Origin of the sequence: Microbispora sp. KK1-11, assembly GCF_006874435.1 — a bacterium.
Classification (GTDB): domain Bacteria; phylum Actinomycetota; class Actinomycetes; order Streptosporangiales; family Streptosporangiaceae; genus Microbispora; species Microbispora catharanthi.
This window is the reverse complement of record NZ_VIRJ01000005.1, coordinates 56509-167262: the sequence shown is the minus strand read 5'-3', so window position 1 is coordinate 167262 and position 110754 is coordinate 56509. Positions and strand designations below refer to the sequence as shown.

Sequence of the window (110754 nt, the reverse complement as noted above, 5' to 3'; positions counted from 1 at the left end):
GCTGGCTGATCGTCTGCCCGCCGGCCAAGGTCCAGCGTGCCGTCCAACCGTTGATCCCTGAGGTGCCGGTTCGCACCGTCACCTCGCCCTGGAATCCACCGGGCCAGGAGCCGACCGTCCTGTAGGTGGCCGAGCATGCGCCGCCGACCGGCGACGGGCTCGCGGAGGGCGAAGTCGAGGGTGACGGGCTCGCGGAGGGCGAGGCTGAGGGCGACGGGCTCACGGACGTTCCCTTGTACTCCGCGGCCACCTTGGCCAGGTCCGTGCCCGTTCCCCTCATGTAGGTCTGGTTGACCCACGAGGTGAAAGCGGTTTGGACGGCCGATGACGAGGTGCCCGACCACCGCTCCTCCTTGTCCTGGTCGAAGTAGACGACGTTCTTCAGGTCGGGGTAGCGGCCTGACTGCAGGACGGACGCCATGTCGTTGATCCACTGGGCCTTGTTGCCACCGTCCTCGCTGGAGCCGACCTCGCCGATCATCACCGGACGCCTCGGGGCGACGGCGCGTGCCTTGGCGTAGGCGCTGGCGAACATCGAGTCGAAGCTCGTCCAGTAGTTGCCGGACGGGTCCCAGGACGGGCCGAGGCCCCAGTTGTAGCCGTCGATGCCGACCCAGTCGACGTAGGCGTCACCGGGGTAGGACTGCGCGGGGTCGTTGAAGGAGGAGTCGGGGGTGGAGCTGTTGTTGTAGCACCACACCCACTGGACGTTGGTGGCGCCGGCGGCGACGACCAGGTCGTGCACATGCCGGTAGGCGCTTATGTACAGAGCGGGGTTGCTGCCGTTGTTGACGATGCCCCAGGGGTACCAGTTGCCGTTGAACTCGTGGCCCCAGCGGACCATGATCGGCGCTCCGACCGATGCGAACTCCGCGCCGCGGGCCTTGATGTAGCTGTCCCATTTCCCGTCGACGATGTCTTGGAGGTGGATCTGGTTGGAGTCGCTCACGCTGAGAGCCGGGTTCCAGGGTTCCCAGGTGAAATGCGGCATGACGCCCTGGTTCCACAGGGCCCTGGCCTCGGCCGCGTTGAAGGCGTTGCCGGTGGCCCAGCTGTCGAACCACTGAACGCCGGCTGGGGTGACCCCGTAACGGCTGACGGTCCCCGAGACGATCTGGGTGGGGCTCGTCTCGCGGAACACTCCGAGGTACTTGGTTGAGGTATCCGCGGCGGCGGCCTGAGTGAAGATGGTCAGCGCCGCGCACATCAGGAGACCGGCGACGAAAATGACCGTAGTTCGGAGGCGCCCGAACTCGATCCGGTGTCTCATGTGTCCTCCATGAATTTGACGGGACTCGATCGGATCACGCGGAGATCCGGGCGATCAGGTCCATCGGCCTGCGCCACTCGCTCCGTCGGTCGCTCGTCGGCGGTTCGGTTCTGGCTCGGGCGGGGGCGGCAGCTGCGGCGGGGCCGTGTGGAGAGGGAGGCCGGCGCGGCTGCTGCCCGCCCGCCGTCGGTGTTTCGACGGCTCCGGTGGACGATCATGACTGCGGATGCGGATTATCGACGCCGCCTCGCGCGGGGATGTTGATCTGTTCACCAGCAACCCCTTAGGGCGTTCTGGGAAGTTTGCGTGCCCAAATGGTGAAACAGAGGGCTACACGGCGAACACCCCAGGCCAAATGTTGCGACTATTTCCGCTGGTAAACGCAGATAATGCAATGAATGCTTCTGAAAATTTCACGAAACACTCGTTCCTGGGCCTGTCGCCGAGGGTCGGCTCCACGGTGTCCGCGTCACCGACCCCGTCCGCCGTCTTGCCCGGCCCCGGCACCAGGCCGAGGAACTCCTCGCGGCAGGACGGCACGGCAACAGGGGCGAACTCGCCACCGCGCTCACTGGGCGCAAGAGCACCGGGCCCCCGCAGCTCTGCCGACCCGCGGATGGCAGGTGAACCTGGGTTAGACGAGGGGAGCGGTGCTGGAGCGCACCTCCAGCCGGGTGGCCAGCTCCACCCGGTCCTCGACCGGGGCTCCGCGGGAGGCCAGGGCCAGCACCATCTCGGCGGCGGCGGTGCCCATCTTCTGCAAGGGCTGGCGCACGGTGGTCATCGGCGGGTCCGCCCACTGCGCGAGGGGCAGGTCGTCGAACCCGACGACGCTCAGGTCCTCGGGAACGCGCAGCCCGGCCCGGTGGGCGGCCTGGTAGACCCCGAGGGCCTGCAGGTCGTTGGCGGCGAAGATCGCGGTCGGCGGATCCGGGAGCCCCAGCAGCGCCTGGGCCTGGGCGCGGCCGCCCTCCACATACAGCGGGCCGGTGCACACCAGGCCGGGATCGGCCGGAACGCCGGCGGAGTCCAGGGCCGCCCGGTAGCCGTCCAGGCGGGCCCGGCAACACATCAGCGTGTCCGGCCCGTTGATCATGGCGATCCTGCGGTGGCCCAACTCCAGCAGGTGGCGGGTGGCGGCAAGGCCCCCGTTCCAGTTGGTGGCCCCCACCGAGGGGACGCGGTGGTCGGGCTCGCCGCGGGGGTCCAGGGCGACCATCGGGATGGAGCGGCTGGCCAGCCGGGCCCGCTGGCGTTCGCTGAGGTCGGCCGAGACCGCGATCACCCCGGCCGGGCGGCGGGCCAGCACCTGGTCGATCCAGCCCGAGTGCGGGGAGCGCCGACCGCGCATGTCGGTCAGGCCCAGGATCATGCCCCGGGCCCGGACGACCTCGTCCATGCCCCGGATGAGCTCCAGCGCCCACAGACTGTCCAGGGACTCGAAGACGACCTCCACCACCGCGCTGGAGTCGACCGCGTCCGGCCGGCGCCGCCAGCCGTGCTCCTGGACCAGTTCCTCGACCTTGCGGCGGGTGCCGGCCGCCACGCCAGGATGGCCGTTGATCACTTTGGAGACGGTCGGGGCGGACACACCGGCCAGCTTCGCGATATGCGCCAGCGTGACCTCCGGGCGGGGACGGGGAGCCGCGTACGGGTCGTGGGGGGTAGCGGTCACACCGAGATTCTACGAAGCATGGAAGCCATCATGAAAAGTACAGAATCATCCGCCAAAAATAACGCTATGAGCCGCACGAAATCCTTTCTAGGGGTGCCTTCGGAATACGGGGAAACGGCCTGCGGGTTGAGGTAACTACTGGTCAGTGGCCTGCGAGTGGCGGAGTAGGCGGTAGATCTGCCGAACCGCGGTGGCCTCGACAAGCTCTCGCCGCCGTGTTGGACGGCAGCATCCTCACGGTGACCAAGTTCGAGCGGTTCGCCGGCACCATGGCCGAGGCCAAGGACATCCTGACCGACCTGTCCGGGACGCGGCCTTCTTTTCCGCTGGGCGTCAACGTCTGCGACCAGAACGACCGGTTCGGGCTGTTCCTGCAGGTCGCGCAGGAACAGCCCTCAACTTCGGTGAGGATGTGCCGCTGCCCCAGCAGGGACTGGGTCATGGTGGACGAGCGGGAGCAGGCGATCCGCACCGGCGCTCCTCGGAAAGGACGAAGCCACGTTCTATCTGTCGGAGAACCCTCGTCAATCGGGTGTTGGACCGCCAACGGCGGCGCCAACCAGCAATGGCAGTTGGTCCCGGCCTGAGACCATCTGGGGCGGCCACTCCGGACGGGGAAGCCGGCAGCATGCCGTCACAAGTGCAGGAAGCTGACCCGCCGGATGCGGCGGTTCTCCCGGAACCAGCACGGGAAGCGATGAACGGCGTGATCACCGCCTCGTCGCCGGGGCGGCGGGGCGTCGTCCCGTGATTTCGCGAATGCGCGGTCACCGGCGGACGACGCCCCGCCCGGCTCACCAGGTCTTGCCGGCCTGCTCCCGGACCGCGCGGTTGATCCGGTTGAAGAAGTTGGTCATCGCGACGTTCAGGATGATCGCGGACATCTGGTTCTCGTCGAAGTGGGCGGCGGCGGCCTCCCAGATCTCGTCGGTCACCCCCGGCGCGCCGTCCTGGATCCGGGTGGCGGCCTCGGTCAACGCGAGCGCCGCCCGCTCCGCCTCGGTGAAGAAGGGCGTCTCGCGCCACGTCACCACGTTGTGCAGCCGCTCGTCGGTCTCTCCGTGCGTCTTCGCCGACACGACCCCGGCGAAGACGCACGGGCTGCAGCCGTTGATCTGGCTGGCGCGCAGGTGGACCAGCTCGAGGACGCGCGGGTCGACGCCACCGGAGTGAATCGCCTTAACGAGGTGCTGGACCGCCGTGGTCACGTCGGGATTCGCCGGGCTCTTCATGCGTGCTTCCATCAGTGTTGCTCCTTCATCGGTTACCTCGGCCCGTCCGGGCCCGTCATCCCCATGACGGAGCAGATTCGAGGAAGGTAACAAACATGCCCGACACCGGCCCGGCGGACCTGGTGACCAAGACGTTCGAGGCTCAGCGCGACCGGCTGCGCGCGGTCGCCTACCGCATGCTCGGGTCGCACGCCGACGCCGAGGACGTGGTCCAGGAGGCCTGGCTGCGGCTCTCCCGCCAGGACACGGCGGCCATCCACAACCTCGCCGGCTGGCTGACCACGGTGGTCGGCCGGATCAGCCTCGACGTCCTGCGATCGCGCCAGGCCCGCCCCGAGGCGTCCTACGACGACCGGCTGCCCGAGCTCGTCGTGACGGTCGACGACGGCCCCGCGCCGGAGGACGACGTGGCGCTCGCCGACTCGGTCGGGCTCGCGCTCCTCGTCGTCCTCGAGTCGCTCGGGCCGAGCGAGCGGCTGGCGTTCGTGCTGCACGACCTGTTCGCGGTGCCGTTCGACGAGATCGGCCAGATCCTCGGCAAATCCGCCGCTGCCACCAAAATGCTCGCCAGCCGCGCCCGCAGGAAGGTGCAGACGACCGAGCACCCGGCGGCTGCCGGACGGGAACAGCGCGAGGTGGTCCAGGCCTTCCTGGCGGCGGCGCACCGCGGCGACTTCGAGGGGCTGCTGCGTGTGCTCGACCCCGAGGTGAAGCTGACCGTCGACACCCCCGGCGGCGTGGTCGTCGTCCTCGGGGCCACCGAGGTCGCCACCGGCGCGCACGGCCGCGTCGGCGCCGGCGCAGCCGCGCGGGGGCGGGCGGCGCTCGTCAACGGCCTTCCCGGGTTCGTGTCGTGGCGCGAGGACGGCACCCCGCTGTCGGTCATGGCGTTCACCGTCGTCGACCGCCGGATCACCGGCATCGCGGTCGTGATCGACCCGGCCAGGCTCGCGGCGATGGACCTGCCGGATCCGGGGTGAGTCACCCCGGAAACGGCTCCGCGCGCGGGCCGCGCTCTCCAGGCACCCCGCCCTGCGGGCGGGCGTGCCTGTCCGGCCGGCGCCCCTACTGGGCTCTCAGCTTCCGGAAGAAGTCCCGGATGTCGGCGACCAGGAGGTCGGGAGCCTGCAGCGAGGCGAAGTGCCCGCCGCGGGAGAACCGCGACCAGTGGACGACGGTGTTCGACAGCTCCGCCAGCCCGCGGATCGCCCGGTCGCCGAGGAAGTTCGCCACCCCCGTCGGCACCGGCGAGGGCGCGGGGCGCCGGCCCCACGCCTCCGATCCGGTCTCCAGGTACAGCCGCGCGGCCGATCCCGCCGTCCCGGTCAGCCAGAAGATCGTGACGTTGGTCAGAACGGCGTCGCGATCGACGGGGGTTCGCTCGGCGCGGGTGGGGTCCCAGTGCACGAACCACTCCAGGTTCCACGCCAGCTGGCCGGCCGGAGAGTCGTTGAGCGCGTACGCCAGGGTCTGCGGCCGGGTGGACATCTGGGTGGCGTAGCCGGAGTGGGCGCGCCACCACGACTGGTTCCGCCTGGCCTGTTCGCGTTCGTCGTCGGAAAGCTCGTCCAGCTCGCCGGGGCCGATCGGTGTCGAGGCGGTGGCCAGCGCGTTGACATGGACGCCGATCACCCGCTCCGGCGCGAACCGGCCGAGCTCCGGCGAGACGATGCTGCCGAAGTCGCCCCCCTGAGCGCCGAAACGCTCATACCCCAGGCGCCGCATGAGCTCGGCCCAGGCCCGCGCGACGCGGCCGGCCCCCCAGCCGGTCTCGCGGGTCGGGCCGGAGAACGCGAAGCCCGGCACCGAGGGCGCGACAACGTGGAAGGCGTCCGCCGGGTTCCCGCCGTGCGCCCGAGGATCGGTCAGCGGCCCGAGGACGTCCAGGAAGTCGTACACCGTGCTCGGCCAGCCGTGCGTGAGGATCAGCGGGGTGGCGTCGGGCTCGGGGGAGCGTACGTGCAGGAAATGGATGGTCTGGCCGTCGATCTCGGTGGTGAACTGCGGGACCTTGTTGAGGCGGGCCTCGTGCTCGCGCCAGTCGTAGCCGGTGCGCCAGTGGTCGACCAGCTCCATGAGATAGTCCCTGTTCACCCCGTAGGCCCAGCCGACGCCCGGAAGCTCGTCGGGCCAGCGGGTGCGGGCCAGACGGACGGCCAGGTCGTCCAGATCGGCCTGCGGGATGTCGATGCGAAACGGTTGTGGTGTGCTCATGGCAGTCAGCCTCCCGCCTGTGTAGGACAACCACGGTCCTCCATATCCATCACCATGGACGAATGTCGGACACCCCGGCCCGCCTGCTCCGGTTGCTGTCGTTGCTGCAGACCCACCGCGAGTGGCCGGGCACCGAACTCGCCGAACGCCTGAACGTCACCACCAGGACCGTGCGACGCGACGTCGGAAGGCTGCGCGAGCTGGGATATCCGGTGCACGCCACCATGGGCCCCGCGGGTGGTTACCGGCTCGGGGCCGGCACCTCGCGCATGCCCCCGCCTCGCGGATCGCCGGACGCGTCGACGGCGTCGTCACCCCCATCGACGACGACACCTGCCTGCTCGAACTGGCCTCCGACTCACTCGACCTGGTCGCGCTCGTGGCGGGCATGCTCGACGCCGACTTCGACGTCGAGTCGCCCCCGGAACTGGCCGGCCACCTTCGCAAGCTGTCCGACCGCTTCGCCGGCGCGGCCGAACGGCGTCGAAGATGACGGGCTTTGGGTGATCTTCTGTTTCAGACCTCGGACGAAGCGGAGATCGCGACGGCTTCGGTCAGACGAGGGCGAGCTGGCGGGTGGGGGAGCGGCGCCGCCGCCATCGCCGGGCGTCCCTGCCGATGCCGTAGGTCTCGGCGAGGACGCGCACCTGCTCGGCGATCCGCCGCCGGTAGCCGTCCTCGGCGACCTGGCCCTTGCCGTACAGCGCCTGGTAGCGCGGCACGAGACCGGGATGCTCACGCTCCAGCCACCCCATGTACCACTCCCGGACACCGGCGGGCAGGCGCAGCACGACGGGCGTCACGCTGACCGCGCCCGCCTCGGCCGCCCGCCGTACGGTCGCCAGCAGGTGATCGGAGGAGTCGGTGATGAGCGGCAGGATCGGCGCCATCAGCACACCGCAGGGAATGCCGGCCTCGTTCAGCGTCGCGCAGATCTCCAGGCGCCGCTGCGGCGTCGCGGCCCCCGGCTCGACGGCGCGCCGCAGGCGGTCGTCGACGAAGCCGACCGACACCAGGGCGCCGACCTGGGTCACCTTCGCGGCCTCACGTAACAGGTCCAGATCACGCAGGACGAGCGGGCTCTTGGTGAGCACGGTGAACGGGTTGGCCGCGTCGGCGAGCGCCTTGATGACGCCGGGCATCAGGCGGTAGATCTCCTCGGCCGGCTGGTAGCAGTCACCGGTCAGGCCCAGCGCGACAGGCTCGCCGCTCCAGCGGTGGGAGTCCAGCTCGCGCCGCAGGCGGCGGGCCAGGTCGGTCTTGACGACGATCTTCGTGGAGAAGTCGCGGCCCGGGTCCAGGCCGAGGTAGCGGTGGCCGCGCCGGGCGGTGCAGTAGCCGCAGCCCGACTCGCAGCCGCGGTAGGGGCTCGCGCCCCACGCGAAGGGCAGCTCGGCGGCCTCGGGCACCCGCTCGAGCGCCGCGCGGGCCGGCACCTCATAACAGGTGATGCCGTCGAAGACGCGGGTGACGGCCTGCCGCTCGATGCGCGGGCGGGCGGGCCCCTCACCGACGAGCGACTGCTGCACCGACGCTCCCGGCTGCTGGACAGGCTGTTCCGGCTGTCGCACGGGCTGCCCTGGCTGTCGCAGGGAGTGCTCGGGCTGCTGCACCGTCTCTCCAGGCTGCTGAATCGTCTGCTCGGGCTGCCGCGCCTGCTGTCGCCCGGGCTGCCGCACCGTCTGCTGCTGCCCGCGGGGCCGCGCAAGGGGTTGGTCCTCCGCGCGGGAAGTGGCGTCGCGACGCATGAGGTTCAGTAGAACACGCATTCGACCCTCGCGCCAAGTGTCCACGCTCGCACGTGCCGCCCGTGCTCGGCCCCCGGCGGTCGGCGCGGCGCGGCGGTCAGGGCTCGGCGGAGGCGGCGGCGTGACAGGCGCCGTACCCGTCGGCGCGCGCGACCACGCGGCCCGACCGCACCCGGACGGCCGCCTCGGTCCCGTCGCTCACGGCCGTCACCCCGGCCGCCGCCGCCACGGCTCCCTCGTCGTCGTGCACCACGCGCAGACGCGGCCAGGCCGGCGCGGGCAACACCTGCCGCAGGCAGGCGCGCAGGCCGGCGAGGGTCAGCCGGGCGAGCGGCCCCAGCTCGCCGGGATCGCCGGTGACCAGGACCGCGGTGACCGCGCAGCCGGGCGGCGTGGCCCGCACCGCCTCCTCCACGGCCTCCAGACGGTGCAGCCCGAGGACCGCCACCACGCCGTCACGCGTGAGCGGAACCGGCTCGCCCCGCACCGCGTCCACCGCGAGCGGCGGCGACCAGGGCTCGTCGGCGGGCCGTGCGCGGGGCACGAAGGGCAGGTGAGGGGGGTCCCACCGGTCGCGGAGATCGAGGTCCGCCAGCGCGGCGCACGCCGCGACGATGTCGAACGGCTCGGCGAACCCGGGCGCCGCGTCGGCCATCTGGCTCGCGCCGTGCAGGGTGGTCAGGGCCGTCTCCGCGATCCTCACCCTGCGCCGCGTGGAGGCGTGCCCGTCAACCCGCTCAAGCGCGAGCCCGAGCACGAGCGCGTTCAGCTTCATGAGCTGCGCGAACGGCTGGCGGACCCGCTGGTCGGCGAGCACCTCCGGCATCAGGTCCATGCCGAGCCTGGCCGGGCCGTCGGTGGCCAGCGGAAGCCGGGAGACCCAGGCGCGGGCGAACGCCGCGAGCGCCTCCCGGGCCGTGGCCACGCCCGATGTCCCGGCATCGGCTGTGTCGGCGGCGGGCGGCTCTCCGGACGGAGGGGAGGGCCGCCGTGCGCCGTCCGGCCCGGCCTCCCGCTCGGCCAGATCGGCCAGCACCGAGAAGTACAGGGCCCGCTTGCCGGGGAAGTTGGAGTAGACCGCGCCGCGGGTGAGTCCGGCCCGGTCGGCGATCGCGTCCACCTTGGCGTCGCGGAACCCCCGCTCGGCGAACTCGTCGCGGGCGGCGGCCAGCACCCTGGCCCGGTTGCGTGCCTGAAGCTCGGCCCTGGTGAGGCGTCCCATCCCTCTCCTCGTCCGCATACGCCCGCTTGCCGCACGGGCGGACCCAAGATACCGTCACACACTCAGATGATAAGGACATCTGGACTCAACATCTGGAGTTGCCCGTGCTCGCCCTGCCCGAGGTGGACCTCACCGACCCCGAGGTCCTGCGCGACCCCTTCACCGCGTACGGACGGGCGCGCGAACGCGCGCCGCTCGCGCGGCTGCTGATCCCCGGCCTCGGCCCGATATGGGCTCTCACCAGGCACGACGGCGCACGGGCGATGCTCGGCGACGCCCGCTTCGAGATCTCCGCTGACAGCTTCATGCGTCCGCGGGTCCCCGACGACTGCCTGCCGTACATGCGCACGATGAGCGAGATGAGCGGCCCCGAGCACGCGCGGCTGCGCAAACTGGTCGCCCCGGCCTTCACCCCCCGGCGGGCCGCCGAGTTCCGGCCCCGGATCGAGGCCATCGTCGACGCCCTGCTCGACGACCTGCCCACCCAGGCGGACGGCGGGCCGGTCGACCTGCTGCGCCACTTCGCCCGGCCGCTGCCGATGGACGTCATCTGCGCGCTGGTCGGCATCCCCGAGCAGGACCGTCCGCGCTGGCGCGAATGGGGCGCCACCGTCGCCGGCGGGGCGGGCCAGGACTTCGCGCGGGCCATTCCGGGCATCATGGCGGGTGCAAGGGACGCCGTCGCCGCCGCCCGTGCCGATCATTCCGGCGAGCCCGGGGGTGTGCTGGGCGAGTTGGTGCGCGTCCAGGCCGAGGACGGCGACCGGCTGAGCGACACCGAGATCGTCACCCTTGTCTGGCACCTGGTCCTCGCCGGGCAGACGCCGACCAACCTCATCGCCAACGCCGTGGCCGCCCTGCTGTCCCACCCCGCCCAGCTCGCCGCCGTACGCTCCGACCCCGCGCTGATGCCGGGAGCCGTCGAGGAGCTGATCCGCTGGTGCGGCCCCTCACTGCTGGCGATCCCGCGCCACGCCCGTCAGGACGTCGAACTGTACGGCGCGACCGTGCCCAAGGGCGCCAAGGTCACCGCCCTGGTCGCCGCGGCCAACCGCGACCCGCGGGTGTTCGCCGATCCCGACCGGCTGGACGTCACCCGGACACCCGGCGCGGGCCACCTGGGGTTCGCCCACGGCCCGCACTTCTGCCTCGGCGCGTCCCTCGCCCGCGTGCAGACCCAGGTCGCGCTCACCGCGCTGCTGCGCCGCTTCCCCGGCCTGGCCATGGCCGCCCCGCCCGACGAGCTGCGTGCCCCCGACCCCGGCACGTGGCGGCTGGCCACGCTGCCGGTGACCCTGTGAAACACGACCCGCGGCACGACGCCCGCTCGCTCTGTGCTCGCTCTGTGCTCCCTCGGGCCGGGAGCGGGCGGACGCCCGCGCTCGCGGCCGGTTCAGGCCACGGGGACCCAGGTGAACCGGCCGTCGGAGCGGCGCTCGGCGCGCCCGAAGACCACGTCGGCGAAGTGACCGCCGTAGCCGACGGTGTCCGGGCGGCTCAGCTCTTCGACCAGGCGGCGGCGGTGCTCGGCGGACTCGCCGGGGTCGTGGTCGATGCCGCAGGACCACTCGGGGTGGGTCACCTGGACGGGGGAGTGGAGCGCGTCGCCGAACGCGATGAGCCGGCGGTCGCCGCCGGTGATGGTGTAGGTGGTGTGGCCCACGGTATGCCCGGCCGCGAACGAGGCCCGGACGCCGGGGAAGATCTCCTCGCCGTCCGCGACCGGGTGAACCCGGGAGGCGAAGGCGGCCAGGCGCTCCTCGGTCGCCCCGCCCTCGGCGGCGAGGTCGCGCCGCTCCCACTCGGGCGCCGCGACGAAGTGGGTGGCGTGCGCGAAAGGCGGTGCGGCGGCGCCGGGCACGGTGCTCCAGGCCCAGCCCAGGTGGTCGGTGTGCAGATGGGTGATGGCGACGGCGTCGATCCGGCGCGGCTCTCGGCCCAGCCGCCGCAGGCCGTCCAGCAGCCGGCCGCCGTACAGGTCGCCAAGGAACGGGTTGGCCGGGTCGTCGGGGTGGGACTCGGGCCCGAATCCGGTGTCGATGAGCAGCGCGCGCTCGCCTCGCTCCACCAGTAGCGCGCCGATGCCCGCGACCAGGAACCCGCCGTCGTCGAGATGGTCGCGTTCGGCCGCCCAGTCGGCGGCGGTGGCGGCGGGCAGCCAGCCCCGCGGCTTGAGCCGGACCAGTCCGTCGGGGACGTAGCTGATCGTCAGCTCGCCCAGGCGGAGCGTACGGATGCGCGGCGCGCTGCTCAGCCGCGCCCGGTCGAAAACGGTGGTCATGGACCCTGCCTTGCGCTCGGTGGATCGCCGCCGGACGGCGACGCGACACAAAAGCTACAACTAGAACTATTCTAATTGCAATTGTTCGAGTTGCAGTAGAATCCTGCCGTGACCACCGAGCGCGAGACCCGAGCCCAAACCGATCGAGAGCTGTGCGGGCTGATCAACGGTCTCGCCAAGCAGATCGAGGCCCACCTGCGGGTCCGCGCGGCCACCCTCGGCCTGACCGCCTCGCAGGGTGCCGCGCTGCGCGAGCTGACCCGCCCCATGACCCTGCGCGAACTGGCCGAACGGATGAGCTGCGAGCCCTCCAACGCCACCTTCGTCGCCGACCGGCTCGAAGAGCAGGGCTATCTCCAGCGCCACCCGCATCCTGGCAACCGGCGCGCCAAGCAGCTCGTCCTCACCCCCGAGGGCACCGAGCTGCGCGAACGCCTCCTCGGCCTGCTCTCCGAGGACTCCCCGCTGGCCCCCCTGGCCTCCGAAGAGCAGGACGTCCTGCGGCGCCTGCTCGCCCGCGCGGTCATCCGCTGAGGCCTCCTGCTCGGGCCGGCGTCGCCACGGGCAAAGCAGCCACCGCTGCTGCAACCCCACCCCGGCCGCCCGGCTACGGGGCGAGCGCGCATTCCGGGCGAGCGACGACCAGTGGCACGGCAGGACCCTTGACCGGCAGCGGGCCCGGAAGCGGGCGGCCGAGGACCTCGTCGCCTTGAGAGCCGATCCGGTAGCGGCGATGGTCTGACGGCGGATCGCCGAAGTAGCATCGCCCCTCATGAGCATTTCCCGAGAACGTCCGCCCTTCGTCGCCGACGAACGCACCCAGCTCGTCGGTTGGCTCGACATGCAGCGCGCGATCGTCCAGTGGAAGTGCGAAGGCCTGTCGGAGGAGGACGCCTACCTGCCGGTGCTGCCCACCTCGCCGCTCATGACCGTGGCGGGCCTGATATCGCACCTGCGCTGGACCGAGCACTGCTGGTTCGAGGTGCTCTTCCTGGGCCGCTCCGCCGACGGCAACCCGAAGTTCGACGAGAGCGTGGAGGACGCCGACATGCGGATCGAGGGCGTCCCGCTGGCGCAGCTTCTCGACGAGTACGAGCGCCAGTGCCGGATCTCCAACGAGATCGTCGCCGCCCACTCGCTGGACGACGTGGGCAAGCACCCCGACTACCGCTCGGGCGCGGGGAGCCTGCGCTGGATGCTGATCCACATGGTCGAGGAGACCGCCAGGCACGCCGGTCACCTGGACACCATCAGAGAACTGATCGACGGTGAGAAGGGTTACTACTGACCACCCGCCCGAGCATGTAGGTGGGGCGCCGAACATGTGGTGGGCTCCGTTACGTTCACCGCGCCGTCGCAGCGCCGTGAGGCCGTCCGGTCAACGGCGCGCCGAGCATCAGCGCCGAAGACGGCCTCCCTCGTGGCCGCCTTCAGCGGTCAGTGATCCACGGCCGAGCCGGAGGCGCCCAGGCGTCGCCCGGTCGCACCGTGACGACGCCTGGTCTGACCGGCACGGATCACACTGCCGCCTGTTCCCGGGTCCACTCCTGGCCGGCCCAGGCCGGATCCAGCGGCGTGCAGGCGATGTGGTTGGTGTAGTTCGACAGCGTCTTCATGCCGACACCGAGCACGATGTCCAGCACCTGGCGACGGGTGTGCCCGGCGGCCAGGAACGCCTCGATCTCGGTCTCGTCCACCCAGCCGCGCTGCATCACCATCGCACGGGTCAGGCGGCGCACCGCTTCCAGTGCCTCGTCGTCCAGCGGCCGACCCGTACGCAGGGCCTCGACCACCTCGGCCGGCACCCGGGCGCGCAGCGCCAGGGTGGAGTGCGCGGCCACGCAGTACTCACAACCGTTGGCCACACTGGCCGTGATCAGCACCACCTGCTTGGCCGCTGCCGGCAGCGACGACTTGCCGAACTGCTCGGCCAGCGCGTTGTAGCCGGCCAGCAGTTCCGGCGACTCGGCCATCACCCCGTTCAGCGTGGTCACGAACCTCATCCGCTCCTTGGCCGCCTCCAGCATCGGCCGGGCCCCCTCGGGCGCGTCGTTTTCGTCGTAGGTGCGGAAGCCGCTCATCATCTCTCCTCGCTCGTGGCGAAACCATCAAGAACGGAGCGCACGCCCGCCAGCAGGACGCCCGCCTCGGCACCGGCTCGCGAGCGCAGGTTGACCGCGTAGGCCTGCAGGGTCAGCGCTTCGGCGGCCGCCCCCAGATCCAGACCGGACCGGAGCTGGCCCTTCGTATGCGCGGCCTCCAACGCGGCGCGCATCGCCGCCCGCAACGCATCGTGGTGGCGCTCCAGAATCTCCCGGATCTCCGGCAGGCCGGCGTTCGCTGTGACGTGGGTGTTGGTGACCAGGCAGCCCCAGCGAGCGTGTACGCCCGAACACCGCGCCGCCACCAGCCGCTCGAAGAACGCGGCGATGGCCGGCAGGCCGCGACCGTCGGCGGCCAAGGCCTCGAACACCGGCCGCGACTGCCGCTCCAGGTAGCGGCCCAGCGCGGCGGCCTGCAGTTGCGCCTTGCCGCCGAACGTCGCATACAGGCTGGAGCGGCTGAGCCCCGTCGCCTGGACGACGTCGGCGATGCCGGTGACCTCGGCCCCGCGCTGCCAGAACAAGGCCACCACCTGATCCAGCGTCACCTCGGGATCGAAGTGCTTGACGTCGGGCATCTCGCCACCCCCTATCTTGGAACGACTATTCCAAGTTAGGGGGTGGCGACGCTCCCGCGCAACCACACGCAGGATCTTTCAGACATCGACGGGCTTGCGCCGCCGGAACCATCGCGCCGCGCGGTCCGGCACCTCGCGCCCGCAACACACGATCGGTCAACAAGCCTGGAGCGCCTGGTCGGCCTGCCCATGGCTTTGCGGAGCCTTGCCGGCGTAAAATTGGGACAAGCGTACCGTTTTTAGCGAAGAGGTTCCCATGGCCTGGCTCCTGCTCGTCGCCGCGATCGCCTCGGAGGTCCTGGCCACCTCCGCGCTCAAACTCAGCGACGGCCTGACCCGCTGGGGCTGGACCATCGTGGTCGCCGTCGGGTACGTCGCCTCGTTCCTCCTGCTGGCCTGGGCTCTCAAGCTCCGCATGCCCGTCGGCATCGCGTACGCGGTGTGGGCGGGCACCGGGACCGCGGCCATCGCGCTGATCGGCGCGCTGTTCCTCGGCGAGCACATGAACCTCGTCAAGGCCGCCGGCATCGCCCTGATCATCGCCGGGGTCGCCGTGCTCAACCTGTCCGGCGCGCACTGACCGATCGACGTCGATCGTTTGACCCGGCGGCGCGCGCCCGCTAAGGGTGGTCCGGACGGCTCCCCGCGCGACGGCGGAGCCCCGACGATCCAGGGGAGGATCACGGCGTGCCCGATCAGGACCGGCCCGCACCCGTCCCGGCGGCGGCCACCGCACGCGGCGTCGCGGTGCGGGCCGTCTCGCCTCAGCCGCGGCGCCCGCAGGAGCGCGCCGTACGCCGCAGGGAGGCGCTGCTGGACGCGGCCGTCGACCTGCTCGGCGACGGCGGCTTCGCCGCAGTGACGCACCGCGCCGTCGCCCGCCGGGCAGGGCTCCCTCTGGCCGCCACCTCCTACTACTTCACCAGCCGCGACCAGTTGCTGGCCGAGGCGTTCGCCCTGCTGGTCGAGCGTGAACTCGCCCGCATGCGGGCGACGGTGGACCACCTCGCCGGCCGTACGCCGCAGGCGGTCGCCGAGACCCTCACCGGCGTGTACGCCTCCGACCGGCTGCGCCAGCTCGGCCTGTGGGAGCTGTACCTGCAGGCGGGCCGCGACCCGGCGCTGCAGGCCATCGCCCGCGCCTGGACCGACGGCTGCGACGACATCGTCGCCGCGGTGCTGGAAGGCGCCGGCTACCCCTGCGGGCCCGGGGAGGTCCGCTTCGTCGCCGGCCTGCTGTCGGGACTGTGGGTGGAAGAGGTCGTCGAGGCCCGTCCCGACGGCAGGCAGCGGGCCCGGGAGGCGGTGGCCCGCGCGCTGGCCGCGCTCGGGCCGCCCGCTAGGGTCGCCCCATGATCTTCCATCTCGCGCTGGCCGCCGACTGGGACGCGGCCGTCATCACGGGCGAATACCGCGTCTCGACCCTCGGCCGGACTTTGGAGGAGGAGGGCTACATCCACGCCTCGGCCGACCCGGCGCAGGCGCGGGGCGTGGCGGACCGCTACTACAGCCACGTCACCGAGCCCCTGGTGCTGCTGGAGATCGACGAGGACCGGCTCGGCTGCCCGGTCAGGCGGGAGGTGCCCGAGGGGGCCGACGAGGCGTTCCCCCACATCTACGGGCCGATCCCGGTGACCGCCGTCACGGCCGTCACGCCCTTCTCCCGCTGAGTGTCCGGCGCTGAGTGTCCGGCGCTGGGTGTCCGATACGTTCAAGACGGCGGACCCCGCCGCCTCCTACCGTGGCGGTCATGGCTCCGACGTTCGATCTCATCGGCCTGGTCGTGACCGACATGGCCGCCTCCCTGTCCTTCTACCGCCGGCTCGGGCTGGACATCCCGCCCTCCGCCGACACCGAACCCCACGTCGAGGTGACCCTTCCCGGCGGGCTGCGCCTGGCCTGGGACACCACCGCGACCGTCCGTTCGTTCGACCCCTCCTGGTCACCCGCGAGCGGCGGGCCGCGCATGGGGCTCGCCTTCCGCTGCGACAGCCCGGAGGAGGTCGACCGCCTGTACGCGGACCTGGTCGAGGCCGGATACGACGGACACCTGCCGCCGTGGGACGCCTTCTGGGGGCAGCGCTACGCGTCGGTGCACGACCCGGACGGCAACGGCGTGGACCTGTTCGCCGCCCTGCCCACCGCCTGACGGACCCCAGGCCGACAGGTCAAGCAGGCCAAGCAGCTCAGCGGGTCAGCGGGTCAGCGGGTCAGCGCGCCGAGGGTCACGCCGGTCAGCGCCCTCACCTCACGGGACAGGTGGGCCTGGTCGGCGTATCCGGTCACGGCGGCCACGGTGGCCGGCGGCGTGCCCCCGCGGGCCAGGTCCACCGCCCGGTTCATCCGCAGGATGCGGCCGAGCGTCCGCGGCCCGTACCCGAACGCGTCCAGGCACCGGCGGTGCAGCCGCCGCTCGCCGATCCCCGCGTCGGCGGCGATCCGCGCGACCGGCAGGCCCGCGCGCACGCCCTTGACGACGGCGCCGACGAGGGCGGCGTCGGCGGTGCGGGGCGCCGCGCCCAGCCGGCGCGCCGCCTCCTCCTCCAGCACCGCGCCCAGGAGAGGGCCCAGGAGAGGGCCCGGAAGGGGACCTGCATCGGCGGCCTCGCCCGCCCGCTCCGTCAGCCGCCGCGCCTCGGCGCCCGGCCACAGGTCGGCCAGCGGCACCCTGCGGTCGCGCAGTTCGTGCGCCGGGACCCCGAAGACCACCGGGCCGGTCCCCGGGCCGAAGCGCAGCCCCACGTAGCGGGCGCCGGGACGGTCGGTCACCACGTGCGCGGCGGTGTCCGGCCCCGCCACCAGCAACGCGCCGTCCGCCCAGATCACGTCCATGCACCCGTCCGGCAGCACGCGCCGCTCCGCGGCTGCAGAGCCGGGGGAGGTGCTCCACCACAGCACCGCGCGCGGCACACGCGACGCCCTCTCCCCGTACATGCCCGGCATTATCCCGTGCGTGCGGCGATCAGCGGGGGTTGCCCGCCCGCAGCCAGCCGACGTAGTCGGCCACGGCCCGGTCGAGGTCGTACTCGGCGGCGTAGCCGGTGTCCTCCCGCAGCCGCGAGATGTCGAGACGGGCGTCCACGGCGGGCGCTCCCGGAGAACGCCCGGGAAGCAGCGCAGGGGCCGCCCCCGGTACGGCCCTGCCGATGGCGGCGGCGACCTCCTGGTTGGCGACGGCCCGGCCGCCGCCGACGTTGTAGGTGCGGTGGCGCAGCGTCGCCGTCGTCTGCAGGAGCGCGAGGGCGCGCCCGCAGTCGCGCGCGTAGCACATGTCGACCGCGTCCCCGGCGTAGCAAGGCGGCGCCTCGTCTGACGCGCCGCCCTCGCCGGTGGCCCGGGCTTCCCCGGCGGGGGAGGTGCTCGCGCCGCCGTCCGCCGCCGCGTGCCGCGCGGCGGCATGGACGAGCCGGGGAGCGGCGAAGAACGGCGAGGACGGCCTGCCCAACGGGCCCCAGATCGCCCCGATCCGGGCGGCGACCACGTCCAGCCCGGATGACGCGGCGACGTCGGCGGTGACTTCTGCGATCTTCTTGCCGGCCGGGATCGGATGCGGGCTCGCGACCGGCAGCGGCGCGTCCTCGCGGAGGGCCGGGTCCGCGACCCCCGCGTACACGCCGATCGTGCTCGCGACGACCACGCGGCCGGCGCCCCACTCCCGTGCGGCGCGCAGCACGGTGAACAGCCCGGCGGCGTTCGCCGACAGTTCGTCCAGCGGCGCCGACGCGCCCATCCCCGCCGCGGCCAGGTGCACGATGCCCGTGACGCGGTGCCGCCTGCCGACCGCCAGGACGCTGCCGAGGTCGGTGCAGTCCATCCGCTCCACCACGGCCCGCCCGTCGCGCACCTCCCGCTCGCTCACGAGGGCGGGCGGCGGTCCCGCCGCCCGCTGGCCGAGCACACAGCGTTCGCCGAGGTCGAGCAGGGCCCGCACAGTGTGCGCGCCGATGAAGCCGCGGCCGCCCGTCACGAGGATCATCCGGATCCCTCCAAATCGATAGCAAGCTAACGATCAGCGTAACGACGACATCGCTAGCAGGCAAACGAATCGTAGGATGGCCAGGTGACCGAAGTGCTGAGGCTGCTCACGCGGGCGCAGAAGCTGTTACGGGCGGCGGCGGACGAGGCCATGAGCCGCCACGGCGTGCGCGTGGGCCAGAACCTCGTGCTGGAGGTCCTGTGGGAGACCGACGGGCTGACGCCGGGGGAGCTGGCGGCCCGCCTGCAGGTCACCACTCCGACCGTCGTCAACACCGCCACCCGGATGGAGGCGGCCGGACTGCTCGTGCGGCGCCGCGACCCGGCGGACGGCAGGCTCGTCCGGCTGCACCTGACCCCGAAGGCCCGCGCCGCGGAACAGCCGATCGCCGAGGCCAGGCGCCTGCTGGCCGAACACGCCACCGCGACCCTCACCGACGAGGAGCGGCGCCATCTGCACAGCGCCCTCGAGAAGATCATCGAACGGATGACCGCATCCACCCCGCCCTCCGGCCCCGGTGAGGACGGGGACTGAGGAGCACCCGCGTCCGACCAGGGTCAGCACTTCCCGTTCCCGCTCGGTGACGCCCTCGATCGGCCGCGGGGAGCGTTTGCCACCGACGTGCCTAATGCCGTGTGCGTCATGATGGGCCCGTGGATTTTGAGCCGTACCGGGGTGAGCTGGTGGCGTACTGCTATCGGTTGGCAGGGTCGTTCCACGAGGCCGAGGACTTGGTGCAGGAGACGATGCTGCGGGCCTGGAAGGCCCGGGAGCGGTACGACCGCACGCGCGCGACGGTGAGGACCTGGCTGTATCGGATCGCGACGAACGTCTGCCTGACGGCGATAGAGGGGCATGCGCGGCGGCCGCTGCCGTCTGGGCTTGGGGCACCCAGCGACGATCCGGGGGCACCACTCACGCCGGCGTTCGATGTTCCCTGGCTGCAGCCGTTTCCCGACGCGCGGTTCGACGTCGGCGTGCGGGCGGACATGCGGCTCGCGCTGGTGGCGGCGATGCAGATTCTGCCGCCGCGGCAGCGTGCGGTGCTGGTGCTGCGTGAGGTCTTGGAATTCAGTGCCGCCGAGGTGGCCGACCAGCTCGGCACCACGGTCCCGGCCGTCAACAGCGCCCTGCAGCGGGCCCGTGCCGCGCTGACGGAGGCAGGCGGAGTCGAGGAGATCAGCGAGCCGGACGACCCTCAGGTGCGCGCGGTGATCGGGCGGTATGCGCGGGCGTTCGAGGCGGCCGACGTCCCCGCGCTCGTGCGGCTGCTGACCGACGATGCCGTCTTGGAGATGCCGCCGGTGCCGCTGTGGTACCGCGGCAGCCATGACTACGGCCTGTTCATGCGCCGTGTGTTCGGTATGCGCGGGACGGGCTGGGGCGTCCGGTGTCTCACCGCAAACGGGCAGCCGGCGCTCGCCGCTTACGCACCCGAGCCCGGCGGCGGGCATCACCTGCACACGCTGCAGGTGTTCACGGTCACCGGCGGCCGGGTTGCGCGCAACGTCGTGTTCGCCGATCCAGCCGTGTTCGAGGCCTTCGACCTGCCCCGGCGGATTTCTTTCGACGAGTTGGATCGGGAGCGATGAGTTCGGCCGACGCCGCCGGTACGTACCAGTGAGCATCGACCGAAAGGACACTCATCGTGAGCGTCATCGTCATTGAGTTCATCACCCTCGACGGGATCGTCTCCGATCCCGACGGGTCCGCAGGTACACCGACGGGCGGCTGGGCGTTCAGGCACGGCCCCGAGACGGTCGCCGGGGACAAGTTCCAGCTCGGCAGCGCACTGGATGAAGGCGTCATGGTGCTGGGGCGCAGCACCTGGCAGCTGTTCTCGCGGCTGTGGCCCGGACGCGACGATCCGTTCTCCACGCGGATGAACGCGGTGCCGAAGCTGGTCGCCTCCCGTACGCTGACCGACACCTCCGCATGGGCGAACTCCACGGTCATCGACGGCGACCTCGTCGACGCCGTCAAACGCGAGCAACGTGATGTGATCATCACCGGAAGCTTGAGCGTCGTGCACGCGCTGATGGCCGAGGACCTGATCGACGAATACCGGCTGCTGACGTTCCCCACGATCCTCCGCACCGGCGAGCGGCTCTTCCCCGTCGGCGGGTCACCCGCCTACTTGGAGTGCCTGTCGGCCGAGCCGGCCGGCGCCGCCGTTCTCACGCGGTATGGGAGGGCGACACGATGAGCGGGCCGCGCGCGCCCCACACGAGCAGACTCACCATGAGGAGGTAGGAGGCGCCCCCCGCCCAGGCAACCGGGCGGCCGTTACGGGATCCATGCCCCGAGGCCAACCCGGCCGCCGCCGCCGTGGCATCGGCCCGGAGACGTACGCACACAGGCCGACCCGGCCGCGCGCGTGCCGCCCACGTCGACGGCGGACGCAGCGCCGCAGCCCACTCGCGCCGGATCGGAGCCTTCGCCTTTCGAAAGCACATCCCACTCGGCGCTGATGTGAGCGACCGGGGAATCAGACGTCACCCTTCGCCGACGCCCTTGGCCATGACGTGCTTGCGCAGGCCCGGGTCGTGCGGATGGAGTTGATATCCGCCCGTGTCGCGGAATCCGAGCCGCCGGTAGACGCGTTCGGCGCAGTCGTTGCCCGTGATGACCCACAGCTCCACGCGAGAGCGCCCTGTCTCGCGCGCCCAGGCCACCACCTCCACTGCCAGCCGCTCGGCGATCCGCCCGCCTCTGAGCCGGGGACGCACCCACATGCCGAAGAGTTCCACGGCCCCGGCCCGGTCTGCCGGGACACGCCCCGCGGCCACCCCCACCGGCACGTCCGACTCGAACGCGGCCACCTTGACACCGTCCTCGGTCCACGCGCGCCACCGCTCCTCGTCGTAGGCCCGCTCCTCTTCCAGGTTCCCGTGGAAGATGCCGGGCGCGTCGGCGAGCGCCGCCAGGCGCAGACGGCGCCAGGTACGCCAGTCGTCACCGTCGAGACGGCGTATGACAACCGGATTCATGCTCGCCCTCCCTCGCTCTTCCTCGGAAGATCCTCCTTCTGCCATGGTCGAGATCCGGGCCGGCCTGGACAACGGGCTCGGGCATGATCGATCCGTGCGGCCGAGAGGGAAGAATGAGCATTCGCGTGGGTGGCGTGGTCATCGACGCCAACGACCTCGACGGGCTCGCCGGGTTCTGGAGCCGACTGCTGGAGCGGGACATCACCCGTCGTGAGGACGACTGGATCAGCCTCGGTCCCGATCTGGCCCTGCAACGGGTCCCCGAACCCAAGGCCGTGAAGAACCGCATCCACCTGGATCTGGTCACCGACGACTTCGCCGCCGCGGTCGCCCGCGCCGCCGCGCTCGGAGCCACCCCGGTAGGGGAGATGCACGAGGATCTCTGGCAGGTCTGGCGGGATCCCGAGGGCAACGAGTTCTGCGTGTGCGTGTCCTGAACCGACCGCGTTAATGATCACACCCGGGCCCTGTGGCCGCCGCGCCCCGGCGCGCGTGTGCTCGTCCGGCGGGCGCGGCTGCCCGCCCTGTGGGGACGGCGTCAGCGGCCACGCCGGACACGGGCCTCGTCCCACATCGGCTCGGCGCTCTCGTACACGGTCCCGTCGGCGCCGAAGACGAGGAAGCGGTCGAAGTCGGCGGCGAACCAGCGGTCGTGGGTGACGGCCAGGACCGTGCCCTCGAAGGCGTCCAGGCCCTGCTGCAGGGCCTCGGCGCTGGCCAGGTCGAGATTGTCGGTCGGTTCGTCCAGCAGCAGCAGGGTCGCACCGGACAGTTCCAGCAGCAGGATCTGCAACCGCGCCTGCTGCCCGCCGGACAGGGTCTCGAACCGCTGCCCGGCGGCCGGCGCGAGCTCGTAGCGGGCCAGCGCGGCCATGGCGTCGTTCAGCGTGAGCGCATACCCGGACGTCACCAGCTCGGCGGGGGTGCGTCCGTGCAGCTCGGGCCGGGCATGGGTCTGCACGAAGTGGCCGGGCACCACCCGCGCGCCCAGCCGTACGCGACCGCTGTGGCGCACCGAGGTGAGCGCGCCCAGGGCAACCGGATCTGAGGCAACCGGATCTGAGGCAACCGGGCCTGGGGTGACCGCGTGGCCCGCGGCCTCTGCCAGCAGCCGCAGGAAGTGCGATTTGCCCGAGGCGTTCGACCCGAGGACGCCCACGCGCTCGCCGTACCAGACCTCCAGGTCGAACGGCCGCATCAGCCCGGTGAGCTCCAGGCCCTCGCACACGACGGCGCGTTTGCCGGTCCGGCCGCCGCGCAACCGTATCCGCACGTTCTGCCGCCTGGGCGGGCGCTCGGGCGGGCCCGCCTCCTCGAACCGCTCCAGCCGGGTGCGGGCCGCCCGGTAGGCGGACGACAGCGCGTCGTTGTTGGCCGCAGTCTGCCGGAGGGTCTGCACCAGGCGCCTGAGCTTGGCGTGCTCCTCGTCCCAGCGGCGGCGCCGCTCCTCCAGCCGGTCGATGCGGTCACGGCGGCCCTGGGCGTAGGTGGCGAAACCCCCGCCGTGCACCCACACGCCGCGCGATTCCACCGTGACGATCCGGTCCGCGGCCTCGGCCAGCAACCGCCGATCGTGGGAGACCAGCAGCACGGTCTTCGACGTGGCCCGCAGCCGCCCTTCCAGCCACTGCTTGGCGGGCACGTCCAGGTAGTTGTCCGGCTCGTCCAGCAGCAGCACCTGGTCCGGGCCGCGCAGCAGCGCCTCCAGCACGATGCGCTTCTGCTCCCCGCCCGACAGCGTGCCCACCGGCCGTCGCCGGACCACGTCGTAGGGCAGGCCCAGCGCCGCCGTCGCACAGGTGTCCCACACCACCTCCATGTCGTAGCCCCCGGCGTCGGCGTAGTCGCCGATCGCCTGCGCATAGGCCAGTTGCGCCGCCTCGTCGTCACGCGCCGCCAGCGCCGACTCCGCCCGCCCCAGGGCCGCCGCGGCGGCCCTGACCCGCTCCGGAGCCACGGACAGCAGCAGGTCGTGCAGGGTCCTGTCGTCGCGGACACCGCCGATGAACTGCCGCATCACCCCCAGCCCGCCCGAGTGGGCCACCCGGCCGTCGTGCGGGCGCAGGTCCCCGGCGATCAGCCGCAGCAGGGTCGTCTTGCCCGCGCCGTTCGGCCCCACCAGCCCGGCCTTGACGCCGTCGCCGACGCGGAACGACACCTCGTGCAGGAGCAGCCGCCCGTCCGGCAGCACGTAGGTGAGCCGGTCCACCTCCACATGTCCCGCCACCGTCGTCCCTCCCCACCCTCCCGACCAACGTTCCAGTCACCGGATCAATGATCCGGTGCTCGACCGCCATACTAGACTCGCCCCCGGACGATGAGGAGGACCGGAAGTGGCGGGGAAAGGCTCGGGATCGGCCGGGGACGTGTGGCTGCGGCCGCCCGCGCGGGCGGCGCGCGAGGCGCCCCCGCTCAGCCGGGACCGGATCGTGGAGGAGGCCGTCGCCCTCCTGGACGAGGAGGGCGCCGACCGGCTGACCATGCGCCGGCTCGCCGAGCGCCTCGGCACCGGTTCGACCACCTTGTACTGGCACCTGAAGACCAAGGACGACGTCCTCGACCTCGCCCTCGACGCGATCTTCTCGGCCGTCGAGATCCCCGCTGACGACGGCGGGCACTGGCGCGCCGCCGTCACCGCGCTGATCGGCGGGTGGCGCGCCGTCCTCCTGGACCACCCCTGGTCGGCCGCGCTGCTGGGCCGCCCGATGCTCGGCCCCAACGTGCTCGCCCGCAGCGAGTTCCTGTACGCCACCCTCGTGAAGGCCGGGGTCGTCGAACCCCACCTGACCGCCGCGGCGTACGGGCTGTCCAACTACGTCATCGGATCCGCGCTCATGCAGGCGACCTGGACGGCCAGGGGACAGCAGGCCGCCGGACAGGCAGCCCGCGAGCAGTTCCGCGCCACGAGCGACCGCTATCCCGTCCTCGCCGCCCATGGCCCCCTGGTCGCGGACGCAGACTGGGACACCAGCTTCGCCATCGGCCTCGACTGGCTCCTGGACGGCATCCAGGCCGGCATCCACGCCGGCACGGCCGTCGGCGAGGCGCCCGAGCGGCCCGAGCAGGAGTAGCCGAGGCACGGGTCAGGCGCAGCGCCCGCGCGCCGTCGGCCGCGACGCCGGGATCAGGGGTTGAGGGGAGACCCGGGCGCCTGGGTCAGTCGCACAGGACCCGGGTCAGGCGCCGGGAGGCGAACCAGACCCCCGCCCCGGCCAGCACGACCAGGTAGGCCGCGTGCCCCAGCAGCCCCCACCCCAGCATTCCCATGCACAGGCCGCGCACCAGCTCCACCGCGTGGTAAAGCGGCGTGAGCTGGATCAGCACCTCGATCCCGACAGGGTAGTCCCGCACGGGGGAGAACGTCCCGGAGAACAGGAACAACGCGAACTGCCCCGTGCCCATCAGGTCGAAGTCCTGCCAGCCGCGCATCAGCGTGCTGACGGCCATCCCCAGCCCGCCGAAAGCCAGCCCCACCAGCACGGTCGCCGGAAACGCGGCCAGCGCCCAGCCGGGCTCCGCCAGCCCCATCACCACCATCACGACCAGGAAGATCGCGGTGTAGAGCGAACCCCGGACGATCGACCACACCAGCTCGCCCACCGCGATCTCGATGGGCCGCACCGGCGTCGCCAGCACCGCCTCGAACGTCTTCATGTACTTCAACTTGAAAAAGAAGTTGAATGTCGTCTCGGCCAGCGCCCCCGACATCGCCGACACCGCCAGCATCGCCGGCGCGACGAACGACGCGTACGACATGGTCCGCCCGTCGACCGTCAGCTCACCGATCAGCGCGCCGACGCCGACACCGATCGACAGCAGATACAGCAGCGGCTCGAAGAAGCCAGACAGCAGCACGATCCAGTACGACGGCCCGGAGCGCAGCGCGCCCACGTTGCGGCCGATGACGGCGCCCACCCGGCCGGGGGAGACCCGGGACGCCACCAGCGTCGTCACCATCAGTCCTCCAGCTTCCGACGGAACGCCCGCACCGCCAGGAGAAGACCCGCCACAGCCCACACCAGCAGATAGCCGGCATGCACCGGAACCGGCCAGGCCGGGGCCCTACCGAGCGTCGCCGCCCGGCACAGCTCCACCGCATGCCACATCGGCGAGGCGTACGCCAACGGGCGCAACACCGCCGTGAGCTGCTCGACCGGGAAGAACACCCCCGCGAACAACGTCGAAGGGATCACCACGAACCGGAACAGCAGCGAGAAATAGCTGTCGTGCTCGATCGTGGCGGCGAACGCCGTCACCGGCGCCGCCACCGACACCGTCAGCAACGCGCACACCAGCGGGGTGACCAGCGCCCACGGCGAGTGCAGCCCGCCGAAGAACACCACCACGACCAGGAAGGCCACGACCGCGACCGTCACCCGGAAGACCAGGTAGAGCAGATGACCCCGGACCATGTCCGCCGGCCCCACCGGCGTGGCCCGCATCGCGTGATAGGCCCGGACCCACTTGAAGTCGCCCAGCACCGAATAGGTCGACTCGCCCACCGCGATCTGGAAGGCCGTCGACGCGAGCACGCCCGGCACGATCCACGACAGGTAGTCGACCCCCTGCACCCTGCCGACATAGCTCCCCACACCGATGCCGATGCTCAGCAGGAACAGCACCGGCAGCACGAACGAGGAGAACACCGACGCCTGCCACAGCCGCCGGTAGAGGGTCAGGTGCCGCTCCAGCACCGCGACCGTCGGATGAACCGCCCGCGCCGGAGCCGACTCGGTCCGCAACGCCATCTCAATCCACCAACGTCCGGCCCGTCAGATGGAGGAACACATCCTCCAGCGTCGACCGCCGCGCCAGCACGCTCGACGGCTCCAACCCGCGCCGCTGGATCTCGGCCAGCGCGGTGTCGCCGTCGTCCACGTAGACCAGCACCCGGTCGGGCAGCGGATCGACCCGCTTGCCCACCCCCTCCAGCGCCGTCGCGTACCGCGGCCCCGCCTCCGGCATGCCGGGGAAACGCAACTCGACCACCTCGGCCGTCGAATAGGTCTCGATCAGCGACCTCGGCGACCCCTCCGCCACGATCCTGCCGCCGTCCATCACGACCAGCCGGTCGCACAACTGCTCCGCCTCGTCCATGTAATGCGTCGTCAGCACCAGCGTGGTGCCCCGCTGCTTGAGCCGGAACAACCGCTCCCACAACAGGTGACGGGCCTGCGGGTCCAGTCCCGTCGTCGGCTCGTCGAGCAGCACGAGATCCGGCTCGTTCACCATCGCCCGCGCGATCGTCAGCCGCCGCTTCATGCCGCCAGACAGCGGCTCCACCTTCCCGCCCGCGCGGTCACCGAGCTGCACGAACTCCAGCAACTCGTCGGCCCGCCTGCGGCTCTCCGCCCGTGACAGCCCGAAATAACGGGCGTACGTCACCAGGTTCTCCCGCACCGTCAGGTCGGGATCGAGGTTGTCGAGCTGAGGACACACCCCCAGACGCGCGCGGATCCTCGGCCCGTCGTGCACCGCGTCCATGCCCAGGATCCGCAGCTCCCCGGCGGTCGGCGTGGACACACACCCGATCATCCGCATGGTCGAGGACTTGCCGGCCCCGTTGGGCCCGAGGAAGCCGAACGCCTCTCCCGGCGCCACATCGAGGTCGATCCCGTCGACGGCGGTGAACTCCCCGAAACGTTTGACCAGGCCACGCGCGTAGATCAGAGGTTGATCAGCCACGATCCGAGACCCTAACCAACGGCCCCGACATTTCCGCAACAGGTTATCCGCGCCACCCGGCCGGGCCCCGCCCCGCCTCCCCGGCGACCCCGCCAAGGACGGCCGCGCCGCACCTGATCCACCAACACCCTGCCCCGTATCCGGACGCCCCCCGGTGGCCGTACGCTGACTTGCGTGAACACGTTCGAGCTGGGCACCGACGGCCCGCGAGTGATCCTCGTCGGCATCGACGGCTCGGAAACCTCCCTGCGCGCCGCCGCGTACGCCTGGGGCCTCGCCCGCCGCCAGGGCTCGCACGTCGTCCTCGTCTACGTCACCAACCCCGGGACGATCAGCACGATGATGCCGGCCGCGTCGGCCTCGGTGATCGAGGCGGGGGAGGAGATCGCCGCGGACCTGCGCGCACAGGTGGAGCACTTCGCCCAGACCGCCCACTCTCGCGTCGACTACACCTTCCGCACCGAGTACGGCGACGCCGCCGGCGCCCTCACCAAGATCGCCGACGAGATCAAGGCGGACGCGGTCGTGGTGGGAGCCTCCACACAGGCCGGCCACCGCTTCATCGGCTCGGTCGCGCTCCGCCTGGTCCGCACCGGCCGCTGGCCGGTCACCGTCGTCCCCTGACCCGCCGCACACCCACTGGAGCCCCGGCTCAGCGGCGGTCCGGGCCCGACACGTCCAGCGCCCGCAGGCCCTCCAGCACCCGCAGCAGCGTCGCCTCGTCCGGGCCGTCCGCCCGCGCGCCCACCGGATGCCGCCGCACCCGCCGCGGCAGCGCCCCCGTCAACGCCTCCGCCGCCGGCCGCCCGCGCGGCCCGGAACCGGCGGCCGGAGCACCCGCCGACCCCGGCGGACGCGGTCCCTCCACCGGCGAGATGGCCAGCTCGCACCAGACGATCTTGCCTCGATCCGGCGCCGAATAGTGGCCCCAGCGCCGGGCCAGGCTGCCGACCAGCGAGAGCCCCCGGCCGCTCTCGCGCAGCTCGCCTGCCTCCTCGTCATGCGGCACCGGCTCACGGTCGCTGACGTCCCACACCTCGATGAACAGGCTGCGCCGCCCCGGCGCCACCCGGACCCGCAAGGCCACCGTACGCAGGGCCACCGGGAACATCGACGAGGCCACCGGCGGGCTGACCACGGCGTCCGTCGCCCGCACCGCGTTCGTCACCAGCTCGGAGACGACCAGCTCCGCCGTCTCGGCCAGGTCCGCGAGCTCCCACCCCCGCAACTGGCACCGCACGAACGCGCGCGCCCGGCGCGGGGCGGTCGCGGCGGAACCGAACACCTTGTAGGCGGTCCTGCGGCCCTCCTGCGAGGGGAAGGGAGAGATCAGCATCGCGCCGGCCGGGCCTGGGCGGACCGGCCGGCGAGGACCGGGACGGCCGGCCGGGGAAAACCCATGCCTCCGATCATCTGTCATGAACGGCTGCAAAGTGACGGGCTTCACGGCATTCGCCTAACTTTCTCCTTCCGCTCACTCATCGGACACCGCCGTACCTGACAGGGGATGGCAGGAACACGTGGCACGCTGGACACATGAACGGACACGCCACCGGCACCTTCGACATCACCAACTGGACCGAACTGGCCATCGAGGAGAAGGAAGGCGCCACCTTCGGCCGCAACCACATCACCAAGACCTTCCACGGCGACCTCGTCGGCACCAGCACCACCGAGATCCTCACCGTCGTCACCCCTGACGGGCCCGCCGCCTACGTCGGCGTCGAACACGTCGAAGGCACCCTCCACGGCCGCAAGGGCACCTTCGCGCTCCAGCACAGCGCGGCCAGCCACAACGGCGAACAGTGGATGAAATGGCAGATCGTCCCCACCAGCGGCACCGGCGAACTGGCCGGCCTCACCGGCGAGGGCACCATCCGCGTGGAGGACGGCCACCACTACCTCCTCGACTACACCCTCCCCGAGGCCTAACCGGCCCCCATCCGGGTAGCCGCCGGTCCATGGTGAAATCCGCTGACCGGCGGCCCGCGGACGACCCCGTCGCCGCGCCTGCCACCCCCCGAACCCCGGTACCCCGCGTCGCCGTCATCGCGCACCGCAAGAAGACCGTCGGCGGCGGCCTCGACGAGCTCCGCAAGCTCATCACCGGCTACGACGTCGACGACCTGCTCTGGTATGAGGTGCCCAAGAGCAAGAAGGCCCCCAAGAAGGTCCGCCAGGCACTCAAGGACGGCGCCGAGCTGTTCTTCCTCTGGGGCGGCGACGGCACCGTGCAACGCTGCGTCGACGCCCTCGCCGGCAGCGACGCCACCGTCGCCATCATCCCCGCCGGGACCGCCAACCTCCTGGCCCGCAACCTCGGCATCCCCGAAGACCTCCCCGAGGCCGTACGGATCGGCTTCGAGGGCCGCCGCGCCAAACTCGACCTCGGCAAGATCAACGGTGAGCACTTCGCGGTCATGGCAGGCGTCGGCTTCGACGCCGAGATGATCGCCGACGCCGACCGCGGCCTCAAGGACCGCCTCGGCCGCTTCGCCTACATCTGGACCGGCCTGCGCCACGTCGGCGGCGCCGTCACCCCCATGAAAATCAAAATCGACGACAACGACTGGTTCGAGGGCGACGCCAGCTGCGTGCTCGTCGGCAACGTCGGCACCGTCACCGGCGGCGTCGACGTCTTCGAAGACGCCCGCTACGACGACGGCTGGCTCGAAGTCGGCGTCTCCACCGCGGAGGGCCCCATCCAATGGGCCCGCACCCTCGGCCGCATGAGCGCGGGGAACGCCGAGAAATCCCCCTTCGTCCGCATCACCCGCGCGCGGAAGATATCGGTCAAACTCCGCACTCCCATGGCGTACGAACTGGACGGGGGAGCCCGCGACCGGGTCAAGCGCATCACGGTCAAAGTCGCACCCCAGGCCATCACCGTCTGCCTGCCCGACACCACCGCCTGACCACGCACGTCGCGGACGCTCCGCGCCCGGTTCAGGGACGACGCCAACCGTCCGAACTGGCCGGGCGCCTCGAGACCTCGACCCCGAGGAACGCATCCGCTTCCGCACGCTCCTGGCCTCCATCGCCGCCGGTCGCACCGTGCTGCTCAGCACCCACATCGTCGAGGACGTCGCCCAGACCTGCCGCGACACCGCCGTCATGGCCCGCGGCCGGGTCGTCTTCAACGGCCCGGTCGCCGACATCGTCCAGCAGGCCGAAGGGGTCACCTGGGAACTGGTCGGCCAGGGACCGCCACCCGCCACCGGCGTCGTCGTCTCCGCCGTCAGCCACTCCGACGGCACCCACTGAGGGGTACGTCGCGCTCATGCATGCGAGCACGAGCGGCTGAACAGCGGGGGAGAGGGGAGTGGTGACTCTGTGTGATCGCCGGATCGGCCACTCCCGCCGACGCACGGGACCAGGAAGGCTTTCCGTCGGCTCCCAGGGACGTAGAACACCCGGTGGGTCGGCCGCCCAATACTCCCAGCCGCGCAGGGCGGCGCAGAGGTGGTGCTGATCCGGGCGCAGCATCACCACATCGATGTCGCCGTGATCACGAATGTGATGGTCCACGGCGAGTTCGATGGCGAACCCGCCGGCGATCTACCAGGGGCACGGCATCGCGGAAAGGAACGAGGCGACGTGCGCGGGCGTCGGAGGTTCCCACCGCCCGTACCGAGCAACGATCGTCCTCATGCCAGAGGCTCACCCGCCTGCGTGTCAGCTCCACCGATACGGGACAAGGTCGTACGCGGGCACGGACCGCGGGAGGAGTGGCCGAAGTAGCTTACTTGACATAATGTTCATTATCGAGCAATGCCGAAAGGGGCTCCAAGGGCGGATGGCCTGGAGTTTCGGGACGCCCGTCGAGGCGCACATGACCATCTCCGCGTCGTTGCCGCGACGAGGCGTCAGCCGATCTGCTTGGCCGGCCCGACGGCGACGCCTTAAGGGCGACGGATACAGCAGAGCCGGTGGACGTCCTTGTACTGCACCGCCTCGCCGACAAGTTCGGCGCCGTGGGTGCGCAGGCGGGCGATGACGTCGTCGATGTCGACGGCGAACATGATGCGGCGAATGCCGAGCGTGTTCGCCGGGGCGTCCTCCGACACGCCGCTGATCGCCGACGGCGTGTGGTGCTTCGCCAGCTAGATCCGCCCGTGGCGGGCTGCATCATCGCGATGTCGACTCGCTGGTCGTCGAGCCCGACGAGGCGTGCCGCCCGACGCCCCTCGACCAGCGCCTTGCCCTCAGCGCCTTGCCCTCCAGCTCCAAGCCGAGTTCTACGACACCGTGGGTTCCAAGATCTTGCCCGACCCGCCCGCCCCCTCCATCCGACACGGCAAAGACTCCTACTACTAGCTATACCGGACAGAAGGTGAATTCTGTCCGGTATAGCCATGAATGTCCGGTCTCTCTGTCGACGACCCGTCGCTGCTCGATCGACTGCTGCTCGCACCGCATGAGGGTGCCGCTCACGTGGGCGAACACCTCGGTCATCCGTGGCCCGGTGGGCTCGCTCCGGCGATCTCGATTCCTCGGCCGATCCAGGTCGCCGGCACGCCGCTCCCCCGCTTGCCGGCCCGATCAGGCGGTGACGAGGCGGTGGCCCTGGCCGAGGTGCCGTTCGAAGAACCGTAGTGAGCTGTCGGTCTCGAACTCGGGAATCTCCCCATGCTTGCCGGGGTTGGCGTGCAGCGTCTTCTCGGTGGACGCCAAGGCGTCGAACAGCGCCAAGCCCTGGGCCCGCGGCATCCGATCGTCGTCCCACTGCAGCAGGAACTGCACCGGGACGGTGATCCGCGCCGCGGCCTCGGCCGATGCCAGCGCCCCGCCCAGGCCCAGCACCGCCGCGCGGACCCGGGGTTCGGCGGCGACGAACGGAACGCCGAGCCCGCACCCCAAGGACACGCCCCAGTAGCCCACCGGGCCGGTGCCGACGTGCTCGAGTCGCTGGAGCGCCGTCAGAACCGCCCGCCATTCCGGGACGGTCTGGCGAGCCACGAGCGCCTGGAAAGCGGCGATCAGCGGAGCCGGCTCCTCCCCTGCCGCCACGCGAGCCTGGTTCTCGGTCGCGATCTTGTCGTACCTCTCGTCCTTCGGCCGGTCGCCGTGGCCGGGCACGTCCACCGCGGCCACCGCGAAACCACACTCGGCCACGAAGCGCCGCGCCCGGGCCACGATGTCGGCGGCCTTCTTGTGCCGGCCGCCGCCGTGTCCCATCAGGACGAGGGGCCGAGCACCGGTGGTGCCTTCCGGCGTCCAGAGCGCGCCGGGGATCTCATCGAGGGTGAAGAGTTGTTCGCGGACGCCGTCGGACGACGTCTCAGAGATGAAGCGCAATGCGATTCATGCCTTTCGGGATGCCTTGTGCGGGCACTCCCCTAGGCCATGCGAAGGAGGGAGCCCCGACCTGTCACAGCGTTGATCGGTCTCACCTCCTCGGTTCGCAGCGATGCGCGGCGACCGCGAACTTATCACGGATCTCACAAGGAAGGTACTCGCCCCCACCGCGTCACGAATGGGCGCAGATGTGGTGTTGCCACATTCCTGAGGTGACGATAGCGTGAAAAGCGTGACTGCCGGGTCGGCCATGGGCCATAAGCGAGTGAGGCACCCGGCCTCTGCGTGAGGGCCGGGCGGGCGCGAGGCCCGCCGTATCTCTGACCTCCTGATTCGGAATTCTTCTTCCCGCGTATCGGTGCGCCCCTCGGCGTCGGCGAAAGCGTCGCCACGCCGCTCTTTGGCCTGCGCGTTTCCCTCATTCCTTCATGACCGCCGTCCCTCATTCGGCGACGCGGTCGATTCGCCATGCCCGGAACAAGAAAGCAGAGAATGCCGTACGACTTCAACCAGCAGATCATTCAGGAATTCCGCGCCAACCGCGGAAAAGTGGGCGGCCCTTTCGAGGGAGCCAGGCTGCTTCTCCTGACCACCACCGGCGCCCGCTCGGGAGTCCGTCACACCGTGCCTCTCGGCTACCTGCATGACGAGGGGGGCCGCATGCTGGTCATCGCCTCGGCCGGCGGTGCGCCGCACCACCCGGCCTGGTATCACAATCTGCGTGCCGACCCCCACGTCACCGTAGAGACGGGCGTCTTCACGATCGAGGCCGAGGCCGCCGTTCTGGAAGGCGAGGAACGCGAGCGCCTCTTCGCCCGTGCCGTGGAAGCCGACTCCGGCTGGGCCGACTATCAGGCGAAGTCCGGCCGTGTCCTGCCCGTCGTCGCGTTGACTCCGCGCTCCGCTTCCTTCCCGGACCTTCCGGAAGGCGAGGTGCTGAAGGCGATCCACGACGCCTTCCGGCGGGAACTGGCCCTGATCCGCGCCGACGCCGCCGCCTCCGGCCCGCGTGTGGGGGCGCAGTTGCGCGTCAACTGCCTGACCGTGTGCGGTGGGCTGCACCACCATCACACCGCGGAAAGCGGCCAGTTGTTTCCGTACCTGCGTGACCGCCACCCCGAACTCGACGCGGTCCTCGATCGTCTGCACGCCGAGCACACCGTCCTGGGCCGCCTCCTCGACGACCTGCGGAAGCTGCTCTCAGCGGAACCGGCCGGGCTGCTGGCCGAGGTGGACCGGCTCGTCGCGGAGGCGGAGATCGACAACCATCTCTCCTATGAAGAACGGCACCTGGTCCCCCTGTTGAACGCGCTGCCGCCCCGGCACGAGGATCATCTGAACGTCACGCGCGTCCCCGCCACCTCCGACGACCAATCCGCCGTGACGGCCACGATCCGGGCTCTGGTCACCTCTCATGGCCTGCCGCCTGTCCCGGGCCACCGGGCGTCCCGCGTTCAAGGTGGACCAGCGCCTGGCCCCCGCCCATCCGTACCCCGCCGCCTTGGACGACGTCGTGACCGTCTATCGGAGCCTGCTCCAGCAGGGTGTTCCCGCCGATCGCATCATCGTGTGCGGCGAGTCGTCGGGCGGCACGCTCGTCCTTTCGGCGCTGCTGGTGCTCAGGCAGGCGGGCGATCCCCTACCCGGCGCGGCCGTCGCGATTTCCCCGCTGACCGACCTGACCCTGTCCAGCCGGTCCCTGGACACCAACGACGGCCGGGATGTGATCAACCGTCGTGTCGCCGAACACGTCGTCACCCAGTATCTGGCCGGGGCCCGCGCCGATCAGGCTCCTCAGTCTCCGCTGCACGGCGACCTGCACGGCCTGCCTCCGCTCCTGCTCGTGGCGGGGACCGCAGAGGTGCTGCTGGACGACACCCGTCGCTTCGCCGCAGCCGCCTCGGCCGCCGGCGTCGACGTGACCCTCGACCTGTACGAGGGCATGCCGCACGCGTTTCACGCGAGCGTGATGGCGCAGGACCCGCCTCCCATCGCCATGACGTTCCTGCGCCGCCTCACCGACTGGGTCGCTGCACCCCACGCAAGGGGCCCGGGGTCGCGCTGATCGGCCCATGGACGCCCCTGACCGCCCGAGCAGCGCAACCGGCGCGGAACAGCTGCTCGGGCGGCCGCCTCGGGGCCCACGCCTGTCTCACCCGTCGCTGGATATGGATTCCGAGGAATATAGTGTCTCGGAAGCTACTTACGGCGGGAGTACATCTGTGAGCAAGGAACAGCGCGCTCGGATCGACGCGATGATGCGGCAGCCGCGGCCCGTGGGCCCCCGGTCGGTCGAGGCGATCCGAGCCGGATTCACGGCGCTGATGGCCCAGATGATCGTGCCCGGCAACATCCGCGTCACGCGGACAACGCTGGGCGACCGGCCCGCCCTGCGTGTCGAGCCGGACGACGCGCGGCGCGCCGGGACGATCCTGTACTTCCATGGCGGAGGCTGGGTTTTCGGCTCTCCTGAGACCGCCCTGTCGCTGACGGGAAACCTGGTGGCCAAGACCGGCTTCGGGGCGTACTCGGTGGACTACCGGCTTGCCCCCGAGCATCCGTTCCCGGCCGCGATCGACGACACGCTGCGCGCCTACCGCGCTCTCCTCGACAGCGGCGAAGACCCCTCGACCATCGCGTTCGCCGGCGACTCCGCCGGCGGCGGCCTCACCGTCACCACCTGCCTCGCCGCCCGCGACGCAGGTCTTCCGCTGCCCGCCGCCATCGTGGCGTTCTCTCCGGGCCTCGACGCCACCCGGACGGGCGAGAGCATGGACACCAAGGAAGGCATCGACCCGATCTTCACCCGCGAGGCCGTCGAACACACCGGGGCCATGTACCTCGCCGGAGCCGACCCGCACCAGCCCCTGCTCAGCCCGGCCGTCCTGGCCGATCTGACCGGCTTCCCCCCGATGCTGCTCCAGGTGGGCACCAATGAGATCCTGCTGGACGACTCCACGCGCCTGGCCGCGCGCGCCAGGGCGGCCGGCGTGGATGTCATCCTGGACGTCACCGCCGGCGTGCCGCACGTGTTCCAGTCGTTCGCCGGTGCCTTGGACGAGGCAGACGAGGCGCTGGACCGCGCGGCTGTCTTCCTCGGTCAGCGCATTCGCGCCGGGGGCTGAGCGCCGGGGACGGTGGATGAGGCATTCCGGCGGGTGCCGAGCGTGAGGAGCAGCGAAGCCGCTGTCAGCGCCACACCGAACCAGACGACACTTGTGACGCCCAGGTGATCGGCGAACAGTCCGCCGAAGAGCGCCCCGAGGGCGATGGACGTGTTGTACGCCATGGTGTTGAGTGACATCGCGGCTTCGAAGGTGTCGGGCGCGGCGGCTTGCGTCATGTTGACCTGGGAGAGTTGGACGACGCCGAAGGAAATCCCCCACAGGATCAGCGTGATGATCGGCCCGGCGAGTCCGTGAGCGATCGTGAGCAGCAACAGCAAGGACGTCACGAGTCCCGCGCAGCCGGCGATGAAGCTGCCCCGCGCGTTTCTGTTCACCGTGTATCCGGCGAGGAAGTTCCCGGCCGCGCCTCCCGCTCCGTAGACCATCAGCGCCGCGGTGATGAAGAAGGGCGTGGCGGAGGTGCTCTGCTCCAGGTAGGGGCGGACGAACGTGTACGCGCCGAAGTGGCCGAGCACGAAGAGTACGACGGTGAACAGCACCAGACGCAGCGGCGCGTTCTTCAGCGGGAGCCCGAAGACTTCCCGCACCGAGACCGCGTTCGTCGATGGCAGCGACGGAATGGCGGCGACGACCGTGAGGCACACCAGTGCGCTGAGGCCGGCCCAGATCAGGAACGTGGTTCGCCAGTTGGTGAGGCTTTCCAGGACTGTTCCCAGCGGTATGCCCACGACCGCGGCGATCGAGATTCCGGACATCACGATCGCGGCCGCCCTGCTCGCGTGGCGTTCGCGAACAAGGCGCATCGCCATGCTCACGCCTATGGCCCAGAACACTCCGCTGGCGAAGCCCATGATGAGCCGTGTCGTCAGGACCAGCGGATAGTTCGGCGAGATGGCGGTGATCGTGTTGCCCAGGGTCAGTATCGCCAGGAGCGTGGACAGCAGGACGCGCCGGTTGACGCGCCTGGTCCAGGCCACGATGAAGGGCACGCCGAGCCCGGCTGAGACGCCGTACAGCGTGACCATCAGTCCGGCGGTGCCCACGGATATACGCAGGCTTGCGCTTATCGGAGTGAGCAGGCCGACGGGCATCAGCTCGGTCGTGAGGAAGACGAAGAGGCTGGCGGTGATCGCCGCGACGCCGAGCCATGCTCTCAAGGTCGAGTGCGCGTGTTTGTCGTAGGTGACCAATTTCGTTCTCTCTGATGGTTGGTCGTCCGCCGGCCGGTGGCACCTGGCGGCTCCGCGCGGCGGAGGTGGTCGCCTGCGGCCGTGAGCTCGACGGCCGCAGGCATCAACAAGAGTGCGTGACCACCGATCAATGAGTCCAACACATACTTTTCATCGGTATCGATCGTCATTCACTATGGTTTGGTGGAGCTGCAGCAGCTGAGATACGTCGTAGCGGTCGCGGAGACCAGGAACTTCACCCGGGCGGCCGAGCGCTGCCGTGTGGTGCAGTCGGCGCTGAGTCATCAGATCGCCGCTTTGGAGCGGGAGCTGGGCGCGCGGTTGTTCGAGCGGACCAGCCGGCGTGTGCGGCTGACGCCGGCCGGGGAGGCGTTCCTCGCCGCGGCCCGGGAGTGTCTGGAGGCCGCGGACCGCGCGCGGGCCGAGGTGGCGGCGGCCACCGGGGAGATCCGCGGGCGGCTCGCCGTCGGCACCATCCCCACGGTGGCGGCCGTCGACCTGCCGGTCGCCCTGAGGGACTATCGCCGGCGCTATCCGCGGGTGCGCATCACGCTCACCGCGGCGGGCAGCGACGAGCTGATCGAGCGGGTCCGGCAGGGCGGTGTCGACGTCGCGTTCCTCGGTCTGCCGCCGCGCGTGGGACCCAGGGGCGTCCAGAGCCGCCGCCTCGGCGGGGGTGAGCTGGTCGCCGTGGTCGCGCCCGATTACCACCGGGTGGAGCAGGAGGTGGATTTGCGGGGCCTGGCGGACGAACCGTTCATCGACTTCCGTGTCGGCGCGGCCGGTCGAGCGCAGTCGGACGAGGCCTTCGCGGCCGCGGGGGTGCGGCGTGAGGTGCCTTTCGAGGTGTCGTCCGCCGATCTCATGGTCGATCTGGTGCGGCAGGGCCTCGGGGTGGGCATGTTGCCCGCCGCGTACGCGCCGCGCTTTTCCGACCTGCGGGTCATTCGTCTTCGCGATGCTCCCACGCGGGTGGAGCACCTGATCTGGGACAACCGGCCGTCCCCGGCGGCCACGGCCTTCCTTGAGCTGATTCGTGCCGATCCTTCGGACTTCAGCGGAGTTACATGATTACAATGCAATCATGATCTTATCCTTTGACGATGTGGCCTCCGGGGCGATGATCACATGATCGTCGAGTACATCCGCTACCGGATCGACCAGCAGGACGCGGAAGAGTTCGAGGCCGCCTACAAACGTGCCGCGGTTCCCTTGGCGGCCGCGCCGCAGTGTGTGGACTACGAACTGTCCCGGTGCGTGGATGAGCCCGAGTGGTACGTGCTGCGCATCACGTGGACCTCGGCGGACGATCACCTGCAGGGTTTCCGCGGTGGCGAGCACTTCGGGGCGTTCTTCTCCGCGATCAAGCCCTACGTCCGGCAGATCGAGGAGATGCGGCACTACGAGCGCACCGCCGTGCGCGGCACCGGCTCCTCGGTCCCGAGCATGTACGACTGGGCGGGTGGCGCCGAGGCGTTGGAGCGGCTCACCGAGACGTTCTACGATCAGGTCCTCAGGGACGACCTGATCGGCCCCCTCTTCGCCCACATGGACCCGGGCCACCCCAAGTACGTCGCGATGTGGCTGGCGGAGGTCTTCGGCGGGCCGTCCCGCTACACGGACGAGCGGGGCGGCTACCACCACATGCTGGTCCAGCACCTTGGCAAGGCCATCACCGAACCTCAGCGCCGCCGCTGGGTGAATCTCCTCATGGACGCCGCCGACGTGGTCGGCCTGCCGGCGGACCCCGAGTTTCGCGCCGCCTTCGCGAGTTACATCGAGTGGGGCACCCGCCTCGCGTTCGCCAACTCCCAGCCCGGCGCCCGCCCTCCGCAGCAGGCTCCCGTCCCCCGCTGGGGCTGGGGCGTCGCCCCGCCCTACTCCCCCACGTCGTGATCTGACACGGCCGGCGGGGGTCGCCGGCCCTCGCCGGCGCCGTGCCGCGGGCGGCGGGTCACACGAGCGGCACGCCGAGCTGGGCCAGCAGCTCCAGCTGGTCGAAGTAGAGACGCAGGCTGACGATCAGCCCGTTCTCGATGGCGCAGACATAGCAGCAGCGGAGGTGCAGCGGGCGCCCCGTCGGCGGGATGACCTTGCCGCTTGGTCCCAGGTAAGGACCCGTGTGGGTGCCGATGAGCACCAGCTCGTCGGCCGTCATGTCGTCGACGTCGAACGACTCCAGGACCACCGTGTTCACGTCCGGGAAGGCGGCCCAGAACTCCCGCAGGTAGGAGCCCAGTTCCTCGTCCGTCCTCCCCTATCGGGATGGATGCCCTCGGAACGCGACGAGGTGTCCCACCCGCCGCGGTCTTTGCCGGGGGCTGTTCACAGCCATCGTCCGCCGGGGGCGTTCTCGTCTCGTACGGCGAAGCCGCCCTGGTCGTCGAAGGTCACCGTGTGGACCGCGTCGAATCCGTCCGACGGGCGTGGGCGGCGCAGGCGCTTCACGGTGGTGTGGATGCCGACCTCGGGGACCCGCGCGCGGCCGGGTCGCCGCGCGTTGCGGTCCAGGGACGTGGTGAGGTCGGGAGGGAACCAGTAGGCCACGACCCGGGCGCCGTGTTCCTTGGCCGCGACGATGAGCGGGCCCCACTCCTCCGGGGAGGGATTGGTGTTGTCCACGGCCACGTTCCGCCCCTCCTCCAGGGTCTCGGCGATGACCCGGAGCTGGCGTCGCTGCCGGTGGCGGGCGTTGGGCCAGTTGTCCTTGCTGACGTGGGCGTGCGTGGCCGCCAGGCGCTGCCGGTAGAAGGTGGTCTTGCCGGACGCCTGCAGCCCGACGAGGACGGCGACCTCCCGGCTCGTCATGGCCGCGACCTCCGCGGCGGGGTCATACCTCATCCTCCCCCGGTGACGTCCCGGTGGGGGCAGGGGGTCGCGCTCTGGTCATGTCTCGTGGTCGGCCAGGATCTCGTCGATCACGCGGAGCTGGTCGGCGGCCTGCTCCCCGTCGGTGTCGATTACCGCGGCCAGGACGATCAGTGCCTTCCACAACGCCCATCCCCTGGCCCGCGCCCACGTGGCGGAGTCCTGGCGTACGGCCGCGCGGAAGGCGTGCCTGCTCTCCCCCGCGAACATCGTCCAGGCGATGACCAGGTCGCATGCTGGGTCGCCCACACCCGAGGTCCCGAAGTCGATGACGGCGGTCAGCCGTCCGTCCCTGACGAGCAGGTTTCCGGCGGCGATGTCGCCGTGGAACCACACCGGCCTTCCCTGCCAGGTCGCCCCCAGAGCGGCGTCCCAGACGGCCGTGGCCCGCGCGGTGTCGACGCGGCCGTCGAGCGCGGCAAGCGCGCGGCGGGTCTCGTCGTCGTAGTGGGCCGGGGATGCGCCGCGGTGGAAACTGTGCGCACCGGCCCGCGGCCCGCCGGTCGCGCCGGCGCTCTGCAGGGCGAGGAGGAACTCGGCCACCGAGACGGCGAACGCGGGCAGGTCGTCGATGCGGCCGGCGAAGGCGGTCTCGCCCTCCAGCCACCTGCGGACGGACCATTCGAACGGATATCCCGCCCCCGGCGCGCCCTTGGCCAGCGGCTCGGGCACGGCGACGGGCAACGACGGCGCGAGGACCGGCAGCCACCGATGTTCCTTGTCCACCGCCGGCGCGTAGCCGGCCGCGGTCGGGAGCCGGACCGTCATCTTCTCGCCGAGGCGGTAGGTGCGGTTGTCCCAGCCGTCGACCTGGACCGGTGTCACGGGCAGGTCGCGCCACTGCGGGAACTGGTCCGCGATCAGTCGTTTCACCAGCGCCGCGTCGATTCCGGCGCGTCCGTCCAGGGGTGGATGATCGGCCACTTCGGGAGTGTCGCCGCCGCTTCCCCGGCCGTGCAACGGGATTTCCGCGCGCGTGGTCTCATACGATCACCGTCTCGTACGATCACGGCATGGCGGAGCTGGACCGGCACCATCCCGAGGGGCACGATTCGGATGGGCCGCTCCCCCACGTCAGGGAAGACTTCGATGTCGCCGCGTACGTGCGGCGCGTGAGGGGCGGCCCCTGTTTCGTCTGCGCGGTGGTGGCGGGCGACCCCGCGTACGACCTCGAACAGGTCGTGTTCGAAGACGATCATCACATCGCGTTCCTCGACCGATATCCCACGGTGCCGGGGAAGGTCCTGGTGGCGCCGAAGGCCCACGTCGAGCATGTGGTCCGCGACCTGGACGAGGAGGCGTACGTGCGGCTGATGCGGACGGTGCGCCGGGTCGCCCTGGCGGTCGAGGCGGTCGTCCCCTCGGAGCGTACGTATCTGCTGTCACTGGGCAGCGGGCAGGGCAACGCCCACCTGCACTGGCACATCGCGCCGCTGCCGCCCGGGACCGCGTACGAGCGGCAGCAGTTCCACGCGCTGATGACGGAGAACGGGGTGATCCCGTGGTCGCTGCGGCAGGCGGCCGACCTCGCGGAGAGGCTGTGCGCGGCGCTCGCCGGTCCGGCCGGAGCGTCCTTCCCCGAGGGGCGCGAGGAGGAGCTGGCCGGGGGTGGGGTCAACCGGGTCGTGCGGGTCGGGGACACGGTGCGCCGGCCGGCTCGCCGGTGGACGCCGGCGGTGCACGCCCTGCTGGACCATCTGGCGGCGGCCGGGTTCGGCGGCGCGCCGAGAGCTCACGGCTGCGACGGCGAGGGCCGGGAGGTGCTGGATTTCCTCCCGGGTGAGGTGCCCGGCTATCCCCTGCCGGCGTACGCGATGGCGGATGAGACGCTGGCCGGTGCCGGGGCGTTGCTGCGGGACTACCACGACGCGACGGTGGGCTTCGCGCCGCCAGAGGGCGCCGAGTGGTACTTCCCGCCGCGCGCTCCGGCCGAGGTCGTGTGCCATGGTGACGTGGCGCCGTACAACTGCGTCTTCCGGGAGGGGCGGCCGGTGGCGTTCATCGACTTCGACACCGCGCATCCGGGGCCGCGGGTGTGGGATGTGGCCTATGCCGCCTACCGGTTCGTGCCGTTGCATGATCCCGGCCGTGACGGGAGCGCTCCGGGCGTGGAGGAGCAGGCGCGGCGGCTGCGCGTGTTCGGCGATGCCTACCGGCTCGGCGTGGAGGACCGGGAGGCGTTGACGCGGACGGCGCGGGCGCGGCTGGAGCATCTGGTCGCCCACATGCGTGGGGAGGCCGCGGCGGGTCATGAGGCGTTCGCCGCTCATATCGCGGAGGGGCACGATCTGCTGTATCTCACCGACAGCGCGCATATCGCGCGTCATGAGGCGCTGTTCCTGGCGGCGCTTTCGTCGGAGGGGCAGGGCGGCAGGGTGGGGATGTCGGCGGGGTAGAGCGAGAGCAGCAGCCCGTACGGCTCGCCACCGGGGGGTGGGGTGCGGCCGGGAGGGGGCAGGAGGTCGCGGAGACGGGCGATGAGCGCGTGGGCCTCCTGGTGGGTGAGCCAGAGGTGGTTCAGCAGGGTGTGCTCGGCCTGGCCGGGCCGGGCGGGCAGCATCTCGGCGAGGGCGGCCCTGACGAGGAAGTCGGGGCCGGCCGCGGCCTCCTCGTGCAGCCGGAAGCCCCGGCTGACCAGGGCGAGGGTCTGCTCGGTGCCGCCGCGTACGTGCCGGGTGCCGGCGAGGTGGACGATGCCGGCTTCGCGTAGGACGCGGACGTGGTAGGCGATGGTGCCCTTGGCGGCCCGCAGTGCTGCGGCCAGTTCCCCCAGTGTCGCGGGGCGCTGGCGGAGCAGGTTGACGATGCGGTGACGGACGGGGTGGCCGAGAGCCTTGAACTGGGCGGGGGTACGTAGCTCCAGTAGGTCGGGGTCGTGCGGGGGCGTGGCGGGGCGCTCCCCCGCCGTCGTTTCTTCGTTCACCGGAGAAAGTGTCGAGGATGGTCGACGCTTTGACAAACGGGTGAGCGGGCCAGCAGAATCGCCCGGCCGGAAGCGTCGAAAGGTCTCGACGCTTGATGTGTCACATGGAGGAAGCCGATGCCTCATTCGACGGCGTACGTCGTCACCGACAGGCCCGAGCGCTACATCAAGCAGCTCGTGGCGCACATGGGTCACAAGGTGGAGACCGTGCTCGGCGGCGACGGACGGGCGGTGATCGAGCTGGGGTCCGGGCGTTGCGTGCTGCGGCCCTGCGGCGGCGGGTTCGAGATGATCGCGACCGCCGCCGGTGAGGAGCCGCTGCTCGGCGTGCGGGACGTCGTCACCCGTCACCTGCTGCGGTTCGCCTCCCAGGAGGATCTCGTGGTCGACTGGTCGCCGCCGGTCGGGGGCGACGCGGCGTGGACCCTGTCCCCCGTCGTGGACGACTACCTGCTCACGCACTGCTCGCCTGTGGACGAGGTGCTGCGTGATCTGGTGGTCAGGACGCGGGAGGAGACGGGCGGCGCGGCCGGGATGCAGGTCTCCCACGACGAGGGTGCCCTGCTGACGATGCTGACGCGGATGTCGGGCGCCCGCCTGGCCGTGGAGGTGGGGGTGTTCACCGGCTACTCCTCGATCTGCATCGCCCGGGGGCTGCCGCCGGACGGGCGGCTGCTGGCGTGTGACGTGAGCACGGAGTGGACGTCGATCGCCAGGAACTACTGGGAGCGCGCGGGGGTGGCCGACCGCATCGACCTGCGGATCGGGCCGGCGCTGGAGACGCTGCGCGCGCTTCCGGCCGAGCCGGTCGTCGGTTTCGCCTTCATCGACGCCGACAAGGTGAGCTACCCGGACTACTACGAGGAGGTGGTGACGCGGCTGAGCCCCGGCGGCCTGGTCGTGCTCGACAACGTGTTCCAGGGCGGGCGCGTGTTCGACCCGGCCTTCCAGGGGGACGCGCAGGTGGCCGTACGCCGCCTGAACGAGACGATCGCGCGGGACAGCCGGGTCGAATCGGTGATGCTGCCGGTGCGCGACGGCGTCACGATCGCCCGCCGGGTGGGCTGACCCCCAGGGGCGACGCGGATCTCGGGGACGCGCAGGGAGTTCGCGGGCCAGCGGTTCGAGGAAGAGGTCGGCGGAGCGGGAGAAACCGCCGCCGAGGACGACGACCTGCGGGTCGAGGGTGAGGACCAGGGCGGCGGTGCCGACGGCGAGGTCGCGGGTATAGCGGCGGACGGCGGTCCTGGCCGCCTTGTCTCCGGAGCGGGCGGCGTTGAACATCCAGGCGGCGGCGTCGTCGGTGTCGATGCCCGGGGGCAGGCTGGCGCAGTTCTCCAGGTGGGAGGGCGCGGTGAGCCAGCGGACGGCGCGCAGCTCGCCGATCTCGCCGCCGTAGCCGCGGCGCAGGGTGCCGTCGATGATGAGCCCGGCGCCGGTGCGCATGCCCGCCAGCAGGTAGACGATGTCGTCGGCGTCGCGGGCCGCCCCCTGCCAGCGCTCGGCGAGCGCGGCCAGTTTGCAGTCGTTCTCCACCTGGAGGGGTCGTCGACGGCGCCGAGCACGTCGTCGAAGCCGGGCAGACCGCCACGTTCGACGCCGACGCCCCGCACGCCTACCGCGCCTCGGGCACCGAAACCTGCCGCCTGATCATGACCGTCCATCTGCCGCCCGGCCCCGCCTGACGCACCGGCCGGGAGCCGGAAGGGCTGACTGTTCCATGGGGCGGGGCTTACGATCACCGCATGCCCAACATAGGTCCGTTCGAGCTGTTGGTCCTCGCCGTCATCGTGATCGCGCTTCTCGGCGTGGGGCTCGCCGCCGTGCGAGCCGGTGCCCGCCCCGCCGGGCCGCTGGCGTGGCGCAGCCCCGGCCTGCTGCCGCCGGTCTCGGCCGACCTGCAGCACCGGGTGCGGGAGCTGTACGCCGACAACAAGAAGATCGAGGCGATCAAGCTGGTCCGCGAGCAGACCGGGCTCGGGCTGAAGGAGGCCAAGGATCTGGCCGAGGCCCTGGCCTCCGGGCGGCCGCTGCCGGTGGCCCCGGGCCACGCGCGGCCGGATCTGGCCTCGCGGGTGCGGGAGCTGAAGGCGGCCGGACACGGCGAGCAGGCGGTGTTCCTGGTGCGCGGCGAGACGGGGATGGGTCAGTCGGAGGCCGAGCGGTTCGTTGACTCGATCGACGCGGAGGGCGGCGAGGCGTAGGAGACCGCCGCCGCGGCGTTTGCTGTCGGTGCGGGTCGGTACGGTGTCGATCATGCTGCCCGTACAGGTGAACAGGCTGACCGTGCAGGAGGCCGGGGACCGCTATGTGGAGCTGGTCCGGGCCAAGACGGTGACCGGTGCGCTGTCGCCCGCCACGGCCGAGGTGTACGCGCGGGACGTGGCGACGTTCGTACGGCTGGCCGGGCCGGACCGGGTGCTGGACGACCTGACCGGTGAGGACGTCAACGCGGTGCTGCTGGCGTTCGCGCGCAAGCCGGACGAGCGCAAGAAGAGCGAGGCCCAGGAGAAGGGCACGGAGAAGGGCACGGGGAAAGGCACGGGGCAGAGCGCGGCGTCGCAGGCGAGGTTCCGCCGGTCGGTGTCGGCGTTGTTCCGGCACGCCACGTCGGCGGGATGGGTGCATCTGGATCCGATGGCGGCCTCCTCGGTGCGGGCGCGGGAGCGGGGCGGGCTGCGGCCGGAGCGCCGGGCGCTGACACGGGAGCAGGCCGAGGGCCTGATCGAGGCGGCCGGCTCCCCCGCCGCGCCACCCCCGGAGGCGGCGGATTCGGGCGCGGGACGCCGCCGGCGGGCCGACCAGCGGACGGAGGTGCGTGACGCGCTGGTGGTGCTGCTGCTGACCGCGCTCGGCCCGCGGGTGTCGGAGCTGGTGCGGGCCAACGTGGAGGACTTCTACACCAACGACGGGGTGCGTTACTGGCGGATCTTCGGCAAGGGCGGGCGCACCAGGGACGTTCCGCTGCCCGATGCCGTCGCGGCGGCGCTCGACGCGTACCTGGCGGTGCGGGCGGGCGGGGACGGTGAGAAGGCGCTGTTGCTGTCGTGGCGGGGCAGGCGGCTGGCGCGGGGCGATGTGCAGGCGGTCATCGACCGGGTGCAGCGGCAGGTGGATCCCGGGCGGCGGCGGGCGGTGACCCCGCACGGGTTACGGCACACCACGGCGACGCACCTGCTGGCGGACGGCACCGACATGGACGCGGTGCGGCGGGTGCTGGGCCACAGCGATCTGTCGACGCTCGGCCGCTACCGGGACGACCTGCCCGGGGAGCTGGAGGTGGCGATGGGGTCGCATCCGCTGTTGCGCCGCCGGCGCGGCCAGGCCGGGCCCGACGGCCAGGCCGCGCCGGACGCCTAGTTCCGCGCGGTGCGTACGGGCTGGCGCAGGATGGTGCGCAGGGCCGTGGGGTCGGTCTCCTGGAGGCCGCTCAGGTAGATCTCGTGGTGGAGGCCGGCCGGGACGAGGCCGTGGGCGCGCATGAACTCGTCCATGAGCGCGAGCGACTTCGGTTCCTCGGCGAAGGAGCCGTGGTGGGTCATCTGGACGCACTGCCCGTCGGTGAAGGTGACGAGCTGGACGGCGTCGATGCCGGGGGTGGGGCGGGCGGCCTCGCGGGCCTGTTCGGCGAGGGCGGGGTCGAGGTCGTCGGGCAGGCGGAGGAACAGGTGCCAGTGCCATTCGTCCCTGGGGACGTCGAGGGGATGGCGGGTGGCGTCCTCGACCCACCAGCGGCCTTCGAGCACGGGCATGGGCAGTCCGGCGAGGCCGGTGAGGGGGTGCGCGACGGCGTACAGTGCGGTGATCGCGGCGAGGTGCGCGGGCCCGCCGGGCGCGCCGCGTCCGGTGACGCCGAGTCCCGTGACGGGGCCGAAGCCGGCGAGTTCGGGGGTGTCGGCGGCGGAATACCAGTTCATTCCTCGTCCTCCAGTCGGATCATCAGGTGGGTGACCAGCCGCTCGGGCGGGGTGGTCGCGGGGTCGGAGACGTATGCCTCGCGGAGGGAGCCCGTGGGGGCGTGCCCACGTTCCGCGCACCAGGTGAGCAGGGCGTGGGCGGTGAGCGAGATCTGGTCGTAGGGGCCGACGTGGGCGGCGGTGGCGAACGTGCCGCCGGGCAGGATCTCGGGGTCGGCGCCGGGCACCCGCGGCAGGCCGGTGCCGGTGAGGGCGACGGCGACGGGGATGGACTCGCCGTAGTCGAGCGGGAACAGCCCGACGAGGGCGGGTGCGGGCGGCTCGGCGGCCACCAGCCGGGCGACGCAGGCGGAGGTGGCGCGGCCGATGTCCTCCGGGGTGGCCGCCAGATCGCGGACGACGATCGCGGGGCGCGGGGGTTCGGCGACGAGGGTGACCTCGGCGCCGGGCAGGCCGGTGGCGAGGATGCGTTCGAGGCTCTTGAGGGTGCGCCTGCGGCGGGCGAGTTCGGCCTCCAGGTCGTCCCTGACCCGGGCGAGCGCGGCGGTTGCGGACTCCCCTCCCCGGGCGTTCCCTCCTCCGTCGCCGCCGGACAGCACGTCCGCGACGACGGGCAGCGGGACGTCGAGGGAGCGCAGCAGGCCGATGACGAGCGCGTCGCGGGCCTGGGCGGTCCGGTAGTAGCGGTAGCCGCTTGCGGGGTCGATCCAGGCGGGTTCGAGCAGGCCGAGCGTGGCGTAGTGGCGCAGTTGCTTGACGCTGAGCCGGGCGAGGCGGGCGAACTGCCCGATCGACAGGAGGTCGTCGTTCACGTGCCCCAGCATGGCCTCTCCCCCCGTGGGAGAGTCCACCGCGGGATTTCTGGGAAAGTTGTCGCGCCGGGTGTCGAGAATGCGGTGCCGGCTCCGTCCCAGGGACAGGAGCGGCCACGACGGGCCGCGCGACGAAGAAGGAGAACCACCGTGAAGTACCTGCTGCTGAAGCACTACCGAGGTGGCCCGGCCCCCGTCGTCGACTACGGGTCGTTGGACCAGTGGACGCCGGAGGAGGTCGACGCGCACGTGCAGTTCATGCGCGACTTCGCCGCACGCCTGGAGGAGACGGGCGAGTTCGTCGGCGAGCAGGCGCTGTCACCCGAGGGCACGTTCGTGCGGTACGACGGCGAGGGGCGCCCGCCGGTGACCGACGGCCCGTTCGCCGAGACGAAAGACCTCATCGCCGGCTGGATGATCATCGACGTGGAGTCGTGGGACCGCGCGGTCGAGCTGGCCGGGGAGCTGTCCGCCGCCCCCGGGCCCCGCGGCGAGCCAATCCACGAGTGGCTCGAGGTCCGGCCGTTCCTCACCGAGCCGCCCACGGTCACCGAGTGAACGAGTCGCTGGTGCGGGAGCTCGTACCCGCGGTGATCGGTGTCCTCGTCCGGCGCGGAGCCGACTTCGCGTCGGCCGAGGACGCCGTGCAGGAGGCCCTGATCCGGGCGCTGGAAACCTGGCCCGGCGATCCGCCGCGCGATCCGAAGGCGTGGCTCGTCGCGGTCGCCTGGCGCAGGTTCCTCGACGCCGCGCGTGCCGAGGCGTCGCGGCGGGGGCGGGAACTGACCGTGGAGGCCGAGCCTCCCGCCGGTCCTGCGCCCGCCACCGACGACACCCTGCGGCTGTACTTCCTGTGCGCGCACCCCACCCTGCCGCAGAGCTCGGCCGTCGCGCTGACGCTGCGCGCGGTCGGCGGCCTGACCACGCGGCAGATCGCGGCGGCCCACCTCGTCCCCGAGGCGACCATGGCCCAGCGGATCAGCCGGGCCAAGCGGAAGATCGCGGGGCTGCCGCTCGACCAGCCCGGCGATCTCGGGACGGTGCTGCGGGTGCTCTACCTCGTCTTCAACGAGGGGTACGGAGGAAACGTCGACCTGGCGGCCGAGGCGATCCGCCTGACCCGCCAGCTCGTCGCCTTGACCGGCGAGCCCGAGGTCGCCGGGCTGCTCGCGCTCATGCTGCTGCACCACGCGCGCCGCGCCTCCCGCACCGGCCCGGGAGGTCGCCTCGTGCCCCTCGCCGAGCAGGACCGGTCGCGCTGGGACACCGGCCTGATCGCCGAAGGGGTGACGATCCTGCAGGCCGCGCTGGCCCGCGACCGGCTGGGCGAATACCAGGCGCAGGCCGCGATCGCCGCCCTGCACGCCGACGCCCGCAGCGCCTGCGAGACGGACTGGGTGCAGATCGTGGAGTGGTACGACGAACTGCTGCTCCTCACCGGCAGCCCGGTCGTGCGGCTCAACCGCGCAGTGGCGGTCGGCGAGGCCGACGGGCCGCAGGCCGGCCTGGCGGCGCTGGCCGGCGTGGACCCCGGCCTGCCCCGCTACGCCGCGGTGACGGCATACCTGCACGAACGCGCCGGCGACCTCCAGCGCGCCGCCGAGCTGTACGCGGAGGCCTCCCGCGCCGCCACCAGCGTGCCGGAACGCGACCACCTCACCCGAGAGGCCGCACGGGTGCGGCAACTGCTGCGCCAGTCAGCACAGTAGTGAGCACAGTGAGGCCGCCGGGGGTGTACGGCCCCCGGCGGCCGGGTGTTCACACGCCGATACCTGTCATTCCTGCTGGTCGGTCGCGTGAACCGGCCGGAAACTTTCATCGCGGCGCGATCGGGTTGACCCTCACGCGGCGGGAGGCCGCAGGCTTGGACTCCGGAAGGGAGGAGAGCCCATGGGCTACTCGGTCGGCCAGGTCGCCCGCTTCGCGGGGATCACGGTGCGCACGCTGCACCACTACGACGAGATCGGGCTGCTGCGGCCCACCGAGCGGTCGGCCGCCGGATACCGGCGCTACAGCGAACCGGACCTCGACCGGCTGCAGCAGGTGCTGTTCTACCGGGAGCTCGGGTTCTCCCTGGAGGAGATCGCCGTCATCCTCGACGATCCGGGCGCGGACCCGGTGACCCACCTGCGCCGCCAGCACGAGTTGCTGCGGCGCAGGATCGGGCGGCTGGAGGCGATGGCGGCGGCGGTCGAACGTGTGATGGAGGCGAGGAAGATGGGCATTTCCCTCACGCCGCAGGAGCGGTTCGAGGTGTTCGGCGACTTCGATCCCGAGCAGTACGCCGAGGAGGCGGAGGAACGCTGGGGCGGCACCGACGCGTTCGAGCAGAGCCACCGCCGGACGGCCCGCTACACCAAGGACGACTGGCGGGCCATCACGGCGGAGGCCGGCGAGGTGCTGCAGGCGTTCGCGGCGGCTTTCGCCGAAGGGGCGCCCGCGGAGGGCGAGCGGGCGACGGACGTGGCCGAACGGCACCGCGCGCACATCACCCGCTGGTTCTACGACTGCACCTACGAGATCCACAAGGGTCTCGGGGAGATGTACGTGACCGATCCGCGCTTCGCCGCGAACTACGAGCGGGTCGCCGAGGGGCTGAGCCGCTATGTCCGCGACGCGATCCACGCCAACGCGGCGCGGCACGCCTGACCCCGGATGGTGGTCCGCTCGGTCTGGGCCGCTCGGTCTGGTCCGCTCAGCGGGTCACAGTACGGCGGCGAGCGAGCCGGTCATCAGGCGGCGCCATCCGCCGTCCATGATGGAGCGGGCCCGCCGCTGCATCTCGTTGCCGGGGTCGAAGCCCTCGTGGGTGAGGAACAGCCGGGTGCCGCGGCCTTCGGGTTCGAGCGTCCAGGTGATCGTCCAGTCGGCGCCGCTGAGGCCGGCGGGATCGGCGTCGCGCCAGCCCAGGCGGAGCATGCGCTCGGGCTCGAAGGCCAGCACCTCGGCCTGGACGGTGCCGGAGAACCCGGTGCCGGGCATGGCCGTCCCGCGCATCGTGTAGCGGTGTCCCACGCTCAGGCGGAAGTCTCCCGGCATGAACCACTGAGCCAGCAGGTCGGGGTCGGTCAGGGCCTGCCACACGCGGGCGGGCGGGTGCGCCAGGTATTCGTCCAGGCGCAGCACGGTCGGGTCGTCGTCGGTCATGGCCTCTCCTCGTTCTGGTCCGTCCGGTGGCCGCTGCCGCTGTCGTGCGGGTGGCCGCCGGCGCCGGTTCCGGTGTCTGTGGTTCCGGTGTCTGTGATTTCGGTGTCGTCGAGCAGGTGGCGCAGGGCGGACAGCCTGTCGCGCCAGAACCGCTCGTAGGGGTCCAGCCAGTCGCGGACGCGGACGAGCGGGACGGGCTCCAGACGGTAGAGCCGGCGCCTGCCGTCCCTGCGTTCACTGACCAGGCCCGCCTCGCGCAGCACCCGCAGGTGCTCGGAGAAGCTGGGCCGGGCCATGGAGAAGCAGGAGGCCAGCTCCTGCACGGATTGGGGGCCGCGCTCGCGGAGCAGGCGCAGCACCTCGCGCCGCACCGGGCTGGCGAGTGCGGCGAAGATCTCGTCTTCCGCCGGTGACGACTGCCGTACGGCGGTGGGGGTGACGTCCACGGCACCATAATAGGTAGGAAATTTCCTACCTGTCATCTCCGGGGACTTCACAGCCAGGAAACGCGTTGGTAACAAGGCCCAGTCAAGATGGGGACTCGTGATCAGGGCCATTCTGTTCGACCTCGACGAGACCCTTTTCGATCATCGCCGGGCGGTCGCGCACGCCGCGACCCGCTGGACCGAGTCGGTCTGCCCCGGTCACGAGCTGCTGCCGGAGACGCCGGCGCTGTGGCTCGACCTGGAGGACAAGCACGTACCCGCGTGGCAGGCCGGGGAGTGCTCGTTCGCCGAGCAGCGGCGCCGGCGGCTGCGCGAGTTCTGCCGGCGGCTCGGGCTGCCCGAGCCGTCCGACCCGGACGTGGCCTTCGCCGGCTTCCTGACCCACTACGAGTCGGCCTGGGCCGCCTTCACCGACGTGCCCGAGACGCTGGACGCGCTGGCGGCCCTCGACGACGCCCCCGTGCTGGGCGTGCTCACCAACGGTGTGGCCGTGCAGCAGGAGGCCAAACTACGCCGCATCGGGCTGATGGACCGCATGGAGGTGGTGCTGACGCCCGACACGCTCGGCGCGTTCAAGCCCGCCCCGCGGTGTTACCGCGAGGCGGCGGCGAAGCTCGGCCTGCGCCCGCAGGAGGTGCTCATGGTCGGCGACAACCTCCTGCTCGACGCGGTCGCCCCCACCCGGGCGGGCATGCAGGGGGTGTGGCTCGACCGCTACCGCGCCGAGCCGGGCGCCTCCTCCCCCGCCGTCAGGAGGATCACCACGCTGCGCGATCTGCCCGATGTGCTGACCGCGCTGAGTCCGCGCCTGCTCGGCCCGTCACGCGCCGCCTGAACCGCGAAAGTCTCAGGTGCGCAGGCCGGTGGCGGCGACGCGGCGGCGGGCGAAGCCGAGCCGTTCGTAGACGACGACGGCCGCCCGATTCCAGTCGTCCACCATCAGCGCCGCGCGGCCGTGCTCCGCAAGCAGCGCGGTCGCCACGAACCTGCACACCCGCTCCCCCAGCCCGCGTCCCCGCGCCGGCGCGGCGGTCGCGACGCCGGCGAGCAGGCCCACCGTCGGCGCGGACCACGCGTCGGCCGCGACCGCCAGCAGGGCGCCCGAGCCGTCCCGGACGCCGGCCCAGCGGCGTACGCGCGGCAGGCCTGGCACGGCGTAGGAGCCGGGGTTGGCGGCGGCGAGCAGCGCCGCCACCTCCGGGGCGGCGGAGTCCGCCAGCCAGCAGGCCGCCCCCTCGCGGCCCGTCACCTCCTGACCTGTCACCTCCTGGCGGGGCGGGGCGAGCTTCTCGGTGCCCATCCAGGAGAAGCGGACCGCCGGCTCCAGCTCCGGCACGGCCTCGACGACCTGTTCGATCAGCTCGGCGTCGCCGAGGGGCCGGTAGGACGGCCCGGCCTCGGCCAGGGCGTGCCGCACAAGCGGGACGACCTGGGCGGTCGTGCCCCGCACCATCAGGCGGTCGCGCCGGGACGCCTCGGGGCTGGCCACCGCCACCGCGTCCCCGTACGCCCAGGCGCGTACGCCGGGCCGCATGCCCTGCGCCGCCCACACGACGAGGTCGTCGTCGTCCGAGGCGGCGACGACCTCGGCCTCGCTCACCAGTTCACGCACGCGTGTCCTAAAGGATCGCGCCCGGGACGTAGGCGGCGTCGTCGGGATGGCGCGCGGTGATCTCGCCGACCCGCGCGGCCACGGCCGCCACCTGACCGGCGGCCGCGCCCGCGAAGGAGGCACGGTCGGCCAGCAGCGCGTCGAGTTCGGCCCGGCCGAGCGGGAAACGATCGTCGGCGGCCAGCCGGTCGAGCAGCTCGTTGCCCACGCCGCGCGATCGCATGGCCAGCGCCGAGGCGACCGCGTGCTCCTTGATGATCTCGTGGGCGGTCTCGCGGCCGACCCCGGCCCGCACGGCCGCCATGAGCATCTTGGTCGTGGCGAGGAACGGCAGGTAGCGGCCCAGCTCGGCCTCGATGACCGCCGGGAACGCGCCGAACTCGTCCAGCACGGTCAGCATGGTCTCCACCAGGCCGTCGAAGGCGAAGAACGCGTCGGGCAGGGCGACCCGGCGGACGACCGAGCACGACACGTCGCCCTCGTTCCACTGGTCGCCGGCGAGCTCCCCGGCCATCGAGGCGTACCCGCGCAGGATCACGGTGAGGCCGTTGACGCGCTCGCAGGAGCGGGTGTTCATCTTGTGCGGCATCGCCGACGAGCCGACCTGGCCTTCCTTGAAGCCCTCGGTGACCAGCTCGTGCCCGGCCATCAGGCGGATGGTCTTGGCCAGGGACGACGGGGCGGCGGCCAGCTGCACCAGCGCGGTCAGCACGTCGTAGTCGAGTGAGCGGGGGTAGACCTGGCCGACGCTGGTGAAGCGGCGGGCGAACCCCAGGTGCGCGGCGACGCGGTCCTCCAGCGCGGCCAGCCGCTCCTCGCCGCCGAGCAGGTCGAGCATGTCCTGCGCGGTGCCGACCGGGCCCTTGATCCCCCGCAGCGGGTAGCGCTCCAGCAGGTCCTCCAGCCGCTCGTAGGCAACCAGCAGCTCGTCGGCGGCGGTCGCGAAGCGCTTGCCGAGCGTGGTCGCCTGCGCGGCGACGTTGTGCGAGCGCCCCGCCATGACGGTCGAGGAGTGCTCGGCGGCCAGGCGGCCCAGGCGGGCCAGCAGCGCCACGACCCTGCCGCGCACCAGCAGCAGGCTGTCGCGGATCTGCAACTGCTCGACGTTCTCGGTCAGGTCGCGGGAGGTCATGCCCTTGTGGACATGCTCGTGCCCGGCCAGGGCGTTGAACTCCTCGATGCGGGCCTTCACGTCGTGCCGTGTGACCTTCTCCCGCTCGGCGATGGAGGCCAGGTCGACCTGCTCGGCCACCTTCTCGTAGTCGGCGACGGCCTGCTCGGGCACCTCGATCCCGAGGTCGGCCTGGGCCCTGAGCACGGCGAGCCAGAGCCTGCGCTCCAGCACCACCTTGTGCTCGGGAGACCACAGACGGGCCAGCTCCGGCGAAGCGTAACGGGCGGCCAGGACATTCGGGATACGCGGCTTGGCATTCACGTTGGCCCAGTCTATTGAGCCCGTACGTTCCGGCTGTCCGCAGGTGCCGGGCAGGCACGGGGGTCTCACGCCACGGCCGGCACCGGGACGAAGAACGACACCAGGCTCGCCGTCACACGACAGGCTCGGCCGCCCGGGACTCCCGAGCGCCCCGGCCGCGCAGGCGGTCCATCTCACGCCACTGCGGCAGCAGCGCGGCCAGGTTGGTGGTCAGGAAGTAGGCCGCGCCGGCCGTCAGCAGCACCGGTGCGAGCCCTGACCACGCCACCGCGGCCCCGGCGATCAGCCCGCCCAGAGGGATGCCCGCCCACGCCATCGAGTCGCCCAGCGCGTTCACCCGGCCGCGCAGGCCGTGCGGCACCCGCTCGAAGGCGATCGCCCCGAGGATCGGATTGAGGAAGCCCCCACCGGCCCCGCTCACCACGAACACCGCCAGCACCGCCCACATCGGCGCGTCGGCGGCCAGCACCAGGAACCGCGGCGCCCCGGCCAGCAGGAACCCGGCGAAGAACACGACCCGGCGCGGCATCCGGTGCGCGACGGCCGCGGCGACCAGGCTTCCGGCGACCGCCGTGGCGCTCCACACGCCGTTGCTCAATCCGATCGCCGTCGGGCCGTTGCCGGATTGCTGGGCCCACACGGGCAGCAGGACGGTGCTGAACGCCGCGTCGAGCAGGTTGGTGATCCCGACCATGACGATGATGGTGAGCAGCAGCGGCTCGCCGCGCAGGAAGGCGAAGCCCTCGCCGAAACGCCGCCAGTAGCCGGTTGCGGCAGGGGCTTCGTCGGCCGGGTGACCCATACCGCGCGGCAGGGCCAGCGAGATGATCAGCGACCCGAGGGCGAAGCACGCGGCGTTGAGCACGAGACCGGTCAGCGGGCCCAGCAACGCCACCAGGAGGCCGCCGACCGCCGGACCGATGGTCGAGGCCAGCCGCTCGGTCACGCCGGACAGGCCGGTGGCGCGCTCCAGCGGCACGCCGGCGCGCTCGGCCGCCTCCGGGACCATCACCTCCTTGGCCAGGTCGCCGGGGCCGCGAACGGCGCCGATCACCGCGACCAGGGCCAGCAGCACGGGGAAGGACAGCAGGCCCGCGGCGTGCAGGAGGGGAATCGCGCCGGCCGCGGCCGCGCTGACCGCATCGGTGCTCCAGGAGACGACCCGCGGACCGGCCCGGTCCACCAGCGGCCCGGTCAGCGCCTTGACCACCACGTACGGAGTCATCTCGCAGAAGGCCACCAGCCCGGTCTGGGTGGCGCTGCCGGTCGTGACCAGCACGAACCACGGCAGTGCGATGGCCGACACCCGGGTGCCGGTCAACGCGACCGCCATGGCCGCGAGCAGCCCGCCCAGCGGCCGTAGCCTGCGCGCGCGGGAAGAACCGCCGGCGGCGCCGTCCTCTACCGTCATCGGGCGTCGTCTTCCTGGGCGGTGGGCGCGTCCGGTTCGGGCAGGATGTGCGCGATCACCGTCACCCGCTCGGCATCCTCCGGGGCGCCGGCCGCCTCCGGGCTGTCCCTGGGGTATCGCGTGACGACCGCCCACAGCTCCTCCCGCAGGGCGGTGGCCTCCTGCGGGGTCAGCCGCAGCGCCCAGTCGCTCATGTCGACGGCGTTGCGCCACGCGGGTGGCATCGTCTGGAGCTCGTTGATCGCCCGTTGGACGCGCAGGGTGTGGGTGGCGGCGACCGACTGCAGGTACGCCATCGTCGCCTCGGGCTCCCGCTCGATCAGGTCCGGATCGTTGAGCCAGGTCGACCGGTGGACCGCGCGCCACCAGCGTTCCCGTGCGTTCCCGCGCGCGGTGTCCTCCTCGACGAAGCCCGCGGCGGCGAGCCGGCGCAGGTGGTAGCTGGCCGCGCCGGAGTTGATGGTGAGCAGCTCGGCGAGCCGGGTGGCCGTCGACGGGCCGTGCTTGCGCAGCAGGCCCACCACCTGGACGCGCACCGGATGTGCGAGGGCACGAAGGCCCTTGGCGTCCAGGACGACCGCGTCCTCCGCCGCCGGAGAGTACGGCGTTTCGCCATGATCGGTCATGGCCCCAACCATAAACCGCAAACAGTTCTTCGCAAAGATTTCTTCGCGAAGAACTGTTCGCATTTGTATCTGTGTGGCGGCCGGGCTCACTTGGCCGGTTCGAGGGCCTCCTTGCCGTACACGGTCAGGTCACCGTCCCCGTCGCCCGAGGCGGGCTGCTTCGGCGTACGGCGCATGCGCTCCTTGAGCCGCTCCACCATCGTGTAGAGCGTCGGCACCAGCACCAGCGTGAGCAGCGTCGAGGAGATCAGGCCGCCGATCACGACGATGGCCAGCGGCTGGGAGATGAACCCGCCCGAACCGGTCACGCCCAGCGCCATCGGAGTGAGCGCGCAGATCGTCGCGATCGCGGTCATCAGGATCGGGCGAAGCCGCCGCCGGCCGCCCTCCATGACCGCCTCCACCACGCCCAGCCCCTGCTCGCGGTACTGGTTGATCAGGTCGATCAGCACGATCGCGTTGGTGACGACGATGCCGATCAGCATCAGCATGCCGATCAGCGCGGGCACGCCGAGCGCCGTGTCGGTGACCAGCAGCAGCCCGATCGCGCCGGTCGCCGCGAACGGAATCGACACCAGCAGGATCAGCGGCTGCACCAGGCTGCGGAACGTCGCCACCATGATCATGAAGACGATCGCCACCGCGAGCAGCATGGCCATCCCCAGGTCGGCGAACGCGTCCTGCTGGTCGGAGCTCGCACCGCCGATCTTGTACGTCACCCCGGCCGGCAGCGTCAGCGTCTTCAGCTTGTCGGTGACCTTCGTGGTGATCGCACCCAGGTTGGACGCGTCGGCGGTGCCCGACACCGTCGCGGTGCGGTCGCCGTCCTGCCGGGTGATCTGGATCGGGCCGTCGGCCTTCACCACGTCGGCGACGTCGCCGAGCTTCACCATGCCCGTCGCCGTGGGGATCGCGAGCTTCCTGATCGCCGCGATGTCGTCGGGCGCGTCACCGCCGGCGCGCAGGATCACGTCGCTGGAGCGGCCGTCGACGTCGATCGAGCCGAGCGGCGCGCCGCGGAACGCCTGCGCGACCAGCTGCCCGATCCCGGCCTCGGTCAGGCCCCTGGCGGCGGCCTTCTCCCGGTCCACGTGCACCTCGACCCGCGGGACGCTGTCTTCGAGGTTGGAGGCGACGTCCCGCAGCCCGTCGATCCCGGCCATGGTGTCGCGCACCGTGGTGGCGGCCGTCTTCAGCGCGGCCTGGTCCGAGCCCTGCACGATGACCTGCACCTGGTCGGAGTTGAACCCGCCGCCGCTGCCGCCGACCGTGACGTCGCCGATTCCCGTCAGGCCCTTCAGCCTGTCCCGCAGCCGGTCCTCCAGGGCGGAGGTCTCCACGCCCTCCTTCAGCGTGACCGAGAACGACGCGTGGTCGGAGCCGCCGCCCACCCCGCCGAGGAAGCGGTTCCCGCCGCCGACCGTCACCTGGTAGGACTTCACGCCCCCGTCGGCCGCGAGCACCGCCTCGACCTTCTTGGCCGCCGCGTCGGTGGTCGCCAGGTCGGTCCCGGCCGGCATCCGCTGGCTGATCTGCGTGGTGTCGTTGCCCGAGTTGTCGAGGAAGTTCGTCTTCAGGTTGGGCGCCAGCGCCATCGTGGCGACGAACACCACCACCCCGATCAGCACAGTGATCAGGCGCCGCCTCGTCGCGAACCGCAGCACCGGCAGGTAGATCCGCTGCAGCGGGCTGCGCAGCTCCCTGCGCTCGGCGTCCTCGCGTACGGCCTGCGCCTCCTGCGGCGTGAGCGCCGGCGCCTTGAGGAACCAGTACGCCAGCACCGGGATGACGGTCAGCGCCACCAGCAGCGACGCAAGCAGCGCCACGGTCACCGTGATCGCGAACGGGCTGAACAGCTGCCCCACCATCCCGCCGACGAAGGCGATCGGCAGGAACACCGCGACCGTCGTGAGCGTCGAGGCCGTCACCGCGCCGGACACCTCGCGCACCGCGCCCAGGATCGCCCGCCGCTTCTCCTCGCCGTAGGCGAGATGGCGCTTGATGTTCTCCAGCACCACGATCGAGTCGTCGACCACCCGGCCCACGGCGATCGTCAGCGCCCCCAGCGTCAGCAGGTTCAGCGAGTAGTCGCCGATCCACAGCGCGATCAGCGCGATCACCACCGACAGGGGGATCGACACGGCCGTGACCAGGGTCGAGCGGACCGACAGCAGGAACACCAGGATCACGAGCACGGCGAACGCCAGGCCCAGCAGGCCCTCGGTGGTGAGGTCCTCGATGGACCGCTCGACGTACGGCGCCTGGTCGAACACCACGGTCAGCTCGGCGCTGTCGCCGAGGGCGCGGGTCAGGTCCGGCAGGGCGTCGTTCACGTCGTGGGAGATCTGCACGGCGTTGCCGTCGGGCACCATCGTGATCGACACGCCGAGGCTCGGGGTGCCGTTGGTGCGGGTGAGCGTGGCCGCGGAGGCGTCCTCGACCTTGATGGCGGCCACGTCGCCGAGCTTGACCGGCTTCGGCCGGGCCGCTGCGGCCCGCGCCTGCGCCGCCGCCGGCGCCGCGCTCTGCCCGGCGGCAGCGCCCTGCCCCGCGCCCTGTCCTGAGCCCTGTCCTGCGCTCGCGCCGCCGCGCTGTCCGGCCGCGGCGCCCTGACCGGCCGCGGGCGCGGCGGGGGCAAGGTAGAGGTTCTCCAGGTCCTTGACCGTACGCACCGGGTCGCCGATCTGCACGGTCAGCGACTTGCCGTCCTCGGTCAGCGTGCCGGCCGGGATGGACACCCCGTTGGCCCGCAGGAGGTCGGGGATGGCCGCGGCCGACAGCCCCCGCAGGGCGAGCCTGCCCTGGTCGGGGGTGATGACGACCTGTTCCTCACTGGCGCCGCTGACGGTGACGTCACGGACGCCCTCGATCGACTGCAGCTCCGGCACCATGATCTTCTCGATCTTGTCGAGCATGGCGTGCTGGTCGCCGCCGTCGCCGACCGCGATCGCCATCACCGGGATGTCGTCGGTGCTGCCCGCGACCACCTGCGGATCGACGTCGGCCGGAAGCTGCGCCTTGATCCGGCTCACGGCCTGCTGCATCTTCCCGATCATCTGGTCGATGTCGGTGCCGTACTCATAGGCCACCTGCACCTGGGACATCCCCTCCCGCGAGGTGGAGGTGATGTCGGTGACACCGGCGATACCCTGGAACGCGCTCTCGATCGGCTTGGTGACCTGCTCCTCCACGATCTCAGGAGCGGCACCCGGATAACTCGCCACCGTGAACGCCGCCGGGAACTCCAGCGACGGGAAAAGCTGTTGCTTCAGCGAGGGAATCGCGAACAAGCCCAAACCCGCGAGCACCAGCGTGATCATGATCACGAGAGTGCGGTTGGCAAGGCTCAGCCTGGCCAAGGAGGTCATCCGAGCTCCTGACATCGGGGAAAAGTATTTGCCTAAGCCTAACACTTCGCCTTGTCCGAACATTCAGCTGTCGCATTAACGGCTGGTAACCTCTTGACCCGAGAGGTGACAGTGAACGACAGCCCAGCCGAGCGCCGCGCCGCAACCGGCGCGGCGGCCGACCCCCGCCCGCAGGACGACCCCGCCACCCTCAGGGAGATCGGAGAGGACCCCGAGCGCGGGTGCCTCATCTCCCGCCTCGCGGAGCTGCAGCGCAGCATGGGCCGATTCTTCGCCCGCGACCGCTCGATGCCGCTGCTGGCCTCCACTCTCACCATGCAGCAGCTCAAGGTCGTCATGTTCCTGTCGTTCGCCGGCTCCACCTCCGGGCAGGAACTCGCCCGCCACCTCGGCGTCGGCCTGGCCACCGTCACCGGCATCGTCGACCGCGTGGTCGCCCAGGGCCTGGCCAGCCGTCACGAGGATCCCCACGACCGCCGCGTACGCCGCGTCCAGCTCACCGAGGCCGGCCGGCGGCTCACCAGCGAGATCATCGAAGCCGGCACCGGCGGCTACATCCGCCTCCTGCGGCGCCTCGACACCGAGACGCTGCGCACCATGGAGACGGTGATGCGCAGGATCGAGGACGTGATGCGCGAGATGCACGCCGAAGACGCCGATACCGCCTGACCCGGCCGCCGGGCCCGCCCCGGCCTGCTGCTACCTTCCGGCGATATGCCGATCTACACCGAGGAACTCTTCTCCCTCACCGGCCGCGTCGCCCTGGTCACCGGAGGCAGCTCCGGCATCGGATACGCCGTCGCCGAGGCCCTCGGACGCGCCGGGGCGGCCGTGGTCCTGGTCGCCCGGCGGCGCAAGGAACTGGCCGAGGCCGTCGGCAGACTCGAAGGCCACGGCGTGCGCGCGGCCGCGATCAGCGCCGACCTCGGCGAGCGCGCCGACGTCGCCCGCGTGTGCGAGGAGGCGGAGGACTTCTTCGGCGAGATCGACATCCTCGTCAACGACGCCGCCAACAACATCCGAAGGCCCATGGCCGAGCTGACCGTCGACGACTACGACCAGACCATCGCCGTCAACCTCACGGCGCCGTTCCTGCTCGGGCAGCACTTCGGTCCCCGCATGGCCGCCCGGGGCCGGGGGCGGATCATCAACATCGGCTCCCAGCAGTCGATCAGCGCCTTCGGCGACAGCGGCGTCTACGGCGCGGCCAAGGCCGCCGTCTGCGGCCTGACCCGCTCCCAGGCCGAGGCGTGGTCGGCGCACGGGGTCACCAGCAACACGATCATCCCCGGCTTCGTCCTGACCCCGCTGACCGCGCCCGCCCAGGCCGTCCCCGGGCGGGTGGAGCAACTGGCCGCCCGGTCCATGACCGGGCGCAACGGCGTTCCCGACGACTTCCGCGGCGTGGCCGTCTTCCTCGCCTCCGACGCCTCGTCGTACGTCACCGGTCAGGCCATCTGCGTCGACGGCGGCTTCAGCGTGCACTAGCGGCGACGGCGCCGCTCGTCCGCGACCCCAGCGGCATCACCCCGACAGCGCACTCGAGCGTGTCCAGCCGATCCAGCAGTCGCACCTCTCCGGTCTGCCTGCGGGTTTCCGGCGCCGTGGACGATAGCTGATCGCTACTTGGCCCCGCGCCGCAGCTACGGAGTTCCAGGCCCGGGTATGAGGGTCACATCCCGGCGGAACAGGACGAGCGACAGCGAACGCCGGGTCAGGAACAGGAAGGCGCATACCGAGATGTCCCGCTCCCGCGCGCGCGACCCGCGCGACACCAAGGCCCCCGCGATGGGCCTGTCGATCCGGCGGCTGGCCGTGGCCGCGATCGTGATCGTGGCGGGGGTCGTGGTCGCGCAGCCCGCGATCGCCCGCGTCGCCCCGCATCACCCGCGTGAGCGGCTCACCGCTCTCCGCAGCCCCGGCCCGGGCGGAGGCGGCGGCCAGATGATCAGAAGAGGGCGCGCGGGCGGCGGTCAGGTGATCAAAGGGGGGCGCGCGGGCGCTGGCCAGGGGCAGTCCGGCGCGGGCCGTTTCAACCAGAACCTGACCGGCGTCATCAGTCCCACCTTCGTCCGGGGAAAGGCGCAGCAGGCCATCACCGACCAAGGCGCGTTCGAGGTGCAGTCCGCCTTCTGCGGATCCCAGCCGGACGCCTGCTGGCTCGGGCAGAACATGCCGGTCCGCCACGGGTCGTGACGCCGCGGCGACCATGACGGCCCTCCGCTTCCGCCGGCCCGAGGAACCCCGCTGATCCTGCGTTGTGAGATCGAACGGGATCCGGCGTCAACCCCGCCCTGCCGCACCGGCCGGGCCCGACCCGCTGACCTGCATAGACCCGTGAACGCCGGATCTCGTTCCGAATCACCCCGACCCCCGGTCACTCGGCCACCGTGAAGTAGGCGGCCGGATCAAGGGAGTTGAGCGCGATCCAGCGCTGCGCCGTCGCTTCGGCGGGCGCTTGGCCGCCGCCCGCCGAAGCGCGGAAGAAGCCCTGCACGTCGAGAGCGATGCGGGGATCGTCGTCGATGCGCCGCGCCATGTCGTAGTAGACGGCAAGCTCATGGACGCACCGCGGGGTGGCGGCCGGGCAGGAGCAGTCGACGCTGTCGAGGACCGGCGCGAGCGGATGGCCCGCGTCGGCGATCGCGCGGTACAGATCGTCGGTGAGCAGGGGCTGAATGCCGCTCAGCTGACGGGAGGTCTCGGCCGTCGCCCCCGCGGACATCGGCGCGACCTTGATCGTTACCACCGAGGTGCCGCGACCTCGGTGCACGACGGCGCGCACGGTCCGGCCGTCGAACGTGATCTGCACCTTCCCGTCGCGTGCCATGCGCCGCGCGCTCGGCAGCTGGGGATCGGGACGGGTCTGGCGCAACGACTCGGCGAACCGGACCCAGTCCTTGCCCCACTTCGTGTAACCGTAGTCGTGGTCGGCCATGGTCAGTTGACTCGCTTCCGGCGCAGGACCTCGATGAGACGGTCGTCGTCCAGGCGGGTCAGCTCGGCGACGCTCGACATGTCGGTGATGTCCGACAGCGCGGATTTGCGGTTGTGCATGGCCGCGATGTGCTCCTCGATGGTGGTTCCAGTGGTCAGGGTGGTGACGGTGACCGTGCGGGTCTGACCGATCCGGTGGACCCGGTCGGACGCTTGGGCCTCCACGGCCGGGTTCCACCACCGGTCGAAGTGGATGACGTCGGCCGCGCGCGTGAGCGTGAGCCCGGTGCCCCCGGCCTTCAGGCTGAGGACGAGCACCTTCGGACCGTCGTCGGACTGGAACCGGCGGACGATGTCGGCCCGTTGCTCCTGGTTCAGGCCGCCGTGGAAGAACGGCGTACTCACCGCGAACTGTTCGGCGAAGTGCCGGACCAGCAGCTCACCGGTCTGCCGGTACTGGGTGAAGACGAGGGTCGGAGAGTCGTTCTCCAAGTTGTTGGCCACGATGTCGGTGCACAGGTCGAGCTTTCCCGACCGGCCCGACAGCTCACCGATGTCGTCCGTGATCAGGCCCGGATGGTTGCAGACCTGCTTGAGCGAGGTCAGGACCGCGAGCACCTTGGTCTGCCGCTGAGCGCCACTGCCGAAGCCGTCGTCGATGACCTGCTCCAGCAGCCGGTCGTACAGCCTCTCCTGCTCCTCGGTGAGGTCGCAGATGAGATCGGTGTGGATCTTGGGCGGGAGCGACCCCGCGACCTGGGACTTCTTCCGCATCAGCACGATCGGCTCGATGGCCCCGCGCAGCCTGGCGGAAGCGGCCGGGGAGCCGTCCGCGATCTGCCGCACGAAACGGCGGCGGAACTGCGTCCGGTTCCCGAACAGGTGCGGTGCGACCAGATTGAGCAGGGCCCACAGCTCGTCGAGGTGATTCTCGACGGGCGTCCCGGTCAGGGCGATCCGCGCGTCGGCCGCGATGGTGCGCGCGGCCTTCGACACCTGCGTACGGGGGTTCTTCAGGTTCTGCGCCTCGTCGAAGACCGCGGTGCTCCACTGGATCCCCGCCAGGGCCGGGCTGTGCGTGCGCAGCGTGGGGTATCCGGTGAGCACCACCGTGCCGTTGTCCACCTCGGGCAGCGGCCCGCCGCGCCAGGTCGTCGCCTGCAGGCCGGGGGCGAACCGCGCGATCTCGTGTGCCCAGTTCCCCACCAACGACGTGGGACAGACCACCAGTTGCGGCCCCTTCCCGGCCCGTCCGGCGACACAGCCGATGGTCTGCAGGGTCTTGCCGAGTCCCATCTCGTCGGCCAGCACCGCGCCGCCGTGCGTCTCGATGGCCTCGCGCAGCCAGCTCACCCCGCGCACCTGATACGGGCGCAGCTTGGCGGTGAGCGCCGTGCGCATCTCGGCCCCCACCAAGGTGGTGCGGCGGAAGACGCCGCTCGCGTGTTCCGCCGTGGTGACGGCGACGCCCGTGGCGTCGGGGACCGCGTGCGCGGCGATAGGCAGAGCCGGCTCGCCGCCCGCGATCCACGACCGCCAGGCGTCCACCGACCGGCCGGGTGAGTCGAGGGGCACGGTCACGAGCCGGTCCGGCTCGATCAGCACGCAATCGACGTCGGACACCTTGAGGCCGCCGAGGTCCGGCGTCGGAACGACCAGGGGGATGGTCTGGACGTCGTCGACCGGCGGGGCCGCCCCCACGGCGCCGTCGGACCAGGTCCACAGAGCGAACATGTGCCGGTCGGGCAGGTACGTGGCCTGACTGTCCGACCGCGCCTCGGGGAGTTTCTGCATGGTTCCCATGGCGTCAGCGGGCCCCCACGCCGGCGCCCTCGCGGGGGGTCAGGTCTTCGACCCCAGACCGGGGGGCCGTCTCGTCCGCGGTCGGGCCGCCGTCCCGCGCGGGCTCCGGCGCGCCCCCGGCAGCCGCGGGCTTGCGGACCGCGCGCAGAGCGATCGGCTGCCCCGCGTCCCCCGCATACGCCGCCCACACCGAGGACGCGGCGAAGACCACCAGGCCCGCCGCGAGCACGACCCGGTGGCCGAAGCGGTCGCCCAGCGCACCCGCGGTGAACATCAAGGTGGCGAAGGCCAGCGTGTACGAGCCGGTGGCCCACTGCAGCTCGGCCGGGCTGGCGTTCAGCCCACGGACCGGGTCCGCGAGGGTCTCCAGGGTGGTACTCAGGACGGTGTTGTCCAGCCAGATCAGCAGTGAACACACCATGAGAACGGCAAGAATCAACTGCTGCCTGGCGTTCGGAAACGTGGATGTAGTCATGAATCCTTCGGATGCGGTCTGGAAAAGCCGACGAGCGGACCGTAGACAACCATCGAGCATATGTCAATTCCCGGGCGGCCGGTAACGGTCGGCGATTTTCCGGCGCCTCCGAGGGCATGCCGCCAAGTGTTCTGTCAACTCTTGAAGATGTGAGCGGGCCGGCGGTTTAGTGTGCTTCCGTAGGCATGCCGCCAAGCGCTCTGTCAATTTCTGATCCTGTTGTTTGACTTCGCGTGAATTCCGTGCCCCACCCCGTGTTCTGCCTCTGCTCCGCGCCCTGTCCCGCCCCGTGTGGTAGTGGCCACTGCGGCCGCTCCCCGGGCCCGTCCTGGGCGCCTGGAGCGGCAGAGCGCCCAAGACGGCCACCCCGTGCGAGCGGTCCTTTCGGTCTGCCGGTTCAGCATGCCGAACGTTCTTCCCCGCGAATTTTGAATGGGAGAGTTGGAATTCACCCGGATCGGCGGAACAGAATTCGCCGGGGTATGCACAGAGAGGCAGGAGGACGGAGCTGATCGCATTCCCGCTATGTGAGACCGAGAATGGAGATGGGGCATTCGAAGTGGTCGCGGGCCCAGCGGGTGGCGATCTCAATCGGTGAAAGGAATTGACCTTGCGAGTGGCTCGACTTCTTGAAGAAGGAGCTCTATGAACACTTCCCCAGGCGTTTTGAACCCCAATGAAGCACGGGGCCGGTTCGTTGAGTTCATCAGCTATACGTAGCGGCTCGCCGTAGCTGTAGGAGTTCCAGGCCGTCGGGGTGACCGAGGGGGCGGGATCGGTCAGGCTGCGGGACCGAGGTCGAGGTGACGGCCCATGTCGATGTCGATGTCGATGGGAAGTCTCCATACTCTGCCTGCACCTGCTGCAGTCCACGCTGGTGTTCATCAATACCCTGCTCGTCCAGTCCGTTCTGAAGGACCCCGCCTGGCAGCCCTGCCCGCAGCCGGTGTCGCGGTGTTCGCCTTTGGGCCGTCTTCAACACCTTGTTCATGGCCCCGCAGCAGGCACGCCTGGTGGAGGTGCTGCCCGAGCAGCGCGGCATCCTGCTGGCCCTGAACGCCTCGGCCCTGTACCTGGGCTTGAGCCCGGGCAGCCTGCTGGGCAGCCCTGCTGCCCGCCCTGGGCGGGCGCTGGCTCCCGGCCCTGGGGCTGCCGCCGACTTCGCCTCCATCGACCAGATCCGCGCCCTGGCCGACCGGGACCGGCTGGACGTACTGGTTCAACAACGCCGGGTTCGGCGTCGAGACGACCCCCCTGCGCAGCGCCGACGGCCTGGAGCTGACCTTCCAGGTCGACTACCTGGCCACCTACATGCTCAGTTGCCTGCTCACCCCGCTGCTGGTCCGCACCGCCGCCACGCGTTCGACCACGACGCACCCGGCCCCCGCCAGGATCGTCAACGTCAGCTCCGCCGGACAGTCACCCCTGGACTTCGACCACGTGCTGCTGGAGCGCCACTGGACGGTGTGCAGGCCTACTGCCAGGCCAAACTCCGCCCAGATCATGCTCACTTTCGACCACGCGGAACTGCTGCGCGGCCACGGCGTCACCGGCGTGCCCTTCCCCGCCACACCACTGCGGGCCGCCTGACCCTTCGATGCGGGCCTGGCGAGCGTGTCATGCCGGGCGTGTCAGCACGCCAGGCCCAGGCCGTGCAGGCCGAGGTGATGAAGGTGTGCGAGGCGGTCTTCGGCAAGCTGCTGGGCCCCGACGCCGACACCGTGTGGGCCAGGCAGGTCTACCTTGCGCTGCTGGGGGAGGCCGCGCACTCCGCGCTCCCGGGCTCCGGCCCCGGCGCGCTGGCCACGAAGGTGATCGACACCCTCATGCACGGCGTCTCGGGTCGTACCTGACAGTCCTGCCGGGCTGTCGGCGACACCGGTACCTCTGGTCGGGGCTACTCGCGTCCGGTGAACATGTCGATCAGGCGGTGAGGTGCGTCGTCGCCGAACATGATGCCGAGTTCGGCGCCGTCGTACATGGCCAGGTTGGCGCCTTCGCCGGACGGGGGCATGAAGTGGGCGTCGTCGCCGAGCAGGGTCACCCCCTACTCAGGGGTGATCGTGCGCGAACCGCACGGTGATGGACAGGCCGCCTTCGGGGCGTGCGCTGGTGGTGAGGGTGGCGTGGTGGGCTTGGGTGACGGCGGCGACGATGGCCAGGCCGAGGCCGTAGCCGTCGCGGCGGCCGTGACGTTCTGGCGCCAGTTTCTGGAAGGGGTGGAAGAGGCGCTGGATCTGGTCGCCGGGGACGACTGGCCCGCTGTTGGCGACCGTAAGGGCCGCCTGCGTGCCCGAGGTCTGCGTGATTACCTTCACGTGCCCGTCCGCGTGGTTGTGGCGGATGGCGTTGTCGATGAGGTTGGCGACGAGGCTTTCGATCAGTCTCGGGTCCCCGGTCGTCACCGCGGGCGTCAGGTGCTCGGCGACGTCGACACCTGCCTCCTTCGCGTGGTCGCGGCGGGAGGCGAGCACTCCTTCGACGACGTGGGCGAGGTCGAGGGTCTCCCAGCGGGTGACGCCGCGCTCGCTGGTGGCCAGGGCGAGCAGTGCGTGTACGAGCCGCTCCTGGTGCCCGCCCAGAGCGAGAGCCTCCTGACAGGCCGAGCGCAGGGTGTCGGCGTCGGCGTCGGGGTCGGCGAGGGTGACTTCAAGGAGGGTACGCAGGCCTGCGAGAGGAGTGCGCAGCTCGTGGGAGGCGTTGGCGACGAAGTGGCGCTGGGCGTCGAAGGAGGCTTCAAGGCGGGCGAACAGGTCGTCCAGGGTGTGGCCGAGTTCGGTCAGCTCGTCCGTGGGCTCGCCGAGGTCGAGGCGCCGGTGGAGGTTTCCGGCGGAGATCATCCTGGCGGTGGCGGTGATGGCGCGCAGCGGGTGCAGGAACCGGCCGGCGACGTACCAGCCGAGAGCCAGGGCGACGGGAATCAGAACGACCAGGGCGACGGCGGATCCCGCGAGGAGCTGGGGCAGGCTGATCCCGGGCCCGGTATCGGTGATCGCACTCGATGAGTGGTGGCCCCCGGGTCTGGCTGCCTGGACGCTGGCGAGCGGGAGGTCGACGAATACGAGCACCAAGGCCCCGGCCGCGTAGATGCCCGCCGCGTAGGCGAGCGCGAGCCGCTTCTGTAAGGACCTTCTGGCGAGTTGCGGGGAGGTCATGACGGTCCGATGCGGTAGCCGCCTTCGCGGATCGTCTCGATGACGGGCGGGTCGCCGAGCTTGGCCCGCAACCGGTGCATGGTGTGCTTGACGGCGCTGCTGAAGGGGTCGGCGGCCTCGTCCCAGACGCGCTCGAGCAGTTCTTCGGCGGAGATGACCAGGCCGGGCACGGCGAGCAGGCATTCGAGCAGGGCGAACTCCCGCGGGCTCAGCTCGAGGCGCCGGCCGGCCCGGAACGCGAGACGGCGGGCGGGATCGAGGGTGATGTCCCCGCACGCCAGGGTGGGCGGTAGCGGCGGGGTGGCGCGGCGAGCCAGGGCGCGGACGCGCGCGACCAGTTCGGCGAACGCGAAAGGCTTGGGCAGGTAGTCGTCGGCGCCGAGGCTGAGCCCGTCGACACGGTCTTCGATCGTGCCGGAGGCGGTGAGCATCAGTACGCGGGTCTGGCAGCGGCCGTGGGCGAGTCGCCGGCAGATCTCGTCCCCGTGGACGCCGGGCAGGTCGCGGTCGAGGATCACCACGTCGTAGCGGGTGACGGCCAGGCGGTCCAGGGCGGCGGTTCCGTCCAGGACGACGTCGACCGCCATGCCCTCGCGGCGCAGCCCGGTTCCGATGGAGCGGGCGAGGACCTCGAAGTCCTCGACGACGAGGACCCTCACCGCCGCTCACCGCCGGCCGTCGTGCGGGCGGGGCGGCCGGGTTCAGGTGCCATGTCCGCCACAATGTCAGATCCCCGGTCGCAGCCGGGTCGCAGCCGCTGCGACCGGGCTGAAACCGGGCGCCCCCTACAACCGTCGGCATGAATCCATTCACGCCTCATCGATCCGGCCGACCGGCCGGGCAGGACGGCTTCCGCCGAGTGCTGCACGCGGAGTGGACCAGGTTCCGCACCGCGCGCGGCCGGGTGCTCGCCGTGGCGGCCTCCGTGCTGGTCGCCGTGTCGCTCGGACTGCTGATCGCCGGCGGCGTACGCAGCACGTGCGTTACCGGGAAGGGCGAGGGCCCCTGCCCCGCGCCCCTGGTGGGACCCGACGGCACGGCGGTCAGGGACAGGTACTACTTCGTGCACCAGCCGCTCAAGGGGAACGGCAGCATCACCGCCCGTGTGTCGGACATGACCGGGCAGATCCGGCGGCCGGACGCCGTGCCCGGGGTGCGCAACATCGAGAAGGGGGTGGTGCCGTGGGCGAAGGCTGGACTCCTCGTCAGGCAGAGCCTCAAGCAGGGCACACCGTACGCCGCCGTCATGCTCACCGGGTATCACGGCGTGCGGATGCAGCACAACTACATCCACGACGTGGCCGGCGGTCCTCACAACGGCCCGCAGTGGCTTCGGCTGACCAGGTCGGGCGACACCGTCACCGGCGAGGAGTCGGACGACGGCAGGACGTGGACCGAGGTCGGCACGGTCACACTGACCGGGCTGCCGGAGACGGTCGAGATCGGGCTGTTCGCCACCTCGCCAGGCGTGTTGTGGGACATGGCGAAAGCCTTCTCCCAGGTCACCGCCACCTTCGACCGGATAACGCTGCAGGGCGCGAACGGTTCGTGGCGCCGCGACGACGTCGGCGTCGGCATGGAGTCCGACGGCAGGACCCCACACCACCCCGGCGGGGTAGTCGAGTCCGGCGACAAGCTCATCGTGACCGGGAACGGCGACATCGGGCCCGCCACGATGGAGGGCGGCATACGCGCCGACCTCCTGCTGATCGGCGGGGCCGTGGGGCTGATCCCGATGCTCGTGGTGGCGGTCACGTTCTTCACAACCGGACAACGGCGCGCTCTGACCAGGACCGGCCCGGCCGCGCCGCGTCCGGCGCGGCTGCTGGCGGCCAAGGCCATGGTGGTCGGCGCGGTCGCGGGCGCGGCGGGGCTGGTGACCTCGGGGGTCGTGGTCCCCGTCGGCCTGGCGATACTGCGTGCCGATCAGAACCCGGTCCAGCCGATCACCCCGGGTACCGAGCTCCGGGTGATCGTCGGCTTCGCGGCGCTGGCCGCGGCCGCCGCCGTGCTGGCTCTGGGCCTCGCCGCGCTGGTCAAGCGGGCCGTCCTCGCCGTCGGCATGGCCGTCGCGCTGGTCGTCGTGCCCTACCTGCTGGCGACCGCGGGCTGGGCGTCATGGCTGCTGACGATCACCCCTGCCGCCGGGTTCGCGATTACGCAGAGCGTCCCCACGTTCGCACATGTCGACGTCGGCCCGTCACTGCTCGGGGGCTACTACCCGCTTCCGCCCTGGGCGGGGCTGACCGTGACCTGCGGATACGCCGCCCTCGCCCTCGTGGCGGCGACAGCCGTACACGCCCGGCCGGCTCATCCGGAATCCGGGTGAGCCGCCCTGAGTTCCCGGCGCAGCCGGGCCGGGTCGAGTTCGTTCACGGCCGACTTCCCACGCGTAGGCCTTCTCCAGCGCCTCCTCCGCGCCGGCCGGGTCACCCGTCTCCAGGCGGAGCGAGGCCCGTACGCTGCCGATTACGACCGCCTGCTGACGCCCCTCGCCGAGGCGGGCACGGAGCTGATCCTCATCGAGCCGTTCCTCCTGCCGATCCGCGGCCTCGTCGAGGTCGGCGACGTGCACGTCGGTGTAGAGGAGCGGAAGGAGTGGCGCGCCGACCTGGACCCGAAAATCCAGGTCGTGCGCGAACTCGCCGGCACGTACGGCGTGCACCCGACACTGGCCGGGCACGCCGCACTCGCGGCCGCCTGGCTGCGCCTGGTCACGTGATCCCGGCCGCGCCCGCCCGCTGTGGCATTCTGGATGAAAGTTGCACGACCCGCCTAACTCTGCCGCAGCTCAGGGCCCCGACGGGGGGCTTCTGCTTGACCGCTCCATACGTCCTGATCACCATCACCGGGGCAAGATCCTCCAGAAAAGGGACGTAATGAGCACCCTGCGCATCGCCAGGCCGGCCATCGCACTCCTCACGGGCGCAGCGGTGGCCGCCCAGGTCCTCACCGGCGTACCCGCCGCCACCGCCGACACCGCGCCTGTCAACGTCACCGTCAACACCCGCGCGGGCCTGGCCGCCGCGTCCGACACGGCTGTGGGCGCCAACCATGCGATCTGGGACAGCAATCTCGGCACGAACGAGACCGCCGACCTTCTCAAGGCCGCCGGTGTGAAGATGCTGCGCTATCCGGGCGGGTCGTACGCCGACATCTACCACTGGAAGACCCACACGGCCCCGGGCGGCTACGTCGCCCCCGGCACCGACTTCGACACCTTCATGCACGCGGCGCAGCGCACCGGCGCACAGCCTCTGGTCATCGCCAACTACGGCACCGGCAGCGCCGAGGAGGCCGCCGGCTGGGTCGAGTACGCCAACGTCACCAAGAAGTACGGCGTGAAGTACTGGGAGATCGGCAACGAGAACTACGGCAACGGCCACTACGGGGCCGACTGGGAGGCCGACGACCACGCCGACAAGAGCCCCGCCGAGTACGCCAGGAACCTCGTGCAGTACGCGGACGCCATGAAGGCCGTCGACCCGACCATCAAGATCGGCGCGGTGCTGACCACCCCGGCCAACTGGCCCGACGGCATCGTCGCCGACGGCGACCAGGCCACCTGGAACGACACCGTCCTGTCGGTCGCCGCCTCGAAGATCGACTTCGTCATCCTGCACTGGTATCCCGCGCACAACGACGTGGCCGACGTCCTCACCAAGACCGCCCACATCCCCGACATGCTCTACCTGGTCCGCAAGCAGATCGCCAAGCACGCGGGCGCCCGCGCCGGCGACATCGGCATCGCGATGACCGAGATCAACAGCGGGATCGCGCCGAACACCCAGCCGGGCGCGCTGTTCGCCGCCGACGCCTACGCCGGCCTCATGGAGCAGGGCGTGTTCACCGTCGACTGGTGGAACGTCCACAACGGCATCGGCACCGTCAGCACCGTCGCCGGTCAGACCGACTACGGCGACTTCGGCATGCTGTCCAGCGGCGCTTGCTCGGGCGACACCTGCGAACCCCCGCTGAACACGCCCTTCGCTCCGTACCACGCGCTTTCCATGATCAGCGCGTTCGCACGCCCCGGCGACCGGTTCGTCCGCGCGGCCACCGACGAACCGCTGGTCGCCGCGCACGCCGCCCGCCGCCCCAACGGCGACCTCGCCGTCCTGCTGATCAACCGCGACCCGGACGGCGAACACCAGGTGAAGATCGACTACGACGGGTTCACCCCCGCCGGCGAAGCGCCCACGGTGCAGACCCTCACCAACGGCGCCACCTCGGTCAGCACCGGCCACGGCGGCACCGCCACCACCCAGACCCTCCCGCCGTACTCGCTGACCACGCTGGTGCTGCACCCCGCCACCGCCACCACGGGCGCTCCCGCCGCCCCCGGGCAGCCCACCGCGAGCGACGTCACCGACAAGACCGCCACCATCTCCTGGCCCGCCGCCGCCCCCAGCGCGAGCCCCATCGCCAAGTACGAGATCCACCGTCAGAACGGCGCCGTCACCGAACAGCTCGGCGAAACCTCCGGCACCTCCTTCACGGTCCGCAACCTCGTCCCCGGCACCCGTTACACGGTCAACGTCATCGCCCGCGACACCGCCGGCCGCGTCTCCTGGGCCTCCGCGCCGCTCACCTTCACCACCGGCACCCCCGGCAAGAGCTCCTGCGCGGTACGCCTGAAGGACACCAGCGACTGGGGCAGCGGGTTCGTCGCCACCGTGGACGTCACCAACACCGGCACGGCCGCCGTCGACGGCTGGACGCTCCACTTCACCTGGCCCACCGGGTGGCAGAGCGTCAGCAGCGGATGGAGCGCCAACTGGACGCAGAATGGGACCGCGGTGACCGTCACCAGCACCCCGGACAACGGTAAGCTCGCACCCGGCGCGAGCACCTCCATCGGCTTCGTCGGCGCCTACAGCGGCCCCAACGTGTTGCCGACCGCCTTCACCCTGAACGGCACCCTGTGCACCGCCCAATGAGCCACGCCCGATGGTCTCGAACTTGACTTAGAGCGCGCTCTAACTCCCAGACTGGTCCCCATGGACGAGGGCATGACCATCGCGCAGGTAGCGCAGCGTACCGGCCTCACCGCCCACACGCTGCGCTACTACGAACGCACCGGCCTCATGCTGGAGCCGCCGCCGCGCGGCGACAACGGCCACCGGCGCTACACCGAGCGGGACGCCGACTGGATCGGGCTGCTCACCCGCCTGCGGGCGAGCGGCATGCCCATCGCCGCGATGCGCCGATACGCCGAACTCGTCCGAAGGGGCCGGGACACCTACGTGGCCCGCAAGGAGCTGCTCGAGGCCCACCGGGCCGACGTGATCGCCAAGATCGAGCAGCTCCGCGGCGATCTCGAGATCGTCGACTACAAAATCGACCTCTACAGCCGCAGAATCATGGGAGAAGAATGAAGCAGCACACGCTCGGCCAGGGCCTTCGTACCTCGGCGCTCGGCCTGGGCTGCATGGGGATGAGCGACTTCTACGGTCCGGGCGACGAGTCCGAGTCGATCCGGACCCTTCACCGCGCGCTCGACCTGGGGATCACCCTCCTCGACACCTCCGACATGTATGGACCGTTCACCAACGAAAGGCTTGTCGGCAAGGCCGTCGCCGACCGGCGCGACCAGGTGGTGCTGGCGACCAAGTTCGGCATCGAGCGCCTGCCCGACGGCACCCGTGTGGGCGTCAACGGCCACCCCGACTACGTGCGCCGCTGCTGCGACGCCTCACTGCAACGGCTCGGGGTGGACCACATCGACCTGTACTACCAGCACCGTGTCGACCCCGGCGTCCCCGTCGAGGAGACCTGGGGCGCCATGAAGGAACTGGTCGAGGCCGGGAAGGTCCGCCACCTCGGCATCTCCGAGGCCGCGCCCGCCACCGTGCGCCGGGCTCACGCCGTCCACCCCGTCACCGCGGGACAGTACGAGTACTCCCTGTTCACCCGGGACATCGAGAACGAGCTGCTGCCCACGCTCCGGGAGCTCGGCGTCGGCCTGGTCGCCTACAGCCCCCTCGGCCGCGGCCTCCTGACCGGTGCGATCGCGAACACCGGGGAGCTGTCCGGTGACGACTTCCGTCACCACAACCCCCGCTGGCAGGGCGACAACTTCGCCGCGAACCAGGCCTTGGTGGCCAAGGTCGGCGAGATCGCCGCCGCGCTCGGCGCGACCCCGGCGCAGGTGGCCCTCGCCTGGGTGCTGACCAGAGGCGGGGACGACGTCGTGCCGATCCCCGGCACCAAGCGGGTCACCCGGCTGGAGGAGAACGCCGCCGCCCTCGAGATCAAGTTCGAGCCGGAGCACCTCGACGCGCTCGACTCCCTCGCCGGTCAGGTCGCAGGCGACCGGTACAACCCGGCCGGGATGAGCACCGTCAACCACTGAACGGGCCCGGGAGCCCGGCACGAACCTCGTGCCGGGCTCCGCCGCTTCGCGGCGGTCCGCCTGATCCTCGGAAAGCCGCCCTCACTGCACGGCTATCCGGCACCAGGTATGGGTGTTACGGCCTCCACTGCTCCGCCGGCGACACACCCGGCAGCGGCTTGCCGATGAGAGCCAGGGGGAGGAAGAAGCAGACCTGGCCGATGGCCATGATGAGCGTGGCGAGCGCCTTGTCGTCGTACCGACCGGCTGGCACAGCTCAACCTCACCCATCTGGAGCCGTGACACGCCACTCAGCTCAGCCGCCTCGAAGGCCTCCTCTAAGATCGTCAGGGCTCGGCGGCGAGGACGGTCACCGGGTCGCCGACCTGGATCTCGCCGTAGTCGCGAGGGACGAAGCGAACACCGAACCAGGTCTTGCCGTCCCAGCGGCGGTGGCGTGCCAGGGCGCGGAGGGGTTCCTTGCCCTTCTCCAAGGTGGTGGGGTCGTAGGTGGGCACAGCGCAGCGGTCGCAGAGCTCGGACATGCGGAAGCGGAGCGCGCCGATGCGGATCTCGCGCCAGGTGTCCTCGGCGTAGGGGGCGAAGCCGTCCACGACGAGGTTGGGGCGGAAGCGGGCCATGTCGAGGGGGCCGGGGACCTCCTCCTGACGTTCGAGGGCGCCCTCGGTGATCCAGTCGTCGAGCCGGCGGAGGGAGGAACGGGAGGTCAGCAGGAAGGGGGCGTCCCCGGCCAGGCTGACGACGTCGCCGGGGAGGCCGCCGTGGGAGGCCGGGACGGCGCAGCGGCGGGGGTCGTCGAGCCAGACGAGGCGGGCCGGTTTCCCCAATAGGCGGGTGAACCAGGCGTGGGCCTCCGGATGGGCGAGGACCACCGTGTCCACTTCCACGAAGTGGACGGGGACGTGCTCACCGGTGGCCGGGGGGACCTTCAGCTGCGGCAGACCGGGAGCCTCAAGCAGGAGGCCGCCCTCGGCGGTGGGGGCGGCCACGACGGAGAGCAGCCGCGGATTCTCCCCGACCCAGTGCAGGTTGCCCGATTCGTCCACCACGGCCCACCGGCGATCCCCCGCCAGCCCCCACGGCTCCACGACGGCCGAATCAACAATCACCCCAGAGACCGACTTGACCGGATATCTACGGATCTCGGCCAGCTCCATTTCGCCAGCGTACGTCCGAGAATCACTCCTCGAAAGCCGTGAGCTCCGGCCGTTGCGCCGTCACATCGCCCTCCCGGCGACGTGCCGCGCAGCCACCACCTCAGCCACGGCCCGAAATGCTCCCGCGGCCACGCCGCGTCCTCCCGAAGACGGCGCTCGGCCTCGACTTCACGGAGATCACGGTGCGGACCGAGTTGGGCGACGCGCCCGCATGGTACGTGCCCGCGCGCGGCGACACCTGGGCGATCACCGTGCACGGCAGCAACGCCTACCGCAACTCCAGCCTGCACGCCATCGCCACCATGCACCGGGTCGGCATGCCGGTGCTCGACATCACCTACCGCAACGACCTTGGCGCGCCCGCGTCCCGGACGGATTCCTGCACCAGGGCGAGTCGGAGTGGCGTGACCTGGAGGCCGCGATACGCACGGCGCGGTCCATGGGCGCCAGCCATATCGTGCTCTACGGAGGCTCGATGGGCGGCGCGATCGTCGAACAGCTGCTCACCCGCTCTCCCCTGGCGGACCTGGCCTCGGCCGCCGTGCTGGAGAACCCGGAGATCAGCAGCCGGCGTACCGGCGAGTTCGCCGCTGCCCAGATGCACATGCCGTCGTTCATGCTGCCGATCATGGAGCAGGTCATCGACTGGCGCGGCGGCTTCGACATCGCCGCGATCGACCTGCTCGGCCACCCGCCGCGGGTGAAGCCGCCCACGCTGCTGCTCATGGGCGACGCCGACAAGGAGCACCCGGTGGAGACGGCGCGTGAGCTGGCCAAGGCGTCGAACGCGATGAACTGGCCGATCCAGTACGAGGAGTTTCCCGGCGCCGGCCATTCCGAGATCTGGAACACCGACCGCGAGCGCTACGACCGCACGCTGGCCGCCTTCCTCACCCGCACCTTGAGGTGATTCAGGTCGTGGGCCGGAAACCGGCGGCCGCGAGTGTGCGGACGTCATGTCGCCGCGCCGCTTGACCCTGACGCTGGGTCAATCTCCCAGCATGGCGGCATGACCACGAAAACCAGTGCGGGCGAGCACGACGAAGAGGGAGAGCGGACCGGGAGAGGCGACAGGACGATGCGGCACTTCACGATCCACCACGACGGCGTCACGATCCCGGTGTCTCGCGACGGCCAGGGACCACCGCTGGTCCTGTGCCCGGGGCTCAACTCGACACAGGCCGGCCTACACGAGCTCACCGAGCTGCTGCGGCGCGACTACGACGTGGTGACCTTCGACCTCCGGGGACACGGCCTCGCCTCGGCCGCCGACCGGTACTCCTTCGAGGCCTTCCTCGGCGACCTCGTCGCGGTGATGGCCGAGCTGGGAAACCTCGGCCTGCCCGCGGCCCCCGCGCTGGTGGGCTACTCGCTGGGCGCCGACCTGGCCGTGCACTATGCCTCCGAGCATCCTGACACCATCGCCGAGCTTGTTCTCATCGACGGGGCGAACCCGGTGCCCGAACCGTTCATCACCAAGGCCGTCCTGCCGGAGTTCCGCGCCATGTGGGAAAATCTGGCGGCGCGGCAGGAGGACGAGCGGGGCACCGCGCGTCAGGTGTTGCTCACCGGCCAGGAGATTCTCGACCTGAACCTCGAGATCGATGTGGTTCGGTCCGAGATCCTCGATCGGTACAGAAGAATCAACCGGCCCATCAGAATGATCATGTCGGCCTCGATGGCCGGCGACAGCGGCGAAGGGCACGCGCCGCAGTTCAACCAGACCTGGCGTGCCGGCGTCGAGCGGCTCGTCCGCGAGCACCCGGACATCACCACCACATGGCTCGACGCCGACCACCAGCTGGTCTTCACCCACGCCCCGGAAATCGCCCAGATCATTCATGGTGCAGAAGGCCCAGCCCGCCGGGCGACCTCGTGAGCAACTCCTGGAGACTGGTCTGATGCTGACCATCGGCGAGCTGGCGTCCTACGCCGGAGTGACGGTGCGCGCGGTGCGGCACTACCACGCCAAGGGGCTGCTGCCGGAGCCGGAGCGGGACCACTCCGGCTACCGCAGATACGACGCGGGCGCCGTGATCGAGCTGATCAAAATCCGAACCCTCGCCGAGGCCGGCGTCCCGCTGGCGCGGGTGCGAGAGCTGCTGCGGGCCGGCGAGGCGGAGTTCGCCGCGGCGGTCGCGGACATCGACAGTCGGCTGCGGGCGGAGATCCGGGAACGGCAGCGGCACCGCGAGCGAATCGCCCGCCTCGCCTCCGGGGACAGCCTGGCGCTGCCTCCGGAGGTGGTCGAGTATCTCGACCGGCTGCGGGCGCTCGGGGTCGACGAGCGGATCGTCCAGGCCGAGCGGGACGGCTGGATCCCGCTGGCCGCGCACTCACCCGCACGAGTTCCGGAGTGGATGGCGCGCAAGCGGGAGCAGATCGACGACCCGCGGCTCGTCGACTTCTACCTCACCCTGAGCCAGGCTCTCGACCGGGCCGACGACGACCCGCGGCTGGTCGAGCTGGCCGACAAGCTGGCCGCCTACATCACGCGTATGGCCGACGAGCGGGGCGAGGACTATGTCGACGACACCGATATCGAGGCACCGCTTGTCATGCTGATGGACAGGCTGGTGTTCGACACTGTGCCGCCGGCGCGTCGGCTGATCGAGCTGCTGAAGCAGCGAGGCTGGACGGGCTGGACCAAGCTCGTACGCGTATCCCCAGACCCGGTTCGGCTCCCCGGTAGTGCCAGTGCGGGCAGGAAGACACCGTGCTAACGCCACTGGCCGTTCGGTTGCCGCTCCGCCACCCGGGTGCTCGCGCTCTCGTCGCTGTGCACCGGCTCTGCGGCCGGTACGTGGCTCGTCGGCCTATTGGCCGGGAGAGCGATGGCGGGGATGACCGCGGCGATGGCGATGCCGATCGCCCACCAGAACGCGCACTGGAAGGCACCGGTGGCGCCGTGGCCGAGGAGCGACTGCAGGACGACGGCCACGATCGCGGTGCCGAACGAGGCGCCCACCTGCTGGACGATGCGGGTGTTCATGGTGGCGTGCGGGATGCCCGCCGGTTGGATGTCCTGGTAGGCGATGGACATCGGCGGGATCAGCACCGCCCCGATACCCAGACCGCGAACCAGCAGCACGGCTCCCAGCCACCACAGGCTCGTGCCCGGCCCGGCAAGCGCGAACGGGACGGTGGCGACGGCGGCGAGCAGGAAGGCGGCGATCGTCACGGCGCGCGCCCCGAACCGGTCGACCAGCTTGCCGATCACGAAGCGCGAGGCGAGCGCTCCCATACCCTGCGGGATCATCAGCAGCCCGGCATCCAGCACGCTGTCGCCCCGCAGTTGCTGGTAGTACAGCGGCAGCAGGAACATGCCGGCGTACATCGCCGCGCCTGCGGTGAACAGGACCGCGGAGGCACTGCCGAGCGAGCGCACGCGCAGCAGCCGCACGTCGACGATCGGCTCGCGCCCGCCAGGCCGTGACGCCCAGGCGACGAACGCGGCCAGCAGGGCGACCCCGGCCGACAGCGGCACCAGCACCCCGGCGTGGCCGATCCCGCCGTCCTCGGACAACTCCGAGAGCCCGAGCAGGATCCCCGTCAGCGCCGGCGCGAGCAGCGCCAGGCCGATCCAGTCCAGGCGCCCGCGCCCGGCCGAGGAGCCGGGGCGCTCGGCGGGCAGGAACCGCCACGCCAGCAGCAGCCCGACGGCGATCACGGGCACGTTGATGAGGAACAGCCAGCGCCAGCTCAGCCAGTTCAGGATCACGCCGCCGATCACCGGGCCGAGGATCGGGCCAAGCGCGATCGGCAGGCTGACGGCCGCCATCAGCCGGCTGCCGACACGCCCGCCCGCAGCTCTCACCGCGAGCGTCTGCATCAGCGGGAAGATCAGCCCCGCACCGAAGCCCTGCAGCACCCGGAAGCCGATCAGGCTTGCGTCGTTCCACGCCACCGCGCACAGCACCGAGGCGAGCACGAACAGCACCAGCGCGGCCATCCAGACCCGCTTGCCGCCCCAGCGGCGCTCAGCCCACCCGGTGACCGGGATCGCGACGGCCATCGCCAGCAGGAAGCCGGTGGTGACCCACTGAATCGTGTCGGCGGTCGAGTGCAGCTTCACCACCAGCGTGTGGATCGCCAGCGTCACCATCGTCGAGTCGAGGATCGCTGCGATCCCGCCCACGACCAGCGCGATCAGCGCGTTCTTCACCTGCGGCGAGAGCTTCGCCCCGGTGGTCTCTGTCATCGCCCTGCCCCCACAATAAGAGTGGAATCCATCTCTTAGGAGAGTAGGACGCCTTGCTAGGGAATGCAAACCTTCCTTATAGTGGGGCCGTGACCCCATCCGCCGCCGAGCCCTCTCGCCGACGCCGACGCGGGCCCGAGCTCGAGGCCGCGTTGCTGGACGCAGCCTGGGACGAGCTGGTCGAGGTCGGCTTCGCGAAGCTGACAATGGAGTCCGTCGCCTCCCGCGCCGGCACCGGCATCGCCGTGCTGTACCGCCGCTGGGCCAACAAGGACCAGCTCGTGCTCGCTGCACTCGAGCACTACCGGAACAGCCACCCGGTCGACGTCCCCGACACCGGCACCCTGCGCGGCGACCTGCTCGCCGCACTGACCGGCATGGGCGAGGCCCGCGCCGCCTTCTTCGCCATCGCTGCGGCCACCGCGTTCTCGGGGTTACTGGCCGACACCGGGCTCACCCCCTCCCAGGTGCGCGACCGCGTCCTGGGCGACCAACCGCTTTCGCGCGTCCGGACCATCTACCAGCGCGCCCACGACCGCGGCGAGATCGACCTGGAACGGATCCCTCCCGCGGTGCTCGCCATGCCGTTCGACCTGGTGCGCCACGACCTGCTCATGGACCTCGAACCCCTGAAGCCCGCACGCATCCAGTCGATCATCGACGAGCTCTTCCTCCCCCTCGCCCGGATCGAACGGCACCGGCGTACGACGTGACCCGTAGCGCGTTGCTACTTGTCGCGCGGCGGACCGCTTGGTGATCTCGGCCTTGACCGTCTCGTGCAGCTCGTCCGAAGTGAAGCCGAGGTTGCGCAGGACCTGCGCGCCCGGACTCTCCTCGGCACGGATATGGAGCTATGCAGCAGGCCGGGGCAGACAGCGGCGTGCTGCGAGGCAGCGTTGGGTCATCCGTACCGCATGGGGAGCCTGCCCGGGTTGCCTCGGCGCTTTGCTTTTATGGCTTCATATTTGATCTTGCACCGATTCGGCGCCTTTACAAAGTAGATCAGGAAAGGAACTCGGTCAGCAGGCGGGTGACCTCGGCGGGGCGCTCCAGGCTCGGCAGGTGACCGGCCCAGTCGAGGTCGAGCAGTGTCGCGTCCGGAAGCGCCTCCGCTATGTGACGCCCGCTCTCCCGGAAGTACGCCAGGTCGTGGCCGCCCGTGACCACCAGCGTGGGCGCGGTGACCACCGCCAGGTCGATCGCTTCCCTCCGCCGCTCCGGCTGCGGATCGGCGGCCAGTTGCACCTCGAACGCGTGCCGCTGCATCGCCGCCAGCCGCACCCTGGCCGCCTCGTCCGCCTCCGGACCCAGCCACGTGCGGACGTTGAGGTCCACCGCTCCCCCGACGTCGCCCGCCTCGATCAGCCGGTCCTCCTCTCCCCCGAACTCCTCAAGGTCGGGGGTCGAAGGCAGGCCGCAGCCCGCGTTCAGCAGTACGAGCCGCGAGACGAGGTCGGGATGGCCGGTCGCGAGCTCCAGCGCGACACGCCCGCCGTACGACGATCCGACGAGCCCGACCCGGCGCAGCCCGAGCGCCGCGAGCAGGTCGGCGACGTCGCCGGCGTCCGAGTACGGCCCCTCCGCGGCGAACGGCGTGCGACCGTGCCCCCGGAAGTCGAGCCGGATGACGCGGAACCGCTCCCCCAGCGGCTCCCACTGGGGATCCCACATGCCCGAGTCTGCGACGCTGGAATGCAGCAGGACGACGGGCTCACCGGAGCCCCGTTCCTCGTGCCGGATCGTCATCGGGCCTCCAGCGCGACGCGGACGCCGAGGGCGACCAGGACCGTCCCCGACACCTGTTCCAGACGGCGGCGGACCGCGGGTCTGCCGAGCACGGCGCCGGCCCGGCCGATCAGCCAGATCACCCCGACATACCAGACAACGTCCACGACCACCCAGATCGCCGCGAGCATCGTCAGCGTCAACGGCACGTGGGCGCCCTGGGGCACGAACTGCGGCAGGAACGACATCGCGAACACGGCGGCCTTGGGGTTGGCGCCGCACGTGGCGAGCCCCAGACCGTACGAGCGGCGCCATCCGCCCGCGGTCCGCACCTCGCCCCCGTCGTAGGGCAATGACGTGTCGAGGGCCGCGGGCGCGCGCCGGGCCTTCCACAGCGACTGGACGCCCATCACGATCAGGAGCGCCGCGCCCACCGCCTTCATCGCGCCGTAGGCCACCTCCGAGGCCAGGACCAGCGCGGACAGGCCGAACACGGCGGCCATCGCCCACAGGAAAATGCCGGTTTCGTTGCCGAGGAGGGCGGCAACTCCGGATGAGCGCCCGGCCCTGAGCGTCTGCCGCAGGATCACCGCGGTGCTGACACCCGGGATCATCGCGAGCAGGAGACAGGAACCGACGAAAGCTAGCCAGATCACGCGCTCATCGTCCCGGCCCGGATCCGAGCGCCGCAACTCGTTTCCCCACCACGTGCACCGCTCTGACGCGGGCTAAGGGTGACGGGGCGGCGGGAGGGCTGTCCGTCCGCAGCGGGCGATGCGGGGAAAATAGGTTCCCCACTCCCCTCCACTCTCAACGTATAGCGGACGGGGGGGCTTGCGGCAAGACCCCGGTCGTGCCGCAAAATCGTCGGCCGGAAGCAGCGCCTGCGGAAAATGGGGGACGCGACGTGCGTGTGGTGTCGACGTATGGGTCAGGCGGGCAGCGTTGCCCGTCATGGCCACCGGGTCGTGACGGCGGTTCGGGCGCCTTGGTGCGCGTAATGGTCGCGAGCGACCCAGATCGGAGCTGATGACGTGAACCCGCTGCCCACCAGCGCGTTCGACCTTCCCGACCGCCTTTCCCACAAGGCCGATCCGCGGCTGATCGCCGGCGATGAGCAGCACTTCGCAGCCATCGCGGAAAGCCTCGAACAGTCGATAGCCGACCTTGCCAACCGCCTCGACGCCGAGCTCAAGGCGCCCGGCGGCAAAGGCCGGCAGGCGATGGACCGGGACCTGGAGGTCCATCGGCTGACCGCTCGCCTGCGCGTGCTGCGTCGTTTCGGTCTGGACCTGTGCCTCGGACACATGGTCGGCGAGGACAACCCCGAGCCCGTGTACATCGGACGGCTCGGCCTCACCGACAGCGCGGGCCGCCGGCTGCTGCTCGACTGGCGCTCCCCCGCGGCCGAGCCGTTCTTCGGAGCCACCCACGCCAACCCGATGGGTCTGACGAGCCGCCGCAGGTATCGCTGGAGCCGCGGCCGGATCAGCGACTACTGGGACGAGGTGTTCACCCCGGACGGATTCGAGGGGCACGCGGCGCTCGACGACCAGTCCGCTTTCATCGCCAGCCTGGGCAGCAGCCGTTCGCCGCGGATGCGCGACGTACTCGGCACCATCCAGGCCGACCAGGACGCCATCATCCGCGCGGGATCCCAGGGCGCTCTCGTCGTCGACGGCGGTCCGGGCACGGGGAAGACCGTCGTCGCCCTGCATCGCTCCGCCTATCTCCTCTACTCCGATCCTCGCCTCGGTCACCACCGTGGCGGCGTGCTGTTCGTCGGCCCGCACCAGCCCTACCTGGCGTACGTCGCCGACGTTCTGCCCAGCCTCGGCGAGGAGGGCGTGCAGACCTGCACCCTGCGGGATCTCGTCCCCGAGGGAGCCGCGGCGGCGATCGAGACCGACCCGGAGGTGGCCCGCCTGAAGTCGTCCGCCGATCTGGTGAAGGCGATCGAGCCGGCCGTCAGGTTCTACGAGAATCCGCCCACCAAGGGGATGACGGTCACGACCCCCTGGTCCGACCTCTATCTGAGCGCCGAGGATTGGGCCGAGGCGTTCGAAGCACCCGACCCGGGCACCCCGCACAACGAGGCACGCGACCAGATCTGGGAGGAGCTGCTCACCATCCTGGTGGACAAGTACGACGGCGACACGCCTGCCGACCTGCTCCGCAAGTCGCTGCTGCGCGACAGGGAGTTGCTCACGACCTTCAACCGCGCGTGGCCACTGATCGAACCGACCGATCTCGTCGGAGACCTCTGGTCGGTGCCCGCCTACCTGCGGCTGTGCGCGCCCTGGCTCAGCCCGGAGGAGATTCGGAAGCTGCAACGCGCGGACGCCCAGGCCTGGACGGTGTCCGACCTGCCGCTCCTGGACGCGGCACGACAGCGGCTCGGCGACCCGGAGGCGTCACGGCACAAGCGCCGGCGGGACGCCGCTCTCGCCGCCCAGCGCGAGCAGATGGCCCAGGTCGTCGACAACCTGATCGAGGCCGATGACGACGGTGAAGGCCTCGTGACGCAGCTGCGCCGAGAGGACCTCCAGCGGAATCTGGTCGACGAGTCCGAGCTGCCCTCTCTCGACCCGGACGTGCTCGCCGGCCCGTTCGCGCACATCGTCGTGGACGAGGCTCAGGAGCTCACCGACGCGGAGTGGCAGATGCTGCTGCTCCGATGCCCGTCCCGGAGCTTCACCATCGTCGGGGACCGCGCCCAGGCCAGGCACGGGTTCACCGAGTCGTGGCAGGAACGGCTCAAGCGGATCGGGCTCGACCGGATCGAACTCGCCTCCCTGAGCATCAACTACCGGACGCCGGAAGAGGTCATGGCCGAAGCCGAGCCGGTCATCCGGGCCGCGCTCCCCGACGCCAACGTGCCCACCTCCATCCGCAGCGGCGGCGTCCCCGTCGTACACGGATCCGTTTCGGAGCTGAGCGCGATCCTCGACACCTGGCTCGCCGAGCACGCCGAAGGCACCGCCTGCGTCATCGGCGATCCCGCGTTCGAGGAGACCTCCCGCGTCCGGTCGCTGACCCCGGAGCTGTCGAAGGGGCTCGAGTTCGACCTGGTCGTCCTCGTCGACCCGGAGAGGTTCGGCGAGGGCATCGAAGGAGCGGTCGACCGCTATGTCGCCATGACCCGGGCGACCCAGCGACTCGTCATCCTTTCGAGCTCCTGACGCCGGCCGGGGCGACGCCTCTGTCCGGCTCGCGGCGGGGCACCGGCTCGGATCCCGCGACCCGGTGCCCCTGCTTCCTTGGAGGCGATCGCCAGGTCACCAGGCGACGGGACCGAGGCGGTCGGTGAAGATCCCGGTCGGCCCGTCGGCGTCGATCATCGCGAGTGCGACGATCGAGTCACTGCCCTCGGTGACCGTCAGCTGACCGGTGTGATTGTTCATGTCGGTGGCGGTGAACGTGCGGTTCGCGACTTCTCCGGGAGTGGTGGCGTTGAACTTGATCTTCGGGAGCGCCTGGGCGTACCGGACGGTGATCATGTTCAGCGCCGCTTTCGACGAGCTGTAGGCGAGCTCGTGCATTTTCGAGACGGGCTGCTCCGGATCGGTCACGACCGCGAAGGAGCCGCCGGCGCTGGACACCATCACCACCCGCGGATGGTCGGCCGCCTGCAGCAGGGGAAGGAACGCGTGCGTGACCCTGATCGGTCCGTACACGTTGGTTTCGTAGACGGAATGGATCTCGTCCACCGTCGCGTCCGCAGGCGCGACGACCTTTCCCGGCGCGCCGGCGTTGTTGATCAGGACATCCAGCCGGTCGGTGTGCTCCCGGACGAGCCGTACGGCGCCGGCCACCGACTCGTCCGAGGTCACGTCCAGCGGGACCATCACCACGTTGACGCCATCCGCGGTCAGCTTGTCGGCGGCCGCCCGTCCCCGGCCCTCGTCACGCGAGCCGAGAAAGATAGTCCACCCCTCTGTTCCGAGCCGCCGGGCCGTCTCGAAACCGAGTCCCTTGTTGCCTCCGGTGATCAGCACCGAGGTCTGCTCAGAGTTCGTCATCCGTCCTCACTCCGTGGAGTCGTGTGCCGCGCGGATCGTCGGCGCGGCGTCCTGACGAACATGAGATGCCGGTGCCCTCCTCCCTGTGACAGCACGGTTGTGTGACGTATGCCACCGGCCACCGGAGTCACACAGCCGCGAGAACCGGCATCTTGTGCGTGTGGCCATATATCTGTGGCACGGTCGAGAGCGATCAGGCAGGAGCCGGTGATGAGCGAGGGACAGGTGGACGCAGCCGCGCCGCTTGCTTGTGGGGAACCCGTGGACTCCCCCATGGACGCGGCCACGGAGGCGTTCGTCGCCCATCGGAACCTGTTGTTCACCGTCGCCTACGAGATGCTCGGCTCTGCCGCCGACGCCGAGGACGTGCTGCAGGAGACCTGGCTGCGCTGGGCGGGCGTCGACCTCGGCACGGTGCGGGATCAGCGTGCCTACCTGGTGCGGATCGTCACCCGCCAGGCGCTGATCCGGCTGCGCGCGCTCGGCCGGCGCAGGGAGTCGTACGTCGGGCCGTGGCTGCCCGAGCCGTTGCTGACCGCGCCGGACGTGGCCGAGGACGTCGAGCTGGCCGACAGCGTCTCGATGGCGATGCTGCTGGTGCTGGAGACGCTCACCCCGACCGAGCGGGCGGTGTTCGTGCTGCGCGAGGTGTTCGATCTGGACTACGACGAGATCTCCGACGCCGTCGGCAAGAGTCAGGCCGCCGTACGCCAGATCGCCCACCGGGCGCGCTCACACGTCTCCGCCCGCCGCCCCCGCGACGTCGTCTCACCGGCCGAAACCCGCGACGCCCTCCAGGCCTTCCAGCAGGCGGTCGAAACCGGCGACCTGCAACGCCTCCTCGACATCCTCGCCCCCGACGTCGTCCTCCTGAGCGACGGCGGCGGAATCAAGAAGGCCCTGGCCCAGCCCGTCGTGGGGGCCGCCAAGGTGGCTCGTCTCCTGGCCGCAGGCCTGGACAGGTTCGGCACCGAGGTGTCGGTCGAACCGGTGCAGGTCAACGGCCACCCGGGCCTCGTCATGCGGATCCACGGGGAGATCGACGGCGTCGTGGCGATGCGAATCGAGGACGGCCTCGTCGCCGGGGTCTACTTCGTACGCAATCCCGACAAGCTGTCGGGTGTGGAACGCGAGACCGCACTGAGCCGCTGAGCAGCGGAATGATCCGGCAGTCCGCGCCGGACCCGGCGTGATCAGACAGCCCCGCCCCGGCTGACGATGGCCCGACGCGATGCAGCACGACAGTGTCGCGGCGACCGCCGCCGCGGCATCGTGGCGAAGATCAGCTTTCGTGGGCGGTGCCGGGCTCGCCCTCGGGGACCGCGCCGTACATGCGGGACAGGTCCGCGACGGCCTCGGCCATCAGCGCACGGAGATCGGCCGGCTCAAGCACCTCGACGAGGACGCCCATGCGCAGGAACAGCCACCGGGCGTGTGTCAGGGACTCGATCGGCAGCGTCAGCCGGGTCCAGCCGCCGGGCTCCGGCTGCCCGTCGGCCAGCGCCTTGTCGACCACGTCTCCTCCGAGGGTGTATCGGAGCAGGTCCTCCGCGCCCGGCGCGAGCCGCACCACCGCCTCGGCCGTGTACATGCGTGAGGCGAACTCCGCGGCGAAACCGCGCCAGAATTCGGCGAGATCGAAGTCCTGCGGCCGTTCGAAGCGCTCCGGCAGCACCTCGGCCTCGATGATCCGGCTCACCCGGTAGGTCCGCACCGTGCCCGAGCAGGCGGCGGCGAGATACCAGGAACCGCCCTTGAGAACCAGCCCGTAGGGATGCACCAGCCGTTCCACCTCGGCCGGCCCCCACCGGCGGTAGCGCAACCGGAGGACCCGCTCCTCCCACACCGCCTCGGCGACCTCCATGAGGGACGGCGCCTCGTCGGTGCCGCGATACCAGCCCGGCACGTCGAGGTGGAACCTCTCCCGCATCCTTGCCGCATGGGAACGCGGCTCGGGCGGCAGCGCGGCCAGCAGCTTCAGCTCCGCCGCCGCGGCGAAGTCGGCGAGCCCGAGTTCGGCGGCCGGGCCGGGCAGGCCGGCCAGGAACAGCGAGGACGCCTCCTCCACGGTGAGCCCGTTCAGGCGGGTACGGTAGCCGTCGAGCAGCTGGTATCCGCCGAGCGGCCCACGGTCGGCGTAGACGGGCACGCCGGCGGCCGACAGGGCTTCGACGTCCCTGTAGACGGTGCGGACCGACACCTCCAGCTCTTCGGCGATCTCCGTGGCGGTCATCCTGCCGCGCGTCTGCAGGAGGAGCAGCAGGGACAGCAACCGGCTCGCACGCATGTGACCAGTCTGCCACCTTTACAAAGTAGATTTATTTGCTTTCGCACATAAGCTGTGTTCAAATGCACGCATGGAAAGTGCCGACCGGATCCGGGCCATCATGAACGCGCTGCGCACGTCCGACAGCGTCTCCGTGGCCGAACTGGCGCTGGCATACGGCGTCTCGGAAATGACCATCCGGCGTGACCTGGACGAACTCGCCCAGCAAGGGGTGGTGCGGCGCGTTCGCGGCGGTGCCCTGAGCCTGCTGTTGCGTGGCGAGGAGCCGCCCTTCGGCGTGCGGGAGCGAGAGGCGATCGACGCCAAGCGCCGCATCGGCGCCGAGGTCGCCGGTCTGCTGGCCGACGGCGAGGCCGTGCTGCTCGACGGCGGCACGACGGCGCTCGAAGTCGCCAGAGCCGTGCACGAGCGCCGCCTGACCATCCTGCCGCTGGCGCTGCAGGCGGCACAGGAACTGGCGGCCGCACCCCGCATCCGCCTGGTCCTGCCCGGCGGCGAGGTGCGGCACGGGGAGATGAACTTCGTGGGGCCGCTCACCGAGACGTCGATCAAGGCCCTCCGGTTCGACACCGCGGTGATCGGCTGCTGCGGCCTGTCGGCCGAACACGGCCTGACCGCGCACGACCTGCCCGAGGTGGCCATCAAACAGGCCGCGATCGCCTCGGCCCGCCGCGTCGTCGTCGCGTGCGACTCGGGCAAGTTCACCCGTACGGCGTTCGGCGCGGTCTGCGGGCTCGACCGGCTCGACGTGGTCGTCACCGACGAGAACATCCCCCGGGACCAGCACGACGCTCTCACCGCCGCCGGCGTCGCCGTACGCACCGTCCCCGCCTCCGTTCCGGTCAGCTGAGCATCGCCTCTCCCCTGTGGGAACCGGCACCGTCGGGGGTCGTCCGGGCCGCGTCGGTCGGGGGTGGCAGGGGTGCCGCTGTGCAGGGATCGCGCCCGCGTCCGATCTCGGGCCGGACGGATGCGCGAGGCCGGAACACGCCTCCAGATCCTGCCCCCGGAGTCCCACCCGAGCCCCGTCGGGCGGCCGCCAGGCCGGGCGTCCTCCGCGCGCTGGAGGCGCGAACACCTCCCCTGATCGTTCGCACAGCTCGACGGCTCAACCGCTTCACCCAGCCCGTCCAGACAGCCCGTCCAATCCGCTCTCCATCGCACGCCCCGCTCGCACCCGAGCGGACCTGCGCAGGAACGCACGGGACCGATGCCCCGCGACCCCACACCGGTCACCCGTCTCTCCGGCCGCCCTCCGCGCCACCAGTCGCGACGACACTCCGCGAAAACACCCCCGCGACAACACCCCGCGACAACACAGACGAACCTTCCGGTACGAACCCTCCCAGCGCCCCGAGGAGCACCACATGGCCCTGTCCGTCCCCGCACGCCCAGCGCTTCTGCGCGCTCGCGTGGCCGTCTACGGACTGTTCCTGCTGTCCGGCATGGCCATCGGCACGTGGACGAGCCGGATCCCCTCCATCAAGGCGGACCTGCGGCTGAGCGACGGCGCGCTCAGCCTGGGACTGCTCGGCATCGCGGCCGGCGCCATCACCGGCATGCAGGTCGTCGGCCGGTTGGTGGACCGCTACGGCAGCTACCGGACCATGCTGCCGGTGGCCATCGCCCTGGGCCTCGTCCTCGTGGTTCCCGCCTACATGCCGAACCTGCCGGCGCTCGCGCTCTCCCTGTTCGCGTTCGGCGCGGTCAACGGCACGCTCGACGTCGCGATGAACGCCAACGCCGTGGTGGTCGAGCGGACGTCCGGGAAATCGATGATGTCGTCCTTCCATGCGGTGTTCAGCGTCGGAGGGTTCGCGGGGGCGTCCGCCGGCGGCGTGTTCGCCCACGCGGGGATGAGCCCCGGCGTCACCTTCGCGGCGATGGGCGCGGCGATCCTGCTCATCGCCCTGCTGAGCGCCCGCTGGGCGATGCGCGACGACCCGGCGCGGGAGGCGGCGCAGGCGGGCTCCCCCGAAGCCGGACCCGGCCGCCGGCGCGTCGGCGGCACTGTGCTGCTCCTCGGCGTCCTCGCGTTCTGCTGCATGATCGGCGAAGGCGCCGCGGCCGACTGGAGCTCGGTCTACCTGCGTGACAACCTCGGCTCCTCCCCCGGCTTCGCCGCGGCCGCGTACGCCGCGTTCTCGATCATGATGACGGCCGGCCGGTTCGCCGGGGACCGCCTCGCCGCCTGGCTGGGGCCGGTCACGCTGGTGCGCTGCTGCGGAATTCTCGCCGGGGTCGGTCTCGCGGCCGGGATCGTCGCCGGCGATCCGGTCGCCGGGGTCGTCGGATTCGGCCTGTTCGGCGCGGGCCTGTCGTGCATCATCCCGCAGGTGTTCTCGGCCGCCGGGCACCGTGACCCGGCTCAGTCGGGCCGCGCGCTCGCCGCCGTGGCGAGCCTCGGCTACACCGGCTTCCTCGCCGGTCCCGTTCTCATCGGCGGCCTGGCCGAGGCCGTCACCCTTCCGCACGCGCTGCTGGTGCCCGCCGTGCTCGCGTTGTTCGTGGCCCTCACCGCTCCGGCGATGCGCTCGCCCCGTCCCGAACCCGCGACCGATCGCCACGCCGAGCCCGCCCGCGACTGAGGTGTGCGCGGCGCATAGGCCGAGGGTTGGACCGGGCGGGGCCGGGCAGTGGTGGGGCGTGGCCGTCACCAACGATTCCGAGGAGCCGGTCCCCGCGTACCGGCGGCTCGCGGCGATGCTCCGCGAGCAGATAGTCCACGGCCGGATCGAGCCCGATCGCCCCCTGCCGTCCGAGGAGCGCCTCGTGCGTGAGCACGGGTTCGCCCCCGAGGACGTACGCCGCGCGATCGAGGTGCTCAGCGGCGAGGGCCTCGTCTACACGATCGAGGGACAGGGGGCGTACGTGTCCACCCGGGCCGAGGAGACGGGCGGCGGCTGAGCGGTCAGCCGGCCGTCCCGTCCCCACCGGTACGGCGGCTATCCGGCCTGCGCGGACGAGCGGGGCTCGCGCCACATGGGGTACATGACCGGGCCGTCGGGCAGCCGGAGCAGCTCGGGCATGTCGACGTAGCCGTGGCGGAGATAGAGCCGGCGGCTCGCCTCGCTGCTCGCCTCCAGGTAGGCCGGGATCCCTTCGGCGTCGAGCCTGCGGTGATGCTCCTCCAACAGGAGGCTGCCGAGGCCGCGGCCGGTCCTCCCCCGCTCCAAGGCGATGAACGCCAGATAGTGGTGCGGCTCCCGGGGGTGGAGCTTGTCCGTCAGCTCCCCGAACAAGCGGTAGCGTTCTGCGTTGTCTCCGGCGAAGGACGTGATCGCCTCCTGCTCCCCGGGGACCTCGGGGAACGGCGCGGCGAACCAGACCGCCACCCCGGCCAGCTCGCCCGACTCGTGGATGCCGTACACGTCGCCGTGCTCAAGCGCGTGCCCGGCCCACATGGTGAAGAACCGCCGCTGCATCGGCAGCCGGTCCTCCGCCCGCGGGATCAGCCATCTGGTGATCTCGTCGGTGTGGAAGGTCTCGGCGATGAGTCCGCCGGCCGCGTCGGCGTCCGTCATCCGGGTGATCTCTGCTGTCACTTGACGCCTCCGCCGACGGCCTGGGCGCCGAGGCCGATGTTCGCGTACACCTCGGGCCGGATCGACTTCAGCACGCGGCCCCAGAGGAGGCCGAAGACGATCGCGACGACGAAGATGCCGGGCAGGATCCAGCGGAGGACCGAGTCGGGCTCGACTCCGAGGACCGTGTCGAAGTTGATCAGGGTGAGAGCGATGATCACGCAGAGCGCCAGGATCGCCAGGGCCGGCGCTATGCGGGTGCGCCAGGTCGTCTCCCCCCGCGGATCACGGGCGAAGAACACGATCACCGAGATCGAGGTGACGGTGAGCAGGGTCAGCAGGCCGAGACCGCCGAACGTGCCGAAGATGAAGAACATCTTGGTGACCGGGTCGAGGCCGGAGACCGCGTAAACGACGATCACGATCAGCCCGAGCACCGTCTGCAGCAGGGACCCGGCGATCGGAGCGGCGGTGCGGGCCGAGGTGCGGCCGAAGATCGAGGGCAGGACGTTCTCCCGGCCCAGGGCGAAGATGTAGCGGGCCGTGGTGTTGTGGAAGGCGATCATGCAGGCGATGCTGCTGGTCACGAACAGCACCGAGCCGATCGTCGAGACGGCGGTGCCCAGGTGGAGTGCGGCCTGGTTGAAGATGAGCTCGGTTCCCTGCTGCGCGGCGACCGTGACGATCCTGTCCGGCCCGGTCGGCACCGTCTGCGCCCAGGCGGAGAAGGAGTACAGCACGGCGATGATCGCGATGCCCAGGTAGGTGGCGATGGGCACGGTCCTGTGGCGGTCCTTGGACTCCTCGGCGAAGACCACCGACGACTCGATGCCGGCGAACCCGGCGACGACGGTGGCGAGCGCGGCGCCCACGCCGGGCACGAACAGCGCGCCGGGGGTGAAGCCCTCGAAGCTGATACCTTCCGGGGCGGCGTGGGTCACGTCGCCGAGGTCGAACAGCAGCACGATGGCGATCTCACTGACCAGCAGGATGGACAGGATCTTTCCGTTGACGTCCACCCGTAGCAGGCCGAGCACGCCGGTCAGCGCCCAGGCCACGAGCGCGATCACCCACCACGGGGGCGAGCCGCCGAACCAGTCGACGAGCAGCGGCTCGGCCGCCGAGCCGATGATTCCGTAGAGGCCGAGCTGCAGCGCGTTGTACGCGAGCAGCGCCACCCAGGCGGTCGCGACTCCCTGGGTCCGGCCGAGCCCCTGGGCGGCATAGGCATAAAAGGCGCCCGCGTTCACCACGTGCCTGGCCATCGTCACGTATCCGACGGCGAATAGCGCGAAAATGGCGCCCAGCATCAGGAATGCGAACGGGACGCCGATGACGCCCGTCACCGTGTACGCCGTCGGGACCGAACCCGCGACGACCATGAGCGGCGCCGCCGCGGAGATGACGAAGAACACGATGGACGGCACGCCGAGCCGGTCCTCGGCCAGTGCGGCGGTGACGGCACTGGGCCGTTGCTGTGTGAGGGACACCTGGAACTCCGTGTGAGGGGGGTTGGAGGTCACCGGCGGCTGATGACGGCCTGGCCGACGGCGACCTTGGTCTGGGCGATGAGTCTCCGCAGGGGCATGGGAAGCATGGCGGTCGCGGCGGCCACGAACCGGGGATCGTGCTCGGACAGGACCCGCTGGGCGCAGCCGGCCGCGACCAGGAGCCCCAGGAGGACGCAGTCCCGCTCCACCGGTGGCCTGCGCCGCTGGATGGCGAGATTCAGGCGGGCGAGCGGCCACGCGGCCGTGTTCATGTCCGCAGGGGCCGGGGGCTGCTGCTTCAGCAGGTGCCTGACCGGCGGCTTGAGCAGCTTCGCGGCGATCATCCTGGCGGTGACGTCGGCGTAGATCGTCCGGGCGAAGAAGAGGAGCCACGTGCCGATCGGGTGGTGCGGTTCGGCGATGACGTGCCCGAGAACCGCACGGGTGAGCGGATCGCCGGCGATCTCTCCGTTCGTCGCGTAGAGGCGTTCCGGGTTCGCCCCGAAGTCGAGCGCCACGCGCTCGGCGAGCATCAGTTCACCGAGGACCCCGCCGGCCAGCGCCAGCCCCGTGAGCCGGGAATGCAGCAACGGATGACCCGTCACATTGTCGTGCAGGACAAAGTACAGGTCATCGACAAGGGACGGGCTCGAAAGATCGCTTTCAGCCACGGTCGGCGATGATATAGGCGAAATGTTCAATCTGTCATCGCGCAAATTCCGGCCGAGCGACCTGTGCGCGGAATACGAGAATTGTGCCAACCGGAACGCACTTTTCGGCTAATGCGATTACGGCCCGTCTCATATCTCGTCACAACGGGCGACGGAAATCAGGCAGCCGCGGCGAATGCCGGCGATCGGGCCGGGAGGCCGGAGGCGGTGCACCATCCGTGATGAGCCCGCCGGGCCTCTCATCGCAGCAGGGCGTTGGCCAGGACGGTGAGCAGGATCGACGCGACGATCGAGATGATGATCATCAGGAGGCAGCCCGCCGCTCCCCCGAGTGGCCGAATCTTGATATTTCCGGGCATGGCATCCTCCCCCATGGCTGCTCCATATGCGCCTACCCCCGCCCCTCCTACCGAAGCGAGCCCGGTTTGTCCGTTTTACGGCCGGGCATCGTCGGCCTATGACCACCCAGGACGACAGGGGCGCGGCGGCCCTGGCCCGCGCCCACGGGCTCTTCAACATCGCGGGCGGCCTGTGGCCGCTGCTGCACATGCCCAGCTTCGAGAAGGTGTTCGGCGCGAAGACCGACCGCTGGCTGGAGCGCACCGTCGCCGGGCTGCTCGTGGGGATCGGATGGACGCAGATCCGGGCCGCTTCCACTCCCGGCGGCGCCGACCACGCGCGCCGTCTCGGCATGGCCACGGCGGCGACGCTGCTCGCCGTCGACCTGGTCTACGTGCCCACGGGCCGCATCCGGCCCACCTATCTCCTCGACGCGGCGGCCGAGGCGATGTGGCTGCGCGCCTGGCGGGCCCGGACCGTACGGCCGGAGCCTCCGGCCACCCGCGCCGGCTCGGTGTTCGCCGCGGCGGCGGCGCTGGCCGCCGGATGCGTCACGGGCGGCGTGCTGGCCGGACGGATGCTGCGGCGGCGGCGACGGGCGGAGCCGGACGAGTCCGAGCTCACCCGGGCCCGGTACATCCGCCATCCCGCGGCGCGGTGAGCGCAGGTTACGGACCACGACGACGGGTAGAGCGAACGGCAGTTCGACAATGGAGGAGTCATGGACCGAGGACCTGTGGAGAAGGACCCCGAGGAGTGGGCGACCGGGGACGAGCCGATGACCGCGCCGCAGGAGTCCTACCTGCGCACGCTGGCCAGGGAGGCCGGGCGGGAGGTGCCGGAGGGGCTCAGCAAGGCCGAGGCCTCCAAGCTGATCGACGAGCTGCAGGACCAGAGCCGCCGCCTCAACGAGAACGGATGAAGAAAGCCCAGGGCCGCCCGGGGAAGACCCCGGGCGGCCCTGTGACGTCGACCCGTGGCATCGGCCCGTGGCATCGGCCGGCGCCGTCATCCGGGCAGCGTCTCACCGCCGATCGGGGCGAGGACCTCACCCGTGTAGTACGACGACAGCCGGTTGGCGGCGAAGAACACGTACGAGGGAGCGATCTCGTCCGGGTCGGCCGGCCGGCCCATCGGGACCTGCTGGCCGAACTTCTCCACCTTCTCCTCCGGGAACGTGGACGGGATGAGCGGCGTCCAGACCGGGCCGGGGGCCACGGCGTTGATCCTGATCCCCCGATCGACCAGCACCTGGGCCATGGAGTAGGTGAACGCGTTGATCGCGCCCTTGGTCGCGGAGTAGTCGATCAGGGTCTTGTTGCCGCGCAGCCCGTTGATCGACGAGGTGTTGACGATCGAGCCGCCCTCGGGCATGTGCCGCAGCGCGGCCTTGGTCACCCAGAAGTAGCTGTGGATGTTCACCGCGAAGGTGCGCTCCCACTGCTCGTTCGACAGCTCTTCCAACGACTGCACCGGGGACTGCGTGGCCACGTTGTTCACGAGCACGTCGATCCCGCCGAGTTCGCGGACCGTGCGTTCCACGACCTCCTCGCAGTGGCGAGGATCGGCGAGGTCACCCGGGATGATCACGCAGCGGCGGCCCTCCTGCTCCACCAGCTTCCTGGTGTGCTCGGCGTCCTCGTGCTCGGTGAGGTACGCGATCGCGACGTCCGCCCCCTCCTTGGCGAACGCCACGGCGACGGCCCGACCGATGCCGGAGTCGCCGCCGGTGACGAGGGCCCGCTTGCCCGCCAGCAGATCGCGTCCGGTGTAGTCGCGCATCTCGTCCCTGGGCTCGGGCGTCATCTCGCCCGTCCGGCCGGGGTACGGCTGCGTCTGCGGTGGCGGTGTGGAGTTCGACTGGTCAGACATGCACGTCGGGTACCCCTGCCCGTCCAGGGCAAACGGTCAGCGCGCCGCGCGGCGGCGATCGCCCGACGGATACACACTGTTACCTATCCATCACGCTTTAACGTCCGGAGATGGGACATCGGGTATGACGTTGCCATGACACCCCGGTCGCGGATCGCTCCGCTCGACGTGGTCTGGAGAACGTGCGACGCCGTGCCCGAGTGCCTCGGCGTCGCCCACGAGCCGTACGGCAGATGCCTGGCGCACCTCACTCCGGCCGAGGCGGCCGAGTTCCTGCGGGGCCTGACGCCCGGCCAGCCCCTCGATCTGCGTGGCACCCTCCTGCCGGAGGACCTGCTCGCGCGGGTCCTCGACGGCGTGGAGCGCCGCGTGGGCAGGGCGAGGTTCGACCGCGCGGTCTTCACCGGCCCGGCCCGCTTCGGCGAGGTCGTCTTCGCCGGTGACGCGACCTTCGACCACACGAGGTTCGACCGCCTCGCCTCGTTCTACGGCGCCCGGTTCCTCCGCAACGTCTCCTTCCGCGAGGCCCGGTTCCTTCGCGAGTTCTCCCTGCACGACGCGCGGGTGTGCGGCCACGCGACGTTCGACCACGTCACGGTGCGCGGCGACGCCCTGTTCGGCGCGGCGCGGTTCGGCGCCCCGCCGCCCGGGGTGACAGGGAACGCCTCCTCCCAGAAAGTGCCGTCCCAGAAGGCGTCGTTTCAAAAAGCGTCGTTCCAGAAGGCACAGTTCCACGGATTCGCCGCGTTCGACGCGGCCGTCTTCCACGGGGACGCCTGCTTCCGCGGCGCCCGGTTCCACCGGGCCGTCTCCTTCCGCGGCTCGGACTGCGGGGCGAGCGCCGAGTTCCAGGGCGCACGCTTCGAGGGAGCGGCCTACCTCGGCCCGATGCGGATCGTGCGGCGCCTGTCGCTCGCGGGCGTACGGGCCTGCGCGCCGCTGCACATCGACACCGGCGGGTGCCGTGTGGTGCTTCGCGCGGCGGCCGTCCTCGGACGGCTCGCCGCACGGCTGTCCGACGCCGAGATCGACCTGCGGGACGCGACGCTCGCCGGGCTGTCCGCCGTCACCCGCCGCTCCGGGCGGCTGCGCGTGACCTCGCTCGACGGCCTCGACGCGGACGCGCTCACGCTGACCGGGGCGGACCTGCGGGGATGCGGGCTCGACGGGCTGCGCCGTCCCGAGGGTCTGCGGCTGCGGGAGTGCGTGTTCGCCGCGCCCCCGGGCGGGCTCGGGCTGCGCCTGGGATGGCCGCCCGTACGGTGGTGGAGCCGCCGGCGGGTCATCGCCGACGAGCACCTGTGGCGGGGATGGGCGGCGCAGGGCGCCGACGAGCACGCCGCCGGTCCGGCCGGCGAGCGAGCGCTCGACCCGGCGCGCCTGGCGGTTCTGTACGAGCGGCTGCGGCCGGGCGTCGACGACACCCGCGTGGCGGCCGACTTCGCGTTCGGCGCCATGGAGATGCGGCGGCTCGGCAGCCCGCGCGGCCGGATCAGGCTGCTGCTGTCGCTGTACTGGCTCGCCTGCGGGTACGGCCTGCGCGCGGGGCGGGCCCTCGGATGGCTCGCGCTGGTGGCGGCCGTCGCCGCGGGCGCGGTGTGCTGGGCCGCCGGGGCGCGCCCGGAGGGCAAGCCCGCCGTCCACCGTCCCCGGGTCGCGGTCGTACGGCCCGCGGCGTCGGCCTCCCGCCCGGCGCAGGGACTCGGGGGCTGATGAACACGGGATGCGGCGGGTGGTGCCGGAGAAGCCGCGGTCGATGTGATCCGGCCCTGGGGGACGCCGAGGACCAGGAGCTGCTCGGTCCGAGACCCTCGTCAGGTGCGGGGCAGGCCGGTAGCTCGGGCGATGAGGGCGTCGAAGGCCCGGTCGGGCAGCAGCCAGCGGATGAAGATGAGGGGCTTGGCGCCAAACCCGGCGGTGTAGCGGGTCTTGGGGCGGCGGGCGGTGACGGCGTTGGCGATGGCATCGGCGATGGCGCGGGGTGGGGAGTTGCGGCGCGCGTTGGCGGGCGAGGACAGTGACGTGGCGACGGCGGCGGCCTGGGTGGCGTAGGAGCCGGAGCCGGAGGCGTCCTTGAGCTTGTCGGCGGCGATGCCGCCCCATTCGGTGGCGATGCCGCCGGGTTCGACGACCACGACGTCGATGCCGAACGGCTTGACCTCCAGGCGCAGGCAGTCGCTGAGGGCTTCCAGGGCGAACTTGGTGCCGTGGTACCAGCCGCCCAGCGGGGTGTAGATCTTGCCGCCCATGGAGGTGACGTTCACGATCGTCCCCGACCGCTGGGCGCGCATGTGCGGCAGGACCAGGCGGATCAGCTCAGCGGCCCCGAACACGTTCACCTCGAACTGGGCGCGCGCTTCGTTCATCGCGACGTCCTCGATCGCCCCGTAGGAGCCGTAGCCGGCGTTGTTGACCAGTACGTCGATCCGCCCAGTCTCGCCGATGATCTTTTTCACGCCGGCGCGCAGGGATTCGGTGTCGGTGACGTCCATCTCCAGGGGGCGTACGCCGCGGTCGGCGAGCGCCTTCAGCCGGTCGACGCGGCGGGCGGCGCCGTAGACGGTGTAGCCGAGATCGTGCAGCTTCACGGCGGTGGCCTCGCCGATCCCCGAGGACGCCCCGGTCACCAGCGCGGTCCTGTCTGTCACGGTGTTGGTGGTCATGGTCGCGCCCTCCAGTAAGGTGAATGGTGCTTCACCGTCTATAGTGAAGCATAGTTCACCCTTGTGCCAAGTCGCTCCCCGGAGTACTCCATGACCTCTCCACGACCGCCGCGCGCCGACGCCATCCGCAACCGCGCCAGGATCATGGCCGCGGCCCACGAACAGATCACCGCGCACGGGCCGACTGTGTCGATGGAGCAGATCGCCGCCCAGGCCGGCGTCGCGGTCGGCACCCTGTACAAGCACTTCCCGACCAAGACCGACCTGGTCGCCGCCGTCGTCGCCGCCTCGATCGCTGCGGTCGCCGACGATGCCGAGACGGCCCTGCGGCGGGCCGGTGAAGGCTCCTCCGCCCTGGAAGAGATCACCGGCTTCCTCACGCGCGTGGTGGACGCCGCCGCCCACGATCACGCTGTCAAAGCCGCCGCCCGCGCCCTGAACGCCGCCGACCCGGCCGCTCGGCAGGATGAAGCCCGCGCTACCCGTGCCCTCGACCAGCTCATCCGCACCGCACAGACACAAGGAGAGCTACGCGACGACCTCACCGTCGACGACCTGTACCTGCTGTTCGCCACCGCCCCCACCGACCAGTCCCCGGCTGTCCGCGCCCGCTGGCTCACCCTTCTGCTCACCGGCCTGACCAGCCGCTGACCGAGCGGCAACGGGCAGGGCGAACGACGTCTGAAGAGCTTCGTGCTCGGCTCTCACGCACGTACGCAGTGATCGGGCCAGGTCACGTACTTGGCCGTGTGCCCCCGCCCGACCTGTCGCAGCCCCCTCGAACCCGCCCGGTCACCGAACACCACGGGAGTGAGCCCTTGGTTCGTACCGCGGAAGGAGAGGGTCGTGATCCCGCGGGCCGGCAGGGCCGAGGCCTGCGACGTCGTCTCCGCCGAAGCCGCGGCGGCGGCGACGAGAACGGCCAGAATGGCGACGGCGGACAAAGCGGCCAGAGCGGGAGATCTCGTCTTCATGCTCCGAACGTGACGATCACAACGTGCGGGCCGATCGGAACCGCCTGCGCCGCACCCGACGCAGGAGCATCGAAGACTTCGATGCTGAGAACCACAAGCGTTCACGATTGTTACGGCCGTTACCTCCTGTCGCCAGCATAAGCTCAATCGTTCGCAAAACAGGAGGTTCCATGGCAAAGCGCCTATATGTGGCCATAGTCGGCGCGCTGGTCGTGTCGGCGCTCGCCGGCGGCTGCGGGCGTTCGTCGTCGGGGGCCGCCGCGGGCGAGAACGCGGCGGCGACGACGGGCAAGACCGCGAAGGACCTGGTTCCCGAGGACGTGCGCAAGGCGGGCACGCTGCGGGTCGCCACGTCGGAGGGCTACCCGCCGATGGAGATGTACAAGAAGGGCACCCAGGAGCTCACCGGTGTCGACCCCGACCTCGGCGCCGCCATCGCGGCCAAGCTCCGGCTGAAGTTCTCGATCACCAACGCGGCCTTCGACGGGCTCATCCCCGGTCTCCAGGGCGGGCGCTGGGACATCGTGATGTCCTCGATGAGCGACACCGAGGAGCGGCGCGCGGCGGTCGACTTCATCGACTACTTCAACGCCGGCGGCGCCATCATGGTGAAGAAGGGCAACCCGGAGGGCATCAAGACCCTCGAGGACCTGTGCGGCCGCACGGTGGTGCTGGCCAAGGGCAGCTCCAACCTCGCCATCGGCGAGAAGCAGAACGAGAAGTGCGCCACGAAGATGAAGATCATGCAGAGCGAGGACGCGCCCACCGGCCTGCTCTCGATCGACTCCGGGCGCGCGGTGGCCACGATCGTGGACTACCCCGTCGCCGTCATGTACGCCAAGGACACCGGCAAGTACGACGTGCTGCCCGAGCAGTACGAGGCCGGTCCGTGGGGCATCGCCGTCGACAAGCGCAAGACGGCGCTGCGCGACGCGGTCGCCAAGGCGATGGAGGAGCTCCAGGCCGACGGCGGCTACACGTCCGTGCTGGACAAGTACGGCGTGACGGCCAACGCCGTCGACGGCGTGCTGGTCAACACCCAGCCGTGGAAGTGACCGGGGAGAAGACGGCCGGCGTCGAACTGCCGATCGAGGCCGTGCGTCCCGTACGGCCCGGCCGGTGGCTGGGGGCGGCCGTCGCCCTCCTCTTCCTCGTCTGGCTGGCCTACACGGTCATCGTCAACGAGAACCTGCACTGGGACGTCATCGTCGCCTACCTGGCCGACGGCAGGATCCTCGGTGGTCTGTGGGTCACGATCCAGCTCACCGTGCTGTCCATGGCCATCGGCCTGGCGCTTGGCGTGCTGGCCGCCGTCATGCAGCTGTCGGACAATCCCGTGCTGCGCGGCACCTCCGCTCTCTACACGTGGTTCTTCCGCGGCACGCCGCTGCTGGTGCAGCTGATCTTCTGGTTCAACATCGGGCTGGTCTTCCCCACCTTCGCGATCGGCGTGCCGTTCGGCGGCCCCAAGCTGATCGAGTGGCAGGCGAACTCGGTCATCACGCCGTTCACCGCCGCGCTGCTCGGCCTGGCCATCAACGAGGGCGCGTACATGGCGGAGATCGTCCGCGCGGGCATCCGCTCGGTCGACCCGGGCCAGCGGGAGGCGGCCGAGTCGCTCGGCATGTCGCACCGGCAGGTGCTGCGCCGCGTGGTGCTGCCGCAGGCCATGCGGGTGATCATCCCGCCGACCGGCAACCAGTTCATCTCGATGCTGAAGACCACCTCGATGGTCTCCGTGATCGCCGGGGCCGAGCTGCTGACCGTGGCGCAGCGTATCTACCTCGGCAACTTCGAGGTCATCGCGATGCTCGTGGTCGCCTCGATCTGGTACGTCGTGCTCACCACGATCGCGAGCATCGGGCAGCACTTCATCGAGAAGCGGTTCGAGCGCGGGCATGTGCGGCTGTCCTCCCGGGTGCGCCGCAACCTGTCTCCGCTGCCGTCCAAGGAGCCCCTGCCGTCCAAGGAGCCCCTGTCGTCGAAGGAGTCCCTGTCGTCGAAGGAGTCCCTGTCGTCGAAGGAGTCCTCGTGAACGCGCAGGACCAGCCGATGGTGCGGATCCGCTCCGTACGCAAGCGCTTCGGGTCGCTGGAAGTGCTCAAGGGCATCGACCTCGACGTCCCCGCCGGCGAGGTGGTGTGCGTCGTGGGCCCGTCGGGGTCGGGCAAGTCGACCCTGCTGCGCTGCGTCAACCGCCTCGAAACCATCGACTCGGGCCGGATCTGGGTGAACGGCGAGCTGATGGGCTACGCCGAGCGCGGCGGCCGGCTCCACGCGCTGCGCCCCCACGAGCTGTCCCGGCAGCGGCGCGGCATCGGCATGGTGTTCCAGCGCTTCCACCTGTTCCCGCACCGCACCGCGATCGAGAACGTGATGGAGGGGCCGGTCACCGTGCTGGGCACGTCCGCCGCCCAGGCCAGGCGCCAGGCGAAGGAGCTGCTCGATCGGGTCGGCCTGGGCGACCGGGCCCACCACTACCCGGCCCAGCTGTCCGGCGGCCAGCAGCAGCGGGTGGCCATCGCCCGCAGCCTGGCCATGCGGCCCAGCCTGATGCTGTTCGACGAACCGACCAGCGCGCTCGACCCCGAGCTCGTGCAGGAGGTGCTGGCCGTCATGCGGGACCTCGCGGCGACCGGCATGACCATGATGGTCGTCACCCACGAGATGAACTTCGCCCGTGAGGTCGGCGACCAGCTCGTGTTCATGGACGACGGCGTCATCGTCGAGCGCGGCAACCCGCGCGAGGTGCTCGCGGCGCCCCGCCACGAGCGGCTGCGCACCTTCCTCGGGCAGGTCCAGTGAGCGGGTTCGATCTGCTCATCCGGGGCGGCCTGCTGGTGGACGGCACCGGCCGCCCCGGCAGGCCCGCCGACGTCGGGGTCTCCGCCGGACGGCTGACCGTGCTGGCCCCGGGCGAGAGCCCGCGTACGGGCGCGGCCGAGGTGATCGACGCGCGCGAACGCGTGGTCGCCCCCGGATTCGTCGACGTGCACACGCACTCCGACGGCGTCACGCTGCTCGGCCCGTCCGGCGGCCGCTCCGCGCTGGTGCGGGCGTCGGTCCTGCAGGGCGTGACCACCGAGATCTGCGGCAACTGCGGGTCCAGCCTCTTCCCCGCGCTGCCGGAGCGGCTGCCCGCCATGCGCGCCGAGACGCGGATCACCTTCGGCGGCGACGTCGGCGCGTACGCCGACTTCGCGGGCTTCGCCGCCGCGCACGCCGAGGTGCCCCGGGCCAACCACCTGGCCTCGCTCGTCGGCCACGGCACGCTCCGGGCGGGCGTGCTCGGCCCCGTGGACCGGCCCGCCCGGCCCGATGAGCTGCGCACGATGTGCGCACTGCTCGACGCCTCCCTGGCGCAGGGCGCGGCCGGGCTGTCCACCGGCCTGATCTACACCCCGGGCTCGTACGCGGGCACCGACGAGGTGGTGGCGCTGGCGGCGGTGGCCGCCCGGCACGGCAAGCCGTACGTCACCCACCTGCGGGACGAGATGTCGCGCGTCGAGGAGGCGCTGGAGGAGGCGATCGAGATCTCCCGGCGCAGCGGCGCGGCGCTGCACGTCTCGCACCACAAGACCGCGGGCCGGTACGCCTGGGGCCGCACCGAGCGCACCCTGCCGCGCATCGCCGCGCTGCGCGACGAGGGCATGGACGTCACCTGTGACGTCTACCCCTACACGGCGGGCAGCACGGCCCTGGCCGCCATGCTGCCGCCCTGGGCGAACGACGGCGGCCTGGAGGCGCTCACCGGGCGGCTCGGCGATCCCGCCCAGCGCGACCGCATGCGCCGCGCCATCGCGGAGGGCGTGCCCGGCTGGGAGAACACGGTCGGCAACGGCGGCTGGGACCGGATCTCGGTCGCGTGCGCGCCCCGCCACCCGCAGGTCGAGGGCAGGACCATCGCCGACCTCGCGGCGTCGGCGGGCGCCGACCCCCTCGACGTGGCCGCCGATCTGCTGGTGGCGGAGGCCGGCGAGGTGACGATCATCAGTCACTCGATGGTCGAGGAGGACGTGCGGAGGGTGCTGGCCGCGCCGTACGCGATGATCGGCTCTGACGGCGTGCCGAAGCCGGGCGGGCGCCCGCACCCGCGGTGGGCCGGGACGTTCCCCCGGGTGCTCGGCCGGTACGTCCGGGAGCTGGGGCTGCTGCGGTTCGAGGAGGCGGTGCACAAGATGACCGGGATGGCCGCGGCGCGCTTCGGGCTGACCGGGCGCGGCGTGGTCCGCGACGGCGCGCACGCCGACCTGGTGGTCTTCGACCCCGCTACGGTGGCCGACCGGGCGACGTTCACCGAGCCGCTGCTGCCGCCCGCCGGGATCGACGCGGTCGTCGCGGGCGGTGAGGTCGTGGTGCGCGACGGCGAGGAGACCGGCGCCCTGCCGGGAAGGGTACTGGCCCTGTGAGGGGGACGACGTCATGAGCGGAAAGGCCACCGGCGGCGTGGGCGACACGGACGCCCGCGCGCGGGGGGCGGTGCGGCTGGAGGAGGTGGCGGCCGCCTGTCCGGGCACGCTGGCCGTCTGCGTGCCCGGGGCGCTCGGCCTGAACGAGGACGTGGTGCTGCCGCTGGCCAGCACCGGCAAGGTGCTGCTGCTCGCGGCCCTCGCGCAGGACGTGGCGGCGGGCGTCGTGGACCCGGACGAGCGCGTGACGCTGCTCGACGAGGACTACGCGAGCGGGTCGGGCCTGCTGACCGGCCTGTCGGCCCGCGATTGGACGGCCGGCGACCTCGCGCTGCTCACCGCCGCCGTCAGCGACAACACCGCCACCAACGCGCTGCTGCGGCGGCTCGGGCTCGGCCGGGTGGACGCGGCCGCCGCCGCGCTCGGGCTGGCCAGGACCCGGATCCACGACAGGATCCGCGAGCCACGGCTCCCCGAGCATCCGCCGTCCTTCGCCACCGGGACGGCGCGCGAACTGGCGGGTCTCATGCGGTCGCTGGCGTACGGGCGCGAGCCGTGGCAGCGGCTGATGCTCGGCTGGATGGCGCACAACACCGACCGCGCGCTGGTGCCCGCGCTGCTCCCGAACGAGCCCGAGGACCGCGACCCGCCGGCGGCCCTGCCGTACGCCGCCGGGGTCTGGGTGGCGAACAAGACCGGCACGGACGCCGGGACACGGGCCGACGTGGGCGTCATGGCCGGGGCGCGGTGGGAGGGCTACGCCGTGCTCGCGCACGGGCCGGCGGGCCGCGAGCACGCCCTGGTCCAGGCGATCCGGCAGGCGGGTCTCGCCATAGCGGAAACCGTCCTCCCCAGAGAGGACGACCCGGCGCGCTGACCAGGTCCGATACTGGGTCGCCGATACTGGGGGAATGCTCAGCAGCCACCGCCTCAAGGTGCTCCTGGAGGTCTTCAGAACCGGGAGCATCGCCGGAGCCGCCAAGTCCCTGCGGCTGTCGCCCTCCGCCGTCTCCCACCAGCTCGCCCGGCTGGAGGAGGAGGCGGGGGTCGGGCTGGTGGAGCGGGCCCCGCACAGCCTGCGGCTGACCGCGGCGGGCCACCGCCTGGCCGGGCGGGCCCAGGAGGTGCTCGACCTCATCGAATCCGCCGAGAAGGACCTGCTCGCCCAGGCGCGGGCGGACGCCGGGCAGCTGCGCATCGGGTTCTTCGCCTCGGCCGGCTACCGCCTGCTGCCGATGGCGTTGTCGTCCTTCACCGCGCGCCACCCGGGCGTCGAGCTCGATCTGGTGCTCGGGCAGCCGCACGAGCTGCTGCCCGACGTGGAACGCGGCGAGCTGGACGTGCTGGTCGTGTTCGAGCACGCGCTCGATCCCTGGAAGGCGCCGAAGGGCGTCGAGGTCGTCCACCTGTTCGACGAACCGCAGCTCCTCGTCATGCCGCTCGGCCATCCCGCGGGGCACCGGCCCCGTGTGCGGCTGACCGACCTGGCCGACGAGCCGTGGATCACCACGTTCGGCACCGAGACCCCGGTGTCGGTGCTGGAGCGGGCCAGTGCACTGGAAGGGATCACGCCCACCATCCGCTGCCGCAGCGACCACTACGAGGTGACGCTCGGCCTGGTCCGGGCCGGGCTCGGCGTGGCCCTCGTGCCGAGCCTCGGCGTGCAGGGCGCGGCGGGCATCCAGGTGTGCCAGGTGGAGGGGCCCAAGCTCTACCGGCGGGTGGGCGCCGCCCTGCGCCCGACCAATCCCAATCCCGCGCTGCGCGCGTTCGTCGACTACCTCAGGGACGCCTCTGCCCGTCTCAGCGTCACCCTCCGATAGGTTGAGCGTGCGGAAGATCCGGACGAAACGGGAGGGTGAGGGACGTGCGGTGCACGGTAGTCGGAGCCGGCGCCTGGGGACTGTCCGCCGCGGCCGAGCTGTCCGCGCGGGGTCATCGGGTCACGCTGGTGGAGCGCCACGGGATCGGCAACGCGCTGTCCTCCTCTCGTGGCCCGACGCGATTGTGGCGGCTGGCCGACCCTGACCCGCTGAAGATCCGGCTGTCCCTGCGCGCCCGGGACGCGATGCGGCGGCTGGAGCGCCTGACGGCGGCGACGCTGCACCTGCGCAGGGGGCTGCTGTGGCGGGACACGGAGTCGCTGGCCCGTCTGGCGGCCGCGCTGCGCGCCGCGGACGTGCCCTTCACCGAGGTGGAGGCGGCCGACGTCGATCGATTCTTCCCGGGCCTGGCGGGCGACGGCCGCGACGCGGTGTTCCAGGCGGACGCCGGGGTGGTGCTCGCCGAGGCATACCTGGCCGCTCAGGCGGAGCGGTTCCGGGCGAACGGCGGACTCCTGATCACAGGGGAGGTGGTCGCCGTGGACGCCGCCGCCCGGCAGCCGGAGGTTCGCCTGGCCGACGGCACGACGCTGACCGGTGACGCGGCCGTGGTCGCCGCGGGCCCCGGCGCCGGCCCGCTGCTGCCCTCTATGGGCGTGACGATGACGCTCAGGCCGTACCTCGAACAGGTGGTCCACTACGCGGGCATCGAGCCGTCGGCGCAGGTGCCCGGCCTGATCGACGGTCCTGTCCAGGACGGCCCGGCCGTGTACGCCATGCCCACCCCGGGCGTCGGCTACAAGGCCGGGCTGGACGCTCCGCTGCGGCCGCTCGAGCCGGGGGACGACGACCGCACTCCGGACCCGGGGCGGACGGCCGAGCTGACCCGCCGCATCGCGGCCATGTTCCCTGGCGTGACGCCGAGGGTCGTGGACGAGCAGGTGTGCAGCTGGACCGACTCGCCGGACGGCCGCTTCGTCATCGACAGGGTCGGCCACTCGACGGTGCTGGCCTGCGGCGACAGCGGCGAGGGCTTCAAGTACGCCGCGCTCGTCGGCGACGTGCTCGCCGACCTGGCGGAGGGCCGGTCACCGGACGACGACATCGCGGCCCTCTCACTCGCGCGCCTGCGCGCGCTCGCGGACGATCCCGGCCGGGCGCCGACCGCCCTCGGACGGACGTCCGTCCCGGACGTTTAGACGCGACACCCGGCCCACCCCGGAAGGTGGGCCGGGCGTCCGTTCGTCACCAGTTGCCGAGCCTGCGCGCGCTCCGCTCGCCCCGCTCGTGCCGGCGGAACGCCTGCGCCATCGCCAGCGCGGCGGCTCCCAGCGCGAGGATCACGATGCCGATCGCGACGTTGTTCCAAATTGTCGTCGTTGTGGCCTCACGTCCCGCGCGCAGCACAAACGGCGAGACGATCGCCCACACGCCGAGCAGCGGGAGAAGCCACCCCATGCCGTAGGTGCGCCCGAAGGCGGACGCGAGCCCCAGGGCGAGGGCGCTGACCACGAGGCCCGTGATCAGGTTGTTCACGGTCATGCCCCGGAATCCGAAGAACCCGACGATCCACGGCGAGAGGGCCAGATACAGGCCGGCCAGGAAGGCTAGCCCCTCCAATACCTGGGCGGGGGCCGTCGAGCCCGCCCGATCGTACGTCTGGCGCAGTTCATTGACATCGGGATGACGCTCGAGGCCGGTGGGTCCAACCATGTCTGGTTCCGCCTTTCCTGCTGCGTGCGTTTGTGCCGACGGCCATACCCCCCAAAATCTCGGCATTCTCGATTTTGATTAATATTCCTGTATTTATTCGGCCATTGCCAGATAAATACGTTTCGGAGCGTCCAGGGCGACATGCGGCGGGCATGGCCGGGGAGGGTACCGATAAGGGCCTGCGAGGGATGGCCCGCAACGAGAGACCGGAGACGGGGCGCTGGGGGGTCATGATCGCTGTTGTCCTGGCGTTGCTCGCCGCGGCGGCCAACGCCGTCGCGTCCGTACTGCAGCGCCGGGCCGCCCGCAGCGCCCCGGCCGACGAGGCGTTCCGGCCCGGCCTGATCTGGGACCTCGTGCGGCGGCCCGCCTGGCTGGGCGGCATCGCCGCGCTCATCGCGGGCTTCCTGCTGCAGGCGGCCGCCCTGACGTCGGGAGGGCTCGCGCTCGTCCAGCCCCTGCTCGTCGCGGAGCTGCCGATCACGATGCTCTTGGCGGGCCGGATGTTCCGGGTGCGCATCACGCCGCAGACGTGGCTGGCCGTCGGCGCGCTGACGGCAGGCCTGGCCACATTCCTCGTGGCGGCCTCACCCACCCCAGGTCACCGGCTTCCCGGCCTGCTGACCTGGGTGGTCTCGGCGGGCGTGACCGCCGGGCTCCTCGCCTGCTGTGTGGCCGTCGCGGTCGCCAGCGGCGGGCCCGCCCGCGCGGTGCTGCTCGGGGTCGCCGCGGGCCTCGGCTTCGCCTACACCGCCGTCCTCATGAAGCGCACGGTGGAGGAGCTGCCGGGGGGCGCGCGGACGCTCGTCGGCTCCTGGTCGCTGTGGGCCATGGTCGCCGCCGGCCTGTGCAGCCTGTTCCTGCTGCAGAACGCCCTGCACAGCGGTCCGCTCGTCGCCGTGCAGCCCGCGCTGACCGTGACCGACCCCGTGGCGAGCACGGCGTACGGCGTGGCGATGTTCGGCGAGGACATCCGCACCGGCCCGTGGGTGCTGCCCGAGCTGACCGGCATGGCCCTCATCCTGTACGGCAGCGTGCTGCTGTCGAGGCACGCGCCGCTCAGGGAGCAGGCTCGCATCGCCGGGGTACGGCATCACCGGGGAGCAGGAGGTCCGGGAGGAGAAGGGACTCGGCCGGCGCCGAGGTGAACAGGGCGGCCGCCCGCGCGGTGAGTGCGGCCCGCCCGGGCAGGCCCGGTTCGAGCCGGTCGAGCTCCCTCAGCAGGTCCGCGCGGCGGCGCGCGTGGACGCTCACCCCGGCGCGTGCCATCGCGAGCACACCGTCCCTGCCGTGCCCCGCGATGGGCCGGTAGGTGACGACCGGCACTCCCGCCGCGAACGCCTCCCTGCAGGTGAGCCCGCCCGCGTTGTCGACCAGCGCGTAGGCGGAGGCGAGCAGGTCCGCCAGGTCGTCCCGCCAGCCGAGAGCGGCCCCCGCTCCGGCGCGGCCGAGCAGGCGCCCGAGGCGGCGGCGCAGCCGCTCGTTGCGCCCGCACAGCACAACGGGCGCGTACCGGCCCGAGCGGGCCAGCAGCAGGGCGGTCGCCGCGACCCGGCCGACCCCCCAGGACCCGGCGCAGACGAGCACGATCCGGTCGCCGTCCCGCAGGCCGATGCGGGCGCGGACCTCCGCCGCACCGGCACCCTGCATCGCACCCTGGGCCGCGAACCCGGGGCGGACGATCGGGGCGCAGCGGAAGGCCGGGCGGCCGACGGCGGCCGTCACGGCGAGGGCGGTGGCCGTGTCCGGGCACAGGTAGCGGTCGTTGCCGGGGTGCAGCCAGAGGCGGTGCACGGCGAAGTCGGTCAGCACAACCACGCTCGGCACGCCCAGCCGCCCCCGCGCCCGCAGGTGCCCGGCGGCCTGCGCGGCCACGTGGAAGACCGGCACCACCAGGGCGGGCCGGACGCGGCGCACCACCCGGGCCAGCCCGGCCGCGGCCACGACCGTCAGCGGCGAGGTGGAGGGGGCGCGGCGGGAGACGAAGAAGACGCGGTAGACCAGCGCGTACAGCCACGGCGCCCGCAGCATGACCCCGCGATACCACCACCGCAGGAGCGCGCCCAGCCGCAGCGGCAGCAGGGCGAGCACGTCCACGACCTCCGCGCGCACGCCGGAGGCGGCCAGCCGGCGGGCCAGTTCCGCGGCCACCGCGTCGTGGCCCGCTCCCATCGAGGCGCTGACGATCAATGCCCGGTCCCTCATGACCCTCCTTCCCGGGCGGGGGGCGGCGTGGCGGACACTGGAACGCGATGAGACCTCACGCGCTCGTCGTCGCCGGGCCGGCCCTGCTGGCCGCTCTGGTGCATGCCGGGCCGGGGGCCACCTGGCTGCCTCCGGTCCGCCGCCTGCTGCCGTCCCTCGCGGGCGAGGGCGATCCCGGGCACGTGGCGCTGACCTTCGACGACGGGCCCGACCCGCGGTCGACCCCGCGGTTCCTCGACGAACTGGACCGGCTCGGGTGCCGGGCGACCTTCTTCCTCCTCGGCGAGATGCTCGACCGCCACCCCGAGGTCGGGCGGAGCATCGCGCGGGCCGGACACGAGGTCGCCGTGCACGGCTGGCGGCACGACAACGCCCTGCTCACCCGGCCGGGCAGGGTCGCGGCGGAGATGGGCAGGGCCGCGCGCCTCGTCGCCGCCGTCACCGGCGCACGCCCCTCGTGGTATCGCCCGCCGTACGGCGTGCTGAGCGCAGAGGCGCTGCTCGCGGCCCGATGGCACGGCCTGCGGCCGGTGCTGTGGACGGCCTGGGGCGAGGACTGGACGGAACGGGCCACGCCCGGCTCGGTGCTGCGCACCCTGGAGCCCGGCCTGCGCGGCGGGGCGACGCTGCTGCTGCACGACTGCGACCACACCTCCGCCCCGGGTTCCTGGCGTGCGGCGCTGGGCGCGCTCGCCGGCGTGGTCGGCCGCTGCCGCGCCGCGGGGCTCCGTGTCGGACCGCTCGGCGCCCACGGCGTGGGTGTACCCGGCGGCGCGCGGCCCCACCGGCTCCCTGTCCCGGCAAGCTTTTACCTGCGGCCGGAAGCATAAAAACCCGGGAAAAGGGCCACTCGCTCTCGGCGTCATTCTCGACCACGTTTTTGCGGTTTTTTCCTGACATCGCCCGGCCGCGTACGCCGCTTTTCCCGTGGGGTTGCCCACGTAAAAGCGCCTGCCAGGCCTGTCGGGTTTTGTGGTGAATTGCGGTGGAGATTCTTCAGGCATGTCCGCAGCGGACGTTCGCGACGCCGCGCGCCGGGAGAACTTCCCGGTGGCCTCCCGCCTGCTTCCGCGCGCGTACCGCCTCGACCTGATGGCGGTGTACTGCTTCGCCCGCTACGTGGACGACGTCGGCGACGAGGCGGACCCGGCGGAGCGGCCCGCCCTGCTCGACGCGGTGGAGGCCGATCTCGGCCGCCTGTACGCCGGGGGGAGCCCGCGGCTGCCCGCCGTACGCGCGCTGGCGCCGCTGGTGACCGGGCGGGGCGTGCCGAGGACGCCCTTCCTCCACCTCGTGGAGGCCAACCGGCGCGACCAGGTGGTGCGGCGCTACGACACCTTCGGGCAGTTGCTGGCCTACTGCGAGCTGTCCGCCAACCCGGTCGGCCGGATCGTCCTGCACGTCTTCGGCGTGGCCACCCCGGAGCGGGCGCGGCTGTCGGACCGCATCTGCTCGGCGCTGCAGGTGATCGAGCACTGTCAGGACGTGGGCGAGGACCACGCCCGCGGCCGCGTCTACCTCCCCGCCGAGGACCTGCGCAGATTCGGCTGCCGTGAGTCCGACCTGGACGGGCCGCGCACCTCGCCGCGGCTGCGCCGGGCCGTCGCGCTGCAGGCCCGTCGCGCCGCCACCCTGCTGGACGAGGGAATGCCGCTGCTGGAGACGCTGAGCGGGTTCGCGCGTACGGCGGTCGCCGGGTACGTCGCGGGCGGCCGGGCGGCGCTCGCGGCGCTGGAGCGAGGCCGGCACGACGTCCTCGGCGGGGCGGTCCGCGCGCGCCGCCGCGCGGTGCTGAGCGAG

Annotated in this window: 117 protein-coding genes and 4 pseudogenes (2 of these 121 cut by a window edge); 66 read left to right on the top strand and 55 right to left on the bottom strand. The window is 71.4% G+C overall.

The window, feature by feature from the left end:
* On the bottom strand, positions 1–1270 hold the 5' portion of the coding sequence (locus tag FLW16_RS10025) for a cellulose binding domain-containing protein (protein ID WP_142559711.1). It extends 152 nt beyond the left edge of the window; only the first 1270 of its 1422 coding nucleotides appear in the window; the start codon lies at positions 1268–1270; its stop codon lies off the left edge, out of view.
* 634 nt (positions 1271–1904) lie between these two features.
* Positions 1905–2945 carry a LacI family DNA-binding transcriptional regulator gene (locus tag FLW16_RS10020; protein ID WP_142559710.1) on the bottom strand — a complete coding sequence of 347 codons (1041 nt, stop codon included), beginning with the start codon at positions 2943–2945 and terminating at the stop codon, positions 1905–1907.
* Positions 2946–3184: 239 nt separating this feature from the next.
* Here FLW16_RS10020 and FLW16_RS10015 point away from each other — a divergent pair, with 239 nt between their 5' ends.
* Positions 3185–3532 carry a hypothetical protein gene (locus FLW16_RS10015; protein WP_142559709.1) on the top strand — a complete coding sequence of 116 codons (348 nt, stop codon included), beginning with the start codon at positions 3185–3187 and terminating at the stop codon, positions 3530–3532.
* 207 nt (positions 3533–3739) lie between these two features.
* Here FLW16_RS10015 and FLW16_RS10010 read toward each other — a convergent pair whose 3' ends face one another.
* A complete protein-coding gene (locus FLW16_RS10010) occupies positions 3740–4189 on the bottom strand; it encodes a carboxymuconolactone decarboxylase family protein (protein ID WP_142559708.1) in 450 nt (149 codons plus the stop codon).
* Positions 4190–4272: 83 nt separating this feature from the next.
* Between FLW16_RS10010 and FLW16_RS10005 the strand changes: the two genes are divergently transcribed.
* Positions 4273–5157 carry a sigma-70 family RNA polymerase sigma factor gene (locus tag FLW16_RS10005; RefSeq protein WP_142559707.1) on the top strand — a complete coding sequence of 295 codons (885 nt, stop codon included), beginning with the start codon at positions 4273–4275 and terminating at the stop codon, positions 5155–5157.
* Positions 5158–5242: 85 nt separating this feature from the next.
* On the opposite strand, the gene FLW16_RS10000 is transcribed toward FLW16_RS10005, so the two are convergent.
* Positions 5243–6391, bottom strand: coding sequence for an epoxide hydrolase family protein (locus tag FLW16_RS10000; protein ID WP_142559706.1), 1149 nt, complete (start codon positions 6389–6391; stop codon positions 5243–5245).
* 62 nt (positions 6392–6453) lie between these two features.
* Here FLW16_RS10000 and FLW16_RS09995 point away from each other — a divergent pair.
* Positions 6454–6669, top strand: a pseudogene (locus FLW16_RS09995) (helix-turn-helix transcriptional regulator); the annotation flags it as partial.
* 276 nt (positions 6670–6945) lie between these two features.
* Here FLW16_RS09995 and FLW16_RS09990 read toward each other — a convergent pair.
* Positions 6946–7920: a radical SAM protein gene (locus tag FLW16_RS09990; RefSeq protein WP_260615129.1), complete on the bottom strand. Its 975-nt coding sequence runs from the start codon at positions 7918–7920 to the stop codon at positions 6946–6948.
* 316 nt (positions 7921–8236) lie between these two features.
* Complete coding sequence (locus FLW16_RS09980) at positions 8237–9361, bottom strand: TetR/AcrR family transcriptional regulator (RefSeq protein ID WP_142559704.1); 1125 nt, start codon at positions 9359–9361, stop codon at positions 8237–8239.
* A gap of 104 nt (positions 9362–9465) precedes the next feature.
* Between FLW16_RS09980 and FLW16_RS09975 the strand changes: the two genes are divergently transcribed.
* Positions 9466–10662, top strand: a complete 1197-nt coding sequence (locus FLW16_RS09975; RefSeq protein ID WP_142559874.1) for a cytochrome P450 — start codon at positions 9466–9468, stop codon at positions 10660–10662.
* Positions 10663–10754: 92 nt separating this feature from the next.
* Here FLW16_RS09975 and FLW16_RS09970 read toward each other — a convergent pair whose 3' ends face one another.
* The gene (locus FLW16_RS09970) at positions 10755–11642 is read right to left on the bottom strand and encodes an MBL fold metallo-hydrolase (protein ID WP_142559703.1); all 888 of its coding nucleotides are present in this window, start codon (positions 11640–11642) and stop codon (positions 10755–10757) included.
* A 108-nt stretch (positions 11643–11750) separates the two neighbouring features.
* Between FLW16_RS09970 and FLW16_RS09965 the strand changes: the two genes are divergently transcribed.
* Both FLW16_RS09965 and FLW16_RS09955 read left to right on the top strand, forming a co-directional pair.
* Positions 11751–12176 carry a MarR family winged helix-turn-helix transcriptional regulator gene (locus tag FLW16_RS09965; protein WP_142559702.1) on the top strand — a complete coding sequence of 142 codons (426 nt, stop codon included), beginning with the start codon at positions 11751–11753 and terminating at the stop codon, positions 12174–12176.
* A gap of 238 nt (positions 12177–12414) precedes the next feature.
* A complete protein-coding gene (locus FLW16_RS09955) occupies positions 12415–12930 on the top strand; it encodes a DinB family protein (protein WP_142559701.1) in 516 nt (171 codons plus the stop codon).
* A gap of 229 nt (positions 12931–13159) precedes the next feature.
* Here FLW16_RS09955 and FLW16_RS09950 read toward each other — a convergent pair whose 3' ends face one another.
* Together FLW16_RS09950 and FLW16_RS09945 are read right to left on the bottom strand one after the other, a co-directional pair.
* Positions 13160–13723, bottom strand: coding sequence for a carboxymuconolactone decarboxylase family protein (locus FLW16_RS09950; protein ID WP_142559700.1), 564 nt, complete (start codon positions 13721–13723; stop codon positions 13160–13162).
* Entirely contained in the window at positions 13723–14322 is a 600-nt protein-coding gene (locus FLW16_RS09945; protein ID WP_142559699.1) for a TetR/AcrR family transcriptional regulator, read from the bottom strand. Before FLW16_RS09945 ends, FLW16_RS09950 begins: the two co-directional genes overlap by 1 nt.
* A 256-nt stretch (positions 14323–14578) precedes the next feature.
* On the opposite strand from FLW16_RS09945, the gene FLW16_RS09940 reads away from it, so the two are divergent.
* The 4 genes from FLW16_RS09940 to FLW16_RS09925 all read left to right on the top strand — a co-directional run bounded on the left by FLW16_RS09940 (position 14579) and on the right by FLW16_RS09925 (position 16471).
* On the top strand, positions 14579–14902 hold the full coding sequence (locus FLW16_RS09940; RefSeq protein WP_142559698.1) for a multidrug efflux SMR transporter: 324 nt from the start codon (positions 14579–14581) through the stop codon (positions 14900–14902).
* Positions 14903–15009: 107 nt separating this feature from the next.
* Complete coding sequence (locus tag FLW16_RS09935; RefSeq protein ID WP_185949341.1) at positions 15010–15678, top strand: TetR/AcrR family transcriptional regulator; 669 nt, start codon at positions 15010–15012, stop codon at positions 15676–15678.
* Positions 15675–15992 carry a DUF952 domain-containing protein gene (locus tag FLW16_RS09930; RefSeq protein WP_142559697.1) on the top strand — a complete coding sequence of 106 codons (318 nt, stop codon included), beginning with the start codon at positions 15675–15677 and terminating at the stop codon, positions 15990–15992. Before FLW16_RS09935 ends, FLW16_RS09930 begins: the two co-directional genes overlap by 4 nt.
* A gap of 80 nt (positions 15993–16072) precedes the next feature.
* Positions 16073–16471 carry a VOC family protein gene (locus FLW16_RS09925; protein ID WP_142559696.1) on the top strand — a complete coding sequence of 133 codons (399 nt, stop codon included), beginning with the start codon at positions 16073–16075 and terminating at the stop codon, positions 16469–16471.
* A gap of 53 nt (positions 16472–16524) precedes the next feature.
* Here FLW16_RS09925 and FLW16_RS09920 read toward each other — a convergent pair whose 3' ends face one another.
* Entirely contained in the window at positions 16525–17256 is a 732-nt protein-coding gene (locus FLW16_RS09920) for a helix-turn-helix domain-containing protein (protein ID WP_142559695.1), read from the bottom strand.
* Between the two features lie 28 nt (positions 17257–17284).
* Positions 17285–18298: an NAD(P)-dependent oxidoreductase gene (locus FLW16_RS09915; protein ID WP_142559694.1), complete on the bottom strand. Its 1014-nt coding sequence runs from the start codon at positions 18296–18298 to the stop codon at positions 17285–17287.
* 84 nt (positions 18299–18382) lie between these two features.
* Between FLW16_RS09915 and FLW16_RS09910 the strand changes: the two genes are divergently transcribed.
* The 3 genes from FLW16_RS09910 to FLW16_RS09900 all read left to right on the top strand — a co-directional run bounded on the left by FLW16_RS09910 (position 18383) and on the right by FLW16_RS09900 (position 20504).
* Entirely contained in the window at positions 18383–18832 is a 450-nt protein-coding gene (locus FLW16_RS09910; RefSeq protein WP_142559693.1) for a MarR family winged helix-turn-helix transcriptional regulator, read from the top strand.
* Between the two features lie 119 nt (positions 18833–18951).
* Positions 18952–19890, top strand: coding sequence for a sigma-70 family RNA polymerase sigma factor (locus tag FLW16_RS09905; RefSeq protein WP_142559692.1), 939 nt, complete (start codon positions 18952–18954; stop codon positions 19888–19890).
* Positions 19891–19946: 56 nt separating this feature from the next.
* The gene (locus FLW16_RS09900; protein WP_142559691.1) at positions 19947–20504 is read left to right on the top strand and encodes a dihydrofolate reductase family protein; all 558 of its coding nucleotides are present in this window, start codon (positions 19947–19949) and stop codon (positions 20502–20504) included.
* Positions 20505–20793: 289 nt separating this feature from the next.
* On the opposite strand, the gene FLW16_RS09895 is transcribed toward FLW16_RS09900, so the two are convergent.
* The gene (locus FLW16_RS09895; protein ID WP_221890982.1) at positions 20794–21288 is read right to left on the bottom strand and encodes a GNAT family N-acetyltransferase; all 495 of its coding nucleotides are present in this window, start codon (positions 21286–21288) and stop codon (positions 20794–20796) included.
* Positions 21289–21413: 125 nt separating this feature from the next.
* Here FLW16_RS09895 and FLW16_RS09890 point away from each other — a divergent pair, with 125 nt between their 5' ends.
* On the top strand, positions 21414–21725 hold the full coding sequence (locus tag FLW16_RS09890; RefSeq protein ID WP_260615126.1) for a VOC family protein: 312 nt from the start codon (positions 21414–21416) through the stop codon (positions 21723–21725).
* Between the two features lie 101 nt (positions 21726–21826).
* Here the strand turns inward: FLW16_RS09890 and FLW16_RS09885 are convergent, their stop codons facing one another.
* Complete coding sequence (locus FLW16_RS09885; RefSeq protein WP_142559688.1) at positions 21827–23515, bottom strand: ATP-binding cassette domain-containing protein; 1689 nt, start codon at positions 23513–23515, stop codon at positions 21827–21829.
* Positions 23516–23621: 106 nt separating this feature from the next.
* Between FLW16_RS09885 and FLW16_RS09880 the strand changes: the two genes are divergently transcribed.
* Positions 23622–24359 (top strand): TetR/AcrR family transcriptional regulator, encoded by a 738-nt coding sequence (locus FLW16_RS09880; protein WP_142559687.1) that lies wholly within the window; start codon positions 23622–23624, stop codon positions 24357–24359.
* A gap of 85 nt (positions 24360–24444) precedes the next feature.
* On the opposite strand, the gene FLW16_RS09875 is transcribed toward FLW16_RS09880, so the two are convergent.
* From FLW16_RS09875 to FLW16_RS09865, 3 genes are read right to left on the bottom strand one after another with little or no spacing between them, the layout of a single operon-like run.
* Positions 24445–25245, bottom strand: coding sequence for an ABC transporter permease (locus tag FLW16_RS09875; RefSeq protein ID WP_142559686.1), 801 nt, complete (start codon positions 25243–25245; stop codon positions 24445–24447).
* Positions 25245–26036 carry an ABC transporter permease gene (locus tag FLW16_RS09870; RefSeq protein ID WP_142559685.1) on the bottom strand — a complete coding sequence of 264 codons (792 nt, stop codon included), beginning with the start codon at positions 26034–26036 and terminating at the stop codon, positions 25245–25247. The genes FLW16_RS09875 and FLW16_RS09870 overlap by 1 nt, the downstream gene beginning before the upstream one ends.
* 1 nt (position 26037) lies before the next feature.
* Positions 26038–26973 carry an ABC transporter ATP-binding protein gene (locus FLW16_RS09865; RefSeq protein ID WP_221890981.1) on the bottom strand — a complete coding sequence of 312 codons (936 nt, stop codon included), beginning with the start codon at positions 26971–26973 and terminating at the stop codon, positions 26038–26040.
* Between the two features lie 174 nt (positions 26974–27147).
* Here FLW16_RS09865 and FLW16_RS09860 point away from each other — a divergent pair, with 174 nt between their 5' ends.
* On the top strand, positions 27148–27597 hold the full coding sequence (locus FLW16_RS09860; protein ID WP_142559684.1) for a universal stress protein: 450 nt from the start codon (positions 27148–27150) through the stop codon (positions 27595–27597).
* 28 nt (positions 27598–27625) lie between these two features.
* On the opposite strand, the gene FLW16_RS09855 is transcribed toward FLW16_RS09860, so the two are convergent.
* Positions 27626–28309, bottom strand: a complete 684-nt coding sequence (locus FLW16_RS09855; protein WP_142559683.1) for an ATP-binding protein — start codon at positions 28307–28309, stop codon at positions 27626–27628.
* A 200-nt stretch (positions 28310–28509) separates the two neighbouring features.
* On the opposite strand from FLW16_RS09855, the gene FLW16_RS09850 reads away from it, so the two are divergent.
* From FLW16_RS09850 to FLW16_RS09840, 3 genes are all read left to right on the top strand, one after another.
* A complete protein-coding gene (locus FLW16_RS09850; protein ID WP_142559682.1) occupies positions 28510–28905 on the top strand; it encodes a DUF3224 domain-containing protein in 396 nt (131 codons plus the stop codon).
* 29 nt (positions 28906–28934) lie between these two features.
* Entirely contained in the window at positions 28935–29888 is a 954-nt protein-coding gene (locus FLW16_RS09845) for a diacylglycerol kinase family protein (protein ID WP_142559681.1), read from the top strand.
* 139 nt (positions 29889–30027) lie between these two features.
* Positions 30028–30237, top strand: coding sequence for a hypothetical protein (locus tag FLW16_RS09840; RefSeq protein ID WP_142559680.1), 210 nt, complete (start codon positions 30028–30030; stop codon positions 30235–30237).
* A gap of 638 nt (positions 30238–30875) precedes the next feature.
* Here the strand turns inward: FLW16_RS09840 and FLW16_RS43540 are convergent.
* Together FLW16_RS43540 and FLW16_RS09835 are read right to left on the bottom strand one after the other, a co-directional pair.
* On the bottom strand, positions 30876–31040 hold the full coding sequence (locus tag FLW16_RS43540; RefSeq protein WP_185949340.1) for a hypothetical protein: 165 nt from the start codon (positions 31038–31040) through the stop codon (positions 30876–30878).
* Between the two features lie 475 nt (positions 31041–31515).
* Positions 31516–32271 carry a dienelactone hydrolase family protein gene (locus FLW16_RS09835; RefSeq protein ID WP_142559679.1) on the bottom strand — a complete coding sequence of 252 codons (756 nt, stop codon included), beginning with the start codon at positions 32269–32271 and terminating at the stop codon, positions 31516–31518.
* Between the two features lie 468 nt (positions 32272–32739).
* Here FLW16_RS09835 and FLW16_RS45065 point away from each other — a divergent pair.
* The 3 genes and pseudogenes from FLW16_RS45065 to FLW16_RS09825 form a co-directional block, all read left to right on the top strand.
* Positions 32740–33516: pseudogene (locus FLW16_RS45065) on the top strand (nitroreductase/quinone reductase family protein); the annotation flags it as partial.
* A 169-nt stretch (positions 33517–33685) separates the two neighbouring features.
* Entirely contained in the window at positions 33686–34336 is a 651-nt protein-coding gene (locus FLW16_RS45060; protein ID WP_260615123.1) for an alpha/beta hydrolase, read from the top strand.
* A gap of 157 nt (positions 34337–34493) precedes the next feature.
* On the top strand, positions 34494–35396 hold the full coding sequence (locus tag FLW16_RS09825) for an alpha/beta hydrolase (protein WP_142559677.1): 903 nt from the start codon (positions 34494–34496) through the stop codon (positions 35394–35396).
* Here FLW16_RS09825 and FLW16_RS09820 read toward each other — a convergent pair.
* Positions 35372–36589, bottom strand: a complete 1218-nt coding sequence (locus FLW16_RS09820; RefSeq protein ID WP_142559676.1) for an MFS transporter — start codon at positions 36587–36589, stop codon at positions 35372–35374. The genes FLW16_RS09825 and FLW16_RS09820 overlap by 25 nt on opposite strands.
* A gap of 183 nt (positions 36590–36772) precedes the next feature.
* On the opposite strand from FLW16_RS09820, the gene FLW16_RS09815 reads away from it, so the two are divergent.
* On the top strand, positions 36773–37660 hold the full coding sequence (locus FLW16_RS09815) for a LysR family transcriptional regulator (protein WP_142559675.1): 888 nt from the start codon (positions 36773–36775) through the stop codon (positions 37658–37660).
* Between the two features lie 57 nt (positions 37661–37717).
* The gene (locus FLW16_RS09810) at positions 37718–38485 is read left to right on the top strand and encodes a group II truncated hemoglobin (RefSeq protein ID WP_142559674.1); all 768 of its coding nucleotides are present in this window, start codon (positions 37718–37720) and stop codon (positions 38483–38485) included.
* Between the two features lie 58 nt (positions 38486–38543).
* On the opposite strand, the gene FLW16_RS09805 is transcribed toward FLW16_RS09810, so the two are convergent.
* The 3 genes from FLW16_RS09805 to FLW16_RS09795 form a co-directional block, all read right to left on the bottom strand.
* Positions 38544–38828 (bottom strand): ester cyclase, encoded by a 285-nt coding sequence (locus tag FLW16_RS09805; protein ID WP_142559673.1) that lies wholly within the window; start codon positions 38826–38828, stop codon positions 38544–38546.
* A gap of 86 nt (positions 38829–38914) precedes the next feature.
* Entirely contained in the window at positions 38915–39430 is a 516-nt protein-coding gene (locus FLW16_RS09800; RefSeq protein WP_221890980.1) for an ATP-binding protein, read from the bottom strand.
* Positions 39431–39475: 45 nt separating this feature from the next.
* Positions 39476–40381, bottom strand: a complete 906-nt coding sequence (locus tag FLW16_RS09795; protein ID WP_142559672.1) for an aminoglycoside phosphotransferase family protein — start codon at positions 40379–40381, stop codon at positions 39476–39478.
* Between the two features lie 89 nt (positions 40382–40470).
* Between FLW16_RS09795 and FLW16_RS09790 the strand changes: the two genes are divergently transcribed.
* Entirely contained in the window at positions 40471–41853 is a 1383-nt protein-coding gene (locus tag FLW16_RS09790; RefSeq protein ID WP_260615121.1) for a phosphotransferase, read from the top strand.
* Here the strand turns inward: FLW16_RS09790 and FLW16_RS09785 are convergent.
* Positions 41781–42380, bottom strand: coding sequence for a transcriptional regulator (locus tag FLW16_RS09785; protein WP_260615120.1), 600 nt, complete (start codon positions 42378–42380; stop codon positions 41781–41783). The genes FLW16_RS09790 and FLW16_RS09785 overlap by 73 nt on opposite strands.
* A 117-nt stretch (positions 42381–42497) precedes the next feature.
* On the opposite strand from FLW16_RS09785, the gene FLW16_RS09780 reads away from it, so the two are divergent.
* Positions 42498–43448, top strand: coding sequence for a DUF2218 domain-containing protein (locus FLW16_RS09780; RefSeq protein ID WP_312847126.1), 951 nt, complete (start codon positions 42498–42500; stop codon positions 43446–43448).
* A 96-nt stretch (positions 43449–43544) separates the two neighbouring features.
* Here FLW16_RS09780 and FLW16_RS46145 read toward each other — a convergent pair.
* Positions 43545–43916, bottom strand: a pseudogene (locus FLW16_RS46145) (ROK family protein); the annotation flags it as partial.
* A 23-nt stretch (positions 43917–43939) separates the two neighbouring features.
* On the opposite strand from FLW16_RS46145, the pseudogene FLW16_RS09770 reads away from it, so the two are divergent.
* The 3 genes and pseudogenes from FLW16_RS09770 to FLW16_RS09760 all read left to right on the top strand — a co-directional run.
* Positions 43940–44065 (top strand): annotated as a pseudogene (locus FLW16_RS09770) (cupin domain-containing protein); the annotation flags it as partial.
* 60 nt (positions 44066–44125) lie between these two features.
* On the top strand, positions 44126–44584 hold the full coding sequence (locus FLW16_RS09765) for a ribosomal protein L7/L12 (protein WP_142559671.1): 459 nt from the start codon (positions 44126–44128) through the stop codon (positions 44582–44584).
* A gap of 52 nt (positions 44585–44636) precedes the next feature.
* Positions 44637–45740 (top strand): tyrosine-type recombinase/integrase, encoded by a 1104-nt coding sequence (locus FLW16_RS09760; protein ID WP_142559670.1) that lies wholly within the window; start codon positions 44637–44639, stop codon positions 45738–45740.
* On the opposite strand, the gene FLW16_RS09755 is transcribed toward FLW16_RS09760, so the two are convergent.
* Positions 45737–46297, bottom strand: a complete 561-nt coding sequence (locus tag FLW16_RS09755; RefSeq protein ID WP_142559669.1) for a GyrI-like domain-containing protein — start codon at positions 46295–46297, stop codon at positions 45737–45739. The genes FLW16_RS09760 and FLW16_RS09755 overlap by 4 nt on opposite strands.
* On the bottom strand, positions 46294–47121 hold the full coding sequence (locus tag FLW16_RS09750) for a GyrI-like domain-containing protein (protein WP_142559668.1): 828 nt from the start codon (positions 47119–47121) through the stop codon (positions 46294–46296). The genes FLW16_RS09755 and FLW16_RS09750 overlap by 4 nt, the downstream gene beginning before the upstream one ends.
* Positions 47122–47259: 138 nt before the next feature.
* On the opposite strand from FLW16_RS09750, the gene FLW16_RS09745 reads away from it, so the two are divergent.
* From FLW16_RS09745 to FLW16_RS09735, 3 genes are all read left to right on the top strand, one after another.
* A complete protein-coding gene (locus FLW16_RS09745) occupies positions 47260–47667 on the top strand; it encodes a YciI family protein (RefSeq protein ID WP_142559667.1) in 408 nt (135 codons plus the stop codon).
* Positions 47664–48818, top strand: a complete 1155-nt coding sequence (locus tag FLW16_RS09740; protein ID WP_142559666.1) for an RNA polymerase sigma factor — start codon at positions 47664–47666, stop codon at positions 48816–48818. Before FLW16_RS09745 ends, FLW16_RS09740 begins: the two co-directional genes overlap by 4 nt.
* Positions 48819–48999: 181 nt before the next feature.
* Positions 49000–49758: a MerR family transcriptional regulator gene (locus FLW16_RS09735; RefSeq protein ID WP_142559665.1), complete on the top strand. Its 759-nt coding sequence runs from the start codon at positions 49000–49002 to the stop codon at positions 49756–49758.
* A gap of 54 nt (positions 49759–49812) precedes the next feature.
* Here FLW16_RS09735 and FLW16_RS09730 read toward each other — a convergent pair whose 3' ends face one another.
* Together FLW16_RS09730 and FLW16_RS09725 are read right to left on the bottom strand one after the other, a co-directional pair.
* Positions 49813–50256, bottom strand: coding sequence for an SRPBCC domain-containing protein (locus FLW16_RS09730; RefSeq protein ID WP_142559664.1), 444 nt, complete (start codon positions 50254–50256; stop codon positions 49813–49815).
* Positions 50253–50702, bottom strand: coding sequence for a helix-turn-helix transcriptional regulator (locus FLW16_RS09725; RefSeq protein ID WP_260615119.1), 450 nt, complete (start codon positions 50700–50702; stop codon positions 50253–50255). The genes FLW16_RS09730 and FLW16_RS09725 overlap by 4 nt, the downstream gene beginning before the upstream one ends.
* A gap of 97 nt (positions 50703–50799) precedes the next feature.
* On the opposite strand from FLW16_RS09725, the gene FLW16_RS09720 reads away from it, so the two are divergent.
* Complete coding sequence (locus FLW16_RS09720) at positions 50800–51537, top strand: HAD family hydrolase (RefSeq protein WP_185949338.1); 738 nt, start codon at positions 50800–50802, stop codon at positions 51535–51537.
* A 12-nt stretch (positions 51538–51549) separates the two neighbouring features.
* Here the strand turns inward: FLW16_RS09720 and FLW16_RS09715 are convergent, their stop codons facing one another.
* From FLW16_RS09715 to FLW16_RS09695, 5 genes are all read right to left on the bottom strand, one after another.
* A complete protein-coding gene (locus FLW16_RS09715; protein ID WP_221890978.1) occupies positions 51550–52314 on the bottom strand; it encodes a GNAT family N-acetyltransferase in 765 nt (254 codons plus the stop codon).
* A 7-nt stretch (positions 52315–52321) separates the two neighbouring features.
* Positions 52322–53749, bottom strand: a complete 1428-nt coding sequence (purB, locus tag FLW16_RS09710; RefSeq protein WP_142559661.1) for an adenylosuccinate lyase — start codon at positions 53747–53749, stop codon at positions 52322–52324.
* A 112-nt stretch (positions 53750–53861) separates the two neighbouring features.
* Positions 53862–55160 (bottom strand): MFS transporter, encoded by a 1299-nt coding sequence (locus tag FLW16_RS09705; protein ID WP_142559660.1) that lies wholly within the window; start codon positions 55158–55160, stop codon positions 53862–53864.
* On the bottom strand, positions 55157–55786 hold the full coding sequence (locus tag FLW16_RS09700) for a transcriptional regulator (RefSeq protein WP_142559659.1): 630 nt from the start codon (positions 55784–55786) through the stop codon (positions 55157–55159). The genes FLW16_RS09705 and FLW16_RS09700 overlap by 4 nt, the downstream gene beginning before the upstream one ends.
* Positions 55787–55872: 86 nt before the next feature.
* Positions 55873–59154 carry an efflux RND transporter permease subunit gene (locus FLW16_RS09695; RefSeq protein WP_142559658.1) on the bottom strand — a complete coding sequence of 1094 codons (3282 nt, stop codon included), beginning with the start codon at positions 59152–59154 and terminating at the stop codon, positions 55873–55875.
* A 111-nt stretch (positions 59155–59265) separates the two neighbouring features.
* Here FLW16_RS09695 and FLW16_RS09690 point away from each other — a divergent pair, with 111 nt between their 5' ends.
* The 3 genes from FLW16_RS09690 (at position 59266) to FLW16_RS09680 (ending at position 61350) form a co-directional block, all read left to right on the top strand.
* Positions 59266–59823 (top strand): MarR family winged helix-turn-helix transcriptional regulator, encoded by a 558-nt coding sequence (locus FLW16_RS09690; protein ID WP_260615117.1) that lies wholly within the window; start codon positions 59266–59268, stop codon positions 59821–59823.
* A 45-nt stretch (positions 59824–59868) separates the two neighbouring features.
* Complete coding sequence (locus FLW16_RS09685; protein ID WP_142559657.1) at positions 59869–60642, top strand: SDR family NAD(P)-dependent oxidoreductase; 774 nt, start codon at positions 59869–59871, stop codon at positions 60640–60642.
* 252 nt (positions 60643–60894) lie between these two features.
* Positions 60895–61350 carry a hypothetical protein gene (locus tag FLW16_RS09680; RefSeq protein ID WP_142559656.1) on the top strand — a complete coding sequence of 152 codons (456 nt, stop codon included), beginning with the start codon at positions 60895–60897 and terminating at the stop codon, positions 61348–61350.
* 181 nt (positions 61351–61531) lie between these two features.
* Here the strand turns inward: FLW16_RS09680 and FLW16_RS09675 are convergent, their stop codons facing one another.
* Genes FLW16_RS09675 through FLW16_RS09665 form a run of 3 tightly spaced genes read right to left on the bottom strand, consistent with a single transcriptional unit; the run spans position 61532 to position 64369 of the window.
* The gene (locus FLW16_RS09675) at positions 61532–62092 is read right to left on the bottom strand and encodes a hypothetical protein (protein ID WP_142559655.1); all 561 of its coding nucleotides are present in this window, start codon (positions 62090–62092) and stop codon (positions 61532–61534) included.
* A 2-nt stretch (positions 62093–62094) separates the two neighbouring features.
* Complete coding sequence (locus tag FLW16_RS09670) at positions 62095–63894, bottom strand: DEAD/DEAH box helicase (protein ID WP_260615116.1); 1800 nt, start codon at positions 63892–63894, stop codon at positions 62095–62097.
* A 4-nt stretch (positions 63895–63898) separates the two neighbouring features.
* A complete protein-coding gene (locus FLW16_RS09665; RefSeq protein ID WP_221890977.1) occupies positions 63899–64369 on the bottom strand; it encodes an MFS transporter in 471 nt (156 codons plus the stop codon).
* Between the two features lie 1311 nt (positions 64370–65680).
* Here FLW16_RS09665 and FLW16_RS44420 point away from each other — a divergent pair.
* A complete protein-coding gene (locus FLW16_RS44420; protein ID WP_221890976.1) occupies positions 65681–65959 on the top strand; it encodes a hypothetical protein in 279 nt (92 codons plus the stop codon).
* A gap of 38 nt (positions 65960–65997) precedes the next feature.
* A complete protein-coding gene (locus tag FLW16_RS09655) occupies positions 65998–66222 on the top strand; it encodes a hypothetical protein (RefSeq protein ID WP_142559654.1) in 225 nt (74 codons plus the stop codon).
* A gap of 44 nt (positions 66223–66266) precedes the next feature.
* Here FLW16_RS09655 and FLW16_RS09650 read toward each other — a convergent pair whose 3' ends face one another.
* Genes FLW16_RS09650 through FLW16_RS09640 form a run of 3 tightly spaced genes read right to left on the bottom strand, consistent with a single transcriptional unit; the run spans position 66267 to position 68183 of the window.
* Positions 66267–66413 (bottom strand): hypothetical protein, encoded by a 147-nt coding sequence (locus tag FLW16_RS09650; RefSeq protein ID WP_221890975.1) that lies wholly within the window; start codon positions 66411–66413, stop codon positions 66267–66269.
* A gap of 7 nt (positions 66414–66420) precedes the next feature.
* Complete coding sequence (locus FLW16_RS09645; protein WP_142559653.1) at positions 66421–67524, bottom strand: HAMP domain-containing sensor histidine kinase; 1104 nt, start codon at positions 67522–67524, stop codon at positions 66421–66423.
* A complete protein-coding gene (locus tag FLW16_RS09640) occupies positions 67521–68183 on the bottom strand; it encodes a response regulator transcription factor (RefSeq protein ID WP_142559652.1) in 663 nt (220 codons plus the stop codon). Before FLW16_RS09640 ends, FLW16_RS09645 begins: the two co-directional genes overlap by 4 nt.
* A gap of 140 nt (positions 68184–68323) precedes the next feature.
* On the opposite strand from FLW16_RS09640, the gene FLW16_RS09635 reads away from it, so the two are divergent.
* The 5 genes from FLW16_RS09635 to FLW16_RS09615 all read left to right on the top strand — a co-directional run bounded on the left by FLW16_RS09635 (position 68324) and on the right by FLW16_RS09615 (position 73879).
* Positions 68324–69853 (top strand): DUF1349 domain-containing protein, encoded by a 1530-nt coding sequence (locus FLW16_RS09635; RefSeq protein WP_142559651.1) that lies wholly within the window; start codon positions 68324–68326, stop codon positions 69851–69853.
* A 240-nt stretch (positions 69854–70093) separates the two neighbouring features.
* The gene (locus FLW16_RS44415) at positions 70094–70246 is read left to right on the top strand and encodes a hypothetical protein (RefSeq protein WP_221890974.1); all 153 of its coding nucleotides are present in this window, start codon (positions 70094–70096) and stop codon (positions 70244–70246) included.
* Positions 70247–70403: 157 nt separating this feature from the next.
* Complete coding sequence (locus tag FLW16_RS09625; RefSeq protein ID WP_142559650.1) at positions 70404–72464, top strand: cellulose binding domain-containing protein; 2061 nt, start codon at positions 70404–70406, stop codon at positions 72462–72464.
* A 60-nt stretch (positions 72465–72524) separates the two neighbouring features.
* The gene (locus FLW16_RS09620; protein ID WP_142559649.1) at positions 72525–72902 is read left to right on the top strand and encodes a MerR family transcriptional regulator; all 378 of its coding nucleotides are present in this window, start codon (positions 72525–72527) and stop codon (positions 72900–72902) included.
* Entirely contained in the window at positions 72899–73879 is a 981-nt protein-coding gene (locus tag FLW16_RS09615; RefSeq protein WP_142559648.1) for an aldo/keto reductase, read from the top strand. Before FLW16_RS09620 ends, FLW16_RS09615 begins: the two co-directional genes overlap by 4 nt.
* Positions 73880–73994: 115 nt before the next feature.
* On the opposite strand, the gene FLW16_RS09610 is transcribed toward FLW16_RS09615, so the two are convergent.
* Both FLW16_RS09610 and FLW16_RS09605 read right to left on the bottom strand, forming a co-directional pair.
* The gene (locus FLW16_RS09610) at positions 73995–74132 is read right to left on the bottom strand and encodes a hypothetical protein (protein ID WP_221890973.1); all 138 of its coding nucleotides are present in this window, start codon (positions 74130–74132) and stop codon (positions 73995–73997) included.
* Positions 74133–74205: 73 nt separating this feature from the next.
* Positions 74206–75036, bottom strand: coding sequence for an MOSC domain-containing protein (locus tag FLW16_RS09605; RefSeq protein ID WP_142559647.1), 831 nt, complete (start codon positions 75034–75036; stop codon positions 74206–74208).
* A gap of 211 nt (positions 75037–75247) precedes the next feature.
* On the opposite strand from FLW16_RS09605, the gene FLW16_RS09600 reads away from it, so the two are divergent.
* From FLW16_RS09600 to FLW16_RS09590, 3 genes are all read left to right on the top strand, one after another.
* On the top strand, positions 75248–75946 hold the full coding sequence (locus tag FLW16_RS09600) for a S9 family peptidase (protein ID WP_142559646.1): 699 nt from the start codon (positions 75248–75250) through the stop codon (positions 75944–75946).
* A gap of 99 nt (positions 75947–76045) precedes the next feature.
* Positions 76046–76915 (top strand): alpha/beta fold hydrolase, encoded by an 870-nt coding sequence (locus FLW16_RS09595; protein WP_142559645.1) that lies wholly within the window; start codon positions 76046–76048, stop codon positions 76913–76915.
* A 22-nt stretch (positions 76916–76937) separates the two neighbouring features.
* Positions 76938–77759: a MerR family transcriptional regulator gene (locus FLW16_RS09590; RefSeq protein ID WP_142559644.1), complete on the top strand. Its 822-nt coding sequence runs from the start codon at positions 76938–76940 to the stop codon at positions 77757–77759.
* On the opposite strand, the gene FLW16_RS09585 is transcribed toward FLW16_RS09590, so the two are convergent.
* The gene (locus FLW16_RS09585) at positions 77756–79237 is read right to left on the bottom strand and encodes an MDR family MFS transporter (RefSeq protein ID WP_142559643.1); all 1482 of its coding nucleotides are present in this window, start codon (positions 79235–79237) and stop codon (positions 77756–77758) included. The two genes, FLW16_RS09590 and FLW16_RS09585, sit on opposite strands and share 4 nt — an antisense overlap.
* 89 nt (positions 79238–79326) lie before the next feature.
* Here FLW16_RS09585 and FLW16_RS09580 point away from each other — a divergent pair, with 89 nt between their 5' ends.
* Complete coding sequence (locus FLW16_RS09580) at positions 79327–79950, top strand: TetR/AcrR family transcriptional regulator (RefSeq protein ID WP_142559642.1); 624 nt, start codon at positions 79327–79329, stop codon at positions 79948–79950.
* A 289-nt stretch (positions 79951–80239) separates the two neighbouring features.
* Here FLW16_RS09580 and FLW16_RS09575 read toward each other — a convergent pair whose 3' ends face one another.
* Both FLW16_RS09575 and FLW16_RS09570 read right to left on the bottom strand, forming a co-directional pair.
* Positions 80240–80983 carry an alpha/beta fold hydrolase gene (locus tag FLW16_RS09575; protein WP_142559641.1) on the bottom strand — a complete coding sequence of 248 codons (744 nt, stop codon included), beginning with the start codon at positions 80981–80983 and terminating at the stop codon, positions 80240–80242.
* Positions 80980–81618: a LysE family translocator gene (locus FLW16_RS09570; protein ID WP_260615109.1), complete on the bottom strand. Its 639-nt coding sequence runs from the start codon at positions 81616–81618 to the stop codon at positions 80980–80982. The genes FLW16_RS09575 and FLW16_RS09570 overlap by 4 nt, the downstream gene beginning before the upstream one ends.
* 378 nt (positions 81619–81996) lie before the next feature.
* Here FLW16_RS09570 and helR point away from each other — a divergent pair, with 378 nt between their 5' ends.
* Positions 81997–84144 (top strand): RNA polymerase recycling motor ATPase HelR, encoded by a 2148-nt coding sequence (gene helR, locus FLW16_RS09565; RefSeq protein ID WP_142559640.1) that lies wholly within the window; start codon positions 81997–81999, stop codon positions 84142–84144.
* Between the two features lie 96 nt (positions 84145–84240).
* Here helR and FLW16_RS09560 read toward each other — a convergent pair whose 3' ends face one another.
* Positions 84241–84984: an SDR family oxidoreductase gene (locus tag FLW16_RS09560; protein ID WP_142559639.1), complete on the bottom strand. Its 744-nt coding sequence runs from the start codon at positions 84982–84984 to the stop codon at positions 84241–84243.
* A gap of 210 nt (positions 84985–85194) precedes the next feature.
* Between FLW16_RS09560 and FLW16_RS09555 the strand changes: the two genes are divergently transcribed.
* Positions 85195–86136: an RNA polymerase sigma-70 factor gene (locus FLW16_RS09555; protein WP_142559638.1), complete on the top strand. Its 942-nt coding sequence runs from the start codon at positions 85195–85197 to the stop codon at positions 86134–86136.
* A 130-nt stretch (positions 86137–86266) separates the two neighbouring features.
* Here FLW16_RS09555 and FLW16_RS09550 read toward each other — a convergent pair whose 3' ends face one another.
* Positions 86267–87271 carry a YafY family protein gene (locus FLW16_RS09550; protein ID WP_142559637.1) on the bottom strand — a complete coding sequence of 335 codons (1005 nt, stop codon included), beginning with the start codon at positions 87269–87271 and terminating at the stop codon, positions 86267–86269.
* A gap of 70 nt (positions 87272–87341) precedes the next feature.
* On the opposite strand from FLW16_RS09550, the gene FLW16_RS09545 reads away from it, so the two are divergent.
* The 3 genes from FLW16_RS09545 to FLW16_RS09535 all read left to right on the top strand — a co-directional run bounded on the left by FLW16_RS09545 (position 87342) and on the right by FLW16_RS09535 (position 90178).
* Positions 87342–88121, top strand: coding sequence for a DeoR/GlpR family DNA-binding transcription regulator (locus FLW16_RS09545; RefSeq protein WP_142559636.1), 780 nt, complete (start codon positions 87342–87344; stop codon positions 88119–88121).
* A 517-nt stretch (positions 88122–88638) separates the two neighbouring features.
* The gene (locus FLW16_RS09540) at positions 88639–89859 is read left to right on the top strand and encodes an MFS transporter (RefSeq protein ID WP_142559635.1); all 1221 of its coding nucleotides are present in this window, start codon (positions 88639–88641) and stop codon (positions 89857–89859) included.
* A 58-nt stretch (positions 89860–89917) separates the two neighbouring features.
* Entirely contained in the window at positions 89918–90178 is a 261-nt protein-coding gene (locus FLW16_RS09535; RefSeq protein WP_142559634.1) for a winged helix-turn-helix domain-containing protein, read from the top strand.
* 38 nt (positions 90179–90216) lie between these two features.
* On the opposite strand, the gene FLW16_RS09530 is transcribed toward FLW16_RS09535, so the two are convergent.
* From FLW16_RS09530 to FLW16_RS09520, 3 genes are read right to left on the bottom strand one after another with little or no spacing between them, the layout of a single operon-like run.
* Positions 90217–90816 (bottom strand): GNAT family N-acetyltransferase, encoded by a 600-nt coding sequence (locus FLW16_RS09530; protein WP_142559633.1) that lies wholly within the window; start codon positions 90814–90816, stop codon positions 90217–90219.
* Positions 90813–92285 (bottom strand): APC family permease, encoded by a 1473-nt coding sequence (locus FLW16_RS09525; RefSeq protein WP_142559632.1) that lies wholly within the window; start codon positions 92283–92285, stop codon positions 90813–90815. The genes FLW16_RS09530 and FLW16_RS09525 overlap by 4 nt, the downstream gene beginning before the upstream one ends.
* Positions 92286–92314: 29 nt before the next feature.
* On the bottom strand, positions 92315–92956 hold the full coding sequence (locus FLW16_RS09520; protein WP_185949337.1) for a GPP34 family phosphoprotein: 642 nt from the start codon (positions 92954–92956) through the stop codon (positions 92315–92317).
* A 457-nt stretch (positions 92957–93413) separates the two neighbouring features.
* On the opposite strand from FLW16_RS09520, the gene FLW16_RS44410 reads away from it, so the two are divergent.
* On the top strand, positions 93414–93956 hold the full coding sequence (locus FLW16_RS44410) for a hypothetical protein (RefSeq protein ID WP_221890972.1): 543 nt from the start codon (positions 93414–93416) through the stop codon (positions 93954–93956).
* A 60-nt stretch (positions 93957–94016) separates the two neighbouring features.
* The gene (locus FLW16_RS09510) at positions 94017–94217 is read left to right on the top strand and encodes a DUF3072 domain-containing protein (protein WP_142559630.1); all 201 of its coding nucleotides are present in this window, start codon (positions 94017–94019) and stop codon (positions 94215–94217) included.
* A gap of 86 nt (positions 94218–94303) precedes the next feature.
* On the opposite strand, the gene FLW16_RS09505 is transcribed toward FLW16_RS09510, so the two are convergent.
* Positions 94304–95167, bottom strand: coding sequence for an SDR family oxidoreductase (locus tag FLW16_RS09505; protein ID WP_142559629.1), 864 nt, complete (start codon positions 95165–95167; stop codon positions 94304–94306).
* Between the two features lie 135 nt (positions 95168–95302).
* Between FLW16_RS09505 and FLW16_RS09500 the strand changes: the two genes are divergently transcribed.
* Entirely contained in the window at positions 95303–96880 is a 1578-nt protein-coding gene (locus tag FLW16_RS09500) for a pentapeptide repeat-containing protein (protein WP_142559628.1), read from the top strand.
* 101 nt (positions 96881–96981) lie between these two features.
* Here the strand turns inward: FLW16_RS09500 and FLW16_RS09495 are convergent, their stop codons facing one another.
* Complete coding sequence (locus tag FLW16_RS09495) at positions 96982–97830, bottom strand: oxidoreductase (protein ID WP_221890971.1); 849 nt, start codon at positions 97828–97830, stop codon at positions 96982–96984.
* 90 nt (positions 97831–97920) lie between these two features.
* On the opposite strand from FLW16_RS09495, the gene FLW16_RS09490 reads away from it, so the two are divergent.
* Positions 97921–98481: a TetR/AcrR family transcriptional regulator gene (locus FLW16_RS09490; RefSeq protein WP_142559627.1), complete on the top strand. Its 561-nt coding sequence runs from the start codon at positions 97921–97923 to the stop codon at positions 98479–98481.
* Positions 98482–98534: 53 nt separating this feature from the next.
* On the opposite strand, the gene FLW16_RS09485 is transcribed toward FLW16_RS09490, so the two are convergent.
* Positions 98535–98804, bottom strand: coding sequence for a hypothetical protein (locus tag FLW16_RS09485; protein WP_142559626.1), 270 nt, complete (start codon positions 98802–98804; stop codon positions 98535–98537).
* A gap of 170 nt (positions 98805–98974) precedes the next feature.
* Here FLW16_RS09485 and FLW16_RS09480 point away from each other — a divergent pair, with 170 nt between their 5' ends.
* The 7 genes from FLW16_RS09480 to FLW16_RS09450 are packed head-to-tail and all read left to right on the top strand — an operon-like array spanning position 98975 to position 106235.
* Positions 98975–99859 carry an ABC transporter substrate-binding protein gene (locus FLW16_RS09480; RefSeq protein ID WP_142559625.1) on the top strand — a complete coding sequence of 295 codons (885 nt, stop codon included), beginning with the start codon at positions 98975–98977 and terminating at the stop codon, positions 99857–99859.
* Positions 99850–100839, top strand: coding sequence for an amino acid ABC transporter permease (locus tag FLW16_RS09475; protein ID WP_142559624.1), 990 nt, complete (start codon positions 99850–99852; stop codon positions 100837–100839). Before FLW16_RS09480 ends, FLW16_RS09475 begins: the two co-directional genes overlap by 10 nt.
* Positions 100840–100856: 17 nt before the next feature.
* The gene (locus FLW16_RS09470; RefSeq protein ID WP_142559862.1) at positions 100857–101609 is read left to right on the top strand and encodes an amino acid ABC transporter ATP-binding protein; all 753 of its coding nucleotides are present in this window, start codon (positions 100857–100859) and stop codon (positions 101607–101609) included.
* The gene (locus tag FLW16_RS09465; protein WP_142559623.1) at positions 101606–103213 is read left to right on the top strand and encodes an amidohydrolase family protein; all 1608 of its coding nucleotides are present in this window, start codon (positions 101606–101608) and stop codon (positions 103211–103213) included. The genes FLW16_RS09470 and FLW16_RS09465 overlap by 4 nt, the downstream gene beginning before the upstream one ends.
* A gap of 13 nt (positions 103214–103226) precedes the next feature.
* On the top strand, positions 103227–104090 hold the full coding sequence (locus FLW16_RS09460) for a serine hydrolase (protein ID WP_142559622.1): 864 nt from the start codon (positions 103227–103229) through the stop codon (positions 104088–104090).
* Positions 104091–104124: 34 nt separating this feature from the next.
* Positions 104125–105036 (top strand): LysR family transcriptional regulator, encoded by a 912-nt coding sequence (locus tag FLW16_RS09455; RefSeq protein WP_142559621.1) that lies wholly within the window; start codon positions 104125–104127, stop codon positions 105034–105036.
* Between the two features lie 44 nt (positions 105037–105080).
* Positions 105081–106235, top strand: coding sequence for an FAD-binding oxidoreductase (locus FLW16_RS09450; protein WP_221890970.1), 1155 nt, complete (start codon positions 105081–105083; stop codon positions 106233–106235).
* Between the two features lie 46 nt (positions 106236–106281).
* Here the strand turns inward: FLW16_RS09450 and FLW16_RS09445 are convergent, their stop codons facing one another.
* Entirely contained in the window at positions 106282–106749 is a 468-nt protein-coding gene (locus FLW16_RS09445; RefSeq protein ID WP_142559619.1) for an SPW repeat protein, read from the bottom strand.
* A gap of 230 nt (positions 106750–106979) precedes the next feature.
* On the opposite strand from FLW16_RS09445, the gene FLW16_RS09440 reads away from it, so the two are divergent.
* Positions 106980–107897: a DMT family transporter gene (locus FLW16_RS09440; protein ID WP_142559618.1), complete on the top strand. Its 918-nt coding sequence runs from the start codon at positions 106980–106982 to the stop codon at positions 107895–107897.
* On the opposite strand, the gene FLW16_RS09435 is transcribed toward FLW16_RS09440, so the two are convergent.
* Positions 107809–108954 (bottom strand): MGDG synthase family glycosyltransferase, encoded by a 1146-nt coding sequence (locus FLW16_RS09435; RefSeq protein ID WP_142559617.1) that lies wholly within the window; start codon positions 108952–108954, stop codon positions 107809–107811. The genes FLW16_RS09440 and FLW16_RS09435 overlap by 89 nt on opposite strands.
* Before the next feature lie 47 nt (positions 108955–109001).
* Here FLW16_RS09435 and FLW16_RS09430 point away from each other — a divergent pair, with 47 nt between their 5' ends.
* Positions 109002–109784: a polysaccharide deacetylase family protein gene (locus tag FLW16_RS09430; RefSeq protein WP_142559616.1), complete on the top strand. Its 783-nt coding sequence runs from the start codon at positions 109002–109004 to the stop codon at positions 109782–109784.
* Between the two features lie 172 nt (positions 109785–109956).
* Positions 109957–110754, top strand: the 5' portion of a protein-coding gene (hpnC, locus tag FLW16_RS09425; protein WP_142559615.1) for a squalene synthase HpnC. 54 nt of this gene lie beyond the right edge of the window; the window shows 798 of its 852 coding nt (coding positions 1–798); the start codon lies at positions 109957–109959; its stop codon lies off the right edge, out of view.

Coding starts and splice junctions, on each gene's coding strand:
- FLW16_RS10010 (WP_142559708.1), bottom strand. CDS start 4,189: ATGGAAGCACGCATGAAGAGCCCGGCGAATCCCGACGTGACCACGGCG.
- FLW16_RS10005 (WP_142559707.1), top strand. CDS start 4,273: ATGCCCGACACCGGCCCGGCGGACCTGGTGACCAAGACGTTCGAGGCT.
- FLW16_RS10000 (WP_142559706.1), bottom strand. CDS start 6,391: ATGAGCACACCACAACCGTTTCGCATCGACATCCCGCAGGCCGATCTG.
- FLW16_RS09980 (WP_142559704.1), bottom strand. CDS start 9,361: ATGGGACGCCTCACCAGGGCCGAGCTTCAGGCACGCAACCGGGCCAGG.
- FLW16_RS09970 (WP_142559703.1), bottom strand. CDS start 11,642: ATGACCACCGTTTTCGACCGGGCGCGGCTGAGCAGCGCGCCGCGCATC.
- FLW16_RS09955 (WP_142559701.1), top strand. CDS start 12,415: ATGAGCATTTCCCGAGAACGTCCGCCCTTCGTCGCCGACGAACGCACC.
- FLW16_RS09950 (WP_142559700.1), bottom strand. CDS start 13,723: ATGAGCGGCTTCCGCACCTACGACGAAAACGACGCGCCCGAGGGGGCC.
- FLW16_RS09945 (WP_142559699.1), bottom strand. CDS start 14,322: ATGCCCGACGTCAAGCACTTCGATCCCGAGGTGACGCTGGATCAGGTG.
- FLW16_RS09940 (WP_142559698.1), top strand. CDS start 14,579: ATGGCCTGGCTCCTGCTCGTCGCCGCGATCGCCTCGGAGGTCCTGGCC.
- FLW16_RS09930 (WP_142559697.1), top strand. CDS start 15,675: ATGATCTTCCATCTCGCGCTGGCCGCCGACTGGGACGCGGCCGTCATC.
- FLW16_RS09925 (WP_142559696.1), top strand. CDS start 16,073: ATGGCTCCGACGTTCGATCTCATCGGCCTGGTCGTGACCGACATGGCC.
- FLW16_RS09920 (WP_142559695.1), bottom strand. CDS start 17,256: ATGTACGGGGAGAGGGCGTCGCGTGTGCCGCGCGCGGTGCTGTGGTGG.
- FLW16_RS09915 (WP_142559694.1), bottom strand. CDS start 18,298: ATGATCCTCGTGACGGGCGGCCGCGGCTTCATCGGCGCGCACACTGTG.
- FLW16_RS09895 (WP_221890982.1), bottom strand. CDS start 21,288: ATGAATCCGGTTGTCATACGCCGTCTCGACGGTGACGACTGGCGTACC.
- FLW16_RS09875 (WP_142559686.1), bottom strand. CDS start 25,245: ATGGTGACGACGCTGGTGGCGTCCCGGGTCTCCCCCGGCCGGGTGGGC.
- FLW16_RS09870 (WP_142559685.1), bottom strand. CDS start 26,036: ATGGCGTTGCGGACCGAGTCGGCTCCGGCGCGGGCGGTTCATCCGACG.
- FLW16_RS09855 (WP_142559683.1), bottom strand. CDS start 28,309: ATGCTGATCTCTCCCTTCCCCTCGCAGGAGGGCCGCAGGACCGCCTAC.
- FLW16_RS09850 (WP_142559682.1), top strand. CDS start 28,510: ATGAACGGACACGCCACCGGCACCTTCGACATCACCAACTGGACCGAA.
- FLW16_RS09845 (WP_142559681.1), top strand. CDS start 28,935: ATGGTGAAATCCGCTGACCGGCGGCCCGCGGACGACCCCGTCGCCGCG.
- FLW16_RS45060 (WP_260615123.1), top strand. CDS start 33,686: ATGGCCTGCCGCCTGTCCCGGGCCACCGGGCGTCCCGCGTTCAAGGTG.
- FLW16_RS09810 (WP_142559674.1), top strand. CDS start 37,718: ATGATCGTCGAGTACATCCGCTACCGGATCGACCAGCAGGACGCGGAA.
- FLW16_RS09800 (WP_221890980.1), bottom strand. CDS start 39,430: ATGAGGTATGACCCCGCCGCGGAGGTCGCGGCCATGACGAGCCGGGAG.
- FLW16_RS09790 (WP_260615121.1), top strand. CDS start 40,471: ATGGCGGAGCTGGACCGGCACCATCCCGAGGGGCACGATTCGGATGGG.
- FLW16_RS09780 (WP_312847126.1), top strand. CDS start 42,498: ATGCCTCATTCGACGGCGTACGTCGTCACCGACAGGCCCGAGCGCTAC.
- FLW16_RS09765 (WP_142559671.1), top strand. CDS start 44,126: ATGCCCAACATAGGTCCGTTCGAGCTGTTGGTCCTCGCCGTCATCGTG.
- FLW16_RS09760 (WP_142559670.1), top strand. CDS start 44,637: ATGCTGCCCGTACAGGTGAACAGGCTGACCGTGCAGGAGGCCGGGGAC.
- FLW16_RS09755 (WP_142559669.1), bottom strand. CDS start 46,297: ATGAACTGGTATTCCGCCGCCGACACCCCCGAACTCGCCGGCTTCGGC.
- FLW16_RS09750 (WP_142559668.1), bottom strand. CDS start 47,121: ATGCTGGGGCACGTGAACGACGACCTCCTGTCGATCGGGCAGTTCGCC.
- FLW16_RS09735 (WP_142559665.1), top strand. CDS start 49,000: ATGGGCTACTCGGTCGGCCAGGTCGCCCGCTTCGCGGGGATCACGGTG.
- FLW16_RS09730 (WP_142559664.1), bottom strand. CDS start 50,256: ATGACCGACGACGACCCGACCGTGCTGCGCCTGGACGAATACCTGGCG.
- FLW16_RS09705 (WP_142559660.1), bottom strand. CDS start 55,160: ATGACGGTAGAGGACGGCGCCGCCGGCGGTTCTTCCCGCGCGCGCAGG.
- FLW16_RS09700 (WP_142559659.1), bottom strand. CDS start 55,786: ATGACCGATCATGGCGAAACGCCGTACTCTCCGGCGGCGGAGGACGCG.
- FLW16_RS09695 (WP_142559658.1), bottom strand. CDS start 59,154: ATGACCTCCTTGGCCAGGCTGAGCCTTGCCAACCGCACTCTCGTGATC.
- FLW16_RS09685 (WP_142559657.1), top strand. CDS start 59,869: ATGCCGATCTACACCGAGGAACTCTTCTCCCTCACCGGCCGCGTCGCC.
- FLW16_RS09680 (WP_142559656.1), top strand. CDS start 60,895: ATGTCCCGCTCCCGCGCGCGCGACCCGCGCGACACCAAGGCCCCCGCG.
- FLW16_RS09675 (WP_142559655.1), bottom strand. CDS start 62,092: ATGGCCGACCACGACTACGGTTACACGAAGTGGGGCAAGGACTGGGTC.
- FLW16_RS09670 (WP_260615116.1), bottom strand. CDS start 63,894: ATGGGAACCATGCAGAAACTCCCCGAGGCGCGGTCGGACAGTCAGGCC.
- FLW16_RS09665 (WP_221890977.1), bottom strand. CDS start 64,369: ATGACTACATCCACGTTTCCGAACGCCAGGCAGCAGTTGATTCTTGCC.
- FLW16_RS44420 (WP_221890976.1), top strand. CDS start 65,681: ATGCTCAGTTGCCTGCTCACCCCGCTGCTGGTCCGCACCGCCGCCACG.
- FLW16_RS09645 (WP_142559653.1), bottom strand. CDS start 67,524: ATGACCTCCCCGCAACTCGCCAGAAGGTCCTTACAGAAGCGGCTCGCG.
- FLW16_RS09635 (WP_142559651.1), top strand. CDS start 68,324: ATGAATCCATTCACGCCTCATCGATCCGGCCGACCGGCCGGGCAGGAC.
- FLW16_RS09625 (WP_142559650.1), top strand. CDS start 70,404: ATGAGCACCCTGCGCATCGCCAGGCCGGCCATCGCACTCCTCACGGGC.
- FLW16_RS09620 (WP_142559649.1), top strand. CDS start 72,525: ATGGACGAGGGCATGACCATCGCGCAGGTAGCGCAGCGTACCGGCCTC.
- FLW16_RS09615 (WP_142559648.1), top strand. CDS start 72,899: ATGAAGCAGCACACGCTCGGCCAGGGCCTTCGTACCTCGGCGCTCGGC.
- FLW16_RS09605 (WP_142559647.1), bottom strand. CDS start 75,036: ATGGAGCTGGCCGAGATCCGTAGATATCCGGTCAAGTCGGTCTCTGGG.
- FLW16_RS09600 (WP_142559646.1), top strand. CDS start 75,248: ATGGTACGTGCCCGCGCGCGGCGACACCTGGGCGATCACCGTGCACGG.
- FLW16_RS09595 (WP_142559645.1), top strand. CDS start 76,046: ATGACCACGAAAACCAGTGCGGGCGAGCACGACGAAGAGGGAGAGCGG.
- FLW16_RS09590 (WP_142559644.1), top strand. CDS start 76,938: ATGCTGACCATCGGCGAGCTGGCGTCCTACGCCGGAGTGACGGTGCGC.
- FLW16_RS09585 (WP_142559643.1), bottom strand. CDS start 79,237: ATGACAGAGACCACCGGGGCGAAGCTCTCGCCGCAGGTGAAGAACGCG.
- FLW16_RS09575 (WP_142559641.1), bottom strand. CDS start 80,983: ATGACGATCCGGCACGAGGAACGGGGCTCCGGTGAGCCCGTCGTCCTG.
- FLW16_RS09560 (WP_142559639.1), bottom strand. CDS start 84,984: ATGACGAACTCTGAGCAGACCTCGGTGCTGATCACCGGAGGCAACAAG.
- FLW16_RS09555 (WP_142559638.1), top strand. CDS start 85,195: ATGAGCGAGGGACAGGTGGACGCAGCCGCGCCGCTTGCTTGTGGGGAA.
- FLW16_RS09550 (WP_142559637.1), bottom strand. CDS start 87,271: ATGCGTGCGAGCCGGTTGCTGTCCCTGCTGCTCCTCCTGCAGACGCGC.
- FLW16_RS09545 (WP_142559636.1), top strand. CDS start 87,342: ATGGAAAGTGCCGACCGGATCCGGGCCATCATGAACGCGCTGCGCACG.
- FLW16_RS09540 (WP_142559635.1), top strand. CDS start 88,639: ATGGCCCTGTCCGTCCCCGCACGCCCAGCGCTTCTGCGCGCTCGCGTG.
- FLW16_RS44410 (WP_221890972.1), top strand. CDS start 93,414: ATGACCACCCAGGACGACAGGGGCGCGGCGGCCCTGGCCCGCGCCCAC.
- FLW16_RS09510 (WP_142559630.1), top strand. CDS start 94,017: ATGGACCGAGGACCTGTGGAGAAGGACCCCGAGGAGTGGGCGACCGGG.
- FLW16_RS09505 (WP_142559629.1), bottom strand. CDS start 95,167: ATGTCTGACCAGTCGAACTCCACACCGCCACCGCAGACGCAGCCGTAC.
- FLW16_RS09500 (WP_142559628.1), top strand. CDS start 95,303: ATGACACCCCGGTCGCGGATCGCTCCGCTCGACGTGGTCTGGAGAACG.
- FLW16_RS09495 (WP_221890971.1), bottom strand. CDS start 97,830: ATGACCACCAACACCGTGACAGACAGGACCGCGCTGGTGACCGGGGCG.
- FLW16_RS09490 (WP_142559627.1), top strand. CDS start 97,921: ATGACCTCTCCACGACCGCCGCGCGCCGACGCCATCCGCAACCGCGCC.
- FLW16_RS09485 (WP_142559626.1), bottom strand. CDS start 98,804: ATGAAGACGAGATCTCCCGCTCTGGCCGCTTTGTCCGCCGTCGCCATT.
- FLW16_RS09480 (WP_142559625.1), top strand. CDS start 98,975: ATGGCAAAGCGCCTATATGTGGCCATAGTCGGCGCGCTGGTCGTGTCG.
- FLW16_RS09470 (WP_142559862.1), top strand. CDS start 100,857: ATGGTGCGGATCCGCTCCGTACGCAAGCGCTTCGGGTCGCTGGAAGTG.
- FLW16_RS09460 (WP_142559622.1), top strand. CDS start 103,227: ATGAGCGGAAAGGCCACCGGCGGCGTGGGCGACACGGACGCCCGCGCG.
- FLW16_RS09455 (WP_142559621.1), top strand. CDS start 104,125: ATGCTCAGCAGCCACCGCCTCAAGGTGCTCCTGGAGGTCTTCAGAACC.
- FLW16_RS09445 (WP_142559619.1), bottom strand. CDS start 106,749: ATGGTTGGACCCACCGGCCTCGAGCGTCATCCCGATGTCAATGAACTG.
- FLW16_RS09440 (WP_142559618.1), top strand. CDS start 106,980: ATGATCGCTGTTGTCCTGGCGTTGCTCGCCGCGGCGGCCAACGCCGTC.
- FLW16_RS09435 (WP_142559617.1), bottom strand. CDS start 108,954: ATGAGGGACCGGGCATTGATCGTCAGCGCCTCGATGGGAGCGGGCCAC.
- FLW16_RS09430 (WP_142559616.1), top strand. CDS start 109,002: ATGAGACCTCACGCGCTCGTCGTCGCCGGGCCGGCCCTGCTGGCCGCT.